The following is a 100,883-nucleotide window of genomic DNA, read 5'->3' on the forward strand; positions in this document are numbered from 1 at the left end:
CTGCCCGTCGCACAAAAAGGGACATAATTGTCCCCAATAGTTTTCTTATTCCTTTCCTCTCAACAAATTCGCTGCCTCTACTAAAATCTTCAATTTTTCGAACGCTTTTTCCTCTGAATTCATCGGACGTTGCGCAAATGTTCCAAAGCCACAGTCTGGATTTAGGAAAATCTTTTCTGCAGGAATATACTTTGATGCTTCGGTTACTCTAGCAACAATATCTTCCGGTGTTTCAATTTGTTGAATTCGCGGGTTCACTACACCAAGGCCGAGTTCCACATCTTTACCAGCCAACTGAGCTAATGTATTTAATTCACCTGCTCTTGGTGTTGCAAATTCAAGGATTAGTTGATCAATATCCATCTGTTTAAAATAAGGCATAACAGGATCGTACGGTCCGTGTAACAATGTTGTTTCGTCCGTACTCCAGTTGCCACGGCAGACATGGACGCCGATTTTTGTACCCCGGCCTCTCATCCCTTCTGTAACTTGATTAATTAAGCTTGTTGCAAATTTCAATTCTTCTTCGGCATCTGCTTTTGCCGTCAGTGCCCCACACATAAAGGTGCGGTTCGCATTTTTTTGAGTAAACACGATTTCGGTTAAAACTGGTTCATCCATTTGGATAAAGCAAGCACCTTCCGCGATTAATTCTTCAATTTCTTCCCGCAATACTTGAACGATATCAACAGCCAAGTCTTCCCTCGTCGGATAAACTTCTTGTGATAACCCTTCAATCCACATTGAACGAGATAGTAAATAAGGACCAGGTATCGCAACTTTTATCGGCTTTGATGTATGTTGTTTAAGAAAGTGAAGTTCATCAACCGCAAGGGGGTGGCGCCTTTTTATTTTTCCTACAGCTGCTGGGTTCGTTAACGAAAACGCAGGTACATCCAGCGTTCCCAATATTTCTTCAAAACTAGCTTTGTCTTCAACATAGTCTAATAGTTCAGATACAGTTAACATTTTTACATTTTCAATTTTTTCAGCGACAAACGAAATGAAGTTGTCCCGTCTTTGTTCACCATCTGACACAATATCGATTCCTGCATCTTCTTGGTATTTAAGACACTCTAAAACTGATTGATTAGCAATTTCATTAAACTGTTCTTCCGTTATTCTGCCTTCCCGCTTATCACGTAAACCTCTTAATACTTTGCGTTTTCTTGGCCAGCTTCCAACGACTGTAGTTGGGAACTTCGGTAAATTCATTATTAATGCACCTCAATTATCAATCTTAAATTTAGTATACGATTGAAAACTTAATATCTAAATCTACTTGATCTTTAAGTGTCTGATAAACAGGAGAACGCTCTAAAGTCTTTTCCCAAATTTGATAAAGTAAATCTTCATCACTTGGAGAAGAAACATAGACTGTTCCAGCTATTTTCGTAATCTTAGGACTGCCTATATCCTCAAGTTCCATATGATACAGGACATTTTCTAACTGTCCTTTTAACGTTACCTCGAATTCATCGATTGTAATATTATTCTTGGAAGCTAGCATTTTAAAACCAACAGTCAAACAAGAACCTAAAGAACTGATGAAAAAGTCAACAGCACTGGGCGCATCAACTTTAGGGCTAAACTCAGCAGGTTGACCAACTAAAAATGTATGGTTACGGGAATGTACTTTGGCTGTTAACCCTTTTTCACCTTGGATGCGCACTGTCCACTTATAACCTTTTGCTGCTTCAAGGTCAGCCTCCAATGAGCGCTCTTCTTTACCGTTTCCTTTTTTTACAAAATATCTTTTATAACCGCCTTCATCATCAGCCATCCCTAAAAACTCATGCTTCACCATTCGGCACCAAGCCGGGAGGTCACCTTCAACAGATGCCTCCCTGCTCCTTATTTCCAGAACTCCGCCAACCTCTAGCGGATCAATATTTTTCTTAATAATCAACAACAATCCGGAGCCACAGTCCAAATCTCCACCATCACAGATTGCATCAACTTGTGGAATAATCACTGACGCCACTCCTTAGTATGTAATACAAGCTGCACCATTAGCTAAAAATTCAACCAATGTTGCTCCTCCAACAATTTTTGCACCTTCAATTAATTTTCCGTCATCAAGTCCACGTTTCTTAAAGCAAGGTGAACATACCCAAATTGTACCACCTGCTTCTACAAATGAATCGATTAATTGCTTGATTGGCGCAAATCCTTCTTCATGAATATCATCGGCATAGCCTTGCTCAGCAAGATAAGCACCTTCTGAGTTTAAAAATACAACCGTTTCAACACCAGAAGCAACGGATGCATTCGCTACAACAAAACCTAACGTACATAAATCTGTATTATTTTTTGCATTTGTAATACTAACAGCTAGCTTTGACATTATAAATCTCTCCCTTTAGCATTTTTTAATATAAAAATTTGTGATTAATAAACCTTCTTCATTCATTACTAGTAGTTCGTGCCCTTGCATGCGACACCATGCTGGTACATCCTCAACTGCTCCAAGATCATAGGAGATCACTTTGATCACTTGGCCTTGATCCATTTTTTTCATCCTTAGAAATAACTTAACAATTAATTCTCCGCAGCTGTCTGGACCGGCATCATAAAGTTCGTCATATTGATAATTAATATAACTTATATTTATCACCTCTATAAGTTTTTATTATATATATATATTAAATTATAGTTTAGAGTCGTTTAAACTATCAATAGGGATTTCTTATTTATTGCTTATATATTACAAATTCATGAATTTTTGCATAATGTAATACAAAAAACCTCTCAAGGGCTCAACGAGAGGTTTTAACCTATATCATAATTATCAAATGTTTTAATTTTCCACTCCCCGTCTACCTTCTTTAATGTGCAAGCGAAACGATGGATTTCTCCTTTAGTATTCGTAATGGCGTAAAGAACGACAGCTTTATTTTCGTTTTCAGTTAATAATTGCGCACCGATAAATTTCTCAAAATACTTCGCACCCGCTGTATAAAGCTTTTTCATAATAAAATTCGGTCCTTTTGCAAAATAAGACCAGTCCGGCTGTTTAGTTTGAATCAGATTCTCAAAATATTCGGTTACTACTTTTTCAGGGCTCATAGGCTCACCTCTTAAAGCAGATTACTATAGTAAGATTTATACTGTTCTGTTCGGAATAATGACAGAAAAATAAAACATTATCAGACAAAAAACAAGCAATTCCCTTTCGTGATAATGCATCCACTCTATTGGCATACTAAGAAGTGATTTTTGCAATTTAGGAGGATGGTTGTGGCATATTCGTGGATTTCTCTATTGCCTTTTCTAATTGTTATTTCCATGTCCATTTGGTTAAAAGACATTTTACCGGGACTTGTTGTTGGACTTCTTGTTGGTTCAATTATGGTGGCATCTGATGTTTTAACCGGAACACAGCAATCTGTTTCCTACATTATAACTACATTGTCGGATGAAACGAATATTAAAATCGTCAGTTTCCTTTATTTATTTGGCGGCTTGGTTGGAATGATGAATATTTCTGGTGGGATTAAAGGCTTCTCAGAGTGGGTCGGGAGAAAAATTAAAACAGAACAAGGAATCCTCGGACTTATATGGCTTACACTTCCTTTTACATTCATGATGCCAATGTTTCGAATTATGATGATCGCTCCGATCATCAAATCCTTGATCAAAAAAATGAACTTATCAAAGCAAAAAGTCGGTATGACAATGGATATTTCGACGGAATCAACCATCGTTCTTTTACCGGTTGCGACCGCATTTGTTGGATTTATGGTTTCACTTGTGGAAGGTGGAATTCGCGACCTTGATTTAGGCATGTCAGCCTACGAGGTATTTTTATTAAGTATTTTATTTAATTTTTATGCGCTTATCATGTTAATCATTGGCATTATTCAAACATTTTGGCCTTCAAAGAAAAAGACTACTACATCTAAAAAACATGAAGATAACATTGAGGATGAGGAACACGAATTTCACAGGGCTTGTATAACTAAAGAACTATCATTAGTAAACGCTCAACCATGGCATTTAATTGTCCCTGTCTTTTTACTCCTAGCGTTATCCTTGTTTCTTTTATGGAAAAACGGGACAGATTTAGGGGCTAAAACGGTATTTGAAGCCTTTTCGATGGCCGATGCCACTTTTGTAATGCTGTTAGCAGTATTTATCACACTTATTTTCACATTTGTCTTTTATATTGTGCGGAAGCAAGCGTTAAACGAAATTTTGTATCATTTTTATGATGGCGGCAACCAAATGATGCAGGCGATCAGCATGCTGATCCTAATTTGGGCACTTACAATGTCTGCAGAAGATCTTGGCTTTTCAGCATTTGTCAGTTCAACATTGGGAGCCTTCTTACCGGCATATATGGTACCGGCCACGATTTTTCTAATCGGCTCTGTTGTCGGCTATTTTATTGGATCGTCATGGGGAACGTGGGGATTGTTTATGCCACTCGGGATTACGTTAGCGGTCTCCACTGATGCCTCCATCCCTTTAACAGTTGGAGCTGTTTTTGCTAGCGGAGCATTTGGAGCGTTAACCTCACCATTAGGCGACACGACGATAACAACCGCCTCCATTTTGGATATGGAACTTGTTGAGTATGCCCGATATAAACTCAAGCTATCTGCCATTGGAGGAGCCATTTCGGCAGTGTTGTATATTTTATGTGGTTTGTTTTTTGTTTAATAGATAAAAAAGAAGCAAGAGTGTTCGAAATGATTCTTGCTTCCTTCTTTATAAAGGTTTACGTAAAAGATATAGTATAAGGACCATCAAGATCCGGATGGCTAATTAAACGAATATATTTGGGTTCACAACGAATGACAATGTAATTTGGATCTTCTGGGCCAGTTAAATATTTTAGAAAATTTTCATGCCAAAGACGGTCCTTTAATTCTTTTTCATCGTGGATCGTTGCAACTGCAACGATATCGATAAACGGTTTTCCGAATCCACCGCCCAACAGAATATGTACTTTATTATTTTTTTCGATATCCTGTACTTTTTCAGTTAGTTTGCTTGAAATTGTATAGAGTATGAAGTCTTCCTCATCATTTCGAAAAATCATATAGCGGGCAAACGGCTGATCCCCTTTCATCGTACTTAACGTTCCCAACCGATGCTCACTCATAATTCGTTTTATTTCAGTTTTTATTTGTAGTTCATCCAAGATCCTAGCACCTCTTTTACTTTTTTCCTTCGACTATTTCTTTCAAGATTTTATACGAACTTTTTTGTTTTTCCGGATCAAAAATATAAGTTACAGCCATGATTTCATCCACATTGTATAGCTCTTGGAATTTCGTTATCTGTTCACGAACGGTATCTTTACTTCCTATTAATGAAATCCTAGTTCTTTCTAACTGCATTTGTTTTTCCAACGGACTCCATAGCTCCTCCATATTTTGGGTGGGCGGCATTAATGGAGCTTGCGTTCTCCTGACAATATTCAGTCCGAATTGGTGCATTGTTGTCGCTAAAAATTGAGCCTCTTCATCACTTTCAGCAGCAACGACATTCATACAAACCATCATATATGGTTTTTGTAAGTATTCTGATGGCTTAAAGCGGTTCCGATAGATGGAAATTGCTTCCTCCATGTAGGTTGGTGCAAAGTGTGACGCAAAGACATAGGGCAAGCCTAATCGTGCCGCTAAATAGGCAGAATCTGTCGAGGAACCAAGGATATAAATTGGAATGTTTGTATCTACCCCCGGATAAGCTTTTACTACACCCTGTTTTTCATCTGGTCCAAAATAGTTTAGTAAGGCCTGAACGTCCTCAGGGAATGTATAGACGGAATCATGCTGCGAGCGTCTTAAGGCATTCGCCGTCATCATATCTGTTCCAGGTGCCCGGCCAAGTCCAAGGTCCAGACGATTTGGATAGATTGTGGCCATCGTTCCAAATTGTTCAGCAACTACCAACGGTGAATGGTTTGGTAGCATAATTCCGCCTGAACCAACACGAATGTGTTCAGTATGCTCAAGAGTATGTTTAATTAAAATAGCTGTTGCAGAGCTTACAAGTCTTGATGTGTTATGGTGTTCGGCAATCCAAAAGCGTTCGTAGCCCATTTTTTCAGTTGCCCGGGCCAAATCAACCATTGCATCTATAGCATCCTTTGCATCCTCGCCCTGCCGCACCGGAACTAAACTTAAAACAGATACTGGTATAGTAATATTTGCCATTTTTATCGTGTTTCCTTTCCAATTTTCTATTACTTCTATTCATAATTTTATAGTAGCAATTTGTTGTTTTTCTAACAAACATAAAGGCTTATGCATACACTATTTTGATAAGATAAGGAGGCGAATTTAATATGGAAAGAATGTACGGACTAAATCCGAATTTTGGATTTCAACAAGGGCAGGGTGGTTTTAACCCAAGCAATGTTTATCATTATGGACAGGGCGGTTTTTATCCTGATCATGGGTATCATTATGGGCATGGCAGCTATTATCCTGGGTATGGGTTCCATCATGGGCATAGCGGCTATTATCCAGGTTACGGTTTCCATCATGGACACGGCAGTTATAATCCTGGGCAAGGGTTCCACCATGGACATGGCGGTTTTTATCCGAGATAAATATTTTCGTAAGCATAAACTCCAAAGTGACTTCCATCTATCTTGTGAAAGTCACTTTTTTATTTCAGTCTCAATTCCCATTCATTAAACTGGTACTTCCTGCTCCGTTTCTCATAAAAACAATCATCACACAAATTAAATCTGTATTTAAGCGGCAAGTCTTTCCCGCAGCTTTTACATACCTTCCTCGCCACTTGGATTCCAGATTTTAATTGATCATGGATTTTATCACTTATTTCTTCTCTGATTCTTTCCCAATATTGTGCTTCTGTTGCCCTTCCTAATTTGTATAAAAACAAAAGGTGCAGTCCAATCGATTTGTACGATAATTCAAGTTCTTCAAGCCCTGACTCTTTTATAATAGGATCAGGAATTTCTTCACCAGCGACGATTGCCTCAAGCTTTTGTTTCCACTGCACCCTAAGAGTTGGCTCATTTGTTGAAAAAGGCAAATGTAAAAATCCATACAAGTCTGTAAGAGAAAGCTTGGCTTCCACGATCGTACCTTCGATCATTTCATAAAGCAGCTTTTCTTCAGACAATGGCGATTTTTTCGTGCCTTCCGGGATTTTAAATTTATCCCATAGGTAAAAAAATAAACCTAGATGCCGTGAATATTTTTGAAATTTTTCCAAAACACCCGTTGTTGGAGCAATCGCAAAGCCGTGCAGTGCTTGATCTTCTTGTTCTAATAACCGCCCCATTGTCTTTGGATCACTATAAAAGGCAACTTTTCCAACATCATAAATCCCTTTTCGACCTGCACGGCCTGCAATCTGCTTGACTTCTTGGGATGTTAACCGCCTTCTTCTTGTCCCGTCGAATTTTTCGTTTTCCAAGAAAACAATTCGCCTTATCGGTAGATTTAATCCCATACCAATCGCATCTGTTGCCACAATAACAGTCGTTTCACCATTTAGAAATCGCTGCATTTGTTTCTTTCTAGTCTCGGGAGGCATACTGCCGTAAATCATACTTACTTTCCGTTTACCTCTTTGTAGTTCTGATGCCGTTTCAAGAACTTGTCTCCTTGAAAAACAGACAAGTGCGTCTCCTTTTCGAGTATCGTTTAGACGAAACAAATGTTGTTCCACTTCAAGTGGTATATCCCTTCTATATTCAAAAACATCGACATCGGATTCTCCAAGCAAATCTAAAATCATCGATTTAGCATTAAAACTACAGATGATATGAACTTCCTTTGCTTTGGCTTTTGTTATTGCTTTATACCAAGAAAATCCTCGGTCTTTATCTGCAAGCATTTGAGCCTCATCAATGACAACCACATCATAATAATCTTTCTCATGAAACATCTCGACCGTACAGGAAAAGTGTGTGGCATCTGTTACCACTTTCTCTTCTTCCCCCGTTTTTAAGGAACAAGGTACACCTTCTTCATTCAGTTTGTCATATATTTCAAATGCAAGTAGGCGGAGCGGGGCTAAATAAATTCCACTTTTAGCTGCCTTCATATTTTCAATTGCTTGAAAAGTTTTACCCGTATTCGTTTCGCCAACATGGAGTATATACTGGATATTCCGGCTTGGGGGTGGACTGTATTCCATACCGAAAATATCTTCAATCATTCTTTTTTCTTCTTCTTTTCTCCGTTCTTCCTCTTCTTTTTGCCGTTGTCTTTTTTCCTGTTCTTCGATCTCTTTTCGTTTTCGTTCCATTATATCTTGGTTAAAAATCTCGCGATGCTTCTCAAGATCAAACGGAATATCAATCAGTTTGATAAGATCAGTCATCAATTCATTTAACAAATCCTCGAAAATTTCATAGCTAAGATCAGCAAGAGGTTCAAAAGAGACTTCCTTTAAAATATCGATGGAAAGTGGTTTTCCAAATGATTCTTTATATTCATCAAATAAATTTGAAGGTAGATGATTTTTAAGCCAATTAGGACCGAAATCAAATAAATAGGTCGAGATCAATCGTTCATATTTTTCTGTTATTTCTTCAACAAATCGATAATTGTAATAGGCTGACTCTTGCTCATCGTATAAATAAGACGAAAACGTAACATCCTCCATTGGTTGGATTACCCCTTGCTTTTCAATCTCTATCGCAAGCTGACTGCCAAGTAAAAATCGGATGTATAGATAAAACTCTTCATAATATTCACCCAACAGCTGTTCAATATGGTATTCAAGCTTCAAAAATAATTTTCTTTTTGATTCTCGTTCTATTTGAATAGCCTTTTTACATAAATGAGATTCCCTAACTTTCTTATATCGCTGTACCCACACTTCCTTTTGAATTAAAAATTTCGTATCGAGCCAACAAATTACATCAAAAGACTCTTCTTCACGAATTTCATTTCGAAACATCTGATTAATTAATTTTCGTTTTACGCCCTCAACATCAAATCCTTTGGAAGTAAGGTATGATACTTTTTCGTTAATAGAAGCATGACTTGAGGTTGCATTAAGCCATGCGTTCAACCAAATCTGACCAATAAATTGGCCCCTTTCTCGAATATATTGTTCATAGGAAGGAATGTCTTCTTTCGTCTCAAGATATTTATCGATATCATCCATGACCATGGTTTTTGCCCGTTCGACTGCTTTTGAATAATAATCAGCCAAAATACCGTTCATTTTGTATCTAGCTCCTTTACAGATCGCTTGTTTGCTTTATTTTATCATTTTATGTATAGCATTAGTTTCCCTCAAAAAACAAAAAAGTTCCCTCGAATCTAGGGAACTTTTTTAAAAATCATATTGAAATACATTAATTAGAAATACGATTTTGGTTCGATTTTAGATTTAAAATATTGATAGCAAATAATATTACGCCAAGAACAATAAGCAACGATCCAATTATGGTCACAATTGTTAAACCTGGGTTTCCTGTTACTAGAACAATAAACAATGCGCCTTGCATAAGTGGTAAGCCGATATTATGCAGCCAAAAATGGGCTTTGGCTAATCTTGTTTGTGCTGCACTTGGAAAAATACAGTAAATAATTCCGAAAAGAGCCATAGAAACCCAACCTAAAAGATTAAAATGTGCGTGTACAGAAGTTAGTGTGAAGTTATGAATAATTCCCATTACAAGTCCAATTAGGACAGCAATCGTAAAATATACAACGGAGATTTTAAGGAAACGTAATCCCATGATTACACCTCCTTTCATCAGCAAAATGTATTGCACTATTATTATAGTTTTTTTATTTTCAAAATATTCTTATTATCTAATCATTACAAAGGTTTTTTTAGTTAGGTAGCTACTGCTATCATTTTGATATCACTTCTATATCCTATTGCTATCATATGATACACTCAACAAAAACTTACAATTTTTGATAGACTCACAACTCACTAACTCGAATTCTTTTATTTTCCCCGACAATATGTCAGTTCCTGCGCTTACCCAGGAAATCCACTAACAAAATAAAAAAATTGACCCACGCACATATAAAGCGTAGGTCTAGTTCTTGTCTTAAGTTATTTACTTATGCTTCAACAATTTCTTTTTGTTGATATACTTCTTCTTCGAACTCACCGGTGATTCTGCTTGTTAAAATACCAGTCGTCATTCCGCCGCTTACATTTAATGCTGTACGGCCCATATCAATTAATGGTTCAACAGAGATTAACAATCCAACAATTTCAATTGGAAGACCCATTACTGATAATACAATCAAAGATGCAAATGTTGCACCACCACCGACACCGGCAACACCAAAGGAACTAATCATAACGACTAAAATCAATGAAAGAATGAATGATGGATTCAATGGATCAATACCTACTGTCGGTGCTACCATAACTGCAAGCATTGCAGGATAGATCCCTGCACATCCATTTTGACCGATTGTTAAACTAAATGGGCCTGCGAAATTAGCAATTCCTTCTGAAACCCCAAAATCTTTTGTTTGGCTTTTAATATTTAACGGCAGTGTTCCTGCACTTGAGCGTGAGGTAAAAGCAAAAGTTAGAGTTGGCATTGCTTTTTTCAGATAAAGAACTGGGCTTAATTTTGCCATTGATAGCATGATTAAATGAACGATAAACATTAAAATTAACGCTACATAAGAGGCAATAACAAATGTTCCAAGGTTAACGATCGCTTCATAATTACTTGTCGCAGCTACTTTTGTAATCAACGCTAAAATTCCATATGGAGTTAAGCGGAGAACTAATGTAACCACTCTCATGATGATTGCATACAACGAATTTATAATTTTCGCAAATAATTCAGCTTCCTCCGGTTGTTTCCGTTTTATACCAAGGGATGCAACGCCAATGAAGGCAGCAAAAATAACGACAGCGATTGTTGAAGTAGGACGAGCTCCTGTCAAATCTGCAAATGGATTGTTTGGAATCATTTGTAGAATTTGCTGCGGGATTGTCATACCTTCAACCTGAATAACTCTATCTACAAGTTCAGCATTACGGCTTGCTTCAGCGTCACCTTCTGTCAACTGAATCCCATCAAGACCAAAGCCGATTGTTGAACCAATCCCTATAGCTGCTGAAATTCCAGTTGTAAATAATAAAAGTCCAATTACAAGGAAACTGATTTTCCCTAGATTCTTAGTAATTTTTAATCTTGTAAAGGCTCCAACAATGGAGATGAAAACTAGCGGCATTACGACCATTTGTAGTAATTTAACATAGCCGCTCCCAACAATACTCAACCAATCAATCGTTTTAGAAATGACGTCGGAATCCGCCCCATAAATCACGTGAAGGACATATCCAAAGACAATACCTAATCCCAAACCTGTAAACACACGTTTAGAAAAAGAAATATGCTTTTTTTGCATAATAATTAATACACCAATCAACAAAAGAAAAACAATTACATTAACAATGATAAGTCCGTTATTCATCTTAATTCTCCTTTTTGAAAATAAAACAATTTAATATTTTATTATATTCGTATACTCGAAAATATTACTCTATTAAAACCAAGTTGTCAAATAAGGATTATCAGATTTAATCAAAAAAATCACATCACTTATTATAATATGTGATGTGATAAGATACCATAGATAAATTTCTTTAAAATTCCTCATATACAGCTGGATCTTGGTTATTAATTCTGCCATCAGGTCGGCTTAATTCTGAAATTATCTTCATTTCTGTCTCGTCTAAGCTGAAGTCAAATATAGATATATTTTCTAACTGGCGTTCCAGTGAAGCGGATTTTGGAATGGAAATAGCGCCAAGTTGATAATGCCAGCGTAAAACAATTTGAACAATCGTCTTATTATGCTGTACGGCAATTTTTTGAAGCGTATCAATTTGCAATTCTTTAAATCCTCTTGTTAATGGACTCCACGATTGGGTTGCAATGTTTTTCTCTTCGTGGTACTTTCTTTGTTCCGCTTGGTTAAAGAACGGATGTAATTCAATTTGATTAATACTCGGCTTTACGCCTGTTTCTTTTTCTAAACGCTCGATATGTTCACGTAGGAAATTACAAACCCCAATCGAACGGATTAACCCCTTCTCTTTGGCATCAATTAGTGTTTGCCATGCTTCTACATACAGGTCTTGCTTTGGATTAGGCCAATGAATTAGATATAAATCATAATAATCTAAATTTGCGCGGTATAAAGATTCTTCGATTGTAATAACAGCCTTCTCATAAGATTGATAGCGTCCGGGTAATTTAGATGTTATTCTTAATTGTTCTCTTGGAACCGAGCAACGCCTAACAGCCTCCCCTACTGTACCTTCGTTCTCATAGTTGTAGGCGGAATCAATTAAACGATAGCCAATATCAATAGCATTATTAATAGCATATGCCCCTTCATTACCTTTAAGTAAATATGTACCCAAACCCATAACAGGTATTGTTAATCCATCATGAAGTGTAATCTCCGGAATTGCATTTCTCACAACCTACCACTCCTCTCCCGTATTATTTTAAGATTACCATAATTTTATATAAATGACATTTTTATTCACTCGGTGTTTTCTTCTACTGCCCCAACTAATTTATGTAAAAAAGAAAAAATTAAGCCATAAGCTTCCCCAATTGTCATATCTTCTTTAAAGCCAGATACATAATTAAAAGTAAAATTCAAATCCCACAAGCCATCATCACCGTTAAACATTAGATCAAATGGCGCCTCTTCCGTTTCTAACTGTTTTTTTAGTTGTTCCTTTATTTTGGATGCATACTTCTTTGGAAATTTTAGACCTAACATCACATCATAGGTGCCAAAAGCATTATCAACCTCAAAAGAAACAGAGTCAGTCCTAACTTTATCAAACGATTTTGATTCAACAAACAGAAACTCATTTTTGTGTTTTTTAAAGTATCCAATCGTTTGTTTTAAAAATTCTGTCGTTTCTTTTGCTAGAACCTCTTCCGTTTCTTTATCAATGCGTTCAATATAAGCATCATCAAAACTTAATAATGAATTCATTTCCGATACCTCCCTCATTCACTCTTACAATGTTATCTTCAGTTTACCCATTTAGCTCAAGACATACAGGACAATGATCACTCCCCATGATTTCTGTATGAATTTGTGAATCGATAATCGAGCTACTTAATCCTTTTGACAGAATAAAATAATCAATTCTCCACCCGATATTTCTTTCCCTTACCTTATTCATGTATGACCACCAGGAATACACATCTCCTTTATCTGGGTATAGATATCTAAAACTATCGACAAACCCGGAATCAAGCAATCTTGTCATTTTTTCGCGTTCTTCATCTGTAAAACCGGAGTTCCCTCTATTAGTTTTATAATTTTTCAGATCAATTTCTTGATGGGCAACATTTAAATCCCCACATAAAATCACCGGCTTAACTTTGTCCAATTCTAATAAATAGTTACGTATATTGTCTTCCCATTCCAACCGGTAGCTTAGTCTTGCCAAATCCCGTTGTGAATTGGGGGTATATACATTAACAAGATAAAACGACGGAAACTCTAATGTGATCGCTCTGCCTTCATGGTCTTCCATATGTTCTCCCAATCCGTACGAAACTGAGATCGGTTTTATTTTTGTGAAAACGGCTGTCCCTGAATACCCTTTTTTAGCAGCGTAATTCCAGTACTGATTGTAGTTTTCAAGGTTTAAATCTATTTGTCCTTCCTGCAATTTAGTTTCTTGAACACAAAAAATATCCGCGCCCATTTCGTGAAAATAATCAAGAAATCCCTTTTGGACACAGGCCCGAAGACCGTTTACATTCCATGATATAAGCTTCATAATTGTTTCTCCAACTCCTTTAAATCCGTAACAATATCTATTTTATTGTAAATATTAATAGTATGTACGTCCACAAATTGTCCAAAATATCAATATGAAATAGATGAAAAGGATGTTTTTTATGAAAGGCAATTTGATTGTGTTTTTCTTTTGTTTATATTTTTGTCCATTAATCATACATGCTGAAATTGTAGAAACTGACGAAGTTTATACCTACGAATCATTAACAGAAGATTTACTTGAACTTTCAAAACTGCATCCTAATTTAATAACATACAAATCATTAACAACAACCCCCTATGGAAGAGAAATTTGGGCGGTGAAGATTGGTCATGGGAAGCCAACAGTATTAATACATGGCGCCCACCATGCCCGTGAATGGATGACAAGCACTCTATTGATGAAAATGATTGAGACATATGCTGATTCGTATAAAAAAGATAAAAAAGTGGGAGGGTACGAATCAAACATTTTAGAAGAAGCATCGATTTGGTTCGTGCCGATGGTGAATCCGGATGGTGTTACATTACAGCAAATGGGCCTATTCGCTTTTCCAAGCTCCATCCACCCAAGTCTTGTTAAGATGAATAAAGGCTCGCTGAATTTTATAAGATGGAAGGCAAATCTTAATGGGATTGATCTCAATCGTCAATATCCTGCCAATTGGGAAAATTTAAAAGGTGTTAGTAATAAGCCTAGTTATCAATTTTACAAGGGGACCAGCCCATTGGAAGCAATTGAGGTAAAGGCTTTAGTTGATTTTACATATGAAATCAAACCTGAAATTGCCGTTAGTTATCACTCGTCCGGCAATATGCTATTTTGGGGATTTTACGAGTGGGGTCTGACACATACAACAAATTTTGCAATTGACTATTTCAAAATTGCTGAAAAAGTTGCTGATATGACTAGGTACAAGTTAGAAGTACCTAAATCCTTTCAGCAAGGCGGAGGTTATACAGATTGGTTTATTGAGGAATTTGAAAAAACAGCATTTACGGTGGAAATTGGTTCATTGATTGAAGATAGCAGCCTCCCTCTCGATTCCTTCCCTTTGATTTGGGAAAGAAACAAAGCGATAGGATTATTCTTGGCAAAAAGGGCGATAGAAAAATTCACATATGACCGTAATAACATTATGTTAACTAACGGAAATGCCAAATCACAAACTCACAATTTGTCTGACACGATTTTATAACTTTATTACAATTTTGTATTTGACATAAATTTGTAAATTATTTATAATTTCCTTAATATTTATAACCATAATAGCGCTGAAATATTTAAAATATCAATAGAAGGTGATGTGAAATAAGGTGAATCCTTTTATTCTCGCGGTTGTCATGATTTTAGGAATTCATGTGGGGCTTAATTTGGACAACATCCTAAACAAGTTTCTTTGAATTACCAAGTACTGCATGAAAAAAGGGACTTGCATTTACAAAAGGTTAAATGCAGGTCCCTTCAAAAGTCCCAAGTACAGCTCTTGTGATAATTTCAATGGCTATATAAAGTGCATCATGGTTAAATGACATGTTAGGATGATGAAGGCCAGGGGTTAAATCACAGCCGAGGCCAAGCATCGTTGCCTTGATTGTTGGTTTTTCCTTCGTATAAAAATGAAAATCCTCTCCACCCGGAGTCATGATTGGTCCAACAAGCCCTCCTATTCCAAGGGTATCTTCTATAGCTTTTTCCAAAAGTTTTTCCGCGAATGGATTTACTACTGCCGCATATACTCTACCTTTTTGTTCAATCGTTAATTCACATTGATATAAAGAAGCCAAACTCTTTATGATGTGATCTACCTTTTCAATCAATTGTTCCATTGCTTCATTCGATTGTGCACGTAAATCAAGACTGAACTTAGCTGAACCTGGAATAATATTTGCATTTGTACTGCTGCCTGCTGAAACATGTGTCATTTTAACGGAATATGGAACAAGCGGATCGAGGCGAATTCCTTTCATTTGTTCAACAATAGCGGTAATGACTTCAATAGCATTGACCGTAAGATGCGGTTTGGCAGCGTGTCCGTCGAAACCATGAATCTCGCCATTTATAGTTGTAGTAGATCCATGAATGATACCTGACGAGGCTTGACCAAACCTTAACTCCTGTATAGGACGCAGATGAACACCATAAAGGAAGTCAATATCTTCCAACACCTGTTTTTCTACCATTTTTAATGCGCCTTCCCCGACTTCTTCAGCCGGTTGAAAAATAAACTTTACCATTCCTGGCAGCACTGCTTCCATTTTTTTTAATAATAATAGAACACCTAAAACAATCGTCATATGCGCATCATGTCCACAGGAGTGGTTAGCTCGGAATGTTCCGTTCACATCTTGAAAAAGAGCATCCATATCAGCTCTGATGCCTACCGTAATATTACCTTCTCTTTTGTTCCCTGACCATGTCCCAATGACCCCGGGTATGTCATCAAACCGCTTGACCTCAAGTCCATTCTTTTCAAGGATTCTTGAAATATAGTTTGTTGTTTCAAATTCCTTCCAGCTTATTTCGGGATTTTCATGTAAATGCTGGAATATATTCAAAATCTCCGGCTTCAGTTCCTCTATTAATTTTTTCATGATACTTCCTCTTTCTTTATGGTTAACGAAAATCCCCCTACTGCAAAGGAATAGGGAGACAAATTTTAATGAATATCATGCTTTTTGAAGTTACCACCCTTAACCTCAGTTACATCATAAATAGCAACAAAGGCCCTTGGATCAATTTCCTGAATGATTTCTTTCATTTTGCTTTCTTCCAAGCGGTTGATGATACAAGTAATTTCCTTGAATTGTTCATTTGAATAACCGCCAAGTGCCAATGAATACGTTGCCCCGCGCCCTAATCGGTCACGAATTGTTTCAACCATTAACTCCGGTTCCGTTGTGATAATTTTAAAGGATTTCAAACCACTCAATCCTTCCTCAACAATAGGAATCACTTTAGATGCGATAAAGTAAGCAATAGCTGATAAAAAGGCACCTTGAAGGCCAAACACAGTTGATACAACAATAAACACAAACATATTCAAAAATAGGATTAGATCACTTGTTCCAAAAGGGGATTTTCTAGAAAGTAATACGGCCAACATATCAATTCCGTCCAAAGCACCACCGTTACGTAAAGCCAACCCCATTCCAAAACCGATGATAATCCCACCTACAACGGTTACTAACAATGTATCACCTTGGATAATGGTTGGTATATGGTGCATAAGGCTCGTGCTGACCGCTAGTGTGGCTATCCCAATAACTGAATAAATAGCAAAACTTTTACCAATTTGTTTATATCCTAAATAGACGAAGGGGATGTTTAATAGGGCAATTAGAAGCCCTAGGGGTAATCCAAATAATTGGGAACCAACGATACTTAGACCTGTCACACCACCATCTGATACACGGTTCGGGATTAATACCGATTCTAGTCCATATGCCGTTATAATACCCCCTATAATTACCAATAATGCTCGTGAAACTATCTTTAATTTAATAGTTTTTTGCTTTGCACTTGCCATATTATTTTCCTCTCTTCGAACATTTACATATTATTCCTTTTTTATGTAATTATTTTAACACAAGGGAGTCCCCGTAGATTATATTTTTTACAATTTTTTATTTGGATATTTTGTGCTGTTTATCGCAAAACTATAATGAATACCATGAAAGAAGGGAATTTCAATGCGGTTTTTTCGTTGCTTTCTTATAATAGAGATTCTTTTTTTGGTGTTTGTAGGATTAGCTTGTTTTCCTATTTCAGCCCATGCCACAAGCTATCCGTTGCAAGCAAAATATCCGGAAGTAATGATTTACAAAGCTCACACAACACAAAAAGTGATTGCCCTATCATTCGATGATGGCCCCGATCAACGGTTTACGCCTCTAATATTAAATATTTTAAACAAATATGATGTGAAAGCAACTTTTTTTTTATTGGGTACAAGAGTTCAGACCTACCCAGATGTTGCAAAAAGAATTTATAATGAAGGGCACGTGATTGGAAATCATACTTATTGGCATCCACAGCTGACAAAAACCGGGGTAAATAATATGATTTGGGAAATTGAAAAAAATGAAAAAAAAATCTTATCCATTACAAATGTGAAAACAAATTTATTCCGTGCACCATATGGGGCTCTAAACGAACAGCTTGTTAAACAATTGGATGTAATGGGTTATCGCGGGGCCGGGTGGTCCGTGGATTCAGAGGATTGGAAAAGCTTATCATCTGTTAAAATAAAACAAAATATACTGAACAATATTCACCCCGGAGCAATTATCCTAATGCATAGTGCTGGGCATTGGACACAGGACTTAACAGGTACTGTTCTAGCTTTAAATGAACTCATACCTTATCTGAAAGAGGAAGGATATACTTTTGTAACAATCCCGGAGCTTTGGTCAATCGAGCACGGAAATACAAACAAATAGCAGGAGCGAATTCGGGTTTGAATTGCCCTGCTATTTGTTGCATTATTGTGGAATATTTCCACCAGCTACCCTGACTCCTGAATTGCCGGCCGGATCCGTTTTTTCATCATCCTCTTCGGCATGAATGATTAAAGATTTTCCTAATATGCTGTTAGTTACGCCATGATCAAGTGATAGACCGTCAAGGACTATGGCTTGATCGACTTTTCCATCTTTATCAGCAACAAGGTTCTGAATATCACCGAGATGTGCTCCTTTAGGGTTATCATGTCCATGTTGTTTTCCAGTCGGATTAAAATGCCCACCAGCTGTCGTAAAATCACCGTTTGTTATTGGGTTTTCATGAATGTGAAAACCGTGCTTGCCGGGAGTAAGACCACCTACATTGACTTTGACTATTACCTGCTTACCCATCTGTACTAAACCGGCAACTCCAATAACGTCACCTTTGGTGTTGTACAATTCAAGATATGTAGTGATGAATTTATGCTGTCTGCCGTTGGATGTAAAATAAGTGTAAGAATAATTATAAGTGGATGGAGTAGGAAAACTTGCCACATTCTTATTATCCTTTGCACCATTGTCTTTAGCTGCACCAATAAAACTATTAGGCAAAAATACAACCGCTAGGAGCAGCATACCAACTATAAAAAGTACGGAAGGTATAGCAAACTTTTTCATCTTGTTCACTCACTTTCTAATTTATTACTTTAGGATGTATTTTCCACTACCTATTATGTCTTGGTAATTAGATTATCAAACCCGGAAATTTTATATTTTTCCAAAAAACAAATAAAATATTCTTCTATTCTATAACCATAATATTATTATGTTAACTAATTCCCGGCATTGGTCATTAAAAAACGTTTGGAATAGATTGGCTTCCAAACGCTGTTGTTTTATCTAATTATCTGAAGACGGACCAAATACGTCCTCCACTTCTTTTTTCAATAAATCTAGGAGCGGAAAATGACTTTCATGTCCAAGACTCTCAATTATATTCCTGTAATACCACTCTTGCTTCTCTCGTCCTCTTTTGAATTTTTCCCAAGTGGCTTCCCCTAGGTTTGTAAGGTCACGGTTGATAGATCTAAGATTGTGGAGTTTGTCGGCACATGCCACTTCTCGAATCAAAAGAGGCGCACTTTTTAAGTACTCAATCGTATGTTTTTTCCTATCTTCCCAGCTCGCACCTTTATCAGGTTCCGAACAACCTTTAACGATGTTAAGCACTTCTTCACCGAAATTATTCAAAATATCAGCTTCCGTAGTTTCTGTATCCTCTAGTGTATCATGGAGAATTCCTGCAACGATCGCTTCTTCACTACATCCGGCTTTTTGCAAGATCATACCAACACCAACAGGGTGGCTAATATAGGGGATGTCCGTTTCTTTTCGGAATTGGTTGCGATGTGCTGTTGCAGCAAATTCAATTGCATAATCAATTAAATTCATAGTGAGTACACCTCCGTATATATGTATATAGTCGTCTTTATTTTCCTCATTGTATCATGGACCAAAAAAAATGTCGTTTTCATATAAGAAAACGACGTTTTGCTACCTGCTTTTTTACGTGTGTTATCCCCAACTAGGATTGTTTCCATATAAAATGGTCCGGGCTATCCCAATAAAGTATTCCGATTCCCTAATAATATGATCAAGTACAGTTTGTGCAATCATATTATCCTTTGCCGCTACACTATTGGTTTTAATCTGACGGCATAATTCAATAAATTTCATGCTTTCGTCTAAGCAGAAAGCTATAAGCTGAATAACCTGCTGTTGAAGTTGCTCATAAACCATAGTGTTACGAACCACAGTTTCTACATAACTTACAACGATTTGATGAGTTTTTCCGAGAGCTTGCTCCCATTCTTTTAATGCATCTACATATTTCCGCTCTAAATTACTAAGAGCAACCCGAATTACTACAGTGTGCTCTCGTTCTTGTTCCTTCCAAAATTCAGCTTCATCCAAAATCCGTAAGGGCATCTGCTGTCCATAATAAAATTGCATCGTCATCCTCCCTATTATTGAAAATGAACTCATTTAAATATATAGATAAAAGAAAAGGAATATGACTTGTATCACATAGCAAGACCATTTCCTTGACTATTTTTGAGCCCAAATATCAATAATCTGGGGATTTATCCAGTTCAATTTTGGGAATTCCACATATGTTATTGTACAAATGTTTAGGGAGGTGTGTATGGATGGGTGCTGTTGCAGGTGGAGCATGCTATGGTGGCGGATTTGCGTTACTCGTAATATTGTTCATCTTATTAATTATCGTAGGGTCAGCTTACGTTGGATGGTGCTAATAATAACATAAATAGTATATATGCAACCCTTGGTCACGCTGCTAGCAGGACCAAGGGTTTTTCTCTTGATTTAGTAAATGTCTAATATCCGCAAGCAGCTGCGCCAACGATGATTAATAGAATAAATAGAACTACGATTAAGACAAATACATTCCCACAAGGTGCTACAGCAACTGGTGCTACAACTGGTCTACGGCACCATGGTGCACCTACAAAACCTCCACCGAAGCCGCCCATTCCAAATCCACCATAACCAAACATATTTTTTCCTCCTTCAATTATTTTTAAAATATCAATTTAATTTATGCTTTTAGAAAACTATTGTAAGGGCATACACCTTTTTTATGAACCCATTTATTACCAGAAGAACCATGGAATTAAAGCCAAACCAGCAATGGCTCCTAAGGCGATTCCTACACCAAATCCTCCCCATCCCCAGCCAAATCCATATCCAAATCCACCTAAGTTTCTTGGTCCACCAAGTGGCTGCAAATAGACCCTGTTAGCAGTAACACGATGGATGATTCCTCTATGAATTCGTCCATCATGGGTTCTAATTTCAACAGCCTTGCCCATATGTCGATTACATAATGCATGGTAATGTCCAACTGACATTCATTCACCCCCATTTCTTTCGTACCATATGACATCTTATGCTTTGATACATGCTTTCGAAAGGACGAATGAATCAGGGGATAAGTGGAATACGAGCGAATTGAAAAATGAGCATTTAATCAAATAGCCTATACACAATGCATCTTCTTCGAATAAAAATAAAAGGAATTAAATTATATTATAGGAGGGAATGGAATGTCTGAACGCAGGGAAGCTAAGGTAATCCACGTCGATAAGTTAATCATACACGCGAAAGAAGTAGAAATTATTCATGAACGAAATGATGACCACCAACCTCATCATATGCCAAGAAGACCTAGAAGAGATCCGTGGGGGCTCTTTTGGGGTAGGCCACAATCAGAACAAGACGATGGACATGAATCTTATGAGGAAAGACGCAACGATTAAGTAGACTAAATAGGCTTATTAATAAAAGACCCCCTCATTTGCAGGGGTCTTTCCCTTATTCATATTCTTTTTTCTCGGCGATTTTCTTTTGATAGTACTTTTCAGTAACATTGAACTTAATTGTAAGGGGCATTTCACCAGCAACCTCTTTTTCAATGAGTAAACGTGAACCACTTTTCCCAATTTCTGATTCATGAAAGTCAGTCGTAATTTGAATCGTCAGTAGCTTATTAGCTGGCACCATGGTAATCCTAGGGTTTCCTTCTTTCACCAATTTTTTAGTGAAGAATCTTTTATTAAAGAAAATTGTAAACAGGAGCTCATTTCCACTCTTCGAAACATTTTTGACCTCTAATAAATAGGAATTATCTACTTCAATTAACTTTTCCTTGGAGATACCTTCAATTTCTAAGAATAATTGCACCCGATCACCTTTATGAGGAGAAATTCTTATTTTTGTTTTAGCCAAAGTCTACCCTCCCGTTATTGTTACACCAAACTATTATATCCGTCTAGGCGTGAAAAATTACTAAGACTATTTTCGATTTAACGGGGGTAAAAAAGAATGTCCTAGCCATTATCTAAGTCAAAAATTTCAATCCCCATTAGTTGTTTTTTATCTATTTTCCCGACATGTGTTTTCGGAAGCTCCTCAACAAAAATAAATTTTTTCGGTACTTTATAGCCGCCTAACTTCTGTTGGCAGAATGCTTTTAATTCATCTTCATATATAGTATTCTCCCTCTTCGGGGCGATGTAAGCAACAACAATTTCTCCCCACTTATCATGGCTTACACCTACAACAGCAACTTCACTGACGTATTTATGTTCAGCTAAAACATGTTCTACTTCCAATGGATACACGTTTTCACCGCCAGTGATGATCATATCTTTCTTGCGTCCCACAATATAAAAATATCCATCTTTATCTTTTTTCGCTAAGTCACCAGTGTGGAGCCATCCTTTTACCTTTGTTGCTTTTGTTTGTTCGGGATTGTTCCAATAATGATCAAAAACATGGTACCCCTTAATGAGTAGTTCCCCAACTTCATCTGGGTCTGCTTCTGTTCCATCATCATTTATTAGCAATGCCTCATTAAACAGCATTGGTTTTCCGACTGATCCCTTCTTATTCGAAACATCACTTGGGTCCATATAAAAGTTATTTGGTCCAGCTTCTGTTAGCCCATATCCTTCTTTAAAGGTAAGTCCCTTTTGTTCATAGGCTTGATAGATTACATGGGGACAAGGGGCACCCCCTGATAAAAATGTGTGCATCGATGGAAATTCCGAATGTTGAAAAGCGCTTGTTTCTATTACCATATGGTGCATTGTTGGTACAAGTAAGACAATCGTACATAACTCTCCATTGAGCAAATCAACTGTTTTTTCCGGATCAAATTTACTTGTAAAAACAACTTTTCCGCCAATCTGCAAGAGCGGAATCGTTAAGGAAAAAAGCCCTCCAGTATGGAACATTGGCAACACAGTTAATGTTGTATCATTTCCATTCAAGTTCCAGCTTAAAATTGTATTCGTCGAATTGCAAAAGATCGATTGATGTGTGAGCACGACGCCTTTTGGATTACCTGTTGTTCCCCCTGTATAGATAATCGCTAAAGGATCTTCCTTTTGAATTGGATGTGTACATTGAAATTCCTTTTCAAAAAGTAAGTGCTCGGCGTAGCTTTGGCTATCGACCTTTAATGTTGAAAAGGCAACAATATTTCCAATCAATTCCTTCACATCCGAATGATAGGCAATTAAACTTGGCAAACAATCACGTATGATATATTGTATTTCCGCATTCGATAATCTCCAATTCAGTGGAACAAAGATGGCCCCTATTTTTTCACAGGCAAAATATAAATCAAAATAACTGATATGATTTGGAGATACTAAAACAATTCGATCTCCTTTCTGAATTCCTAAACTTAAAAAATAAGCCGCAAGCTGATTGGCTCTATCATTTAATTGGGCGTAGGTCCAACATTCTTTCGTATCACCATCAACTACCGCAATCCGATTGGGTGTAATTCCTGCTCTATTTTTCAGCCAATCTATTTCCCATGACATATCAATCTCTCCTTTCCAGTGGGTCGCGGGTTCGGGAACTGTGTCCCGGTTTTGGCGGGACACAGTTCCCGACCCTCTGGCCCAATTTATTCATTTAAAAAGGTAACCATTTCATTTACTAATTGATCGAGGCCATCTACCAATGGGGAATGACCACAGTTTCGCAAAACCTTTAGTGTTGCATTTTCACCTAGGTCTTCGACTATTTCTTTTGTCATTTTCTCAGAAACGACGAGATCATTCTCACCCCATAAAACAAGAGTTGGTACATTAATATTCTTTGCTTGATTGGTACCTTCGTTTATACCATTTGGCACTCCGCTTATATTGTATAGATTTAAAGCTTGATAGACGTCGACTAAGTTTCTCTGGGTTAACATATCTTCTAGATATTCCTCATACCGAGCCGAATTAGGTTTGTTATTGTTATAAATCACAAAATCCCACATATTACGTAAAAACAATTTATCCCTATTTTGATAAGCACATAGGACAGGAATCGCTTTTGTAAAATCTTTTAAGACTTCTTCCTTTTTCGTTAAACGAACTTGTTGTCCAAAGGCATTGACAGAATAAAACGGATAGCCTCTCGTTGAAGCTGATGCCAACAGGATTATTTTATTTACAGCTTTCGGATAATCTACTGTAAATTGCATTGCCACTGCCCCGCCAGTGGACCAGCCACAGATAGAAAAGTACTCTAGCGCCAATGCATCTACGAATTGTTTAACATCATCACTAAAATCCTTAATCGTTTCTATTGGTTTATAATAGGTTGAAATTCCAAAACCTCGTAAATCAACCGCATATACTTTGAAATTTTCCGGTAATGCTTCCATAACTAAATCCCAATGCTTGGATGAGGTCATATTCCCATGGATTAATAAGAGAACACGATCTCCCCCATCCCGCTCTCGATAGCCTAGCGTCTCACCATTTGCCAGCATAACCGTTTTTAAAGAGATTTCCAATCGTTTAGCCTCCTTTGCGGATCGTTGTTACACCTAAACATACCTGATATCGGCACTTACCAGCATAACAACATCATCCTTGTTTATTTTTCGTCATTTTTTCATCTCCAAACCAGACTCTTGTTTTGAAACATCATTGCTTGAGTGGGAGGAAGAACCCCTCATTTTTTTCTTCATTTTCCTACCAGCCCACCACTGTCTAGTTGTTCCAACGATACCTTTCGGGAAAAACATAACAACAAGAATGTAGATGATCCCAAAAATAATCAGCCAGCGTTCGAAAATCCAATGAACCTTTGCCAAATCTTTTAAACTATGTTGGGCAAACTCTATTAAACCAGACCCAACAATCGCTCCTATTAACGTTCCGACTCCACCGATGATCGTCATCATTAAAGCATCCAAAGTTACCTCTATTGAAAAAACAGCCGTATTGACGAAACGAAGACTAATCGCATATAAAACACCACTAAAGCCAGCGATTATACCTGCAATGACATTTGCGATAATTTTATAGTGAATAATCCGATACCCTAGTGATTCAACCCGGCGTTCATTTTCACGAATAGCAACTAACACCTTCCCCAGCGGTGAATCTGTAAATCTTTTTAAAAATAAGTAGGTTAGGATCATACAGATGAGCGCAATTAGGTACAAGGACACTCGATCCTTAAATAAATCCGGAATCGGAAATGTAAAGCCTTCGCCTCCCATTGTTAGGGAACGCCATTTTTCCGCGAGTACTAATAATAAACCTGCGACAGCAAGTGTCAGCATCGCAAAAAAGTGACTTTTTAAACGAAGAGTCAAAATACCAATTAATAGACTCAATAAAGTACAAAGCACGACCGCTACGAGGAGCGCTAGCAATACATTAAAATAAGAATCATCCACTTTCCTCATAAAAATAGCGATACTATAGTTCCCGATTCCAAAAAACATTGCATGACCGAACGAGACAATTCCGGTATAACCTAATAAAAGGTCATAGCTCATTGCAAAAATCGCGAAAATAAACACATTTGTCATCACCACAAGGCCGGTTCGGGAATTATAGACAAATGGCATAATAATTAGACATAAGGAGATCAGTATTAAAAACAAATTATATTTCGAACCTTTAGCTGTAAGTAATTTGTTCATTGCTTCACCACCTCTTCCGACCCTAGCAATCCGGATGGTTTAAAAATTAAAATAATCAGCATAATTAACATATTCACTGCAACAGCAAGGTCAGGTACAAAATAAGCCGCATACGCTCCTAAAATCCCAACTAAAACAGCTGCCATTGCTGAGCCGAGAACACTACCCATCCCACCAATGATGACCACAATAAACGCTAAAATCCCGTATTCCAATCCGATCTCAGCATGGATAACACCCGAATATGGACCAAGTAAAATACCAGCCAAACCGGCCATTGCCGCACCCAATATGAACACAAATAAAAATATTTTCCTAATATCAATTCCTAATGCCTGGACCATTTCCTTATTCATAACACCGGCTCGCACGATCAAACCAAGCTTTGTTTTATTAAGTAAAAATAACAGCCCGCCAAAAACAATAAAACCGACAAGGATAATAAAAATCCGATATTTGATGATAATAATATCACCAAATTCCCAGCTGCCGTTCAAAAAGGGAGGAACCTTAGCTTCAATGATATTGGGACCCCATACTACTTTTACAAGCTCGCCCATGACAAGCATAGCGCCCAATGTAATCAAAATTTGTTGAATGTGGTTTCCATAGACTGGCTTTATAATAAAGCGCTCTAATAAATAGCCCAAAAGAGCCCCGCTTATAATTGCTGCTATCATACCAATTACGAAGTTGTTTGTTTCTCCATAGGTCCAAATCCCAACATAGGCTCCCCATAAAAACAATGCACCATGGGCAAAATTCAAAACATCCATCAAACCGAAAATTAACGTTAATCCAGCAGCTAAAAGAAAAATAAGCATTCCTGTTGCTAATCCGTTAATCGTGATATTTACCAAGATATCCAATCCAGCCAACCTCCTTTCTACACCTAAGCAATTCCGAGGTACTTCTCGCGGAGCTCTTTATTTTCTTTTAATTCCTGCATCATCCCGTGGTGAACGGTTCTGCCATCGTCGATTAGATAAAAACGGTCGCCAATCGTACTTGCCATAATAAAGTTTTGTTCCACTAACACTACCGTTGTATTTTTCTTCATTTCGTTAATTGACTCCATCACCTTCTCCACAATAATCGGAGCCAACCCTTTGCTAGGTTCATCGATTAACAGTAGCTCATTTTCGTTCACATAGGCTCGTGCTATCGATAGCATTTGTTTTTGTCCGCCGCTTAAATACCCACCTTTTTTCTTCCAAAATGTTTTTAAATCTGGAAAAAGATTTAAAATGTAGTTCAGACGATCCTCTGTTTCCTCATCCTTTTTCTTCATTGCAACTTTCATGTTTTCTTCGACGGTTAATCCATTAAAAATACCTTGATCCTCTGGTACATAGCCAATTCCTTTATTAGAAATCCTTGGTGTATTCCATTGTTGGATTTGTTCTCCTTTGAACGATATCACACCTCTAGATACAGGATTCAATCCCATAATTGAACGCAGAGTGGTTGTTTTTCCGGCTCCATTTCTCCCAAGTAAAACAGTCACTTCGCCCGCTTCCACTTCAAAGGACACACCTTGTAAAATATGATATTGCTGGATATGTGTATGAATTTCATCTACTTTAAGTAGCGACATCGTACAAACCTCCCAAATAAGCAGACTGGACCTGTTCATTATTCATAATATATTCAGGCACCCCGTCCGCTAACAGCCTTCCATTAAAAAGCACCATGATGCTATCTGATAAATCTAGAACCATATCGATCTTGTGTTCAATTAATAAAATCGTTCGATTTCTTTGTTCTTTAATATTTTGGATCACCTCTAATATTTTCGGGACCTCCTCCAGTGACATTCCAGCAGTAGGCTCATCTAATAATAGAAGCTCAGTATTTAACGCTAAAAGCATAGCGATCTCTAGCTTTCTTTTTTCTCCATGGGCAAGATTCATCGCTAGCTCATTCGCTTTATTATCTAAAAGGACAAGCTGAAGCAACTCATCTGCTTTCTTATTAATTTCCTTGAATTTTCGAAAATGAGAAAACATGTTATAGCGAATACCAGCTTCAGACTGCACTGCAAGACGTACATTTTCATGACATGTTAAATTTGGGAAGACGTTAGTAATTTGAAAGGAGCGACCAATGCCAAGGCGTGTACGGTAGGTTGGGGATAGATTGGTTATCTCTTTTCCATTAAATATAACCTTTCCATTTGTCGGTTTTAATTGTCCACTTAATAAATTGAAAAACGTTGTTTTACCTGCGCCATTCGGACCGATGATGGACTTTAGTTTATTTTTTTCCACTTTAATCGTTACATCATGGACAGCGACATGACCGCCAAAGGCGATTGTAAGATTTTTAGTTTCAAGGATCGAATCCATATTTTTCACCATCCTTTATTTTAAGTGGGAGGACACCACGGCCCTCCCTTTATGCAAGGTCAATTCTTATTAATTTTGAATTGGTGGTGCGGTTTCTTCTGGTGAGAGCTCTCTAATGAATACCGGTACCGGATAATCAAAGCCATCTTTTTTCTCAAGTTTGATGGCATATAATGTTTGTAATGCTTGATGATCATCTGGTCTGAACGTCATCGTTCCTTTTGGTGTTTCAAATGACATTCCTTCCATTGTATTTATTAAAGTATCAGCATTAGCGTCGCCGTTCGTTGCTTTAAGCGCTTCCACAATTGCGATCGCAGCCGTCATACCACCTGGAGTAAATAAATCAGGTGTTTCACCATTAAAACGTTTTTGATGTTCTTCCACTAACCAATCATTCACTTCATTTTTAGGTAATGTATAATGGTAAACTGTAAAACCTTCCATTCCTACTGCATCCTGCATAGTTTTTAAGGCCGCTATATCTGGAGCGCCTGTTGAAAGCTTGATTCCTTTTTCTTGAACCTTCATATCTGATAATTGTTTCCATGGCGGATTAGCACCAGCCCAAATAACGTATAAATAATCTGGTTTTGTATCAATAATTCGTTGAATATTAGAAGTAAAATCGACTGAATCAGGTGCAGCATATTCTTCAACTGCGACCTTAGCACCTAAATCTGCTGCCGCAGTTTTAAACGCTGCTACTCCATCCCGGCCAAATGCAGAGTCCGGAGCCAATGTTGCAATCGTCACACCTTCTTTTGCAATCGCTGCCGCTCCTGCAACTGCATCCTGTGAAGAATTGCGAGCTGTGCGGAAAATATATTTATTCCAGTTTGCTCCTGTAATTGAATCCGCAACGGCCGGTTCAACTATCATTATTTTTTCGTATTCTTCTGCTAACGGGAGTACGGCTAAAGTATCACCAGAAGAGCTGGAACCAACGATAAAATCTGCCCCTTCATCTAATAGCTTTGTAGCTTTTTGAACAGCGACATCTGGCTTAGTCTCAGTATCTTCTACAACAAATTCAATCTTTTTCCCAGCGACCTCCATTGTTCCATTTGTAGCGTAATCCAATCCTAGTTCAAAGCCTTTCAATGTTTGTTTTCCATACGCCTCTAACGCTCCTGTTAAAGAAGCAAGAACTCCTATTTTGATCGTTCCTTTTTCATCAGACCTTCCGTTTTTATCATTGCTGCTGCTCGGCTCACTTTGATCGCTGTTCGTGCCCGAATTTTTACCTCCTGTTGAATTGGAACCACACGCTGTAACGAAAAGCATCATCACGATCATCAACATTCCTAGCCAACCAAACGCTCTCCCCTTACGTTTCATTTCACATTCCTCCTTAATTTTTGCTAAAAAACAACTGGGACGGAGTTCCCGACCCTGTGGCTCATCAGATCAGAGTTATCCCCATTGAATGGCGGTTGCGGCCCATGTATATCCAGTTCCTGCGCTAACAGCGACGACTAAATCCCCAGCATTAAGCTGCTTTTTCAGTTGTGCAATATGGAGGCCAATACAAGGATCAAGTGCAGACATATGCCCATAATGATCCAAATAGATGGATTGCTCTTCGGGTAGCCCTAACTGCTTCAGCAATTCCTGATGCATCGATTTTTTAGTGTGAAGAGGCAGCAATAAATCAATATCTTCCAACTTATAGCCGCTTTTTTGAACGGCTTTGTTTACTACCTTTACAAAGTTTGGAACACTCACCAAGTCTAACCTTTCTTTCATATCCTGCGGATCAGTCACATCTAAATAATGAAGTCTATTTTTAATAGAATTTCCTGAAGAATGAAGTACAGAACCTCCCGCTGGAATTTTTACATCATCGTGAAAGGAGCCATCCGTTATAATACTCGACCCTAATGGGCGGTTTTTCCCATTTCTTCCAATTAAGGCAGCCGCACCCCCATCTGCGAAATTAAACATAAATCTTGATCTATGATTCTCGTAATCTATAAGGTAAGATTCCTTACATCCTCCTACTAGTAGAATGTTCCGAATGGATTCATCAGACACCAACATATCCTTTGCAACCTTTAACGCTATTGGGAAACACGAGCTTACATTCATCAATTCAAACGCATAGGCATTTTTGGCTCCTAATTCGTGTTGAATTTTAGCAGCACATGGCCATACATCATAATCCTTAAAGGGACTGCCAAAATAAATAATCACATCAATCTCTAATGGATCAATCTTGGTTAAAATCGGCCGCGCCGCTTCAATCGCCATGTCTGAAGCATGCAGATTTGCGTTGGAAACATGTTTTTGATAAAGCCCGAATTTATTAATAATAACGTCTTCTGGAATACCGGTTTTCAGCTCTAAATCCTTTGCTGTTTCAATGTTTTCCGGAAAGAAAATACCGGTTGCTGTGATGCCAATGTTTTCAATCATGATGCCAGCTCCTTGTATATTGTTTTTTAATTAACGCTTTATCGATTTTTCCTGTTGCGTTTTTAGGTAAAGCGTTTACAAAATAAACGTCCTTTGGAACCTTGTATTTGGCCAAATACTGTCTACAATACTCTTGAATTTCTTTTTTCGTTAGGGTTGATCCTTCATGTAAAGCAATAATAGCGATTGGAATCTCTCCCCATCTGTCATCGGGAACTCCAATAACAGCTGTTTCCTGTACTTGCTTCAGTTTTGCGATGGCCTGCTCTATTTCAAGAGGATAAATATTTTCCCCGCCCGAAATAATCATTTCTTTTTTTCTACCAGCGATGTAGACAAAGCCATCTTGGTCTTTTTTTACTAAATCTCCGGTCAAAAACCACCCATCTTTAAATGAAGCTGCCGTTTCCTTTGGCAAATTCCAATATTTTTTAAAAACATTTGGCCCTTTTACCCAAAGTTCACCAACCTCATCTGGGGCAACGTCCCTATCTAAATGATCTACAACTCTTATCTCTGTAAACATCGCTGCTTTACCGATTGAACCTTTAGATTCTAAGTAATTATCCTTTGTTTGCAAAAACACGGTTGGAGACGTTTCCGTCATCCCGAAGCCTTGCCCAAACGGCAGGCCTTTATCAGTAAAAAATGAAATGAGTTCCAGCGGACATGGAGCGCCACCACTATAAAACCATCTGACAGATGTTAAATCGGTATGATTAAAATTAGGATCTTTTCGGATAGAATCATAAATAGTAGGAACACCCATTATAAGCGTTATCCGATATTGCTCAATCAGTTTTAAGACTCGCGAAGTGTCAAATTTGGAAGGAATAACGACGGTTCCACCCATAAATAATACCGGCAATGAAAAAAGCCCAATCCCGCCAATATGAAATAATGGGAGTAGTGTAAGGGTAACGTCGTTGGATGTAATATCTAAAGATAATTGATTGTTTAAAGCATTCCAAAACATATTTTCTTGTGTTAAAACGGCCCCCTTTGGTCGGCCAGTTGTCCCAGATGTATAACAGATGATGAAAGGTAAGCTGCCATCTACTTCCGGTAAGGAAGCTTCCTCACGTTGAGTTGTTTGGACTAGTTCCTGTAAAGACTTTACCCCCGCATCAAGCAACATAACGGAAGTGATCTTTGTTCTATCGAGAATATTTTTCCCCAAGTCTTCAAACTCTTTCCCGATTATGAATGCTGTCGTTTGACTGTCATTCATTTGAAAAGCTAATTCAGTTGCTGTTAAACGTGTATTTAATGGTACTATAATACTTCCAATCTTCGCAGCTGCAAATAAAATCATCACATATTCAATCCCATTGGGGAGTAGAAGACCCAGTCGATCGCCTTTTTTTAGCAATAATCTTTCCTGTAAGCACTGCGCAATTACATTAATGTTTTCTGACATTTGCTTGTACGTAACCCGATCATTTTCACCAATTAGGGCAAGTTTATTAGGGGCAAGTTGCGCTCTTTTCTCAATCCAATAATGGATACCCTCCAACTTTTTCACTCCTTTTTATTTCCAGTTATTCCATGGAAGATGATTCCCATCACATCCTCGAAAACAGGTTCAGGTACATCCGCATTGTCCCAATATACCCAGCGCATTCCGATAAATTGACTAATCCCCATCAAACTATAGGCAATCGTTTCGGGGTCAAGATCAATCAAACTATCATCATTTTTTGCGGCTTCCTTTAATTCTCTGATATAACCTTCAGCAAGTCTTTGATAATAGCTGCGGTATAAATTTTCATCTACGAGAAGAACTTGTTGCACAATACTATAAAGGTTGCGATGTTCTTTTACCCAAGAGAAAAATGTTCGAAATCCTATCCGAAGCACCTGCTGGTAATCTTTGACCCCGCCAATTTCGCCCTTTATTTTACTGCGAAAATCCTTACTCATTTGCGTAATCAATTCTTCAAAAATGGCATACTTTGATGGGAAGTAAATGTAAAAAGTTCCTTGGGCAACCGATGCTTCTTTCGTTATATCAACAATCGAAGCTTGAAAATAACCTGTTTCTCCAAAAACCTTCTCAGCAGCAACGAGCAGCTTCTGTCTTGTTTTATTGCCTCTTTTTGTAAGGGGTGCTTTTACTTTTTTATTGGCATTTTCCTCTGAATATGAAATATGAATCACCTCTCATATTTAGATTATTATGGATTGGCTAAAAAAATGTTTAAAAACATAAATAAGGTAATGGAAATTTTCCACTACCTTATTTAAACTTATACGAAAGGAATTTGAGGTGGAAGAAATCTTAAATGAATAAACGTAAGTGGATAGTCGATGGCTTGGGAAAGCTTATTTATCAATTTGGGCCGTAATACATAGATAGCTCTAAAAATGGGCGGAGTAAATTTTGTTCTTATAATTTGGAAGCTTCATTTTCATCACTGTAGATTACCTCCTAATAAATTAATATGTGGGAATAGCCGTTTCATCCGTTTTTTGTTATTAAAATATTATGCAATGTCGCAACAAAGAATTATTTTTTGTAGTATAATTTGTACTATTACAAATAATGAAATGTTAATAATCTAATAAAATTATAAAAAGGAGAGCTTTCATGAATACATATGCTAGTCAGAAAGACGGGGTTTTTCCATCAGTCTGCTCCCTTGATTGTCCGGATCAATGTGGACTACTTATCCATAAAAAGGATGGAAAAATAATTAAAGTGGAGGGAGATCCAAACCACCCTGTTACAAAAGGAAACATTTGCAATAAAGTACGAAATGTCGCTGAACGGCTGTATGATGAGAAGCGATTACAATACCCTTTGAAGTGTATTGGTAAAAAAGGAGAGGGAAAATTTGAAAGGATTAGCTGGGACGAAGCGATCCAAACGATCACTTCCCAATGGAAACAGCTTATCGAAACGGAAGGTCCTGAAAGTATCATTCCATACAGCTTCTACGGAAATATGGGAAATCTCAGTGCTGAAGGAATGGACCGTCGCTTCTTTAACAGGTTAGGTGCCACACAGCTTGATCGAACGATTTGCAGCACAGCTGGTGCAATGGGCTATAAATATACGATGGGCGGCAGCTTTGGAGTTGACCCCGTAGATACGATTCATGCAAAACTGTTCATCTTTTGGGGAATCAATGCAGTCAGCACGAATATGCACCAATGGGCAATAGCCCAAAAAGCCCGTAAAAATGGAGCCAAAATTGTAGTTATTGATGTCCATAAAAACCAAACTGGTAGAATGGCAGATTGGTTTATTCCGATTTTGCCAGGAACAGATACAGCGCTTGCCTTAGGAATGATGCACATCTTATTCGCAGAAAATCTGGTAGATGAAGCATTTTTACAGGAATATACAGTTGGTCATGGAGAGCTTCGGGACCATGTGGTTCAATATGATCCATCTACTGTTTCTAAAATTACTGGAGTTCCAGATGAGGATATTTACAAGCTTGCAAGGTTATATGCTGAAACCTCCCCTTCCTTTATTCGAATTGGAAATGGCATTCAGCACCATGATAATGGCGGCATGTGCGTTAGAACGATCGCCTGCCTCCCTGCTTTGACAGGCCAATGGCTGCATAAAGGTGGAGGTGCGATTAAATCTAATTCGAGTTATTTGGGATATAATGAAACATGGTTGCAAAGACCTGATTTATTAAAAAATAAGAATACCCGTATTATTAATATGAACGCCATTGGTGAGGCCCTGCTTTCATTGGAGAAACCGGTTAAATCTATGTACGTTTACCAAAGTAACCCAGCCGTTGTTGCACCATCTGGAAATAAAGTACGTACAGGACTTGAACGGGAAGATTTGTTTTTAGTCGTTCATGATTTATTTTTAACAGAAACGGCTAAATACGCAGATATTATCTTACCTGCTACCTCTTCCTATGAAAATACGGATTTTTATTGTTCCTATTGGCATAACCACGTCCAAATTCAGGAGCCGGTTATCGAAGCGTATGGTGAATCAAAATCAAACACAGATGTATTCAGGCTCTTGGCAAAAGAAATGGGCTTTGACGATCCCGCTCTTTTTGAAACAGACGTAGAACTTATTACAGGTGCGCTTGAAAATACGGGTAATCCTTATATTGAAGGCATTACGTATGAAATGTTGGTAGAAAAGAAATATGTGAAAGCAAACATGAAGCCATTATTCCCTGGTAAGCTGGAAACACCAAGCGGGAAAATCGAACTTTATTCACAAAAGATGGCCAATGCAGGGCTTCCACCATTGCCGACTTATATCCCATTATGTGATGACGGGGATTTTCCATTTCAATTTGTCCCGGCACCTAATCACAATTTCTTAAACTCTACTTTTTCTAACAATGAGAAACACGTAAGTTTGGAAAAAGAACCGAAATTGCACTTGAATATGCAAGACGCTTTGTTAAGAAATATCGAGGACGGGGATCTAGTCCGTGTTTGGAACGAGCGTGGAGAATGTGAGTTGAAAGTATCAGTAGGTGAAAATGTGCTGCCAGGGGTTGTTGCCACACAGGGATTGTGGAGCGACCGTCCTGGAACGAAGCATCACCTCAACTCTCTCACACCTGACCGCATCGCAGATATCGGCGGCGGAGCAACGTTCTTTTCAGGACGAGTGGATGTAGAGAAGGTAAAGTAGATATAAGCTAATTCATTTAATGAAAAAAGATTAGCAGTGTATGCTAATCTTTTTCATATTTTTATCCAGTAAAATCTTTAAGTTTGTCTGAAAAACTTAAGATATCATCAGATAGTTCTTGAACAAGAATATTACTTATATCCGAAACAAGTGATGCTTTTTCTGATTCATCGATTTCAAGTTTTTCTATTCTTGATTTTAATTTTTTTAATTCCATATCTTTTTTTTCAATAATCGCTTTATATTCATGCCCCATTTCATTCCAACTATCGTTAAGTAATTTAACTACAGATGATAGTTCATCTGCACTTCCAGCCAGACGGTTAAGCACTAAGAGATTTAATGCTAACACGTTCGGTATATTATTACTTGGGTATCTTAGTTGATGATCAATTTCACCATACCCTTCCTCGAAAATAGTCCTAACTTGTATTTCCGCAATTACATTTTGACGTGTTGGGGTAAAATTAACTAAATAATGAACGGAACGATAGCCTGACTCTCTTGATTTTATGGATAATCCCAAATTTTCATAGGGTTCTTTATTATCACCATCTCTTATATTGGCAACTATTTCGATCGTTTCCCAAGTTTCTTTAATAAAATTATGTATACTCTCCCAGTCCTCTTTAAATATATGGATAACACGTACACCAATCAAATCTGTTATTTCTCTTCTGTAATTGTCTACCGAAAATTGAAATTCTTTACCGTAGGTCCCCTGTCTATCAGAGGTTTTCCTAATAAGTTTAGCTACCAAGTGTTTTGGTTCTTTTACCCTTGATTTAACCGTATGAACATTTTTATGTTTTCGGAACACATCCGCAATATAGTTAGCTTGTGTTTCTAATTGGGGTTTCAGATTAAGATAGTCATTGTAAATAAGCATTAGGTTTTCCCAATCAATATTATTTTGATTTAAATAATCTTCTGTAAAATGATACTCATTTAAGAAAGTGCTTTTATCTAAATTCAATAAGGGTGCCTCCTTTATCCATTTGCATTCATTTTAACAATTATTTCAGTATCTGGAAATGAAATCTCTTTTTAAGTTTCGTCACAGAATTGTTGTTATTTTGACATAATTTCGTTATACTTTCTTTGATATTAAATAACTTTTAAATATAAAAAATATCTATGAAGAGCTTTTGTTATAGTATAAAAGAGACACGAAAAGGGGGACTTAAAAATGAAAAATCTCGTGGTTGTAGGTGGCGGTTACGGTGGTATGAGAATACTTGCCCGTTTTTTGCCTAATCAACTTCCTGATGACGTAAAAATTACACTAATTGATCGGAATCCTTATCATTGCTTGAAAACGGAATATTATGCTTTAGCTGCGGGGACTATTTCAGACCAAGATGTACGTGTGGCTTTTCCTGAACACCCAGGGCTGGACATTGCATATGGTGAAGTAAGAGGATTTGATTTAGAAGAAAAAAAGGTGCTTTTGAAAGACATGAAGCCGGTTCCTTATGATGATTTAATTATTGGATTGGGTTGTGAAGACAACTATCATAATGTACCTGGTGCAGCGGAGAACACCTACAGTATCCAATCCATCGAAAAATCACGTGAAACCTACAAGGTTCTGAATGATCTACCTCCCGGGTCGACCGTTAGCATTGTTGGTGCTGGATTAAGCGGTGTTGAGTTGGCTAGTGAACTTCGCGAAAGCCGTCTAGATTTGGACATTAAATTATTTGATCGTGGTAAACATATTTTATCTTCATATCCTGTTCGTTTAAGTAAGTATGTAGAAGAGTGGTTCAATACAAATGGCGTTGAAATTGTAAGTGAATCCAATATTACAAAAATTGAACCAAATTTACTGTACAATCATGATGAAGCTATTAACAGTGATGCTGTTGTCTGGACTGCAGGTGTTCAACCGAATATTATTGTTAGGGAAATGCCTGTAGAGAAGGACGGTCATGGTCGGATAGTAATTACACCACACCACAATATTCCAAATAATGAACATGTGTATGTAGTTGGTGACTGTGCAAGTCTACCCCATGCACCAAGTGCGCAATTGGCAGAAGGTCAGGCAGAACAAATCGTTGAGATCTTATTAAAGCGCTGGAATAACGAGGAATTACCGGAATCAATGCCAACAATCAAACTAAAAGGAATTCTTGGATCTCTAGGAAAAAAACATGGTTTTGGATTAGTAGCAGAACGCCCTGTTACAGGAAGATTTGCGCGCTTTATTAAATCTGGTATTCTTTGGTTGTATAAATATCATAATGCTTAAAGAGAAGAACATACAAGCTCCCTTTGTATGTTTTTTTTTCAAATTACTAGTAAAGCAATGTTTATGTTAAGATATGGGTACATAAAAATGTTTGCTATTCCAACATCAAAAGAGGGAATTATAATGAAAGTAAGAGACTTCATGATTACGAAAGTTTTTACGGTAAAACCTTCGAGTACGATCAAGGAACTGTTAGATATACTCAATTCCAATCGAATTGGAGGTGTACCTGTTGTTGATGATAAGGGGCATCTAGTAGGAATGGTATCAGATGGAGATGTATTGCGCTACCTATCTCCAAAGCGTCTTGGATTTGCTGGACTTATTTACATAATTGAGGATGGGGAATTAGAAAACGTATTACATGAAAAGTTGGATACATCTGTCAAAGAAATCATGACAAAAAGAAATATCCTCTCCGTATCACCTGAAGATGAGTTTGAAATGACAATGCGCTTATTATCTATACATAATTATAAAAAACTTCCGGTAGTTAATAGAGCTGGACGAGTCATTGGTGTTCTAAGCAGGGGTGACATTATTAATAATATATGGAAAAAAATTATTACATAAAATTAATAAGGAAGAAGGTGCCCCAAATATAACTTAGAGGGGCACCCTGTTATCAATAATCTTATAGATTTTTATTGTGCAGAACTGAAAAGTTTCTTTAATCTACGAGCGATTTCCTCATTGTCTGCCCTAACAACTTCTAGGAATTGTGGTTTATCAAACAATTGCTGAATTTGCTCTGGATATGTCTGCTCTATATTACATAATTCTATTGCTTCATTAAATTTAGCTGGATGTGCTGTAGATAATGTAACGCATACTTCATTAGGTATACTTGATTTTTCATAAGCAGCAACTCCACAAGATGTATGAGGATCAAGCAAATAATTTGTGTCTGCATAGTACGTCTTAATCGTTTGCAGACATTCTTCATTTCTCACGCCATGGGCTGCAAAATCCACTTGTACTTGACGAAGAAGCTCTTCACCCACAACAATTTTTCCTTCTGACTTGAATTGATCCATTAATTCACGTACAGCGCTTGGGTTTTCATCTAGCAAGTAGTATAGGTAACGCTCGAAGTTGCTCGCCACTTGTATATCCATTGACGGGCTATAAGTACCACGGAATTCACCTGGCTGGTACACTCCATCCTTGATAAAACGTTCTAATATATTGTTCTCATTTGTAGCAACGATAAGCTTACCTACTGGTAAACCCATTCTCTTCGCTAAATAACCGGCAAAAATATCACCGAAGTTTCCAGTTGGCACACTGAAGTTTAAATTCTTAATATCCTGCTCTTTTGCCACTTGGAAATACGCATAAAAATAATAAACTGTTTGTGCTAAAATACGAGCAAAGTTAATAGAATTAATAGCACGTAAATGATATTTTTCTTTGAACTCTAAATCCGCGAAAATTTCCTTGATAATTCTTTGACCATCATCAAACGTTCCTTCTATTGCTAAATTTAAAACCGTTGGATCATTGACAGTTGTCATTTGCAGTTCTTGAACCCTACTTACCTTTCCATGAGGATGCAAAATACAAATGCGAATTCCTTCTTTTCCTCTTACCCCTTCAATCGCAGATGCACCTGTATCGCCAGAAGTAGCACCAAGAATATTGATCGTTACTCCAGTTTTCTTAGCAATATAGGAATACAAATTCCCTAAAAATTGCAGCGCCACATCCTTAAATGCAAAGGTTGGACCATGGAATAATTCAAGCACATACATATTATCCTTAATCTTTTGAACAGGTGTCACCTCTGGATGACGGAACGTTCCATAGCTTTTATTAATTAATTCTTTAAGTTCATTTTCTGGAATTTCTCCATCAACATAATAGGAAATAATTTCGTATGCTAATTCCTGATAAGACAGCTTGGACATAGACTGCAGCTTTTCTGCAGGAATGTGTGGGATTTGTTCCGGAACTAGAAGCCCGCCGTCGGTTGCAAGTCCCATTAAAACTGTATCAATAAAACCAATTTCATTTACATTGCCACGTGTACTAATGTATTTCATAATATCCTCCAACAAAAAAATAAAATATACTACTATCCTTACCTAGAATTAGCTTGGAGTCAATAAGGAATTCGAAAAAATTAGACAACTTTTTTATTTAAATGTTATCCTTTGGGATTTTGAATAGAATTTTTCACTTCTTGAATATCGGTATCACTATAATTTCCGGTGCCATGTCCGCTCGATGTTTTGACCAGCCATTCTTTTACTTCATTATAGGACAAGCCTGAGTTCTCATTTTGACTTTTTACTTCATTAATATTGGTCCCCACAATTGTAAAGGCATCCTGACTATTTTTCACAATAATATACCTCCCATTCTGTTTTTCTTTATTTTCTATCAAAAAAAGATATTTATTAGGTTTTAATATAGAAAGTAATGGGAATTGTATATTTGAATCTAGTCCTAATTGTTCGTTACATACAGTAATGAGAAATGTTATGAATAAATGATAATTAACCATTAGGATCAATTTTAATTCATTTAATGTAATAATCCATTTTTTTAAAATTATTATAAATTTTAGGATGAAATTAAGTATTATTGTTGACAAGGAATTAAAAATATATAATAATAAATACTGTATTATAATTATTATAAATAACTAATTATTGGTTATTTAATAAGTTTTGGACATTTGTCTAAAACAACATATTGTTTACAAAAAAATATTAGGAGGAATTTTATTATGTCTTTAATTGGAAAAGAAGTACAACCATTCAAAGCTCAAGCATTTCATAACGGAGAGTTCATCGAAGTAACTGAACAAAATTTCAAAGGAAAATGGAGTGTAGTTTGTTTCTACCCTGCTGACTTTACTTTTGTATGTCCTACTGAACTTGAAGATCTTCAAAATAACTATGCAACTTTAAAGGAACTTGGTGTTGAAGTATATTCTGTATCAACAGATACACATTTCACTCATAAAGCTTGGCATGATACTTCAGATACTATTAAGAAAATCGAGTATATTATGATTGGTGACCCTTCACACCAAATTAGCCGCAACTTTGATGTATTAATTGAAGAAGATGGTCTTGCTGACCGTGGTACTTTCATTATCGATCCAGACGGTGTTGTTCAAGCACTTGAAATTAATGCTGGTGGCATTGGTCGTGATGCTAATACGATTGTTAGCAAAATTAAAGCTGCTCAATATGTTCGTAATAATCCAGGCGAGGTTTGCCCTGCAAAATGGCAAGAAGGCTCTCAAACACTTAAGCCAAGCCTTGATCTTGTAGGTAAAATCTAATTCAATGCATAATTCCGAAAGTCACTCTACTAATTTTACATAATGTAGAGTGACTTTTTTATGATTTTACATATTATTAATTATTAGGGCCCTTTCTCAATCATATTTATTGACAATAGTTTAGAAATATATAATAATAAATTTATAATTATAATTATTATAAATAACTAATAATTATTGTTACTAACTTCTGAGGAGTTTCTTGAATATATTATGGGAGGAGTGCATTTAAATGATTTTAGATGCCGATATAAAAGCGCAATTAGAACAATATCTTCAATTAATGGAGGGAGAAATTCTACTTAAAGTTAGCGTAGGTTCTGACGACGTATCGAAAGATATGTTAGCTTTAATGGAAGAACTATCCTCTATGTCATCTAGAATTAAAATCGAACACACTCAATTAGAAAGAACACCGAGCTTTAGTGTTAATAGAATTGGTGAAGATACGGGTATTACTTTTGCCGGGATCCCTCTTGGTCACGAATTCACTTCCTTAGTGTTGGCTCTATTACAGGTCAGCGGTCGAGCTCCAAAAGTTGATCAAAAAGTCATTGAGCAAATTAAAAATATTAAAGGCGAATATCGCTTCGAAACATTTGTTAGCCTAAGCTGCCACAATTGTCCCGACGTTGTCCAAGCATTGAATATCATGAGTGTACTAAACCCGAATATTTCACATACAATGATCGATGGTGCGGCCTATAAAGAAGAGGCTGAAAGCAGAAACATCCTGGCCGTACCAACGGTGTTCCTAAATGGGGAAAACTTCGGAGGCGGACGTATGTCTCTTGAAGAAATTCTAGCTAAGCTTGGCTCTGCACCCGATGCATCTGAATTTGCTGACAAAGAGCCATTTGATGTTCTTGTTGTCGGTGGCGGTCCTGCAGGAGCAAGTGCAGCCATCTATGCAGCACGTAAAGGTATTCGTACAGGCATTGTTGCAGAGCGTTTTGGCGGTCAAATTATGGATACATTAGGAATTGAAAACTTTATAAGTGTTAAGCACACAGAAGGCCCTAAGCTTGCAGCAAGTCTTGAGGAGCACGTAAAAGAATATAATGTTGATATCATGAATTTACAGCGTGCGAAGCGTTTAGAAAAGAAAGACCTTATTGAGGTTGAACTGGAGAACGGTGCTGTTCTAAAGAGCAAAACGGTCATCCTTTCAACTGGGGCCCGTTGGCGTAATGTCGGCGTACCGGGCGAAACGGAATATAAGAACAAAGGCGTAGCTTACTGCCCTCACTGTGACGGTCCATTGTTCGAAGGTAAAGATGTGGCTGTTATTGGTGGAGGTAATTCTGGTATTGAAGCAGCCATTGACCTTGCAGGTATTGTTAAGCATGTAACAGTTCTAGAGTTTATGCCAGAGCTAAAAGCTGATTCCGTTTTACAAGAACGATTAACTAGCCTTCCGAACGTAACTGTTCTTAAGAATGTCCAAACAAAGGAAATTACAGGAACAGATAAAGTCAATGGTATCACCTATATTGAACGTGACACAGGGGTTGAAAAGCATATTGAATTAGCTGGAGTATTCGTACAGATTGGTCTTGTACCAAATACAGATTGGCTAGAAGGAACTGTTGAACGTAATCGTATGGGTGAAATCATCGTTGATAATCGTGGTGCAACAAACATCCCTGGTGTTTTTGCTGCTGGTGACTGCACAACAAATCCATATAAGCAGATTGTTATTTCAATGGGATCAGGTGCTACAGCGGCTTTAGGGGCATTTGATTATTTAATTCGAAATTAATTAAATTAATTGGAACTTTGCGAAAGTCACTTTGGGACACAGGGTCGGGTAGAGTGACCCAATGGGGACGGAGAACCCGACCCCGTGGCTCACCCCACCCACTACTCTCTGTTTTCTATAACATCTAACACCGCTTCTTCGATTTCCTGGTAGCACGTGCACCGACATATATTGGAAGAGAGCCATTCTTTGATCACATCATAAGTTGGTTGAGGATGCTTTTGCAGTAATGCATGGCAATTCATAATAAACCCGGGCGTGCAATAACCACATTGGAAAGCAAAGTGTTTAACAAATGCTTTTTGAATGGGTGTATCATGTAAACCCTCTATTGTCGTGATTTTTGCGTCAATGGCCTCAATTGCCAGCATAATACAGGATTTATATACCGTATCATTGACAATAACGGAGCAAGCACCACAGTCACCATTAAGACAGCCTGGTTTAGATCCAGTTAATGAAAGCTGATTTCGAAGTACACTAAGAAGCGTATCTGCCGGACGGAAATCGACTTGGCGGACTTCTCCGTTGATTTCTATGGGAACACTTATTTTTGTGTACGGCTTTTGAATCACTACTTCCCCTCCATTTCCACAATGATTTTTCTTAAAGTATTTTTTAAGACAAATAGTCGGTACTCCTTCGAACCTTCGATATCATCAAGAACTGGTGCTGGCAAATACTCCAGCCCCTTAGCAATTCTTTCCTCAAGCTGCAAGCCTGATTGATTTATCGCTTCCTCCATTTCCTTTGAACGAAAAGGAAACCGGCATAACCCGCTATAAGCAAAGCGTAACTCATTTTCAACTTTAATAGCGGCAATTGTTATTAAAGGATAGCCAGTCTCCCATTGTTGCCGTATCTTAATACTTTTAAATGGCAGATTGATATATTTCTTTTCCGTGTGAAGCTGGATGAGAAACTGCCCTTCTTGAAGCTGAAAGGAGCGATGAAAAATTTCCCCTATCGGAATTGCCTTTACCCCGTCGTTACCGAGAACGATAACCTTACTTTCACAAAGTAGAAATGGGAGTACAGCTTCACGGTAATAAATTTTTCCGCATAAATTTCCACCAAGTGTAATTTTATTTCTTGCTGTATGGTCAGCTATACCCATTGAAGTTTGGCTTAGCAATGGAAATAAATTTTTTTCTTCAATAAAGGTTAGCGGAAGGACCACGCCAGTAATTAATGAATCATTCTTGAACTCAAATATATGACATTCTACAATACCTTTGATATCAATAAAGGATTTTGCTTCAATCCTATTTAGGCGCCCAAGAGTCAATATTTCTGTACCCCCTGAGTAATAAAGAGGCTGTTTATTTTTTTCCTTTAAAGCAAAAAAGAGCTCCACAGCTTCCTTCATAGTTGCGGGCTTGTAGTACTCAATATTACCCGTCAGCATTTGTCTTCACCACCTTCCTTAATCTTCCAAAGCAACTCTGGAATGATTGGGAGAAAATTAATGTGGGCTGATAATGCCGTAGATAAAGAGTTTCCAAGAGCAGCCGGCATTCCGATGAGCCCGTGCTCGCCGATCCCTCTGGCCCCGTAAGGAGCATCGACGTGTGGGGTCTTAATAAATGCAACCTCATAGTTTGGGTGCTCTCCAAACCTGATCGGACGATATGTTCGTAATTGTGGATTAAGAACCCGACCATGTGGATCAAAATGAAAGGTTTCTCGCCCCGCGAATGACAACCCCATGCTCATTGCGCCTTTGACCTGGCCGGTTGCCCCTTTTATATTGAGTACCTGCCCGATATCAAAAACAGAGACAGCCTTAATTATTTTATACGTATAGTCTTTCGTATCCAGTTCAATTTCCACGCCTTGGGCACCAACCGTCCACTCAGGTCCTGGTTTCCCGGCTCCCGTTTCCTTGTCCAGATAGGTGATCCCCCTTGTCATATGATTGCCCCTACCGAGAATTTGTCCGCCTATGGAATTTCCATTTGGATAAGTATAGCCATAGGCAATATCTTTAATGGGAATAAAGGTACTCGAATCAGCCTTTAAAAAAACCTTTCCATAACCTACCTCTAATTCCTCTTCTGATGCACGTAGAATCATCGCGGCAATCGTTTTTAACTGTCTAATTACATCGTTTGCTGCTTCCAGTACCGCTCTTCCCGCCATAAACGTTCCTCTACTTGCGACTGTTTTCCAATGTTCCGGCGTATTTAATGTATCGACAGTAAATTGAACATGGATATCATTGATGTCCATTTTTAGTTTTTCAGCCAATATTTGTGCAAGGACCGTTTTTGTTCCTGTTCCAATTTCAACAACACCAGAAATCAAATTGATACTACCGTCATAATTAAAAAGCAAAATGACGCCGGAGCTGGCGTTGGGGTCAATGGTTGAATTTTTCCAGACGCAGGAAATTCCTTTCGCTCGAACTCTATAATCATCAAGTGTAATGACCTGGCCCTCCTCCCAATTGATCAACTCTTTTAATTTACTTATGCATTTCGGTAAATTACCAACCGTACTGGAATCCAAGACAACCTGAGTAGGAGTCTGATTCCCCGGCAAAATCGCATTTTTACTCCTAAGCTCCAAGGGATCGATATTTATTTTTTTCGCAAGGACATCCATTGTTCTTTCAAAGACAAAATGAACCTCGGAATGGCTGAATCCTCTAAAGGGAGCCGCATATGGATGATTTGTATACATACAATAGGAATTACACCAAATATGCTCAATATTGTAAGGACCTGTACAATCAACTGCTCCAGCCCGGCTTAAATCAATCGATTTATCTGAATATGCACCGCCATCCCAAAGGTAATGCAGTTCAGCAACCTTTAGAATTCCATCCTTTGTCGAGCCAAGCCTTACCGTTGCTTCCAGTCCAATGTGACCTGGTGAAGTAAGCATATCCTCTTCGCGCCTGTTCAAAATTTTTACCATTCTACCATTAACCGCTTTGCTAGCCAAATAGGCTAATATTTCGAGTTGCACAGATGCTTTCCCACCATAGGCTCCACCAACAAGCGGCGTATTCACAGTAATATTTCCTATAGGTATATTAAAATATTGACCAATTAATCGCTTAATCATAAATGGAGCTTGTGAGGAGGATATGATTTCAACAGTTCCATCTTTGTGTATTTGCGCAATTGAACATCTCGTTTCCATTGCCGCATGATCGGAAGGTCTGAAGGCGAATTTCTCCTCTACAATCACTTCACTTTCTTCCCAGCCCTTTTCGCGGTCCCCTTTTCGAATCTTCGTCAAAGTTGCAATATTTGTGCCCGGTACAGGGTAAACCCCTTGGATTTTTTCATATTCCTCTATTCGCGGATGAAGGAGCGGTGCATCGGACTTCAATGCTTCGGAAGGGGAATTAACTACAGGAAGCGGTTCATATTGAACCTGAATAGCATGGACCCCTTGCTCTGCTTGATACGGTGTATCCGCTACAACAATAGCCACTACCTCACCATGGAAACGAACCCGCTCTGTCGCAATCGGTGGCCGGTCCCGCATTTCCTCCCCTGTAAGTGGCAAATTTCCTCCCGTGACAATGGCCCTGACACCGGGGAGTTTTTCAGCCTTCGTTACATCTAAGCCCTTAATAAGGGCATGAGCATAAGGACTAATTAAAAGATGTCCGTGAAGCGATTCTTTTATAAAATAATCACCAGTATACTTTGCATTTCCGGTCACTTTTTCAAAAGATTCTTTACGAATTACTCCCTTTCCAAGGATATGCAATTTGCTTCACCCCTTTTCAAAGCCTCTTCATACTCTTCCATCGTATCAATATCAAAAAACAGCCTTTCATTTTCGTAGGGTAGGACTCTTCCATTAAGAACTGAATTACCTGTTAGCAATTTCTTAGCGCCATTATCTCCCTTTAATTGTTGTAAAAGCGGGAATAACTGTTTCCCAATAAGAAATGGTGGTCTAATAATATTGTTAAAGCTTGACGCGACATAGTCTACTTTTTCCTGTCGGAATATGTTTATTAGACTATTAATCATTTCGAAATGAATAAAGGGCTGATCAGCTAATAAAATGACCACTCCAGCGACGTCAGTGGTATGGGAAGATTGTATTCCAAAATTAAGTGAATAAGAGAGCCCTAGATGGGAATTGGGACATTGGATCGCGGTGATTTTTTCAGTGAAATAAGGTTTTAATGCTTTAAGCGTCCATTCTTCATCAGGGAAAACCACGATAATATGGTCAAGCTCGGAATGCAACGCAGTTCGAAGGGCGTAGCTCCCTAAGGGGTGGTTTCCTAATGGAAGGACAAGTTTATTTTGACCCATCCTTGAACCCCGACCTGCCGCCAAATAGATACCTACAATAGAGCGATGATTTGCTGTCATTTCAAATGGCTCTGCCGAAATATTTGAATGATTTCCGCCATAATCGAAACAGCAATTTCCTCACTGCCTTTTGCCCCAATAGACAGACCAATTGGATAATAAAGATTGTTTTTATACTCTTTTCCTTTTAATAACCGCTTTGTTCTTGTCTCAGAACCTAATATTCCAATATAACGAACATCATAGTTTATTATGTTTTTCAGAAACTCTTCATCTTTTGAAAAATTATGACTCATAATAACAACGAAATCATTTTTTGAAAGAGTGATTTGATCCATAATTTTTTGTGGGTATCCCCCAATATAGTATTGGTTGGCAGAAGGGAAATGATATTCATTGCAAAGGCCAGGTCTCCAATCACAAAGCTTTAGAAAGAAACCGATTTTGGCAGCTAATGTAACAAGCGGCTTTGCATCTTCCCCTGCGCCGAATATGAGAAGAACTGGAGGTGGTGTAAATAAGTTAGTATATTTGAAGCCTTCCTGGATGCGGGTAATATTAGTTTTTTCAATAATTTCTTGTCCGTGATCAATCTCAAATGAATAGGATTTTAAAGTGGAATCGTTCGAAAATTCCTTTTCATGCAGTACAGTTTTCCCGTTTTCTAATGAATTTTTTAAAAATAAAAGCTCCTTTCTTAGCTTTTCATCGATTGGTTCCAAAAGAATGGTGAGGACCCCATTGCAGCCTATACCCTGCCCCCATCCAATGTCATCAATACTTCTTAAATCATACGTGACTGTTTGTGGACGTTTTGACAAGAATAACTCTTTGCACCTTATAACGAGGTCTTCCTCTAAGCATCCCGGTGAAATCATCCCTACCGTTTGACCACTTTCCGATATCAGCATCAATGTACCTTCCTTTAGGTACGCTGATCCATCAACATTAATAATCGTTGCAATGATCCACTTTTCTGTTGAATTTTGAACGACTTCCAAAATCCTCAAAAGGTTTTGCATATTTTTCAACTCCACAGGGAAACTTGGTCCTGTTTCCAAAATAATTTACCTCTCCGGTTAAGATTTATGAAGCTATTATGGAAAAAATGCCCTTATTTAATAAGAAGGACAGGTTTATACATCAAAAAACTCGTTAGAAAACAAGCCCCATATATATTTTTTTTAAAAATATGGTCGCAACATCCGACTAAACGACGAATAACATAGATTGGGAGGGTGTAACGATTATGAAAATAAACGATGAATTAGAAAAGGATCAACAAATCATTTTAACAATTCAGCGTGAAATTGCGATCGTTACAGCCGTGTTATTATTAACTGGGCAAATAACCATTATTGGAGTTTTTGTTACGCCGGGAGGATTTCGGGCTTCCTTAGGGGGACCCCTAACAGGGGCGAGTAGAATAGAAAGTAAAACGGGCAGTCAAACTGTGAATTTAATTATCGATATCATTGATATCGTTCTCGCGCTTTTATTAATAGGCGATGAACTCCGTGTAACAGGTAGCTTTATTGCACCGGGATCATTTACTATTAATGTAGGAGGTCCAATATTTGGTGTTCCTATGCCTGAGCCAAACCTTCCTACAATGAAAAATGAATATCGTTTTTTTCAAAGAATCGTCGATCGACACTTTCATGTGGACCCTAATTTAGTTGAAAAATTGACAAAGTGAGTGATATATAATGGCGTTAACGGATATTCCAACTCTACAACCATCAAAGGGAAGCATTTTTCTAATTGCACTTCCGTTGGTAATCTTTATATTTTTCTTTGTAAAATCGAAAAAAGAGGATGCAATATGACTACAATCTAAAAAGTCATGGGACGAAGCACCTTAGATTTTGTGATAAATATTTCACTTCGGACTGAAGACGCACTCAATACCTAAATTCAGTCCGAAGACAGATCAACAACTTGGAAATAAGGCTTTAGCCCACTTATTGATATAGTTGATCACTATTTCCTGCAATCGGATTTTGATAATTCACCATATATTGCTGGATTTGCGATTGATTTTCCGGGATAACCTGATACATAGATCCAATTTTAGCGATGTCAGTAGGGTTTGCATTTTCAACCGGATAATAGCCTTTTGATGCCATATACTGCCACATGTCATAGGCATGAGCGCAACTCATCATAAATGCTGTTTGACAGAATGAACGAACTTCTGGATTAACCATCTCCATTGCTGCCCAAGCATATTCACGCCCTGCTCTTTTTAACGTTAAAAGGTAGGCCGTAGCCATTTCGCGGTCATTCATATTCTCGATCATCGTTCTTGGCTGAACGGCTGGAGCCGGTGCCACGATTTGCATGTAGGAATCAGGGACTTGTCTATCTTCTTTTAACAAGGGGAGCTCCCGCTTCGCACCCTCTGTCTTATTTAAAAATTCAACCTTCATGTTATAGTCCCGTACATGGAATGGAAAATGTCTTTCAAGAATTTGCTTAAATTCAGGGCACTGTACATGATGCAGCATATATCCCATATTCGTGATGGAGTTAACACAACTCATTGTTAATTCATTTAAATCATGCAATTCGTGTGCAGCTAATTTCATTTTTAATCCTCCAGTAGGTAATTTAAGATACCCCCTTATATTGTTTAAAATTGGAACAAATTATACTATGAATAAGCTTGTCCACTTAATATATAAACAGCTCAACAACAAACACAGCTAGACACGAAAGAATAGAAACCTTAATCAAACTACCGCCCAAATAGGCTAATATAATAGCAACAACAAATCCAATTAAGGCTGACCACTGGGATACAGTTGCATTCAATATAGCTGGAAAAATCATGACCGCCAGTGTTACATAGGGTACATAATACAAAAATGATTTAATAAACGTATTTTTGATTTCTTTCCTAATCAGTGTTAACGGCAGTACCCTGATGATATAGGTCACCGTGGCCATCATTAAAATGTATAATACAACGCTAGCCTTCATGTATAGCCTCCTCTTTTACAGGAAACAATGCTGCCGCAATCCCTGCTATTACTATAGTTAACACAATAATTTTCACTCCAGAAGATATGGTGTGAAATACTGGAAGTTTTGCAAACAGTAGACTTGCCACCATCGACACCAAGATAACTCCGGATAGCAATTTGTTCCCTTTTGACGGTGGAATGATAACCGCGATCAACATCCCATAGAGTGCAATGCTTAATGCACTGGTTGCTCTTGAAGGTAAAATATTCCCTGAAACTACGCCCAGAAATGTACCCAAAACCCATCCTGGCATCGCTACACTAACTAAGCCGTATACATAATAAGGACTTAGCTTCCCTCTAACGGCCATTGACGCACCAAATACTTCATCTGTTATTCCGTATGCCATTAGCAATCTATGGAACAACGACGTATTCGAATCAATTTTTTGCGACAAGGCGAAAGACATGAGAATATATCTCGAATTTATGATGAGCTGTGTGACAGCAATTTCCACCATCGTTGCCATTGCAGCAATCAAGGTAAGACCAGCAAATTGGCCAGCAGAAGTTAAATTGGTTGCCGACATGAAAATAGCTTCATACGGATTTAACCCTGCTTGTTTAGCAATAATTCCAAACGTAAAAGAAACTGCCAAATAGCCTAGCGCAATTGGAATGCCGTCCTTAACACCCCTTTTCCATTCTTTAATATTCGAAGTCATCAAAATATCCTCCAAATCATCAAATCTACCAAATTGTTCTGATTTTATCACATAGTTTGACAATAAGTAAAATTAATATATATGATTAATGCATTAGAGTTACTTATGTAAATAACGGAGGTTTAGTTCGGATGAAACACTATGAAGCTTTTATGAAGGTAATTGAAAAAGGAAGCTTTACAAAAGCAGCTGAAGAATTAGGATATACACAATCAGCAGTTAGCCAATTGATCCAAACCCTAGAGGATGAGCTTTCGACAACACTATTATTCCGTTCCAGAAAAGGGGTCAGCCTAACACCTGATGGCGAACAGTTTCTACCATATATTACGAACGTAAGTAATGCCTATTGGGAGCTTTTGGAGAAGAAAAAAGAAATGCAAGGGCTTGAAGGCGGGCTCATTCGCATTGGAACTTTCTCAAGTGTTTCCTGTAATTGGCTGCCTCGGTTAATCAAAGACTTTAAAGTGATCTATCCATCTGTTCACTTTCAATTGCAGCAAGGGGAATACACAAGTATTGTTAAAAGTATCAAGGATGGCAGTGTCGATTTTGGATTCGTCAATCCTGATGCTGTTACGGACCTACCAACAGTTCCTTTAAAAGACGACGAAATGCTGGCTGTGCTACCATGCAATCATCCACTGGCGTCCCGAGAAAATGTCACTTTAGAAGAATTATCACACGAGCCATTTATCCTTTTGGACGAAGGCGAATTAAGCGAGCCCCTCGAAATCTTTAAACAAAATGAATTGCAGCCGAATACCCAATACCGGGTCCACGACGACTATACAATTATGTCTATGGTCGAAAACGGTCTTGGCATTTCCATCTTACCCGAATTGGTCCTTAATCGAGTCAGTTACGAATTAGTGAAGAAGAAAATCTCTCCGCCAATCATCCGAACGATTGGAATTGCGTATAAAAATAAAAAAATCCTGCCACTTTCCAGCAGGTATTTTATTGATTTTATGATTGAGAGGTTTGCTTAAATCGAAAAAGCGTTGCTAATTACCCTGCGATTAGCGACGCTTTTTTATCACTCAATCTCTTTCTCTTGCCCTCTGTGAATCTCGAATATTCTTTTGGACCGTAATCGCAGCAAATAAACTAAGGACGAACGCCATCCCATAAAATCCCTTTTCGCTTAAAACCAAACTTCCTGCATTGTATAAACCGATGGCCATCAATGATATTGATACAATAAGTGCAACCCAACTGATTCCATAATAAATACCCGTAACTGGGATCCCCTCGTCTTTATCTCTTACCGCTTTTTGTAAAGATACCGCTGAATAAAGTCCAAATATTAAAATTGCAAAGTAATAACCTTTCTCGTTCAGTTGCATCGTCGAGTTAAATAAACCGATGAGATAGGCCGAAACACCTACTAACAGTGCTCCCCAAGAAGCGCCTTTAAAGGCTGAAGTGGGTTCTCCTTCTTTCCTTTCAAGCTTCATCTTTTTTAATTCATTTTGTTTTTCTTTATCTAATACAACCTCATTATCATTAGACATCGATGATTTCTCCTCCTTTATTTACATATTAAAAATGGAGCACTGCAGATATCTGTAGTACTCCTACTTAAATTTATTATACGGGAAACTTTTACAAAAAATAGATAAATTTTTTCCAAATTTTAAATTAAGGGTTCTAAATCACATGGCGGCACAGGGGCCGAGCCATGATTTAAATACTGTTTACCGATTCAGCAAATCTTTTTCCAAATTCCTTGCACCGTTCTTCATCGTTTTCATCCGGATACTGTTCCACCTTCAAGCTTTCCAATGCTATTATTCCGCCATTTTCTTCAATCATTTTTTCTATGATGTCAACCGCCCCACAAAAGTCATCATAAGATGTATCACCCGAACCGAATACAGCAAATTTTTTGCCTGTGAAATCTAATCCACGTATTCCGTCACAAAAATCAAGGAATTCGTCTGGGATTTCTCCATCCCCCCATGTGTAGGAACCCAGTATAACTGTTTCGTAGTCGTTGATCTCATGTGCATCAACCTCAAGCGCATCCTTTCGTATTATATCAAAACCACTCTCTGTAATACCTTCCTCCACCAATCCAGCAATTGTCTCAGTATTTCCAGTCATACTACAATAAACCATCAGGATCTTTTCCATTCTAACCACCCCTAGTATAGATAGTAGAAATGTTATTTTCTAAATTAATTATATAATAACGATTATCATTATCAATTTGATAGAAATCAATTTTTAAATATATTTCATTACTGATTTAAAAACAAGGCTCTTATCTAAGATATTTTGCCTTTTGCTACCTTTTTTAAGGTTCGTTCTAATAAATAGACGGAAACATTCCGCCAATTTGATTTTAAACCGCAAAATTGGGCGACTTTTCTTTGAATAACAGGAAAACCTCCGCTTATTTAATCCGAAATGAGCTCCATTTTGCAAATAACCGGAAAACTATTTGTTACCCTTCCAAGGGGGTGCCAGCTTTTTCGTAGTGTAGCTCTAATTCTAAATGAATAAACCTCTGCTTTTCTTCCATAAAGAACAAAGTTTACGAAAACAGCCAAAAACAAAAAACAATACCTCCGAATACAGAATAGTCCTTTGTATTCGGAGGTATTGCTTCATTATTGTCGCTTTTCAACCACTACGTCTACTTGAGTGGCCCATGATTAATCTTTGTTAACTCCTCATTCACTTCAAAAATTTTAGCGTTAACAGGATCAATGCCAAAGCCTTTTAACCTTTCCGTATGCATGTTCAAATATTTTTGGGCTGCTTCCTTTGTCTCAAACAAATAAATGCCGCCGGCTTCTTTAGCATCACTGTTCTCAGTCCAAATTTTCCACAAAAAGCCTTCTTCTTCATTAATGCTCTTCGCTAGACCAGCAAAACCTTCAGCCATCTCTTGACCAAATGGTCCCTCCATTTTAAAATCAACCTGCAAAATAACTGCCATTTCTAACACTCCTTATTTTTGTTTAAAGTATTGTAGGAAAATCTTATTTAATTCTTTTCAATTCCCGTAGCTCTGTTTCTTGTTCAAGGGAGCGCAGAGCTAAGGATTCAAGAATTTTATCCTGCCGTTCTTGTCCTTCTTTAAGAGATGAAAGTTCGCCACGCATAAGATGCATGTCCATTGAAAGATTTTCCAATTTGGCGTCAGATTCTTCTTGGCGATGGTGAATAGCTTTGGTTAATTGTGTATTCTCTTCTAATTGAGATTTGATACTTTGATTATCTTCTTTAAGACCTTTTATATCCTCTTTCATGCCTTTAATTTCATTCATTAATTCCTTAAACATTTGTTCCGTATTCATCTTTTTTCTCCCTTCAAAAATATTTTTGTCTAATCCGTTCGAATTCCGTCAATATTTACTTCATTGTAACACGAAAAAACTTTAAACAAATACATGGGATTTTAGAACATTGTTCATATGAAATTGTTTCGTAACTTCTTTATTTTGAAAATGGTTTGGAATAAGGTCTGTTTCGGATGGTATTAGTGGAATTTAGAGTGGAGATCGTGTTTGTTATTTAAATTTCGACAAATATCTAATAAATCCTGCTTTTAATTCATTAAATAAAATAATAAACGCTAATTCCTAAATAGAACTAGCGTTTAAGTCTTAAGTAAAGTTAAACAAACCGTGAACCTATCATTGATATCGAAATATAAGTGTTACTCATGCAGCAAGCTCATTCAGAGCAATCCTTCGACACACAGAAATGACCACTTATGGCTGCTTCGTTCCCGACCTGACCAATCTGATGGGTATCTGTTGCGAGGACTCCGAAGGTCAACACCGCTTACATAAGGCAAACCTTACACTGTCATACAGCAGAAAAGGAATTCAGCCTCGCTAAAGCGGATTGCGAATTACAGGGCACCGCTAGCTCCCCGCCTACCACGGTATGGAATTATTATCTAAATATAATTATGTCGTTAGAAAAGTTGAGTCCCACCTATGCCTTATCCCAAATTGTTTTATAAACCCGCTCTCGCAGGTGGGTTTCCGCAGTTTGACCTGTCTGCGATCCTGAAATACAGGCATGGCATCAGTCAATTCATATTGGAATCCCGAAAAAATAGTACGGTTTTAAACAAGAATGAGTCACGTACAATGCAGGATAATTTTTGCGATATTGTGTATCTTTCGTACCGCGTAAATACAATATAACATGTATATAAAGACATTTTCACCTGTAAATACTTGTGAATATGGTACTTTAGACCTAGAAATTCATCCTTGATTGTCCACCATCCACATTGAGGCTTGCTCCAACAATCCAAGAGGCCTTCTCAGAAGCAAGAAAAGCCACAACATTAGCAACTTCTTCAACTGCGCCAAAACGTCCTGCAGGAATTTCATTTTCCACAAATGCCTTAATTTTTTCCGGACTTTCTTCCATTCGCTTTTTCCAATTTCCCGTATCATGAAGAATACTTCCTGGCGCAACACTGTTTACGCGAATACCGTAACGGATCACTTCATCAGCGAGCGACTTGGTAAAGCTAATAAGAGCGGCTTTTGCATTATTATACGTAACCTTCCCACCACTTTCTCTTCCGAAAATCGAAGTAATATTAATGATAGCCCCGCTGCCATTTTTCTTCATCTGCTCAACAGCTAATTTACTTAAATGAACAGCTGAAAAATAATTCAGCTCCATCGCTACATGAAATAAATCCAGGTCTGTTTCTATTACTGTTCCACCGTTACTACCACCAGCATTATTAACAAGAATATCAATGGAGCCCTTCTTTTCGACAAAAGATCGAATTAGCTTTTCGCGTTCTTCAGTTTTTGTAATATCTGACTGAAAAATAGTAACCCCATCACCCAATTCTTCTTTTGCCTTTTTTAAAAAATCAACACTGCGCGCAGCAATCGCCACATTAGCACCTTCTGTAAGAAAAACCTTTGCAATCGCCTTTCCAATTCCTTTCGATCCGCCAGTAATAAGTACATTTTTTCCTTGTAATTGTAAATCCACCTTATACACCTCAATTATATGAATCTTTTTCAGTTACTTTAATATTCCATTCAAGCCCTGACGTTAAAGCTGGATTTGAAAGATTGGATGAGCCGATATAGGCAGTGCTGAAGCCTGTTTCTCTTTTGAACATATAAGCTTTGGCATGGAGCCTTGTGCGATCAACATCATAAGAAATTTTGATTTCAGTATTTGGCAGCTTGCTCAGTTCGATGATCGCCTTATAATCCGTGGCTTCCATGTACGATGTAGTTATGACCCTTAGTTCTTTGCCTGGCTGATTAGTAAAAGTTTGGAGTTCTTCTATAATACAACGTAAGCCGCTCCATTTGATAAATGAAACGAGCAGATCGATAGAATCAGCAGTTAGAATTTCCTTTTTCAATTCTCCCAGCATGTTCAGCTCATAATTAGAGCCGGTAAATAACGAACTTTGCGAAATCGGCGTAACGAGACGAATCACTTCACCTTTCTTTGATGCTTCTAATCGAATTCAGTTTTGAATAGACAGAGGTAAGCACTTCGCCTTCCTCTTCTATTTTTAATTCTTTAATTTAAGAGCACGCCTAGTTACGGCCGATATATACGATGATAGTAGTTTTCTGGCTTCTTCAGGATCAAGTGACTCCTTCCCTACTTCGTAATTATCTATATCTAATGTAGCTAGTTCGCTTTTAAGTTTTGTATTGATAATTTCTTCGTAAATTCCTTGTTTGACAATTTTCTGTCCATTCGCCATTTGTATATCAGCCTCATTTAACCGGCAACGTTGCTTTCTAATTCGATCTTATACGACTTCAATTATCCATATGATACTGCTAGACTGTAGCTCACGTAATTGTTCCTTAAGTGTTTTCTGTGAAGATTCAGTTATGTTGTTGTCATCTGAGTTTCCCCCGTGTAAAACTTTCTTTCCCGCTTCCTTCATTTCTAGATAAAGCTTCTTATAAAACTCTATTGCTTCGTTATTATTTTTCATGGAATTCTTAATAAGATCTTCTACTTCTTTCTTAGTAACCCCATTCGTATCAAGAATCTCGAAATTTTTCTTTTTTAATGATAGTCTAACTGCATAATGAGCTCCTTTTTCACTTTCAATTTCCTTATTTTCTGTATATATAAGAACAACATCATTACATTTACAGCTAGGATTCATGCAATAAAGATCTTCAATATAATATAGTACACCTTTTTCTTTAGTGCCAAGCGCCAACCCATCTGTCACATTGAAAACTTCTAAATAACTAAACGTATTTCCACTTAAAATATCAGATGGTTTTAAAAATTTCACAATTCATCAGTTCTTTTTTTCAAAATAAATCACTTGCATTTAACTTATTCCCAACCTGAAAAGTACATGGTAGAATCATATCATTGTTTTCGTACTATATAAAGTTGCTGGTGGTGGGCTGTGAAAGAATCTGTACTCATTCAAAATAAGAAAAAAATCAATATAAATTTTAGCTTTTTCATAAAAGACAAGGTGTTTACGATTTCGCTTTTATTAGCGATTGCAAGCTGTTTCATTCATCCTCCAAAATTGGAGTATGTTAATATTCATGTTTTGGTCAGTTTATTTAGTCTTATGATTGCGATTAAAGCACTGGATGAACATAGAGTACTAGACAAAATTGCGATCAGTATCATAAGTAGATGTAATAGTAGTAAATCTGTTTCAGCTATACTCATTTTCTTATGTTTTTTCAGTTCAATGTTTGTCACAAACGATGTGGCGTTACTGACTTTTGTACCATTGACCCTTGTTATCAGCAAACGGACAAGTACGCCCATGATGGAGACGATTATTCTGCTAACCATTGCTGCCAATATTGGGAGCAGCTTGACACCCATGGGAAATCCACAGAATTTATTTATCTATGCTCATTATGGGCTAAACCCGACGACTTTTTTTAACACCGCCTTCTCCATCGCAGTTCTTGGAATTGTAGCTCTTTATTTTTTGATTGATAGACTTCATGGGAAGCAATTGAAAGTGAATCTGGCTCCAATACAGGTCAAGAATCGAAAAGCAGCAATGATTTGGGGACTAGTCTTAGCTGTCATCATTATGTCTATTTTCGGGGTCATAAGTGATCAAATTGCGTTCGTCGTCACTTTGGTAACCGTCTTTCTTTTTAATAAAAAATTATTGATGAAGATCGATTATTCTTTGCTTTTAACTTTTATTTGTCTTTTTATTTTTGTTGGAAACATCTCGCATACAAATGCTGTACAGGCGGTTGCTAGTGCAAGTCTAAAAGACTCAAGTTCAGTCTATTTCAGCTCTATTTTGTTAAGCCAATTGATCAGTAATGTCCCTGCCTCAATCCTTCTTGCAGAATTCACGACCGATTGGAAACCATTATTATTGGGAGTGAATATCGGGGGATTAGGAACGATCATCGCTTCGATGGCCAGCGTCATCTCTTACAAACTATATATTCAGGTAAACCCTAAAGAGACAAAAAAGTATTTACTAACATTTAGTTTCTATAACTTTTCTTTTTTAGCATTTTTTACTTTTGTTCAGTATTTTATTTTATAGGAACACGGTGACAGTTCGGTTCCCGTGTTCCATTTCGGTTGATGGCTAACAAGCTAACTCAACAAATCCCGAATATCTTCTTCTGTAAGTGTCACCAAATGTCCATTTTTCGGATCAATGACTTCCTCTATCAGATGCCGCTTCCTATCTTGCAATTCATTCATCTTTTCCTCAATTGTCCCTTTGGCTACAAGCTTGATTACCTGAACTGTTTGTTTTTGGCCTATGCGATGTGCGCGGTCTGCCGCTTGTTCTTCGACGGCAGGATTCCACCAGCTATCATAAAAGATAACGGTGTCTGCACCGGTTAAATTAAGTCCTGTCCCACCTGCCTTTAAGGAAATCAGAAATATGTCACGTTCACCAGCATTATACCTATTACATAACTCAAGCCTCTCCTCTGATGGAGTCTGCCCATCTAAATAGAAATGAGAGATTTCTTGAATAGCTAGTTCTTGCCCTATCATTTGTAGCATCTTCGTAAATTGAGAGAAAATCAACAGACGACGTCCGGAACGTCTTGCATCTTCAACAATCTGCAGTAGCTGTTCAAATTTTGCCGAAGTTCCTGTATAACCATCTACAAAAAGTCGAGGATGACAGCAAATTTGACGCAGTCTCGTTAAACCAGCTAGGACTTTAATACGATTCTTCCTTATCGTTTCCTTATCCAAATGTTTTAGAGTTTTATGACGTAGTTTTGCCAGATAAGCAGCATAAAGTTTCTTCTGTTCTGGTAGTAATTCGCTCATTTCCAATACTTCCTTTTTCCGAGGTAATTCATCAAGAACATCCTCTTTGACCCTACGCAGCATAAAGGGGCGAATCCTCCGCGCAATCTGTTTATTCGTTAATTCACTATACTCTCTTAATCCTAGAAATAATTCGGGAAAAACGACATGAAAGATAGACCATAGTTCCTCCAACGCGTTTTCCATCGGTGTGCCCGTTAAAGCAAAACGATGATTTGCCTGTAGTTTTTTCACAGCACGAGCGGTTTGGGTAAGGGGATTTTTAAACACTTGTGCTTCATCAAAAAATACAACATGAAATTCCTGCTTCACGTACCAACTCAGATCACTTCGTAATAAAGGATAACTTGTGATAAGCACGTCTATACCGTCAAGTTCGGTTTGCAGTTTTACTCGTTCAGACTTGGTCCCATCCATAATTACCGTCCCAATATCGGGTGCAAATTTCATAATTTCGCTTTGCCAATTGTACGTAACAGACGAAGGACACACAATCAAGGCCGGTTGTCCTTTTTCACTAATAATCGAAAGTTCAGATAAAATAAAGGCGATGCTTTGAACCGTCTTCCCAAGTCCCATTGAGTCTGCCAGAATTCCTCCAAATCCATAACTAGCAAGAGTTTTCATCCAATTAAACCCGTGCTTTTGATAGTTTCGCAAAATTCCCTCTAGCTGCGCTGGAACGTTAAACTGCAATCGTTCTGGATGTTGAAGTTTCTCTATAAACTCCCGAAATGATGCTTCGTGTGATACAACATCATTATCCTCAAAATAATTAAGTAGCCTAAGTCCTTCGACAACAGGTACTTCGAAGCGCTCTTCCCATTCATCGTCTTGAACAGGGACAGCATGCAAGAAACGTTTGATTTCTTCCATCTCTTTCGTCTCTAAAGATAGCAACGCACCATCACGCAGGCGGTAGTACTTCCGTTTTTCTTCCAGTGCTGCTAAGACTTCTTTGATCTCCGTCTCGGGAATACCGTCAATCTTAAACGAAAACTCAAGCAAGTGGTTCCGTTCCTTATAATGCCTCACCTTGATTTTCGGTATTGTAGTTTTTGGTACAATCCGTATCCGTACGGCAGTTGTCGCATACACCTGTACGACTTTCTGCAATTTCGGTAATACATGGTACAAAAAGTTATATTCTAATTCTTCATTTTGTAAATAGTAGCCACTTTCCGTTTGGCTATACTGGCTCTCCTCCATCAGTTTAAGAATGACTTCTTCCTTCTCCATATCTCGAATAACCATCGATCCTACTTTTGGTTGCCGATAATCTAGTGGATTGATGACAACATTTTTATAATGAAACTCTAGTCCTGCTAGCAGGCGATTTTTCACACGATCTAAATAGAGCTTTGCCTGTAACGGAGTTTTATGAAGCTGTGCGGTAATATCCCCGGATAAATGAACCTCCCCTATATTTCTTAAGATTGGCAATAGTTTTTCCAAATAATATTTCAATTGATGACTGGGTATTAGAATTTCATTCGTTCTGGAATTCTCCAGCATTCGCTTTAATTCATGGAGCCGTTCCACTTCTCCTCTTTTTATAACAACGGCTTTTCCAGCAAAAAGGACGGTGTCATATTCTTTTAAAATCATCATCTGGCTCAGACCGTGAATAATGAGTTGGTACCCGTTTTCTTCTGTACCCGTAAATTCAAATGTTAACGGCAACGGTTCATCGGTAACACGGAATTGTTGATAGCTTTTTCCACTATATTGTAAGTTTACTTGTGGGGCACGTACTAATAGCGGTTCGACATTTTTCCAGAATGATGCCGGAACGAGTAACATCCTTTTGTCCTGATGAACCGCGGTAGTTGGTAATGCCTGATGATACATTTTTTCGTCATCTATAACAAGAATGAGCTGATCAATAATAGCGTTGGTTACACTATCAAAACAATGTTTATTTGGGTCGTATTGGAATTCGTTTGAGAGGGTGTGACATCTTCCTTCCTTAACACTTTCTAGAAAATCACGAATATCGGCTACTCTCTGTGCTGCAATGGAAATTTCGATACCAAATCGGGTATTTCCCCGAGCGGCAATGCCTTTACAGAAAATAATTGTTTCCAGTACTTGTCTATTTTCAAAATGGAGTTGTTGTCCACTTTTTAATGGTTGTTTCGACTCAAATAATTGTAGCAACCCTTCCGATAGCTCTCCCTCTGTTTGGTCAGCGGCAGTATGCTCTCCTTGTTTCATATCTTGCTGATGATGCTGCCAAGCAAGTAATACCGCAGCAACATGTTGGCAATCTTTATCTATAGAAGAAAGTGAAGGGCAGCTACAGGTTGCTTGAAATCCTTCTGAATCTTTCTCAAGGTGAACTTGGAAATACTCGACTCCATGGACTATAGCTTGTAATGAAGTAGGAGTTACTTCTTCTATCACTACTTTTCCGTTACGATAAAAGGCCTCTCCTCTTTTAAAGGAGACAGCCCCACAACGCTCTTTGATGATTTTTTGATTGAGTTTAATTTTCACTAGGTTGCCTCCTTTCATTTAAAACGGACTTTAAATTTACTTCTATAAATTTATCATGAAGAATAATTTCTCGCTAGATTAACATCAATGATTGGTTTATGGTTATTAAGTGTTTCAAATTACCTTAATCACTTTAATAATATAGTAATACTATTATATTTAAACATCTATAAAAGAATAACATTAAGCAAAAATCTAAGATTACTTGTCAGAAAATTGTCAATTTTGGTATTTTTATATAATTAGATTTTTCAGAAATCTATTGCATAACCTTTATATTAGTGATATATTCTAATCACATGAAAAATTAAAAAATATTCTAACAAAATAATATCGATTCAGTTATCAGAAAAATAAAATAATTATATTGTTATTTCAATATTAAAATAGTTGAATATTTTTTATTATTAATGGAGGTCTTATTTATGGCATCAAGAAATTCATTCTCATTTGTCGTTTCAGTAGGTTTTATGTTATTTGCGCTATTCTTTGGAGCTGGAAACTTAATATTCCCTGTTATGCTTGGGCAAATGGCAGGAGAAAATGTTTGGGCTGCAAATGCTGGCTTTATCGTAACCGGAGTTGGATTACCAGTTCTAGGCGTTCTTGCATTGGGATTCTCTGGGAAAAACGACTTGCAATCTCTAGCAAGTAGAGTTCATCCTATATATGGAATTTTATTTACATGTGCGCTTTATCTTTCAATCGGCCCACTTTTTGCAATACCTAGAACGGCAACAGTATCTTATGAAATCGGAATTAAACCTTTCTTTGGAGACAATGCAGGGTCCTTACCTTTACTGATTTTTTCAATTGTCTTTTTTGCGATTACTTTATTCTTTTCACTAAAATCTTCTAAATTAGTTGATATTGTCGGAAAAGTGTTAACACCTATATTACTACTATCAATTGCTGTTCTTATTGTTGCTGTTTTCCTTAATCCAATTGGGGAAATTCAAGCACCAACTGAAAATTATTTAAATAATGCCTTTTTCAAAGGATTTCAAGAAGGGTATTTAACAATGGATGCACTTGCTGCTTTTGTATTTGGGATCATTATCATCAATACAATGAAGAATAGTGGTGCAGTTACGAAGAAGGAAATTATGACTTCCAGTTTGAAGGTTGCGCTTATTGCTGGCGGATTACTCGCGGCAATCTATTCTTCCCTTGCCTTTATGGGGGCAACAAGTGCTTCAGAACTAGGCATGTTAGATAATGGCGGTGCCATTCTTGCGGCAGTTTCCGCTCATTACTTTGGTTCATACGGAAATGCGTTACTTTCTATTATTGTAATTGCGGCTTGTTTAACAACTAGTATCGGCTTGATCACATCATGTGCAGCATATTTCAACAAATTAGTACCAAGTATTTCATATACAAGATGGGCAATCATTTTCACATTGTTTAGTACAGTCATTGCAAACTTTGGTTTATCAACATTAATTTCTATCTCAGTACCGGTTTTAGTCGCTCTTTATCCGTTAGCTATTTGCCTACTAGTGTTAACATTCCTTTACCCTCTATTTAAAGGCAAAAAAGCGGTCTATCAAGTTAGCATGTTATTAACTGGTATTGTAAGTGTATTTGATGGATTAAATGCGGCTGGCATTAAGGTACAGGTCATCAATGATCTATTTACTACTATTCTTCCACTGTATTCGGTAGGATTAGGTTGGATTTTGCCAGCGATTATTGGAGGACTCGTTGGGCTTGTCATCAATGCAGTCAAAAAAGCGGATTATCAAGTGTCACCAGTTGAAAATAATTAAAAGAAAAAATTTCAGGTTATCCATGGTGGAAAAGTGAATCAAGCCAGTTGAACAATCGACGCCTAAAATATGAAAGCATTTTGAACTGCTTGCGTATTTTAGGCTTTTTATATTATTGGGGTTTATTGAATGGTGCAATCAATACTGTCTGATCATTACCAAGACATAGTATGAATTATGAAACAATAGGAAAACTATGTAAAAAGGGGTCTGGAGTGCCGATATGCTAAATCATTTATATAAAAAATACAAGGATAAGTTTCAAGACCAAAAGGATTATCCCGAACAATCATCACTTGATGATATTCAAAGAAAGAATCAGAATATTGATTCTGTACTTGAAAATAATATCTCAATAATTAAAAAGATGTATTCAATACCAGAAAATAGTGATGTTAAAATCCATAATTTCACTATTAATGGTTTAAATAAAAAGGCTGCACTCTTATTTATTTCAACTATTTCTGACGTAAGGGTGATCAGTGAACATATTATAGAGCCTCTTTTACGCAATGAAAATTCTATAAAATCAATCAAAGATATTATACAGGTCCAATCAATTTCTGAGATAAAAAAAATAAAGGATGTAACGGATGGTGCAAATCAAGGAAATACAGTCCTTTTTGTTGATAGTGATCATCGAGCATATGTAATAGGGACTTCCAATTTTCAAAGTAGATCTGTTGAAAAAGCTGAAAATGAAAATGTTGTAAAAGGACCAAAGGAAGCATTTAATGAAAAAGTAACGACAAATATTTCATTGATTCGTAAGAAAATTAAAAATGAAAATCTTATAGTAGAAACAACGCAAGTCTCAGTACGCTCAAAAAATGAGTTATATATTTTATACATAAAGGATCTTGCAAATGATAAGCTGGTTAAAAATATTAAAGAGAGGGTCAGTGCATTAGAGGTTGATGCAATCCAAAATCTTAGCTTGTTAGAACAGTATATAGAGGAAAGACCAGCCTCTATTTTTCCAAGTATTCTATACACGGAGAGACCTGACCGTGCTGCTTCATTCTTGGAAGATGGGTATATCGTTCTACTCATGAATAATTCACCGGCATCTTTAATTCTACCAGCGACCTTTTGGGCCTTTATTCATAATCCCGAAGATCACTATTTACGTTTTATCTATGGTAATTTTATTAGAATTCTTCGTGTATCAGCATTATTTATTACACTTTTTGCTTCAGCAATTTACGTTTCTATCACAAATTATCATTCTGAAATGGTGCCAACTGACCTCCTATTAGCGATATCAGCAACGCGTGAAAAGGTCCCCTTTCCATCCTTTTTCGAAATTTTAATGATGGAAATAGCATTTGAGCTTATTAGAGAAGCTGGGTTACGAGTACCTAGCCCAATTGGACCGACAATCGGAATCGTCGGGGCGCTCATTCTAGGTCAGGCAGCCGTTCAAGCCAATATCGTGAGTCCAATTATCGTCATTGTTGTTGCATTAAGTGGGCTATGCTCATTCACCATTAGTGATATCAGTATGAATTTCGCCATTCGAATTATTCGGTTTGCCTTTATCCTCTCATCAGGATTATTTGGTATATATGGTATGGCATCTTTATTTACAATGGGCCTTGCTTATATGGTATCAATCAAATCATTCGGTGTTCCTTATTTGGCTCCAATGTCACCGAAATATCCATCATCAAAAGACACCATTATTAGACAATTATTAAAGAATGAAAAGATTCGTCCGGGTTATGTGAAACCGAAGGATCATATCAAAAAGCAGAGGAATTAGATACTCTATGGAGAAAACAGTTGGGAAAATTGGGATAAGAGAATATGTCGCAATCATTCTGCTTGTAGTTGGTGTGAAGCTCGCAGATGATACACCTGCCATTTTAGTTGAACCATTAGGTAGTGCGTACTGGATGGTACCACTGATAAATGGAATCTTATCTTTTATCCCAATTTATCTAATGATTAAGGTTATTACATTATATAAAAATAAAAATTTGCATGATTGTATCATTCATTTATTTGGAAAATATATTGGCAACAGCTTATCTACGATTTTGTTACTTCTCGGTATTTGTGCTCTAATCGTCGATTCTGCGGTTTATGTTGATATTATTAGTACAATGTACTTTACCAATTCACCACCATTAATAATTTTTGCCGTCTTAATGACTACTAGTGCTTATATTGCAAAAAAAGGGTTAGAGCATCTGGGTACTATTTCATGGTTAGTTCTTTTCTACCTTTTGATTTCCATTTTTATGGCTCTATTGTTTTCACTACAAGATGGCAATGGACACTTGATATTTCCTATTTTCGGTCCTGGTGCATGGGAGGTCATCAAAGAAAGTACGTCCCATGTGTCAATTTATGCTGATTTTTTCTTTTTGGGACTTATCGCGCCTTATCTTGTATCAGCTAAAGCTTTTAAAAAAGGGACGATTACCGGATTATGTATCGTATCGATTTTAATCTGTTTTTCCTTTCTTATTTATTTATTTGTATTTGATTATGAAGGTTTAAATATGGTGAATTACCCTTTTCATGAATTAATACGCTTAATTCGCCTTGGATTTTTAACCAACGTTGAAACCTTTTTCTTTCCATTTTGGGTAGTTGCCACATTTATTCGATTTTCTTTTTATTTGTATTTAATTGCACTTTTTTTGGGTAGGATTTGTAATATCAAAAACTTTGAATATCTAATCCCAACAATTGCAACAATTACCGTTATTATCGGTATGGCACCTGATGCCCCTACCTTTACTATTTTTACTTTAAGGGAAATGCTATTGGAAGTTACTAGCCCTGTGTTTCTGTTATTTCCTTGCTTCATGTGGTTAATTGCCAAATTAAAAGGGGAGTTTAAACATGATAAAGCAAATCACCATTAAGCCAATCCTAATATTTACAACTCTTTTAATTTTAACAGGTTGTTGGGATCAAGAGGAAATTGATCAAAGGGCCTATGTTCTAGGAATTGGATTAGATAAAACAAGTTATAAAGGCATTATTAAGGTCACCTATTTAATCTCTAATCCCGAGGCTGGATCGACCCAGGTAGGCGGAGGTTCACAGGAACCAACACATGAAACTATAACATTTAATGCACCGGATTTTATACGATCTCAAAATATTGCTAATGCTGTGATTGCAAAGACTATTACATATGATATATTAGATTTCTTTGTTGTTTCTGAGGATTTTGCAAAAGACAAAGATTTTATTCGTTGGATTTATGATGCTACAAAAGACCGTGACATTAGGAGGGATACAAGACTTATTATTACAAAAGAAATGGCAAATAAATTTATCGAAAATAATAAACCAAAACTTGAAACGAGAAGACATGAATATTTTGAAATAATGTTTAAGGATTCAATTAAAATAGGTTTAATACCTGATTCAACCATCCACAATTTCTTTCGAATAACAGAGGCAGATGCAGATCTTTTTATAACTGCCTATGCAACGACTGAGCAAGACGAAGATACTGCAGAACTAAATTCTGACCCGGAGTTAATAGCGGGAAAATTAAAGGTAACCGGAAATACTAATCCGGCACAATTTTTAGGCTCTGCAATTTTTAAGGAAGGAAGAATGATTGGAACATTGTCCGTGGAGGAAACTCGCATTGCTGAATTAATGAATACAGCCATGGAAATGCCTAGTTTTTTAGAGTCTTTTCCTGATCCTTTTATGGAGGGCTATTGGATTACTGCCCGGTATACACAAATAAATGACCCTGAAATAAAAGTTGACGTAACACAAAAAACTCCCAAAATACGTGTAAATCTTCCCTTATTGGTTGAAGTTTTAACAGACCATAGCATGGTTAATTATGCCAATAATAAAGATAAAAGAGATGAATTAAAGGAGCATATGAAAAAAAGGATTCAAGAACGTATTGCTGCACTTGTTAAAAGGACACAAGAAGAATTTCTAGGGCAACCATTCGGCTTTTCATTAGCTGCACGAAAGCATTTTTTAACCATTCCGCAATGGGAAAAATATGATTGGATGAAATCATATCCGGATGCAGTAATAGAAATTAGTGTAGATATTACATATGGTGAATTTGGACGACAAAGTGAATTACCTAGTTATCAAAGGGTTCGTGATTAAAAATGAAAATCTTTGTTTATGTGATGATGATTATCATATTCCTTTATACTGCTGGATTCTCAGTTACATTATGGAAGGAAAAAAGTAAAGTAGGGTCAATCGTTGTATTTACACTTGCATTAGTGGTGGTCATTGCTCCTTTTTTTACAATTATTAAATAGTACGATCAAAAGTAACTAAAAAACACTCACAAACATTGATATTTCAACATTTGTGAGTGTGTCGATGTTCCAAAAATATTACAATTGTACCATTACTTAATCTTTGCTTGGTAACCAAGACGAAATCCGCTTTCAATTAAGTTGTCTAATTTCTTTATCTCAAGGCTATTTGTCTATTGAAGATCATTACGACCATTCACTGCCATTACTCTACATTTTCCACAAGTACCCTTTTTACACTTATAATTTAGAGATAATTTTTGTTCAAGAGCAGCCTCCAAGATAGATTGGCCTTTTTTATTTCTATTTGAAAATAACGACGGTTTTGTTTTATATCTATTCTTCCACTTGTTTCGCTGATAATTAGAGTTTCCTCGATCGTTGTTTTATAAATCGTATGTGTGTTCATAGTATCAAACTTCAAGGCTATGAATTATGGAATAATTTCAAAAACGGTACCTTTGTTAAAATCTGTTACATTTCTAGAACCATGAACCCCTAAAAAAAGTCTGGTTTGATTCTGATTTGTTCCCAAACTAACATAATAGGCTGATTGAGTTCCATAATTATAATCGGTTTCAATAACATGAAAATCATTTAGTTTACAATCTGTTCTTATCCTTGTGTAAGCTAAAACCCCTCTAGCTGGTGTTTGAGTTTTTTGACTACGGACAAAATCAGTAAACACAACGCTTCCCGATAAAGTGGAGATACTATTCCCCATGTAAACTTGCACCCCTGTTAGTGAAATTCCTTCAAATTTATCAGGGCGGGGGTCTTTATGAAAATAACTTATTAGAGGCGGAATACGCTGAATGGAAGTGACCAATGTCTCATTGTAATAGGCAATTGTTTTCTCATCCATAGTCGAGTCTTCAGAGCAACCCCTTATAATTGAAGTGGGGAAAGCACCTTCCCATCCCCGCCAACCTAAGTTAATAAATCCGTTTTGGTCAGGTACAGAATTCGTTAAGGAAGCTTGAACAAGATGAGTAACCGGTATTGGTTTATAAGATGCGAATGAGAAAATCGACTCGACCAAATCCTGTCCGACATTTCCCACATATTTGATGTACCCATTTTGAAACCTTTGAAATGATATACCAGTTATGTTACGAACCCCTTTGGCAATTACCGTAAGCGTTTCTTGAATAGGTACAGGGAGTTCTTCAAAACGTGTGACAACAGGTGGATTTTGAATATATGGCATCTTATCTACATCAATTTCAATTATTTTACCGGCTATTTCCATATCATCCTGGCTTAAATTAAATGGATCATAGCCCGATCCACCATCTCCTGTTGTTAAAACCATTTTTCCTGTTTCAGGTGAAAAATTCAAGCTATTAACGCCGTTATGATTAAAAAATGGCCTTCTTAAGTTAAGTAATGTTCGTCGTTTTTGAGGTTGACCATTCGATTGTAAAATCCATTCTTCAACTGTATCAATATGATCATATTGAGTTTCTCTATTTATCCACCTCAGATTTAACGTTTTGGGATCACACGGATTAGGGGTAAAGCGTTCGGTAAGGGCACCTGGACCTTGTGTTCCAGCTACTGAATAATGAAGATAAAACAGACCGTTATAATAAAACTGGGGATGGAACGCTAGTCCAATCAATCCCCGTTCATCATATCCACCACGAGAAACACCTGGTTCAGATGTACCTAGTTTTATAATTCGCGAGCGAATATCTAAAAAAGTTTTTATCATCCCATTTCCTACATAAAAGATCTCCCCTACCTGAGTTGCAATAAATAATCTTTCAAATGAGTCACCTGGAAGTATAGTTGTTTTCAAAACAGTTGGTAAATTGATATGACTAACAATGGGCTGTAAACGAACTTTAACTTTCACCAATTAACTTCACACCCCTTTATGCTGTTCCTCGTATAAGAATATGATTTGAAATTTTCTATTAGTACGGTGACTCATTAATGGAGATTCAGCATTCCACATATTTTAGTTATCACATAAAATTTTGTATTTTCAAAAAATAAAACTGGCATTAAAAGAATAAACACAGTATATTATAAATATAGTTTAAAAAACGAGGTGATTATCATAATGGTTAGAAAAATTTGGGATTCTTTCTGGTATCAAAACGGAAAAGTTAGACAACGTATTTGGCTTGACGGCGATAGGTATATTGTCTCTTCTACGATCAAAAGTGTAACCGCTTACAATTATGGTAGTACCCCAGAAAACGCAAAAGAAGCTTCTCTTTTTAAACTTCAGAAAGTGCTGAATAAAAAAGAAAAGGACCGCAAATTTATTGCTAGAGAGAACGGCTATGTTGTACTATATCGAGTTAAATGAGAATTACGGTGACGGTTCTAGACACTGAAATAGTCCCGATTTTTTCCGGTACCATTCAAGAACCGTCCCTATGTTGATCCTCCTATTAAAACAAACCCAACTGTTTTGGTGAAAGCCCATCATATTCAATTAAACTTTAAATTCTACCAATGTACTTTGTATCTCTTGTAATTCCCGATTGACCCGGTACCCAATTTGCCGGAACAACCTCCCCAGTCTTTCTATTATATTGCAGACCTTGAATGATCCTTACTATTTCGAAAATATTTCTCCCGACATCCGGAGGATTAACAAATTCGGCAATCATCATTCCTTCTGGATCTATAATGATTGTTGCTCTGAATGCTGCACCAGTTTTCTCATCTAACACTCGATATGCTCTACTTATTTCTTGTGTTCTGTCACTTAGCAGCGGAAACTTTATCTTAGAAACAGTTGGAGAAACCTCGGTAAAAATTTTATGAGAAAATACACTATCCGTACTTATGGCCAGCACTTCAGTATTTAAGACTTTCAGTTGATCATAAATAGCAGCGACCGCTGCCAACTCCGTCGGTCAAACTAATGTAAAATCACTCGGATAAAAAAATAAGATCACCCATTTCCCACGAAAACTTTCTAGATGAATATCTTTCATTTTCTTTTCGATATTGTCGTAAGCTTCTGCTACAAACAGAGGTGCTTTATCCATTATTTGTGCGCAAAATGGTTGTACATCGTTCTTAGCCATAAAACACCCCCCCTTTTAGATAGTTCAACACATTTATCCATATGCCCTGGACAAATTGTCGGTGTCTTCAATGATTAATTCAAGTACTCGACAATCCTATTCAGATGGTCACTAAATTATAAAGCCCCTTAATCTTTTGAAAAAGAATAGAGCAATCTCAACCCAGAGCCAGTTGTAAAATAGGGCAAATAAGAAGATACCACCTGTAGTAAGGTATGAAAAGGAATAGGATACAGCTGGACCAAGAACAGGGAAGCGGAAAATATAGAGTAAACTAATAATACCTGTCGTTAAGAGAATGGCACCAACAAAAATAATACTTACTCGTTTCTTGAAAAAGGAAAAAGCTGCTCCTATTCCTATTCCTAACAACCCAGTTGTAAAAGGAAACACGTTTAGTTCACTAGGTACCAAAATAAATAACAACAGAATAGTAAGAAAATAGGACATCACACCAACCGGAAGCGAAAACATAGCGCAGATCAGAATCGGTAAAGTGGCAAATGGGCTGATAAAGTATCCAATCCCTGGCAGAAAACCACCCGCTGCCTGAAGTACAGCAGCAAGACAAGCGAGAAAAGCTCCTAAAACAAGCATCCTTGTTTTTGTAAGATTACGAAACTGTAATTGGGCAACCTGAATATCATCTGAAATTGATCTTAAAAAATACATTTATCCACCCCGTTCAAAATATTTGTTAAATACAATATATTTAACATTTATTAGGAGTGGACCTATAATTATGTATTCTCTGTCACAAAACGGGACACAGTTCCCGACCCCGTGACCCATCTAAATCTGTTTTAACAAGTATTCACAAACTTGGCTTGAACTTAGTCTTGCTGCTACATAAGGGGACTGAACCCCTCTGGCTCCTTCAAGTGGAAGTCCCAGCCACAAAACCTTCTCATCAATCATTACAAACGGAAACGGAAAGCGATCGGAAATAATAGTTAATTTTACTCGTTTTTCTTTATTTAGTAACTGCTTTTTCCATTCTTCCTGTAAGTTGGTTCCCATCGGCAAGGAGATAGTAATCGATGACTTTGCCGATTGCAGGTCCTGAAAAACCCCCTCCAATTTTCGTGCATGAATCCACCTTAACTTAGAGTGTTGGTTTCGAATCCATGAACCAATATCTTTTGTTGTAACCCCTTGTTTGTTCCGGACCTGATGGTCAACGAGTTGTCGTAGCGTTTTTCCTTGGTAAATGTGCTTTTCGATAAAATTTCTGTTACTGACATGAATAAATTTCCCCTTCGTTCTAGTAATCGCTACATTAATCAGACGTTCACTGTCCTTGCCGATTAACAGCATACCTACCCGGTCTTGCGGGTCACAGTCTACTGTATCAAATATCATCACATCCCGTTCACTTCCCTGGAATCGGTGGACAGTGGCCGCAATAATATCCGCGTGGCTGCGCTCTTTCTCATAAATTTCTTCAAGAAGCAGTTCCATAAGATTCGCTTGGGCTCGGTATGGTGTCACATATCCAATCGATTTAGCTCCACTTGCGTATGCTTCATTCATTAATTGAAAAGACAGCAACAATTGCCAGAGGTTGAATCTGGAATTGGTGCTTTTATCATTCATACAATGCAAGCCTGTGAAACTGGTATCCAGCAGGACAGCAGCATGGTCTTTAAAAGGAGTTTGACTTACGATCTTATTTCTGCTTTTATTGACACTTTCGTGATCTCCAACCAGTGATTGGTAAATGTACCGATTTGTAAATTCAGAAATATCAGGGTGCATCCTCCTCTGTTCTTTTAGTAAAAAAAGCTGCGGGTGAAGCTTCCCTTCATGCAACCAATCCACCATCCCAGCATGATGGAATACATCCTCTTTTAGCCATTTGGCCACAAATATGTCCCTGCTCGAAGCAATCGGAGGCAATTGCTTGAAGTCCCCGCAAATAATAACTCGCTTTCCCAAAGCTCCTGCAAAAGCTGCCTGTGGTACATAGGCCATACTTGCTTCATCAATGATGACGACGTCATATTCTCGTTCATAAACAGCACTGTCACTAGCCGCTTTTGCCAGTGTCGTTCCAATAATTAACGCATCTTTCACTAATTCAACTTCTTTTTCCCTTACTTTTTCCAGAACCCTTGCAATCTTTATCTCTAGTTCTAGCAAGTGATCCGAATCTCGTTTACTGAAGGAATGGGCTAAATCCTGCTTTAAGTGGCGCCTATCTTCCATTAGTCTATCTCTATCCTTGGCAAGGAGCGGGTCCTGCTTTTCAATAAGCAGATTTGTGGTAATCTCCTGATGGGTAGATAGAGTATCCCCGATGTTTCCACCATAGCGGAGCACATCCCCTTCTTGAAATCTTTTTTTCTTTTTAATAAAATCAGTAAGTTCACCCATCAATACATCGACAGCTTGATTGCTATGTGACAATATCAACACCTTTTTGTTCTGAATATATTTGTTAGCAGCTGTTCTAGCCAAGGTGTAGGTTTTCCCGGTACCCGGCGGTCCCCAGACAAATGTGACCGGATTATATTTGGACCGCAAAACTAGTTCATGGACATTACTTTTAATTTTTGCTACAGGATGCTTAGTTTCCATGGAAGGATTCATCAATCTTTTCACTCTAAGCCGCTTTTGTTTGCTTTTTTTGATTTCATCCAAGCGCTCTATTAATTGCTCCAACAGTTCCCAAGGGTCATGCAGAAGAAACGCATCCTGAATAAGATCGCCAAAGTTCTGTTCTATTGCCAGAATGACTCCCCTTCCCTCGGAGGAAAGCATTCTGCCAGTACTTTTCATCGTTCCCCACTCCAATTTTATAGAGGAACCAACTGGTATCTTTAATAAGAAAGCTGTATCAAAATAATAGCTATAAGTGCCGTCATTTGATAACAGCCTGCCATTTGTCACTGAATATCGGCTTCCGCCAAACTTTTTTAAGTAATTTATCTCTTGATGCAGTGCTTGCTGCCATTCTTTTATATAAGTTTTGGTTGTTGTCATTTGCTCCCTCTTATCTTTACTGCTTTCTATATTATTTAAATGTTCTCTCCTATTATAGTATAATAAAGCTGAGCACTTACCCTTTCCCAATAACCATTTTGATACAATTGTGATAACACTCGTTCTCTGCTCGGTTGATAATATGGAGCGAGTATTACAAGAATGCAAAAGAGTTCTTAAACCAAACGGAAAATTACTAGTTTTAGAGCATATAAAAATGGAACAGCCATTTTGTGCAGGATTACAGCATCTTTTAACACCAGCTTGGAAACATATTGCTAATGACTGCCATCTTAACAGGAATCCAGAGGTTTTAATAGAAGAATGTGGATTTAATATTATCTCAAGTAAAAAATACCTTAAAAATAGTCATCTTTTAAATGATTCCTTAACCTCATCAGCAACACTTTGAGCAAAATGACCGAGATCCTTCCTTTGGTAAGACTTAATTACTTCTGGTGTAATCGCTGAAAGAGCACGATTAATTAAAGATTGGTCATAATTTTTTAGTTTGAGCTCGTTCTCTAATTCTACTGCCGCTTTTATACCATAATAAGTAGCCAACTTGTTGATTTCATTGACAATTTCAGGGTCGCCCTTCCTAACCTCTCCGATTCTGGTAAATAGATCTACGATATCATCAGGAGATTGTTGTTCCGTAATGAAATAACCTTCTCCATTTTTGAAAAGGTCCACGGAATGCCCTACAAACTTCATACTAACAATTTGTAATTCAGGGAATTCTTTTTGGAGATCTGACGTTTTCAAGGCAGTTGCCATGTTTACGAAGGTAACTTGGGAATGATGATTTTGCTTAAGAAAGTCGGCTATCCTAGTTGCAGGCAAAGCCATAATAATCGTATTCGTATTGGGTAACCCTTTTATTGATACAGGGGTACCGTTCTTATAATTGGAAATAAAACCTTTTACCTTTTCCTCAGACGGATGAAAAACACCTATTTCTTCATTGGTCTGATCCCACTGTTTCATTAGGGAGCTACCTAGTCTTCCAATGCCAACCAACGTTATTCTTGTCATAATCTCATACACGCTCCTTCCATTCCTCCGGCAATAATTGCTGATATTGTTTTTGTAAAAAGCGGTCATCAATAAGGGCGATCGTTCCTCGGTCATTTTCTGAACGGATCAGTCTACCTCCTGCTTGCAGCACCTTATTTATACCGGGATAGACATATGCATAGTTGTAGCCATTTTTTCCCTGTTTGTCAAAATAATCCTTTATCAAGTTCACTTCAAAACAAAGCTGCGGCAATCCAACTCCCAAAACCACTACTCCGTTCAAACGGTTGCCTATTAAATCGATCCCCTCGGAAAAGATACCACCAAGGACCGCAAAACCCAACAATGTTTCCCCTTGATTAGGCTTAAAAGCTTCCAGAAACGCTTCTCTTTCCTCTTCGATCATCCCTGTACTTTGAAGAAGTGTATTGGTTTCCGGGTCCAATTCTTTAAACAGGTCATAGACTGTCATCATATACTGATAGGAAGGAAAAAAGATTAAATAATTACCCGGACGTTTTTCAAGCAGTGATTGGACAAACGATACAATGGCAGCCTTTGTGCGATCACGGTCCCGATAACGGGTTGACAATGGTTTGATGATGACCTCCGTTTGTTCCCTTGAAAATGGTGACGGTAGTGACTGTACATAATCCTCTTTTTGACCGCCAAGTATATCCCGATAATACGGCAGTGGAGAAAGTGTCGCTGAGAATAAGATTTTAGCACGATACCCCTTCCCCATCTGCTGAAGAAGCTTAGCTGGATTGATGCAAAACAATTTGATATATAGATCATTTTTTCCCTGCTCGCCGTAAATGATATAGGAATCATCAAGAAGTTCCGCAATTTTTAAAAAGTTTTTCACATTGAAATACGCATCCAAAAGGTCTTCAGAGAATTCTGTTTGTAGTCCCCCTTCACATGCTTTTACAAAAGAATAAAGCAGAGTCTTTAAATCAGAATCCAATGCATCCAGGACAAATTCACACATTCCTTCTTTCGACTTTTTCAAAGCAATGAACCAGGCATTGATTTGCTTAGCAAACTCAGAAACTAGGCTCCCTTTTTCCTTATAATCCTTTTTTAATTGAAGAAAAGTCCTTTTATTTAAAGAGGCGGAAAACATGTCCCGACCACGGTCAACCAAATTATGTGCCTCATCAATTAATAAAGCTGTATTCTTCTTTTTCTCTCCGAGTAAGCGTTTTAATGATACCCTTGGGTCAAAAATATAATTGTAGTCACAAATGACAGCATCCACTTCATAGGCAAGGTCAATCGAGAATTCAAATGGACAAACCCTATGCTTATGCGAATATTTCTCCAACACTTCACGGGTAATCGCTTTTTCATGGCTTAGAATATCTAGAATGGATTGATTAATCCTGTCGTAATACCCATTGGCGTACTCACAATAATCCTTTTGGCAAATCGTTTTATCCTTAAAGCAAACCTTATCTTTGGCCGTGATTGTAATACTTTTAAGATCTAATCCGCTGGATTGCATCCGGTTAACCGCATCCTCTGCCGCTGTCCGGGTAATCGTTTTTGCGGTAAGGTAAAAAATACGATTGAGGTGGCCCTCTCCGATTGCCTTAACGGCTGGAAACAGAGTAGATATTGTTTTACCGATACCAGTTGGAGCTTTTGTAAACAGGCTTTTTTCATCCAGGATCGTCTTATAGACCGCTCCCGCTAATTTCCGCTGACCCGGTCGGTAGCTATCAAACGGGAAATCTAAGGCTTTAATACTTTCATTCCTGCTGGTGCGATGCTTTTGCTGAAGACCAGCATATGGTGTGAAGCCTTCCACCATTTGATGAGCAAAATGCTCTAATTCGGAAAAAGTGAAGTTCTTTTTATAGATTATGCATTCTTCCGATTCAACATGGACATAGGTAAGTTGAGCAGCAATCTCCGTTAACCTCTGGTCCTTCGAATATATATACGCATACATTTTCGCTTGTGCCCAGTGAACTGGGTACCCTTCCTCAGGTAGTTGGCTGGGCGGGAGAGAATAAGACTTAATTTCGTCCACAATTACTTCATCATCATGAAACAAAAGCCCATCACATCGACCATCAATGATAAAGGTAAGACCGTTATAAGGTATTTCCGTATGCAAATAAACTTCGGCCCGATCCGTTTCTCGATAGGTTTTTTGGATTTTTTGGTGAATCCTTGTCCCTTCTAGTAAAGTAGGCTGGGAGAGAAAACGCGAATCGATACTACCGCCCCGGTATACATATTCAACAAGACCACGCACAGATATATGAACATCATTTAACATTAAATCACCAACTAGTTTGAAAATAAGAATATATGTTTCATCATATAAAAATAGTATACCAGAAATGGCATTAGGACAGAGCATAATATCTATTCATAAAAAATAAGCCAAAGATACCCTTGGCTTATTTTTTCTAGATTATTTGAAAATCTCTTTATGTTCTTGCTTTATAGTCTGAAGTGTATCCTCAATCGACATCTTCTCTTGATTAAGTTTGAAACTTCGAAGACTTCGTACGGAATCAGATTTACTATTAGCATAAAAAATATGTATAAGTTCCTCTGTTCCAGCATTCCATTCTTCTATATATTTATCCTTAATAAAGGCCTTAACTTTTTCGAATTTTTCATAAACCACAAAATAGTTCATTTTTGTTTCATTTACAAAATATTGTTTCGTATTAACTAAATTTTGAATAACCATTTTAATAACTCCTCATTATGAATTATTTTAGATAATAAATTAAAATGCCAAAGTGATTACGTATGATTTCTACAGATATGTATTTTCCGTCGACCTCTATATCAACCTCCTATTCATATATTCTAGTAAAGTTTATTTTTTGTAGAATTCTTATAAAATATCAATATGGTTAATTAAACCATAGGGCAATAGGAAATACAATAAAATACGTGCGTCAATAACAGACAAAACCTGTCGGGATTTTTCGACGTGTAATAACTTTTACCTTTTTGTTACCTTTATTTATTAAGATATATTATGATGTGAGTACTAGAAACTATTGGAGGAAACAACATGAAATTATTTGCATCCGAACATTTCTCTGATAAAAAATTTTGGCAAAAGTTAAAGGTTTTTGCTAAAAAAGCTGGTTCATCTGTTGTGTATATTGTATTGCTACTATACTTCACACTTCAAAAACCAGAGGTTCCAGTAAAGGCAAAGGCAACGATTATTGGAGCATTAGGGTATTTCATTCTTCCAATCGACTTAATTCCAGATGCTCTGATAGGAGTAGGGTATACCGATGATTTGAGTGCAGTTGGATTGGCATTAGTGCAAGTGGCAATATATATTGATGAGGATATTAAAAATAAAGCAAAAGCAAAATTACAAGAATGGTTTGGAGAAAGTGCAGATACATCCAAAATTGACTCAAAAATTGATTGATGGGGTTTTCCCCTGACAAAATAATGTCGAAGTGCCGGGCACTTCGACATTTAAGCTTCAAGTTTAACCATAAAAATTTTATGTAAACTAGTTTTTACTTTCTAATACATAACCATATTTTTTATTGATCTTTTGGCTTACTTTATCTAAGAATTTATCAACGGGAAGCTTTTCAACATCTTTAGTATACCAAGCAAGCTTTGCATCTTTATCAAGCCCATCATATTTTACTTTTAATACCGAATATGTATTGGTTTCAAGGATATAATCAAAGTGTGTATATAATTCTTTTCCTTCAGGACACTCAAGAATTACCTTGTAAACGGGATTCTTTCCTTCTTTGTTGAATTTTACTTTTCTAATTTTAGTATTCATTATAATAATCCTCCTATTAAACATCTGTTGACCATAAGCTAAAGAGGATGCACGATAAGGAATTATATTGGTGCATCCTCTTTTTTACTGCATTATAACTATTCTATTTTTTCTTAAAAATTCTTATTTCTATACTAAGCATAACGTACCTAGGCGCTTCTTTCAATGATTAACCCTAGACAATCTGTAGTATTCTTACTATGTTCCCTATTATTCCCATTTCACATCGGTTTTATAAGCCTGCTTTGTGTATATAGTTTAACGGGCCATTCCTCTTGTTTCTCCGCCATATCCCAAAACATATATTCGAAGTAGCTTGTTTTAACTACAATCTCCTCCAGTTTAGCTAATTCTCGTTCTGGTTTTCCCTCCGCCATTTCGTTTATCAGATTCATACAATCCTCAGCTAATTCAGTAAATTCATCGGATGAATACATTTTTACCCATTCACCATAGAATTCATGATCGATTGCTCCCGGCCATGATGCTAGTTCTTTACCGATAAAGCTATAACTCCAAGCGCATGCAAGGACAGATGCGACTACATTTTCAATTCCTCCAAGTTGTGCTATGTTTAGCATGTAGCTTGTATAAGCTGTTGTTGTAGCGCCTGCCTCTGTTGCTTCCAGCTCATCATGAGAAATTCCGAATCGAGCGGCATATTGACGATGAAGTTCCATTTCCATATCCAACGTGCCATGAAGAAGTTTCGCGAATTTAGTCATCGTTTTTAAGTCCTGTGCTTTAGCACTTCCCAAAGCAAAAAGTCGACAATATTCAATTAAGTAAACATAGTCCTGCTTCATATAATGCTTGAATTTATCCTTCTCTAACCAGCCCTCTCCAAGCCCTTTCACAAAAGGATGCTCCAAATATGACTTCCAAATCGGCTCTATTCGGTTCCATAATCGATCCGTAAATAAGTTCGTCAAAATATTATCCCCTTTCTATTTAAGACAGTTTCCGATATAACATTACTAAAATATTTGATGGAATGTTCTCACCTCTTTAACATTGGGAGCGATAAAATACAAAAACCCATCACTAGTTTAATAGAGATGGGTTAGGTAAACAGACATAATAGTCCACATAAAATGCCAGTTCCAGTTCCACTTCCCTACGCTAGTGTTACCTAGATCAGGTTCAAAGGGTCGATCATATCTCTCTCAGCATTTTCATGCTCCCCTAGTCGAATTATTAATTATTTGATTTCTATATATTAGTATAGGCATAGTTTACGAGAAATAGCAATTTATAGGAATCACTTATCATTTATTCACATTGTTTCCCATTTTTCACACCTAACTCGATTCTTGGAAATCATTTTTCGCTTTCATGCAGATAATTTCAAATTATCTTGCATCAAACGAGGCTTGAACTCCATTTGGTGCGGATAAAAGCAAATTATCCGTCATCGAACGGCCCTAGTTTCAGAAACCATTCACTCAGATCGATTCTCACTATCTGCCGTTAAAACTTCCTTCCGCCACCACCGGATCGACCGCCACCAGAACCAAAAGAGGATCCCGAACTTCCACCGCTGCCTGTATTCCTTTGTATTTTTTGTTGGGTCACCATTGTACGAACGTATTGATCTTCCGTATTCGTAACAACAAAGGAGTTATTTTCTAAATATGTTCTTGCATTGACTGTTGAGCGGCCACGATTATTCATAGCCATAATACCAACTGTAACAGCACCTAGCCCAATGGATATAAGTAAATAAAGGGTGAGTTCTTTTATCAACTCCGAATCACTTGTTGTATGAACAGTTTCAACCGTTGTGCTAGGAATTTGGCTTGTTGATGGCCCGTTTCCCGCACTAATAGGTAGTCCCTCATGCATTACTTTTTCCACTTCATCTAAAAAAACATCCGCACTTTCACTATATTTTCCTTCACCCAAATATGGATAAAACTCATCAAGCGTTGCTTCAATTGTCGCATCTGGAAAATAATCCACGATTCGGTCTCTTGTAAAAATATAAACTTCACGGCTATCCATATTAAGAAGATACAAAATACCGTCAGACGTTCCCGCAAATCCAAAACCATGTTCCTTGTAGAAATCATCTGCAAATTGTCTTGATGATTTTCCTTCATCATCATTGATTGTAACAATGATAATATCCATCTCTAATTGCTCACTAAGCAAGGTTGCCTTTTCTTGCAGCTGTTCTTTTTGAATATCGGTGAACAAACTAGCAAAATCGTAAACTTTGTTTTCCGATGCGAATACACCGATACCTAAAGTTAAAATCATTAACATGATAACCGGTATCATAAAAAGTGACCTTTTACAAATCACCATAGGAAAAGCCCCCCTAACGAAAGAACGGCAAAAGTAGCACCTGATATCATGCCAAACCATGATGCAGCTCTTCCCATACTAATCGGCAAGCGCCCAGCAATTTTTCCTGTCTGTCCATTCATCGCAAAAAGATAGGTCTTCCCTTTAAATTGGTACGTAAATACCCAAACCGGCAATAAAACATACGTTGCATCGACCTCTTTTAACTGGACATTTGAATGCTGTATACGTACGGAGCTATAACCCTGAATCGTTTCACGAAGTAATGAACCCATATTTTTTCGGATAACATCGGAAACTCTACCGTATACATCGTTTTGGTCCATATCATATTTTTCTGCTAAATAACCAGATAAATAGGACATTGAAAAATCAGTTAAATCCTGATAATCGTAGGGTTCTAGAATGGTCATGAGTTCATCATCCATTTTTTTCGATCCATCCGCTGGTACAGCTTTAAAACCGGCCTTGCCCTCTCTTTTGACATGATAAAATCTGGTTTCCGTATATCGGGTATCGCCCCTAGTGTAAACCCGGACCTTCGTTGCTTCACCAGCAACTTCCCCATTGGAATTACAATCAAATAGCCAAAATGGAACATAAATCCCTGTTAACTTCTCAAGCTGTGAGGTGGATGTAAAATATTTAGGCAGAAGCGGTTTTCTTTTACACCAGTTGACAAATCGTTCTGTGGCTTTCTCACGATCTAACTTAAACGGAATGACTTTCTTTGGTCTAAATTCACCTTCCAAACGCCTAGGAATGATGGTCGGGTTATGGCAATAATAACAAAAGGTTGCCGCTGTTGTGTCATCCGTCACGATTTCCGCCCCACAACTATTACAAATAAACCCGACCGCTTTTTCTTCAAATTCTTGATCGAGCTGTTTCTTTTCCTGTAGGGACTCGCCACTCATCGTAGACTCATAGTTCGATTGCTCATTATTAATAAAAGCCTTAACTTCCTGTTCGGTAAATTCACTTAAACAATAATCACATATCCAGTTTTGTGTATCTGCCTTAAAGACAAGAGGCCCACCGCAATTAATACACTTGTAAACAACTACTTCCAAGCTGACCACCTCATTCATTGTTGGTTTAGCAAATGTAGGGTTTCATCGTTAAAACTTATTTCCGCATTCAGGACAGAATTTCACGGTTTCATTAGAAAATAGTGTAAATCCACAACTCTTACATTTTAATTTGCCATCATCATCAGGTCGTTTCCTACCGCAGTTTGCACAAAACTTCCCATGATTCTGATGCCCACATTGACAGTTCCAAGTTTCTTGCTCTGGTGTTTGCTTTGGTGAACCACATTCTGAACAGAAACGGCCCGTGTTACTATGTCCGCACTTACACTTCCACTGTTCAGATGGAGCACTTACAGGCTGTTGTTTTTGTAGGTTTTGTTGTGCTTGTTGTTGCATTTGGTATCTATTTGCTTCTGAGGCCGCTCCCATAAAACCGCCTGCACCTTGCATACCCATACCAATACCTAAGAATCCTTGCATAGCCCCACCTTCATTTGAACCAGCAGCTTCTAATCCCCTCGCTATCGCGCCTTGTACAAAGCCTTCTCTTACTGTTGGGTCTTGCAGCATAGCACCTTGGTTTCTCATATTGATAAGCTTTTGAGATTGTTCATCATAAGAAATGCTATTGATTCCGACTGACTCAACTTGCATCCCACGCATCCGTGTCCAGTCCTCGTCTAATATGGTTGACATGTATTTTGCCAGTTCCATTCCCTTAGAAGGAACAAATGAAATTCGAATGCCGTTGCTTGACATTTGATTAATAGCTGTTTGCAGCGCATTCATAAATTCAGACAGATACTGTTCATTGATTTCGGTTATATCAACAATGGATTTATTTCGTGGAATTGCTTCCACAAAAAATTTAAGTGGGTCCACAATTTTTATCGAGTACGTTCCGTGCGTTCTCAAAAATAATTCAGCATTATAAAAATTATCAAAGTAATTAATTGGATTTCGAGTACCAAACTTGATCCCTTTGATCTCCTGAAGATTTATAAAATAAACTTTTTGGGCAGAAGATGGCACTCCGCCAAATTTTATTCTGTTAAACGTTTCATATAACGCTTCTCCAAATTCACCATTAAACAATGACGGCATCGAAGAATTTTCAACTTTGTAATACCCTTCCTCGGCAGTATAATCAATAATTTTTCCGCCATCCACCAACATCATAAATTGATTTGGGTAAACATGAATAATGGAGCCGTTAGAAACTGTTGTGTCTGTGCCTTTGAAATTACTGTTCCTTTTATCCTTTGCTCTAACTTTAACACCTACTGACATAACTGTTGTATCACTCATAGCCTGAGGCTCGATAACTTCCAACCATTGATCCGCTAGACCGCCTCTTACAGCATCTAAAGTAGCTTTAATAATCCCCATAATATCCCCTCCACAATTGCAGGTTAATTTTTTAACAACTTTCCTTTAAGTATAACATTGGGACAGAGGGTCGGGAACTCCGGCTCTAATTATCTTTATTCCGGCTTTCCGTCATTTGTCTCCACACAGAGCCTTCTGCTGCTCTTCCACCTTCAATCCGTTCAAGAGCTATTTTTACTTGCATAGCCACTTCAAATTCAGGATCATTTTCAGCCTCACGTAATGCCTCGATTACAGTTTCATCTCCCACTTCATACAGGAACATGGCTGCTCTCCAACGCACGAGCTTATTTTTATCCTTTAGTGCATGAATCATTGTCGGGATTGCTTTTGGATTCCCAATATCAGATAAACAGTCTCCTGCTGTTCTTCTTACTGTAACCGAAGAATCATTTACAACAGCATCCTCTAAATAAGGAAGTACTTTTTCCGATTCAATCATACCAAAATACACGACAGCCAGTCTGCGGATAGAAGCTTTTTCATCCTTTAATGCCTTCTTTAAAAGCGGAATATCCTTTTCTTCAGGGTCTAGTTGTTCTAAAAGAGCATACCGTTTTTTCCAATCCGGTACATCCAGCATTTCTGGGGTTATTTCCATTTTCACTTTTGTTTTAAGTTGTGTTTCTATCGCTTCCACCGTTGAATTTTTGGCTTGATTAAAAATACTTTCTAAGCGGTCATCAGGATACGCGGCTAAGAGTTCCTCCACAACCTGTTCTCCGATTTCTTCAAAAGTTCCATAGCGAATCCCTTGCTCTACCCACTTTCTTTCCATCACAATATTTTCTGTTGTAGCCGCATCCACCGCAGCTTTTTTAAATTTGTCCGGCATCCCAAATCGTCTTTCCTCTTGTCCATCTAATAATTTGACTTGTATTGGAATACCTTTGAAAAATTGTACTAGAACCTTTATTTCTCCAAATGCTACATTTGTTTTTTCAACCATCTCTTCATTTGGTTTTTCTGCTTTTTCTCCAAAAATTCCTCTTACTTGTTGTAATATAGGCTGCCATTCGTACCGTGGATTTCTTTCAACAGCTAGAAAATCCGTAACCTGAAAGATTGATGTAATACCCTCAACCTTTAACATTTCCCTAATTTGTTCAGGAGCTTGATTCATATTTTCTTTTGTAAAATTATAACGTTTTCCCTCTTGAAGCTTTTGGTCTAATATTATTTTCATTGAATTCGGACTTGGAGTTGGCTCAATTGACTTTATATTCATTTAATTATCTCCTTTAGAGTGTGTTTACATTATTTGTGTAGTGTTTAATCAAAAATATATCATAATCTCTGTGTCTCCTCATGTAATACGCGTTGAAACAAGTGAAAAACAAAAACAGGAGAACCGACCGCCTCTCCTGTTTCTTTAATAATTTGCTATTATTTCAACAATTTTGTCCTCAATTACTTTCCCGTTATCATCCTCAAGAAGATTATTTATAAGAATGGAAAAAATAAGCGTTTCCCCTTTTTTTGTTTCGACATAACCGGATAAGGAAGAAACAGTAGTAATAGTGCCTGTTTTTGCTTTAACATTTAAGGTTTGCATTCTTTTTCTCAAGGTTCCACCTACCATCTTGTCACTAATACCGGCAACTGGCAATGAATCCAAAAATGCAGGAAACCATTTTTGCTGTTGCGCATGAAACAAAAGCATGGAAATTTCATTAGCTGGGACTAAATTCACATGTGAAATTCCTGAACCGTCCCTAATTACTAAATTTTTAGGATTCACTCCTAAATTCGGAAGTTCCTCATATAATACTTCAACTCCTTTTTCCCAACTGCCCTCTCCTTTCTTTACCTTCCCCATTTCCTTCACTAAAACTTCAGCGTGTCCGTTATTACTTAGTTTCATAAATGGTACAAGAAGTTCAGACAAGGGGATGGATTGATGACTAGTAAGAACATCAGCATCATGGGGTGTTTCACCAACTCTATAATCTCCCATAAGTTTAATCCCTTGTTTCTTTAATTCTTGTTGAAAAAGATCAAGAACAAAATGCGTTGGCTCCCAGACGGCTATCCATTCCTTTTTAGTCTTCGCACCAATAGGAATAAACCCCTTCACGATGATCATATTTGTTCCATGTTCTCGATCAATCGACAGCTCCGTTTTCCCATCTGGTGCAATAGTCATGGTTTGATTGATGACTTTTACATAGTTTGTTTTAGGTGATAGTAGAATTTGCGCAGATTCCCCAATCCTTTTTCCTGGAGTTACCTTAACCTGGATCGTACCAGAATCATATTCTTTATTCGGTGAAATTGTGAGCGCAGAAACTTGAGAACCATAGTAAGCATATTCATCACTCCATACCAAATCAGGGGGCAAACGAACATCATCATACCAGCTGTCATCAGCTATAAGGTCCCCATCAATAACAGTGATACCCGAACTGGCAACTTTCTTTGCCAATTGGGTAAGATCCTCTATTAATAGTGTTGGGTCTCCATAGCCTTTAAGATATAGATTTCCTTTAAGTGTACTTCCGTCTCGCTTACCTTTTGTTCTGACTTCAGTTTTAAACCGATAGCCTTCTCCTAAAGCCGATAAGGCAGTTGCCGCAGTTAGGTTCTTCATATTTGAAGCTGGCCTCATACGGGTATCCCCATTGTGCTCAAATATAATTTCACCGGTATTTGCAGATCGGATACTAATTCCTACAAGCCCTCCTTTTAAAGTTGGCTCATGCTGTAAAAACTGATCAAGCTCTGCATTCATCGTTTGTTCCAGATCATTAGCTTTTGAGTTTGAATAAGATAGAAAAAAGGCTACTAAAATCAGAATAACCAATATATGTAAACGTTTCTTTAAAATCTTCAATTCATTCCACTTCCAGAATCTTTTTAGTAACAAGTATTGCCATTTTTACTGTTTCCAAGACAATTTATTTCCCTAAAAAGCTCATAGAAGTCAACTCACATTTGCTTTAAAAAAAGAATAGACTAAGCCTTTGAAATAAGGCTTAGTCTATTCAGGCTGATTCTTAAAACCACGGATATTGTTTCATAACTGAGTAGTAGAACATCGCTCTACCAGATAACTCTCCTATTAATACAAAACACGCTGCCATTAAAACGTAGTTTACAATATCCACCTTTTTCGCGACAACAAAATAAATAATTAACGTTGCCGGAACTAATAAACTACTTATAATACGAATCCAGAATAAAACTGAAGATACCGAGACAGCGGCAACTGCTGTGGTTTCACTGGTATTACCTGATGCCATGAAAGAACTTCCAATCGTTACAACTAAGGCCACTACAATTAGCCCAAGATAACTTCCTAAAACTTTGGTTACATTCTCCCCCATACCGTTTTCATCGTTTTTTCCTTTAAGTGCGAAATAGGAAACTGTTAGGGCTCCAAGGAGTAATCCCGTTAGCAAAAAGTTGGCAAAGGTTGTCCAATTATTCCATGCTGGGTGCAACGTCATTGAAAAATAAACCATTCCAGAAACGACCACTGTTATAATTCCCATGACCGCAGTTAGTGTGCCAATTCCCTTCCTTAAATTTGCCTTATCCGACATTTTCCACCAGATATATGTTGATAGTAGTAATAATGCATTGAATAAGATTACTGTTATAATCTCTCTACTTAACCAAGAGTGTGAGGATCCAAGAAGACTTGTATAGCTTTTTAATGGATTTCCTAAGTGAAACACTGAAGCAATGGTTCCGATAACTGAAACCGTAAAGGCTATATACATCGATTTTTTTAAAGACGTTTTTCCAATTGTCTCCATAAATTTGGGCTTTAAGAACTCAAGTAAAACCATTGCTATTACAATTCCTGCTGCCCATTGAATAAAAACAGTGAATACCACTAAAGGAATTTCATATGCATCCATTTTTTTGCCCTCCTTTTCTACTAATTTGCCGCAATAATTACAACATTTGGTTTGCTTATTTTATGAGATGGCAAATTATACTGCCTCTCAATTACGTTAATATCATTACCATACTCAGCACGAATTTCCTCAATATCACCAAACTTCAAAACATTACCTGGACAAAGCTCCACACATTTTGGCTTAAGTCCTTGATCGACTAAATCTACGCACATATCACATTTACTTACTTTTTTTTCAACAGGGTCGTATTGCGGCGCAGAATAAGGGCATGCCATGACACAGGATCTACATCCAAGGCATCGTTCATGATCTTGAATGACAATTCCGTCGTCCCTTTTTGTATAGGCTGAAACAGGGCACACCTTTAAACATTGCGGCTCATCACAATGATTGCAGGACATTGAAAGGAAATTTATTGTATTTGGATTCTCTGTTCTAAGTTCCCTTACCCTCCTCCATTGCACCCCTTTAGCAGTCTGATTTTCTGATTTACAAACAACCGCACATGTTTTACATCCATAACAATCCTGTAGATTAATAACAAAACCATATTGTGTCATATTTAACCCTCCTTCCTTACCTCAACAAGAGAATTATTACATGTTTGCCCCGTTCCAAGTGGTTCAACCTTATCATTTGTAACATGGCTACTGCTTCCGCCTTGCTGCTCCCACCATCCATTTTGCAAACCTATGATTCCTTCTTTTATATGACTAGTTACAACTGCAACGACACGGTGTTCCCCTCTATCATTATAGACAACTGCTTTATCGCCATTTTTGATTCCTCGTTTTTTAGCATCATTCGGATGAATTAGTGTTTCCGGTTGACTTTGATGTACTTCATTTAACCATGGCAGTGTGCTAAAACTGGAATGAATACTTCTAGGCATTTTATACTGAACAGCCATCAGCGGATATTTTTCCACTAATTTATTATCCTTATTTTTAATACACTCATCGGCCCTAATATAGGTGACGATTGGACTATAGCCCTTAGCCTCCCAATCTTCAACGAAAAAGTGTGCCTTTCCTGTTGACGTACGGAATTGGCCATCTTTAAAAGGAACTGATGGGGTTGGCACTGGCTTAACCGGTCCTTTCCTTAATTGCTCAATTGTAATTCCTGTTCCTACTAAGCAATTTTGAATAAGCTCTTCTATCGGTTTATCAAAAGCTTCTCCAAAACCGAATCTCTTAGCTAACTGTGTGAAAATCCAATAATCAGGCTTTGCCTCTCCTGGTGGCTCTACCGCCTTTTCCATTAATTGAATGTAGTGGCTACGAATACCTGCCATCAAACTCGTATCCTCAAAGATAGTCGTAACTGGTAAAACTAAATCTGCATAAAGAGCTGTTGATGTCATCAAATTATCAGCAACTACGACAAATGGAACCTTTTCTAGAGCTTTCCGTACCATATTTGTATTGGGTATTTGTGTCATTGGACTTGTTGTCATAATATACCAAAAACCTATTTCTGTTGGATCACTATTAAAAACAGATTCTCCTATTTTGGCAACTGGTATATTCTTTATTTCCGCTGTCGGTTTTGGTGCATCAACAGGAGAATTTATTTTTACAAATTGGGTTACTCCGCCAGCGTCACAGACGCCAGTACCTGGTTTTCCAATGTTTCCTGTAATCAAGGCCAGATAAAATTGACTTGCTGCTACATAAGTACCGTACTCTGTCCTTTGTGCACCAGACATATTTTGGATAATCATAGCAGGTTTATTCATTGCATACTCACGTGCTAAACGTATAATGGTACCTTTTGGAATCTCTGTTTCTTTTTCCGTCTTTTCCGTCGTCCACTGTGCAGCCTCTTCTTTTATTAAATCAAATACTGTTTTATATCCATTAGGAAGCTCTGTTTCATCTTTGCTTAAAGCTGGCTTAACCCCACTGACATCATGTCGCACAAGTGCATTTCGTTCCGTATCATACACAAGATATGAATCTGGATCCTCTGAATTTTCGCGAACCAGACCTCCTTTTTCATCTACCAAATAGACCGCACCAGTATGGTTAATTAGGAAAGGACGATCAATTAAGTTTTCCTGAATCATAATATTTACCATTCCTAATGCAAGAGCGGTGTCTGTACTTGGAACGATCGGGATCCATTCATCTGCTCTAGCAGCCGTTTCACTAAAACGTGGATCGATCACAATAAGCCTTGCACCACTTTTCATTGCTTCTTCATATTCTTTAAAATAAGCCTGCATTGTTACAGCAGGATTGTTTCCCCAACAAATAATGTACTTACTGTCACGAATCGTATCACGAGTATCAACGTAACGAAATCCCACCATCGGGTTCATCGCAGCAGCCACTGCCGAACAGCATAGCGAACCTTCAGGACGCGTAGCTCCACCGAGAAAATTAAAAAATGCGCCGGCTATAGAATTTTTAATCGCATCCATATTTCCCGAAGCTGTCTCCAACAGCAAGCCTTTATTACCGATTGTTTTCATCGTTTCCTTTATTTTATCCTCGATTAAGCTTAAAGCTTCCTCCCATGAAATCTCTTTAAATTCGCCTGAACCTTTTTTCCCGGTTCTTAATAAGGGCATTTTTAACCGATCAGGATTATTTACCCACTGTGAGCGGCTAACGCCCCGCAGACAGCCTTTCACATTAAAATCTTCACTGGCTTCTACCTTTATTAACTTACCATCCTTAACAAACGCCGTTAAATTGCAATGCAAGCATTCCATTGAACAACTTGAACGGAATGTTTCAAAACTTTCAATTTCAGCACCAAAAGCTTTTGCTTGATCATCAAACGCATCTTTAATAAGCTGATAGCTTCCACCACCGATAGCAGTAGCAACACCCACTGTACCAGTTGCTTTTAATAACGTTCTTCTTGTCATTTTTTTGTTTAATAGATTTTCATGATCATTGTCCATATTCATGCATGTTCACTCCCTTGAAAGAGCTTAATAGAATTATTATTTTTTTACACAACAAGCAGATAGTAGAGGGACTTGAATTAAATCATTTTCATCTTCATGATTCATAAACTGAAAATGATAGGAATGATTTTCTTTGATATCAACAATTTCAAGACCTGCCGCCTTAATCCATTTTCGTAACTGACTTACTTTAAAACCAGACCAGAAATCATGGGCTTCCTTGAACAACCAGTTTTTATTTGTAAACACAAGATCCGCGATAATGAGTTTCCCTCCAGGAACCAAAGTCTTAGCAATATTTGTTAATGCTGTTTGCGGGTTAAAAATATGATGAAGCACCATACAACAAAAGCCAATATCAATGGATTCCTGTATTTTGTTCATTTCTTCACATACATCCGCATACAAGGGATAAATATTCCCCTGGCCCCGTTTGCATACTGATCCTGCTAATTTGTTTAACATTTCCCTTGAATTATCAACTGCATATACTGTTGAAACTTTAGGACTGAGCTTTTTAGTAAGAGTCCCTGTTCCACATCCAAAATCAGCAGCTATCATCCTTTTATTTAAAAGAACAAACGAGAGTAAATAATCCTCCAATTCCTTCGGATACCATTTTTGTCTATAAGGGTCAAAGTTCTGGTTGAAACCATTAAAGAAGTCTTTTGTCTTCAATGAAATTTTCGCTTCTATATTAGAAGGAAAGTCCGTAATATCAAACCATGTAAGCAGCATTTTCAATTCATATCCTGTTAATGGCAACTTTAAAACATCTGGGTTTGACTCTTTCAATACTTGCTCAAGAAGTGCCCTTCTTGCCCTCCTAATAAGAGAACTAAATGCTTCTTCGGAGATTCCCAAAAGATTTGCACTTTCTTTGTAGCTAAATTGTTGAATATCAAAGAGGTACAAGGCTTGTTGATGACTTTTTTTTAACTTTTTTAACATATTAAAAAGAAAGTTCTTAAGTTCTTCCGAAAAAATTTTTCTCTCTATCGTTTCATCTAAAAAGTGAATACTAGAATGGAAAAATTCCCGTTTCACACTTTCCTCCTTAGTTTTTTGGGATTTTCTCCAATAATCGATGCAATGGTTGCGAGCCACTTTCAAAAGCCAAACCTTTGTTTGTTCGCCTTTTAAATTTTTCATTAATTCTTTATTTTCACAGACTTTAACAAAAATGTCTTGGACAATTTCCTCTGTTAAATCAGGGTCTTTCATCCTATTCTGTACATATAGGAATAGTTCCTTATAAAAATTAGAATAAAGTACATCAATTTGTGTCATATTACATACACTCTCCATATGGAAAAAGCTTATCGATCGATCTATTTTTATATTAAAATACCTATCTACAATTTGAAATTGCAATTGGAGAGGGTTCATATATTGTTAAAATACATGTGACAAATTAAAGAAATTATCCTGCCATTCGACGGAAAAAAGAATCCGAATCGTTACATATAGCGCGGGAAGGGTTAGGGGCACGGTTTGAAGTTACGGATAAAAAACATTCAGAATGTACTGGACGCCAGACGATAATTATTAACTATTTCTATTATTCTTTTTGCAAGTTACAATAGAAGTAGTTGGATCAATTGGATAATCAAGGGAGGATTCCGAGAGAATGCCCATTCGTATAAAACTTATCATCATGTCCTTACTATTTCTAGCAGTACCGAGCCTATTAATTGGAATTATTGGTTATCAATCTTCTAGAAATAGTTTAAAAACTCTTGGGGCTGAAAGCCTACAAACCGATGTACGGATGACTATTGAAATGATTGAAGCATTAGATAAACAAGTAAAAACAGGAAAGGTTTTATTGGAGGATGCCCAGGAACAAGTCAAAGAAGCAATTTTGGGAAAAAAAGATGCGAACGGGAATCGCCCTATCAATCCACGCCTGAACTTAGGAAAACACGGCTTTATATTTATTATAAATTCAGCAGGGGTTGAACTTGCACACCCAAACTTTGAAGGAATGGATGTATGGGAAATAAAGACAACGGACGGTGTTTATTCAACCAAAGAAGTCGTAAGGGCTGCCAACAACGGTGGAGGGTTTGTCACCTATGAATGGCCCTTGCCAGATAATCCTAATGTACATATCCCCAAAATCACCTATGCGGAAAAGGATCCAAATTGGGATTGGATTGTATGTGCCGGGGCGTATTTACCCGACTTTAACGCCGGAGCGAATCGTGTACTATATATATTGTTGTTTACCCTAGGAATCTCACTACTTGCTGGTGTAATTGTCATTCTGTGGTTTTCAAAAAAAATGACGAAACCCATTATCCAAGTAGCAGAACAGGTAAAGTTAATTGCCCGTGGAGACTATACACAAGAGCCGATTGAAATAACAAGCAAGGATGAAATTGGTGAATTGGTATTAAATTTTAATATAATGAAAGAGAATCAAAAAAAGGCTATTTTAAAACAGAAAGAATATCAAGAAAGAATTGAATACATGGCGTTCCACGATGATTTAACAAAACTACCTAATCTTCGTTACATAAAAGAAAAACTGACACAGGAAATGCAAAGTCACAAACCATTTACACTTCTGATTCTTGATGTCGATCGATTTAAACAAAGCAACGAAGCTCTTGGGCACTCCATCGCTGATTTAATCCTAAAATCGGTTGCAGACAGACTAAAAGAACAATTTCCATCCCATGTATTTGTTGGACGTCTTACAGGGGATGAATTTGCAATTATTTACCCTGGCTTGAATCAAGAAGACGAGTGGATCTCGGTGTGCAAACAAATACAAAGTCGAATTAACGAACCTTTGCAGGTTAAGAATCTTCTCCTAAACGTGTCTGTAACTATAGGTAGTGTTGTTTATAATAACAATAAAATTGAGGTGGACGAGTTTTTAAAACACGCGAACATGGCGCTTATGGAAGCACAACAACAACAGGTTCCTTTTCAAATGTACCAACCATCTATGGATGGCAAAGCATTCGACCGTCTTGTTTTGGAAAACCATTTGCATCATGCTTTGCAAAGAAATGAACTTCGTCTGGTCTATCAACCCCAGGTAGATATTGGAACCGGTCAAATACAAGGAGTAGAAGCGTTGCTTCGTTGGCACCATCCAAGCTACGGTTTCATTTCTCCAGCCGAATTTATCCCCATCGCCGAAAATACTGGACTTATTATCCCAATTGGAGAATGGGTGCTTCGGACAGCATGCAGACAAATAAAAGAGTGGCACGATCAAGGGCTTTCATTCCTTCAAATTGCCGTGAACCTGTCCTCTCGCCAATTTTATTCGCAAGACTTAATCGAAACGGTGAAAGGAATTCTTCTAGAAACAGGATTACCACCCGGGGATTTGGAGCTTGAGATTACAGAAAGCATGATGATGAATATGGAACACGCATCAAAAACCTTACAAGATCTCAAACATTTAGGATGTAAAATTGCCATAGATGATTTTGGAACAGGGTATTCTTCCCTTAATTACCTAAAACATCTGCCGATTCACCGCCTGAAAATAGACCAATCGTTTATCAGGGATCTTGCAGAAAACGAACAGGATGATACGATTGTATCCACTATTATTTCGATGGCGCAACATTTACAGCTTGATGTAATTGCGGAAGGAGTAGAAACGCCAGAACAAATGGACATTTTACGAAAGAAACAGTGTACTCATGTGCAGGGATATCTCTATAGTCCACCCCTAGCACCTGAGAATTTCCTTCAACAATGGGACCAACTGCTGCAAAAAGCGAACACTCTAGCATCTGAACTAAATGAATAAAAAAATGATGACACTCATTCGATTTGTTGTGAGTGTCATCAGCCCTTGCTTCAAATCGTTCTAATCCTCATGCTTATGTTTTCCCTTCCCTTTGTCTCTTTTTTCTTTCCACTCTTTTTCTTTCAATTCTTTTTCTTTCAATTCTTTTTCTCTATATTTCCATTTTATTTTTCCATTTTCAGACCAATTTTTGTCTTTGTTAATACTCGGTATTATTGGTATTTCTGCCGAACTGACACCTTTTATATAAAGTTCATTATTCACTTTATAAACACTATCGGGTTGCTGGAAAGTGGATGCGTCTGTTCCAAAAGTTTGCATCATCGCTTTGAACATATAGTGTGCAATTTTCGTTGTATTACCGGTCATATAGTTACCCTGACCGTTCTCAGTGTAGCCGGTCCAGACTGCCATTGTATACTGCGGTGTATATCCAACAAACCAGCTATCATTGGTTGCATTATCCGGGTATCCAAATTGAGCCGCTGTTTTTTCATCAAAGTTTGTTGTCCCAGTTTTTCCAGCGATATCAAGCCCCGGTACTTTCACAAGTTTACCTGTTCCATCATTTACAACCGTACGCAGCATATCTGTCACCATATAGGCAGTATAATCCGCCATCACCTGCTTGGGCTTCTCCTCATTAAAATTAACAACCTTTCCATCAGGAAATACGACTTTTTGAACAAAGTGCGGTTTTCTGTATTGCCCACCATTTCCAAAAGCACTGTAAGCTCCTGCCATTTCCAATGGGCTCACGGTATTACTTCCAATTGCGTAGGATTCATAAACTTTATCATTTTTAAAAGTTATGCCTAGTTGTTCTGCGAAAGTCTTTGCTTTCTCCTCCCCTACCGCCCTTAATGTGAGCAGTGCCGGAATGTTGTAAGAGTTTTGCAGGGCTTTTCGTATAGTCATGATTCCATGATATTGACGATCCCAATTCGAAATTGGTTCACCTGTTGAATACGTCGTTTTTTGATCATCGATTAAATGTCCAGTTGACCATTTCAAATGTTCGAAGGCAGGACCATAATCAAAAATCGGTTTAAATACCGAACCCGGTTGGCGTTTCATTTCGATTGCAAAATTATGCCCTAGAAATTCCGCCTTATAGTCGTTTCTTCCGCTACCAATTGCTCTAACTTCACCCGTTGTAGTGTCCAAAAAAACGAAGGCTCCCTGAAAGTTTGAATTTGGATAGGCAATAATCTCATCCGTGTTCAACATTTTTTCAGCATATTCCTGCGCTTTAGGATCCAAGGTTGTATAAATAGATAACCCATCCGTGCTAATGTCAACTTCTCTCAATTTACTCATTACCTCTTTTGCAACTGCATCTAAAAATGCTTCATAAGGCATACTTTGTTGATTATTCTTGGATACAAGGCCATCCGTAACTGGAACTTTAGACGCTTCTTCCATTTGGTTCTCTGATATATAACCTTCCCGAAGCATTGACCGTAAGACAATATTACGGCGCTGGGTAGCTGCCTCGATGTTTTCCAGTTTAGTAGGATCATAATTATTCGGACTCTGGGGCAATCCGGCTATCATGGCCGCTTGTGCCAACGTCATTTTATTTAAATCCTTTTCTTCAATTCCATAATAGTTCTTTGCTGCTGCTGCCACCCCATAAGAGCGGTTACCCAAGTATATTTTATTTAGATACATCATTAAAATATCCTGTTTCGAATACTCCTTTTCCAACTGATTGGCCAAATCCCATTCTTGTACCTTTCGCTTCAACGTTTTTTCTGGCGTCAAAAAAGAGTTTTTGATTACTTGTTGGGTAATCGTACTGCCCCCTTGAGAGCCGAAATCGCCGGTAACGTTCACAAAAATCGCCTTAGCAGTTCTTTTTATGTCGATACCTTGATGCTCGTAAAATCTAGAATCCTCCGTCGCAATAAACGCTTGTTCCAACACTTTTGGAATTTGATCATACGTAATTTTTGTTCGCTTTTCTTTCCCATACTCATAAATGAAGTTTCCGTTTACATCGTAGAATTTCGTTGAAAGAGGGTCTATTAGTTTAGAAGCGTCTAAATTTGGGACATCCTTTATCATGGAGGCGAATGTTAGAGCCCCTGCACCAGTTGATACAATTCCTAGAACAAGACAGACAATGAGCACTTTTTTCATTAAGGACTGTATTTTAGGCGTTTTTTTATTAGTATTTTGCTGCGCTTGTTTAATTTTTTCGGCTTGCATTCGTTCTTGACGAGATTTGTATTCTTCTGACATTCATGTTCTCTCCCATGGTTCGTTATTCAAAGGTGAATAGTAATTATGATAGAAAAGATATCATACTTAAAACCATTCGTAAGGAACATGAGTTTTTTGAGGTTTTTTTGTAAAATAACAGAATATTTTTTGTCATCATAGTTAATTTCACTTAAAATAGGAATTGATTACATACATTTGCAAAAAAGTACCTTGGAAAGAGCGGTGGTCCGATAGCAGTTATGGAGTCTACTTTTCTTTAGTAGACCCCCAATAGATAAGGTATATATTCACTTCTTAACTTTAACTAATTTCAGCAATTCCTCCAATGTACTTCTTCTAAACCCATACAACTCCTTTATTGCCAATCCCATTGCAAGCCATAATGTTGTTCCCTCCGAATTGAATTCAAATGGTCCAATCGTTGAATCAAAAATGGGAAATAAATCAATTACTTGATCTGCTCGATACCGATAATTATACTCTTGAAGTGCATTCAAGGTTTTAACAAAATCCCTAAACTTCGGTTCCCATAGCAACTGTTTTGTCGAAGATCGTAATCCTCCACCATCCGTACCATACACACAATCAAAAATTGCTGTCATTGTTTCTTCATCTAGATAAACCAAGCCTTTTTCGTTGACTCTAATGGACATAATAATGCCCCCCTACGTTATTTTAAGAATCAAAAAGCTCCCTTATGCGTAAATTTTACCATTTTGCAGACAGATAATTAAATAAAAAAGTAAATGTAAAAGAAAAAAACAGTTGTTTGTTCTTCGATGTCTGCTGCAGGACCGAAAAATTCAAAATGGATACGGTCTGTTGGCACTCCCCATTCTTTCAAAGCACTATTCATTTCATTCGATACTTCGCCACAAATATAATGCCGCGTAGCTTAAATATGGCTCCCACCTATGTTTGTATTGTTCAATTTCTTCCAATGTTGGTTTTCTATCAAGCCTATACAATTTCTTTAAAGCATTTTGAATACCTATATCCGTTGCTGGAAAAAGATTGGGTCTCCCGAGGGCAAACAAAAGGAAGTTTTGAATCGTCCAAGCGCCAATCCCACGAATTTTGATTAATTCATTGAAAATCTCTTCTTCCGATTTCCTTGCCAATGCCTCAAACTCCAAATCCCTCTCAGCAACTGCTATTCCAATACCAATCACGTATTCTCCTTTTCTGCTGCTAAATTGCATGTCTCGTAATTGCTCAACCGTTATGTTCGCTACAATTTCCGGATTAGGGTAAAACCAAACACCATCAATTTCGTTACCAAATGTTTTAACAAAACGTTCTGTAAGAGTATGGGAAAAAGACAAATTTAACTGCTGGTGAATAATGCACTTGACTAGACAGCTAAAAGGGTCAAAATCAAGCACCAGTGGTGTTCCGAAATGCTCTTGAAAAAGATCACGAAGATCTGTTTGTTGAAAATGGCGGTTGACCTGTTTTAAAGAAGTATTCCATTGGAAAATTTCAGATATCCTCTTAATTTGTGCTTCCTTTTGTTTTGAGTTATTTCCTGTTAGTTTAAAAACTGGCTTATTAACTGTACCAAGTCCCGTTACTTCTACTATATATTGATTTTTTTCTTCTATTAAAATAGGAACTTTAATCAACCGTTTTTGTAAATCTACTTGATTTAATGGATCTATTGCATGCCGCTCAATCACCCTATCGAATTGATATGGTCCTTCTATTTCAATTACTTCTTGCCACATCTACTTTCATTCCTTTATGTAGTTTTCCAGTATTATAGCATTGATTTTCATTTGAATAAATTTCAGTAAAAGCTTCTTTGTAATTATTCGTATTTTGGGAATTTCCATACATTTTTTTAATATAATAGAATTTAATTCATATAAAGCCCGGATTCCAAATTGAAAAGGAGGAACAATCTTGAAAATCGAACAAGCTAAAGTTAATGAACTAGGATTATCATCTATAAACTCTTGTTTGAGAATATTTATAATATTCTATTTTCTGTATTAACGCATAAACAAGCAAAATTACCAGTGATTTCTAAGATTTTAGTTGACAAATTACTCTCTTTAAATAATAATAAATTTATAATTATAATAATTCTAAATAAGAAGTGAATAATATTTTAAAATTTATTAATTTAATTAACTCAAGGAAGTATAAGGAGTGAAAGACCATGATTTTAGATAATGAAATTAAAGCGCAATTAGAGCAATATCTACAATTAATGGAAGGTGAAGTACATATTAATTTGAGTGTTGGGGCCGATGATGTTTCACGCGACATGACAGCTTTAGTTGAAGAATTGGCTGCCATGTCTCCGAAAATACAGGTTGAGAAAACAACATTAGATAGAACACCTAGTTTTAGTATCAATCGTATTGGTGAAAACACTGGAATTACATTTGCTGGGATTCCACTTGGACACGAATTTACCTCTTTGGTGCTTGCTTTATTACAAGTAAGTGGTAGAGCTCCAAAGGTGGATCAGAAATTAATCAATCAAATTAAAAACATTAAAGGGAACTATCGCTTTGAAACCTATGCTAGCTTAAGCTGCCACAACTGCCCGGATGTTGTACAAGCCTTTAATGTGATGAGTCTTTTAAATCCTAGTATTACGCATACAATGATTGATGGAGCAGCATTTAAAGAAGAAGTAGAAAGTAAAAATATTATGGCTGTACCAACCGTTCATTTAAATGGAGAATTCTTTAGCAGTGGCCGTATGTCATTAGAAGAAATTCTTGCAAAGCTCGGAAATACTCCGGATGCTTCTGAATTTGCTAATAAAGACCCATTTGATGTGCTTATCGTTGGTGGAGGCCCCGCAGGTGCCAGTGCAGCTGTTTATGCGGCACGAAAAGGAATTCGAACAGGAATTGTAGCCGACCGCTTTGGTGGTCAAATCTTGGACACACTTGGTATTGAAAACTTTATCAGTGTGAATTATACAGAGGGTCCTAAGCTTGCGGCAAGTCTTGAAGAACATGTGAAAGAATATGACGTTGACATTATGAACCTTCAGCGTGCTAGAAGAATAGAAAAGAAAGATTTTATTGAAGTTGAACTGGAAAACGGTGCTGTTCTAAAGAGTAAAACAGTTATCCTCTCAACAGGTGCCCGCTGGCGCAATGCAGGTGTTCCTGGTGAGGAAGAGTTTAAAAACAAAGGTATTGCTTATTGTGCTCACTGCGATGGTCCATTGTTTGCAGGAAAACATGTAGCAGTAATTGGCGGGGGAAATTCAGGAGTTGAGGCAGCTATTGACCTAGCGGGAATTGTCAAACATGTAACCCTTTTAGCTAGATCCGTACTAAGAGCGGACCCCGTTCTACAAGATCGTGTTATGAGTCTACCAAACGTAACCATCATCCAGAATGCTCAAATCAAAGAAATTACTGGCACTGATAAAGTTAACGGTATTACCTACATCAATTGTGAGACAAATGAAGAGGAGCATATCGAGTTGCACGGAGTATTTGTTCAAATAGGCCATGTTGCAAATACTGAATGGTTAGAGGGCACCGTCGAACTTAACAAACATGGTGAAATTATAATCGATAAAAATGGTGCAACGAATATTCCGGGGGTATTTGCAGCTGGAGACTGCACCGATACACCATATAAGCAAATTATTGTCTCAATGGGATCAGGCGCTATCGCAGCATTAGGGGCCTTTGATTATCTAATTAGACATTGATAAAAAATATTTCTATTAATAGAAAGTCACTTTACACCCACAATTAGTGTAAAGTGACTTTCTTTTTATGGGAACCTATTTCTTCTTGCCACATGAATGTTTACTCCTAATACCCCTTCGAAACATCCACCTTATTTAGCAATGCCTCGTTTTGTTCAATTTTCTTCAACGTATCAAAGAAGCATGTAACAGCCTCATCTAGGTCAGTTATCGCTGAGATATGGGGAGTGATAGTGACATCCTCTCGAACCCATAATGGTGAACCATCTGGTAATGGTTCTATAGTCACGACATCTAAAACAGCTTTGCGGATCTTTCCATTATTCAAAGCAGCAATGAGGGCTCCTTCATCTACCGTTGCTCCTCTACCTACATTAATAAAAGCAGCATCATTAAAATGACTGAACAATTCACTGTTAAAGAGTCCTTTTGTTTCGTTGGTTAAAGGAAGTGTACTTATCACCCAATCAGCTTCAGGTAAAATTGTCGCAGCGGATGTGGTAGTAACAACCTTTTGGAAATATTCTTTCTGCGCTCCACTTTGAGAAACGCCGTACACATTCGTTCCAAAAAAAGAAAAGCTCCTTGCTACCTCTTGTCCAATTTCGCCTGTACCAAAAACGACAAGGGCTTGGTCTTTTAACATAACCGGTGGATTACGAACCCACTTTTTCTCTTCCTGTAATTCCTCAAAATATTTTTGATGTTGAAGATCTCTTAATATGTAGCTTAAACAGTACTCACTAATTCTTTGCCCAAATGTGCATATTGTGCGAGTAAGGACCACATTATTTTTTTCCCAGCCATCTATCGCTAAATAATTATTCACACCGGCATTAAAGGAATGAACCCATTGAAGTTTTGAAAGATCAAAATGGGAGGCAGGGGCAGAACCAACATAAGCATCAGCCCATTCCAAGTCTACTTCAGTAATTTCATCAATAGCCACAAAACGGAAATTTTGACAAATAGTCTGAGGCATGTGCTTTTGAAAGATCTCCTCATATAAGCCAGCCACAAGAATATTATTAATTTTCATTTTAAAACCCTCCATGATCACTTATGTAAATAAAATGGAAGCAAAAGATGATTCCATTGCTTCCATAACTGTTAAGGTAATTCCAAATTAATCATAGCGCACTTGGTCTTTACCCTCAATAATTAGCTCTAGTTCATTATAAAAATTAAGTTCAAGCGGTGCAGGTATACGTTCCATAATGTCTTTGATTTCATCAAGATTTTCTGCCTCTTCCATGGTGGTTGGAGGCTGTTGTAAACCTTGGAACCATACCTTTAGCTCATCAATGAACTCATAAAAATGCATCTCAAACCTTTCGGCGTTATCCGCACCTTCATCCCCTGAAGTTTTCGTCATCAAATCCCAATCTAGAAGAGCATCTTCCAATTTCTTTGTTACACGATTAATCAATTCATCCACCACCTTTTACCAACTCTTCATTGATTATTAGAAAAACACGTAATTTGCCCATAATGGCAAATTACGATGTCTTTTCTTATACTATAATCCATAAAATTTTA

96 protein-coding genes, 2 other RNA genes, 3 pseudogenes and 1 riboswitch are annotated in these 100,883 nt (G+C 37.4%); of the genes and pseudogenes, 24 read left to right on the forward strand and 77 right to left on the reverse strand.

The window, feature by feature from the left end; genetic code table 11:
* Nucleotides 1-45: 45 nt before the first annotated feature.
* From BAZO_RS12700 to BAZO_RS12720, 5 genes are all read right to left on the reverse strand, one after another.
* Nucleotides 46-1,215, reverse strand: coding sequence for a cobalamin-independent methionine synthase II family protein (locus BAZO_RS12700; RefSeq protein ID WP_003331971.1), 1,170 nt, complete (start codon nt 1,213-1,215; stop codon nt 46-48).
* A 31-nt stretch (nt 1,216-1,246) separates the two neighbouring features.
* Nucleotides 1,247-1,975 carry a sulfurtransferase TusA family protein gene (locus BAZO_RS12705; protein ID WP_003331972.1) on the reverse strand — a complete coding sequence of 243 codons (729 nt, stop codon included), beginning with the start codon at nt 1,973-1,975 and terminating at the stop codon, nt 1,247-1,249.
* A gap of 12 nt (nt 1,976-1,987) precedes the next feature.
* Entirely contained in the window at nt 1,988-2,347 is a 360-nt protein-coding gene (locus BAZO_RS12710; RefSeq protein ID WP_003331973.1) for a DsrE family protein, read from the reverse strand.
* A gap of 15 nt (nt 2,348-2,362) precedes the next feature.
* The gene (locus BAZO_RS23220) at nt 2,363-2,617 is read right to left on the reverse strand and encodes a sulfurtransferase TusA family protein (protein ID WP_267880047.1); all 255 of its coding nucleotides are present in this window, start codon (nt 2,615-2,617) and stop codon (nt 2,363-2,365) included.
* Nucleotides 2,618-2,772: 155 nt separating this feature from the next.
* Complete coding sequence (locus BAZO_RS12720) at nt 2,773-3,069, reverse strand: hypothetical protein (protein ID WP_003331975.1); 297 nt, start codon at nt 3,067-3,069, stop codon at nt 2,773-2,775.
* Between the two features lie 165 nt (nt 3,070-3,234).
* On the opposite strand from BAZO_RS12720, the gene BAZO_RS12725 reads away from it, so the two are divergent.
* A complete protein-coding gene (locus BAZO_RS12725) occupies nt 3,235-4,665 on the forward strand; it encodes a Na+/H+ antiporter NhaC family protein (RefSeq protein ID WP_411844570.1) in 1,431 nt (476 codons plus the stop codon).
* A gap of 58 nt (nt 4,666-4,723) precedes the next feature.
* Here BAZO_RS12725 and BAZO_RS12730 read toward each other — a convergent pair whose 3' ends face one another.
* The gene (locus tag BAZO_RS12730) at nt 4,724-5,149 is read right to left on the reverse strand and encodes a pyridoxamine 5'-phosphate oxidase family protein (protein ID WP_003331977.1); all 426 of its coding nucleotides are present in this window, start codon (nt 5,147-5,149) and stop codon (nt 4,724-4,726) included.
* Nucleotides 5,150-5,165: 16 nt separating this feature from the next.
* Nucleotides 5,166-6,170 (reverse strand): LLM class flavin-dependent oxidoreductase, encoded by a 1,005-nt coding sequence (locus BAZO_RS12735; RefSeq protein WP_003331978.1) that lies wholly within the window; start codon nt 6,168-6,170, stop codon nt 5,166-5,168.
* Between the two features lie 131 nt (nt 6,171-6,301).
* Between BAZO_RS12735 and BAZO_RS12740 the strand changes: the two genes are divergently transcribed.
* Nucleotides 6,302-6,568: a hypothetical protein gene (locus BAZO_RS12740; protein ID WP_003331979.1), complete on the forward strand. Its 267-nt coding sequence runs from the start codon at nt 6,302-6,304 to the stop codon at nt 6,566-6,568.
* Between the two features lie 59 nt (nt 6,569-6,627).
* Here BAZO_RS12740 and BAZO_RS12745 read toward each other — a convergent pair whose 3' ends face one another.
* The 6 genes from BAZO_RS12745 to BAZO_RS12770 form a co-directional block, all read right to left on the reverse strand.
* The gene (locus tag BAZO_RS12745) at nt 6,628-9,171 is read right to left on the reverse strand and encodes a helicase-related protein (RefSeq protein ID WP_003331980.1); all 2,544 of its coding nucleotides are present in this window, start codon (nt 9,169-9,171) and stop codon (nt 6,628-6,630) included.
* A 133-nt stretch (nt 9,172-9,304) separates the two neighbouring features.
* Nucleotides 9,305-9,691 (reverse strand): heme-copper oxidase family protein, encoded by a 387-nt coding sequence (locus BAZO_RS12750; protein ID WP_003331981.1) that lies wholly within the window; start codon nt 9,689-9,691, stop codon nt 9,305-9,307.
* Nucleotides 9,692-10,028: 337 nt separating this feature from the next.
* Entirely contained in the window at nt 10,029-11,411 is a 1,383-nt protein-coding gene (locus tag BAZO_RS12755; protein WP_003331983.1) for an L-cystine transporter, read from the reverse strand.
* Between the two features lie 172 nt (nt 11,412-11,583).
* A complete protein-coding gene (locus tag BAZO_RS12760) occupies nt 11,584-12,426 on the reverse strand; it encodes an aldo/keto reductase (protein ID WP_003331984.1) in 843 nt (280 codons plus the stop codon).
* Between the two features lie 65 nt (nt 12,427-12,491).
* Nucleotides 12,492-12,959, reverse strand: coding sequence for a hypothetical protein (locus BAZO_RS12765; protein WP_003331985.1), 468 nt, complete (start codon nt 12,957-12,959; stop codon nt 12,492-12,494).
* A 43-nt stretch (nt 12,960-13,002) separates the two neighbouring features.
* A complete protein-coding gene (locus BAZO_RS12770; protein ID WP_003331986.1) occupies nt 13,003-13,758 on the reverse strand; it encodes an exodeoxyribonuclease III in 756 nt (251 codons plus the stop codon).
* Nucleotides 13,759-13,879: 121 nt separating this feature from the next.
* On the opposite strand from BAZO_RS12770, the gene BAZO_RS12775 reads away from it, so the two are divergent.
* On the forward strand, nt 13,880-14,956 hold the full coding sequence (locus BAZO_RS12775; protein WP_003331987.1) for a M14 family zinc carboxypeptidase: 1,077 nt from the start codon (nt 13,880-13,882) through the stop codon (nt 14,954-14,956).
* Nucleotides 14,957-15,206: 250 nt separating this feature from the next.
* Here BAZO_RS12775 and BAZO_RS12780 read toward each other — a convergent pair whose 3' ends face one another.
* The gene (locus tag BAZO_RS12780; protein ID WP_003331988.1) at nt 15,207-16,352 is read right to left on the reverse strand and encodes a M20 peptidase aminoacylase family protein; all 1,146 of its coding nucleotides are present in this window, start codon (nt 16,350-16,352) and stop codon (nt 15,207-15,209) included.
* A gap of 65 nt (nt 16,353-16,417) precedes the next feature.
* Nucleotides 16,418-17,287: a YitT family protein gene (locus BAZO_RS12785; protein ID WP_003331989.1), complete on the reverse strand. Its 870-nt coding sequence runs from the start codon at nt 17,285-17,287 to the stop codon at nt 16,418-16,420.
* A 163-nt stretch (nt 17,288-17,450) separates the two neighbouring features.
* Here BAZO_RS12785 and BAZO_RS12790 point away from each other — a divergent pair, with 163 nt between their 5' ends.
* On the forward strand, nt 17,451-18,200 hold the full coding sequence (locus BAZO_RS12790) for a polysaccharide deacetylase family protein (protein WP_003331990.1): 750 nt from the start codon (nt 17,451-17,453) through the stop codon (nt 18,198-18,200).
* A 42-nt stretch (nt 18,201-18,242) separates the two neighbouring features.
* Here BAZO_RS12790 and BAZO_RS12795 read toward each other — a convergent pair whose 3' ends face one another.
* The 3 genes from BAZO_RS12795 to BAZO_RS12805 all read right to left on the reverse strand — a co-directional run bounded on the left by BAZO_RS12795 (nt 18,243) and on the right by BAZO_RS12805 (nt 20,216).
* Complete coding sequence (locus tag BAZO_RS12795) at nt 18,243-18,881, reverse strand: superoxide dismutase family protein (RefSeq protein WP_003331991.1); 639 nt, start codon at nt 18,879-18,881, stop codon at nt 18,243-18,245.
* A 222-nt stretch (nt 18,882-19,103) separates the two neighbouring features.
* Nucleotides 19,104-19,655 (reverse strand): HD domain-containing protein, encoded by a 552-nt coding sequence (locus tag BAZO_RS12800; RefSeq protein WP_003331992.1) that lies wholly within the window; start codon nt 19,653-19,655, stop codon nt 19,104-19,106.
* 123 nt (nt 19,656-19,778) lie between these two features.
* A complete protein-coding gene (locus BAZO_RS12805) occupies nt 19,779-20,216 on the reverse strand; it encodes a DUF2935 domain-containing protein (RefSeq protein WP_003331993.1) in 438 nt (145 codons plus the stop codon).
* 197 nt (nt 20,217-20,413) lie between these two features.
* Between BAZO_RS12805 and BAZO_RS21795 the strand changes: the two genes are divergently transcribed.
* Nucleotides 20,414-20,521, forward strand: a complete 108-nt coding sequence (locus BAZO_RS21795) for a YjcZ family sporulation protein (protein ID WP_087946163.1) — start codon at nt 20,414-20,416, stop codon at nt 20,519-20,521.
* Nucleotides 20,522-20,602: 81 nt separating this feature from the next.
* On the opposite strand, the gene BAZO_RS23255 is transcribed toward BAZO_RS21795, so the two are convergent.
* Both BAZO_RS23255 and BAZO_RS12815 read right to left on the reverse strand, forming a co-directional pair.
* Nucleotides 20,603-20,782 (reverse strand): YjcZ family sporulation protein, encoded by a 180-nt coding sequence (locus BAZO_RS23255; RefSeq protein WP_039957530.1) that lies wholly within the window; start codon nt 20,780-20,782, stop codon nt 20,603-20,605.
* 96 nt (nt 20,783-20,878) lie between these two features.
* Complete coding sequence (locus BAZO_RS12815) at nt 20,879-21,136, reverse strand: hypothetical protein (protein ID WP_003331994.1); 258 nt, start codon at nt 21,134-21,136, stop codon at nt 20,879-20,881.
* 195 nt (nt 21,137-21,331) lie between these two features.
* Here BAZO_RS12815 and BAZO_RS12820 point away from each other — a divergent pair, with 195 nt between their 5' ends.
* Nucleotides 21,332-21,544, forward strand: a complete 213-nt coding sequence (locus tag BAZO_RS12820) for a hypothetical protein (protein WP_003331995.1) — start codon at nt 21,332-21,334, stop codon at nt 21,542-21,544.
* 55 nt (nt 21,545-21,599) lie between these two features.
* Here BAZO_RS12820 and BAZO_RS12825 read toward each other — a convergent pair whose 3' ends face one another.
* The 11 genes from BAZO_RS12825 to BAZO_RS12875 all read right to left on the reverse strand — a co-directional run bounded on the left by BAZO_RS12825 (nt 21,600) and on the right by BAZO_RS12875 (nt 32,660).
* Nucleotides 21,600-22,013 (reverse strand): hypothetical protein, encoded by a 414-nt coding sequence (locus BAZO_RS12825; protein WP_003331996.1) that lies wholly within the window; start codon nt 22,011-22,013, stop codon nt 21,600-21,602.
* Between the two features lie 101 nt (nt 22,014-22,114).
* Nucleotides 22,115-23,620 carry a class I adenylate-forming enzyme family protein gene (locus BAZO_RS12830; protein WP_003331997.1) on the reverse strand — a complete coding sequence of 502 codons (1,506 nt, stop codon included), beginning with the start codon at nt 23,618-23,620 and terminating at the stop codon, nt 22,115-22,117.
* 86 nt (nt 23,621-23,706) lie between these two features.
* Nucleotides 23,707-24,591: an intracellular short-chain-length polyhydroxyalkanoate depolymerase gene (phaZ, locus tag BAZO_RS12835; protein WP_003331998.1), complete on the reverse strand. Its 885-nt coding sequence runs from the start codon at nt 24,589-24,591 to the stop codon at nt 23,707-23,709.
* Nucleotides 24,592-24,684: 93 nt separating this feature from the next.
* A complete protein-coding gene (locus BAZO_RS12840) occupies nt 24,685-25,734 on the reverse strand; it encodes a branched-chain amino acid ABC transporter permease (RefSeq protein ID WP_003331999.1) in 1,050 nt (349 codons plus the stop codon).
* The gene (locus BAZO_RS12845) at nt 25,731-26,603 is read right to left on the reverse strand and encodes a branched-chain amino acid ABC transporter permease (protein ID WP_003332000.1); all 873 of its coding nucleotides are present in this window, start codon (nt 26,601-26,603) and stop codon (nt 25,731-25,733) included. Before BAZO_RS12845 ends, BAZO_RS12840 begins: the two co-directional genes overlap by 4 nt.
* A 23-nt stretch (nt 26,604-26,626) precedes the next feature.
* The gene (locus tag BAZO_RS12850; RefSeq protein ID WP_003332001.1) at nt 26,627-27,331 is read right to left on the reverse strand and encodes an ABC transporter ATP-binding protein; all 705 of its coding nucleotides are present in this window, start codon (nt 27,329-27,331) and stop codon (nt 26,627-26,629) included.
* The gene (locus BAZO_RS12855) at nt 27,318-28,082 is read right to left on the reverse strand and encodes an ABC transporter ATP-binding protein (protein WP_003332002.1); all 765 of its coding nucleotides are present in this window, start codon (nt 28,080-28,082) and stop codon (nt 27,318-27,320) included. The genes BAZO_RS12850 and BAZO_RS12855 overlap by 14 nt, the downstream gene beginning before the upstream one ends.
* 69 nt (nt 28,083-28,151) lie before the next feature.
* Entirely contained in the window at nt 28,152-29,423 is a 1,272-nt protein-coding gene (locus BAZO_RS12860) for a substrate-binding domain-containing protein (protein WP_003332003.1), read from the reverse strand.
* Nucleotides 29,424-29,498: 75 nt separating this feature from the next.
* Nucleotides 29,499-30,500 (reverse strand): 3-oxoacyl-ACP synthase, encoded by a 1,002-nt coding sequence (locus BAZO_RS12865; RefSeq protein ID WP_003332004.1) that lies wholly within the window; start codon nt 30,498-30,500, stop codon nt 29,499-29,501.
* Nucleotides 30,493-32,016: an o-succinylbenzoate--CoA ligase gene (gene menE / locus BAZO_RS12870; protein ID WP_003332005.1), complete on the reverse strand. Its 1,524-nt coding sequence runs from the start codon at nt 32,014-32,016 to the stop codon at nt 30,493-30,495. The genes BAZO_RS12865 and menE overlap by 8 nt, the downstream gene beginning before the upstream one ends.
* Before the next feature lie 5 nt (nt 32,017-32,021).
* Nucleotides 32,022-32,660, reverse strand: coding sequence for a TetR/AcrR family transcriptional regulator (locus tag BAZO_RS12875; protein WP_003332006.1), 639 nt, complete (start codon nt 32,658-32,660; stop codon nt 32,022-32,024).
* Between the two features lie 430 nt (nt 32,661-33,090).
* Between BAZO_RS12875 and BAZO_RS12880 the strand changes: the two genes are divergently transcribed.
* On the forward strand, nt 33,091-35,133 hold the full coding sequence (locus BAZO_RS12880) for a molybdopterin oxidoreductase family protein (RefSeq protein WP_003332007.1): 2,043 nt from the start codon (nt 33,091-33,093) through the stop codon (nt 35,131-35,133).
* A 61-nt stretch (nt 35,134-35,194) separates the two neighbouring features.
* On the opposite strand, the gene BAZO_RS12885 is transcribed toward BAZO_RS12880, so the two are convergent.
* Nucleotides 35,195-36,109, reverse strand: coding sequence for a RelA/SpoT domain-containing protein (locus tag BAZO_RS12885; RefSeq protein WP_003332009.1), 915 nt, complete (start codon nt 36,107-36,109; stop codon nt 35,195-35,197).
* Between the two features lie 213 nt (nt 36,110-36,322).
* Here BAZO_RS12885 and BAZO_RS12890 point away from each other — a divergent pair, with 213 nt between their 5' ends.
* Nucleotides 36,323-37,390: an NAD(P)/FAD-dependent oxidoreductase gene (locus BAZO_RS12890; protein WP_003332010.1), complete on the forward strand. Its 1,068-nt coding sequence runs from the start codon at nt 36,323-36,325 to the stop codon at nt 37,388-37,390.
* A gap of 123 nt (nt 37,391-37,513) precedes the next feature.
* On the forward strand, nt 37,514-37,963 hold the full coding sequence (locus tag BAZO_RS12895; RefSeq protein ID WP_039957531.1) for a CBS domain-containing protein: 450 nt from the start codon (nt 37,514-37,516) through the stop codon (nt 37,961-37,963).
* 71 nt (nt 37,964-38,034) lie between these two features.
* On the opposite strand, the gene thrC is transcribed toward BAZO_RS12895, so the two are convergent.
* Together thrC and BAZO_RS12905 are read right to left on the reverse strand one after the other, a co-directional pair.
* Nucleotides 38,035-39,435 carry a threonine synthase gene (gene thrC / locus BAZO_RS12900; protein ID WP_003332012.1) on the reverse strand — a complete coding sequence of 467 codons (1,401 nt, stop codon included), beginning with the start codon at nt 39,433-39,435 and terminating at the stop codon, nt 38,035-38,037.
* Between the two features lie 104 nt (nt 39,436-39,539).
* Complete coding sequence (locus tag BAZO_RS12905) at nt 39,540-39,737, reverse strand: hypothetical protein (protein WP_003332013.1); 198 nt, start codon at nt 39,735-39,737, stop codon at nt 39,540-39,542.
* 387 nt (nt 39,738-40,124) lie between these two features.
* Here BAZO_RS12905 and ahpC point away from each other — a divergent pair, with 387 nt between their 5' ends.
* Together ahpC and ahpF (BAZO_RS12915) are read left to right on the forward strand one after the other, a co-directional pair.
* A complete protein-coding gene (gene ahpC / locus BAZO_RS12910) occupies nt 40,125-40,688 on the forward strand; it encodes an alkyl hydroperoxide reductase subunit C (protein WP_003332014.1) in 564 nt (187 codons plus the stop codon).
* 232 nt (nt 40,689-40,920) lie between these two features.
* On the forward strand, nt 40,921-42,450 hold the full coding sequence (gene ahpF / locus BAZO_RS12915; protein ID WP_003332015.1) for an alkyl hydroperoxide reductase subunit F: 1,530 nt from the start codon (nt 40,921-40,923) through the stop codon (nt 42,448-42,450).
* A gap of 101 nt (nt 42,451-42,551) precedes the next feature.
* On the opposite strand, the gene BAZO_RS12920 is transcribed toward ahpF (BAZO_RS12915), so the two are convergent.
* From BAZO_RS12920 to BAZO_RS12940, 5 genes are read right to left on the reverse strand one after another with little or no spacing between them, the layout of a single operon-like run.
* The gene (locus BAZO_RS12920) at nt 42,552-43,025 is read right to left on the reverse strand and encodes a (2Fe-2S)-binding protein (protein ID WP_003332016.1); all 474 of its coding nucleotides are present in this window, start codon (nt 43,023-43,025) and stop codon (nt 42,552-42,554) included.
* Nucleotides 43,025-43,858 (reverse strand): FAD binding domain-containing protein, encoded by an 834-nt coding sequence (locus BAZO_RS12925; RefSeq protein WP_003332017.1) that lies wholly within the window; start codon nt 43,856-43,858, stop codon nt 43,025-43,027. Before BAZO_RS12925 ends, BAZO_RS12920 begins: the two co-directional genes overlap by 1 nt.
* Nucleotides 43,852-46,179, reverse strand: coding sequence for a xanthine dehydrogenase family protein molybdopterin-binding subunit (locus tag BAZO_RS12930; protein ID WP_003332018.1), 2,328 nt, complete (start codon nt 46,177-46,179; stop codon nt 43,852-43,854). Before BAZO_RS12930 ends, BAZO_RS12925 begins: the two co-directional genes overlap by 7 nt.
* Nucleotides 46,155-46,799, reverse strand: coding sequence for an NTP transferase domain-containing protein (locus BAZO_RS12935; protein ID WP_003332019.1), 645 nt, complete (start codon nt 46,797-46,799; stop codon nt 46,155-46,157). The genes BAZO_RS12930 and BAZO_RS12935 overlap by 25 nt, the downstream gene beginning before the upstream one ends.
* Entirely contained in the window at nt 46,796-47,761 is a 966-nt protein-coding gene (locus tag BAZO_RS12940; RefSeq protein WP_039957547.1) for an XdhC family protein, read from the reverse strand. The genes BAZO_RS12935 and BAZO_RS12940 overlap by 4 nt, the downstream gene beginning before the upstream one ends.
* A gap of 227 nt (nt 47,762-47,988) precedes the next feature.
* Between BAZO_RS12940 and BAZO_RS12945 the strand changes: the two genes are divergently transcribed.
* A complete protein-coding gene (locus BAZO_RS12945; protein WP_003332021.1) occupies nt 47,989-48,438 on the forward strand; it encodes a hypothetical protein in 450 nt (149 codons plus the stop codon).
* Nucleotides 48,439-48,703: 265 nt separating this feature from the next.
* On the opposite strand, the gene BAZO_RS12950 is transcribed toward BAZO_RS12945, so the two are convergent.
* From BAZO_RS12950 to BAZO_RS12960, 3 genes are all read right to left on the reverse strand, one after another.
* Nucleotides 48,704-49,330, reverse strand: a complete 627-nt coding sequence (locus BAZO_RS12950; protein WP_003332023.1) for a spore coat protein — start codon at nt 49,328-49,330, stop codon at nt 48,704-48,706.
* Nucleotides 49,331-49,415: 85 nt separating this feature from the next.
* Nucleotides 49,416-49,724 (reverse strand): AzlD domain-containing protein, encoded by a 309-nt coding sequence (locus BAZO_RS12955; protein WP_003332024.1) that lies wholly within the window; start codon nt 49,722-49,724, stop codon nt 49,416-49,418.
* Complete coding sequence (locus BAZO_RS12960) at nt 49,714-50,433, reverse strand: AzlC family ABC transporter permease (RefSeq protein ID WP_003332025.1); 720 nt, start codon at nt 50,431-50,433, stop codon at nt 49,714-49,716. The genes BAZO_RS12955 and BAZO_RS12960 overlap by 11 nt, the downstream gene beginning before the upstream one ends.
* 131 nt (nt 50,434-50,564) lie before the next feature.
* Here BAZO_RS12960 and BAZO_RS12965 point away from each other — a divergent pair, with 131 nt between their 5' ends.
* Nucleotides 50,565-51,425: a LysR family transcriptional regulator gene (locus BAZO_RS12965; RefSeq protein WP_003332026.1), complete on the forward strand. Its 861-nt coding sequence runs from the start codon at nt 50,565-50,567 to the stop codon at nt 51,423-51,425.
* Between the two features lie 51 nt (nt 51,426-51,476).
* Here the strand turns inward: BAZO_RS12965 and yiaA are convergent, their stop codons facing one another.
* The 9 genes and pseudogenes from yiaA to BAZO_RS13005 all read right to left on the reverse strand — a co-directional run bounded on the left by yiaA (nt 51,477) and on the right by BAZO_RS13005 (nt 56,647).
* Nucleotides 51,477-51,950 (reverse strand): inner membrane protein YiaA, encoded by a 474-nt coding sequence (gene yiaA / locus BAZO_RS12970; protein WP_003332028.1) that lies wholly within the window; start codon nt 51,948-51,950, stop codon nt 51,477-51,479.
* 172 nt (nt 51,951-52,122) lie between these two features.
* A complete protein-coding gene (locus BAZO_RS12975; protein ID WP_003332029.1) occupies nt 52,123-52,572 on the reverse strand; it encodes a flavodoxin in 450 nt (149 codons plus the stop codon).
* 505 nt (nt 52,573-53,077) lie between these two features.
* A complete protein-coding gene (locus BAZO_RS12980; protein ID WP_003332030.1) occupies nt 53,078-53,383 on the reverse strand; it encodes a monooxygenase in 306 nt (101 codons plus the stop codon).
* Between the two features lie 43 nt (nt 53,384-53,426).
* Nucleotides 53,427-53,744: a hypothetical protein gene (locus tag BAZO_RS12985; RefSeq protein WP_003332031.1), complete on the reverse strand. Its 318-nt coding sequence runs from the start codon at nt 53,742-53,744 to the stop codon at nt 53,427-53,429.
* 328 nt (nt 53,745-54,072) lie between these two features.
* Nucleotides 54,073-54,338, reverse strand: an RNA gene (gene ffs / locus BAZO_RS21800) — signal recognition particle sRNA large type.
* Between the two features lie 41 nt (nt 54,339-54,379).
* Nucleotides 54,380-54,560: non-coding RNA, 6S RNA (gene ssrS, locus BAZO_RS21805), on the reverse strand.
* Nucleotides 54,561-54,660: 100 nt separating this feature from the next.
* Nucleotides 54,661-55,422 carry an SDR family NAD(P)-dependent oxidoreductase gene (locus tag BAZO_RS12990; protein WP_003332032.1) on the reverse strand — a complete coding sequence of 254 codons (762 nt, stop codon included), beginning with the start codon at nt 55,420-55,422 and terminating at the stop codon, nt 54,661-54,663.
* 13 nt (nt 55,423-55,435) lie between these two features.
* Nucleotides 55,436-56,161: pseudogene (locus tag BAZO_RS21810) on the reverse strand (restriction endonuclease PLD domain-containing protein); the annotation flags it as partial.
* Nucleotides 56,162-56,209: 48 nt separating this feature from the next.
* A complete protein-coding gene (locus BAZO_RS13005) occupies nt 56,210-56,647 on the reverse strand; it encodes a hypothetical protein (RefSeq protein WP_157382136.1) in 438 nt (145 codons plus the stop codon).
* Between the two features lie 186 nt (nt 56,648-56,833).
* On the opposite strand from BAZO_RS13005, the gene BAZO_RS13010 reads away from it, so the two are divergent.
* Nucleotides 56,834-57,967, forward strand: coding sequence for an SLC13 family permease (locus BAZO_RS13010; RefSeq protein ID WP_003332036.1), 1,134 nt, complete (start codon nt 56,834-56,836; stop codon nt 57,965-57,967).
* Between the two features lie 53 nt (nt 57,968-58,020).
* Here BAZO_RS13010 and BAZO_RS13015 read toward each other — a convergent pair whose 3' ends face one another.
* Nucleotides 58,021-61,218 (reverse strand): DEAD/DEAH box helicase, encoded by a 3,198-nt coding sequence (locus BAZO_RS13015; protein WP_003332037.1) that lies wholly within the window; start codon nt 61,216-61,218, stop codon nt 58,021-58,023.
* A 425-nt stretch (nt 61,219-61,643) separates the two neighbouring features.
* Between BAZO_RS13015 and brnQ the strand changes: the two genes are divergently transcribed.
* The 5 genes from brnQ (at nt 61,644) to BAZO_RS22450 (ending at nt 67,261) form a co-directional block, all read left to right on the forward strand.
* The gene (brnQ, locus tag BAZO_RS13020) at nt 61,644-62,990 is read left to right on the forward strand and encodes a branched-chain amino acid transport system II carrier protein (RefSeq protein ID WP_003332038.1); all 1,347 of its coding nucleotides are present in this window, start codon (nt 61,644-61,646) and stop codon (nt 62,988-62,990) included.
* 223 nt (nt 62,991-63,213) lie between these two features.
* Nucleotides 63,214-64,755, forward strand: coding sequence for a spore germination protein (locus BAZO_RS13025; RefSeq protein WP_003332040.1), 1,542 nt, complete (start codon nt 63,214-63,216; stop codon nt 64,753-64,755).
* 7 nt (nt 64,756-64,762) lie between these two features.
* Nucleotides 64,763-65,869 carry a GerAB/ArcD/ProY family transporter gene (locus tag BAZO_RS13030; protein ID WP_003332041.1) on the forward strand — a complete coding sequence of 369 codons (1,107 nt, stop codon included), beginning with the start codon at nt 64,763-64,765 and terminating at the stop codon, nt 65,867-65,869.
* Complete coding sequence (locus BAZO_RS13035) at nt 65,847-67,100, forward strand: Ger(x)C family spore germination protein (protein ID WP_003332042.1); 1,254 nt, start codon at nt 65,847-65,849, stop codon at nt 67,098-67,100. Before BAZO_RS13030 ends, BAZO_RS13035 begins: the two co-directional genes overlap by 23 nt.
* 2 nt (nt 67,101-67,102) lie before the next feature.
* On the forward strand, nt 67,103-67,261 hold the full coding sequence (locus BAZO_RS22450) for a hypothetical protein (RefSeq protein ID WP_157382137.1): 159 nt from the start codon (nt 67,103-67,105) through the stop codon (nt 67,259-67,261).
* A gap of 173 nt (nt 67,262-67,434) precedes the next feature.
* Here the strand turns inward: BAZO_RS22450 and BAZO_RS23450 are convergent.
* Together BAZO_RS23450 and BAZO_RS13040 are read right to left on the reverse strand one after the other, a co-directional pair.
* Nucleotides 67,435-67,548: pseudogene (locus tag BAZO_RS23450) on the reverse strand (2Fe-2S iron-sulfur cluster-binding protein); the annotation flags it as partial.
* Nucleotides 67,549-67,694: 146 nt separating this feature from the next.
* Nucleotides 67,695-69,125 carry a PQQ-dependent sugar dehydrogenase gene (locus tag BAZO_RS13040; RefSeq protein WP_003332043.1) on the reverse strand — a complete coding sequence of 477 codons (1,431 nt, stop codon included), beginning with the start codon at nt 69,123-69,125 and terminating at the stop codon, nt 67,695-67,697.
* Between the two features lie 207 nt (nt 69,126-69,332).
* Between BAZO_RS13040 and BAZO_RS13045 the strand changes: the two genes are divergently transcribed.
* Nucleotides 69,333-69,584 carry a hypothetical protein gene (locus tag BAZO_RS13045; protein WP_003332044.1) on the forward strand — a complete coding sequence of 84 codons (252 nt, stop codon included), beginning with the start codon at nt 69,333-69,335 and terminating at the stop codon, nt 69,582-69,584.
* A 136-nt stretch (nt 69,585-69,720) separates the two neighbouring features.
* On the opposite strand, the gene BAZO_RS13050 is transcribed toward BAZO_RS13045, so the two are convergent.
* From BAZO_RS13050 to BAZO_RS13065, 3 genes are all read right to left on the reverse strand, one after another.
* Nucleotides 69,721-70,314, reverse strand: a complete 594-nt coding sequence (locus tag BAZO_RS13050) for a peroxiredoxin (protein ID WP_081585713.1) — start codon at nt 70,312-70,314, stop codon at nt 69,721-69,723.
* A gap of 111 nt (nt 70,315-70,425) precedes the next feature.
* The gene (locus BAZO_RS13060; protein WP_003332047.1) at nt 70,426-70,986 is read right to left on the reverse strand and encodes a YybS family protein; all 561 of its coding nucleotides are present in this window, start codon (nt 70,984-70,986) and stop codon (nt 70,426-70,428) included.
* Between the two features lie 120 nt (nt 70,987-71,106).
* On the reverse strand, nt 71,107-73,299 hold the full coding sequence (locus BAZO_RS13065) for an AAA domain-containing protein (RefSeq protein ID WP_003332049.1): 2,193 nt from the start codon (nt 73,297-73,299) through the stop codon (nt 71,107-71,109).
* Between the two features lie 76 nt (nt 73,300-73,375).
* Between BAZO_RS13065 and BAZO_RS21820 the strand changes: the two are divergent.
* Nucleotides 73,376-73,711, forward strand: a pseudogene (locus BAZO_RS21820) (class I SAM-dependent methyltransferase); the annotation flags it as partial.
* Here BAZO_RS21820 and BAZO_RS13075 read toward each other — a convergent pair.
* From BAZO_RS13075 to BAZO_RS13085, 3 genes are all read right to left on the reverse strand, one after another.
* Entirely contained in the window at nt 73,669-74,337 is a 669-nt protein-coding gene (locus BAZO_RS13075) for an NAD(P)-binding domain-containing protein (protein ID WP_039957552.1), read from the reverse strand. The pseudogene BAZO_RS21820 and the gene BAZO_RS13075 overlap by 43 nt on opposite strands.
* 4 nt (nt 74,338-74,341) lie before the next feature.
* Nucleotides 74,342-76,612, reverse strand: coding sequence for an ATP-dependent DNA helicase (locus BAZO_RS13080; RefSeq protein WP_003332052.1), 2,271 nt, complete (start codon nt 76,610-76,612; stop codon nt 74,342-74,344).
* A 138-nt stretch (nt 76,613-76,750) separates the two neighbouring features.
* The gene (locus tag BAZO_RS13085) at nt 76,751-77,035 is read right to left on the reverse strand and encodes a hypothetical protein (protein ID WP_003332053.1); all 285 of its coding nucleotides are present in this window, start codon (nt 77,033-77,035) and stop codon (nt 76,751-76,753) included.
* A 333-nt stretch (nt 77,036-77,368) separates the two neighbouring features.
* Between BAZO_RS13085 and BAZO_RS13090 the strand changes: the two genes are divergently transcribed.
* Complete coding sequence (locus BAZO_RS13090; protein ID WP_003332054.1) at nt 77,369-77,743, forward strand: YkvA family protein; 375 nt, start codon at nt 77,369-77,371, stop codon at nt 77,741-77,743.
* A gap of 87 nt (nt 77,744-77,830) precedes the next feature.
* Here BAZO_RS13090 and BAZO_RS13095 read toward each other — a convergent pair whose 3' ends face one another.
* From BAZO_RS13095 to BAZO_RS13145, 11 genes are all read right to left on the reverse strand, one after another.
* Nucleotides 77,831-78,118 (reverse strand): hypothetical protein, encoded by a 288-nt coding sequence (locus BAZO_RS13095; RefSeq protein WP_003332055.1) that lies wholly within the window; start codon nt 78,116-78,118, stop codon nt 77,831-77,833.
* Between the two features lie 221 nt (nt 78,119-78,339).
* Entirely contained in the window at nt 78,340-79,050 is a 711-nt protein-coding gene (gene tenA / locus BAZO_RS13100; RefSeq protein WP_003332056.1) for a thiaminase II, read from the reverse strand.
* Between the two features lie 165 nt (nt 79,051-79,215).
* Nucleotides 79,216-79,315, reverse strand: a riboswitch (TPP riboswitch).
* A gap of 273 nt (nt 79,316-79,588) precedes the next feature.
* A complete protein-coding gene (locus BAZO_RS13105) occupies nt 79,589-80,428 on the reverse strand; it encodes a TPM domain-containing protein (RefSeq protein ID WP_003332057.1) in 840 nt (279 codons plus the stop codon).
* Nucleotides 80,422-81,501, reverse strand: coding sequence for a TFIIB-type zinc ribbon-containing protein (locus tag BAZO_RS13110; protein ID WP_003332058.1), 1,080 nt, complete (start codon nt 81,499-81,501; stop codon nt 80,422-80,424). The genes BAZO_RS13105 and BAZO_RS13110 overlap by 7 nt, the downstream gene beginning before the upstream one ends.
* Before the next feature lie 48 nt (nt 81,502-81,549).
* Nucleotides 81,550-82,851 (reverse strand): SPFH domain-containing protein, encoded by a 1,302-nt coding sequence (locus tag BAZO_RS13115; RefSeq protein WP_003332059.1) that lies wholly within the window; start codon nt 82,849-82,851, stop codon nt 81,550-81,552.
* Between the two features lie 85 nt (nt 82,852-82,936).
* Entirely contained in the window at nt 82,937-84,079 is a 1,143-nt protein-coding gene (locus BAZO_RS13120; protein WP_003332060.1) for a conserved virulence factor C family protein, read from the reverse strand.
* A 144-nt stretch (nt 84,080-84,223) separates the two neighbouring features.
* Nucleotides 84,224-85,684, reverse strand: a complete 1,461-nt coding sequence (gene dacB / locus BAZO_RS13125; protein ID WP_003332062.1) for a D-alanyl-D-alanine carboxypeptidase/D-alanyl-D-alanine endopeptidase — start codon at nt 85,682-85,684, stop codon at nt 84,224-84,226.
* Nucleotides 85,685-85,847: 163 nt separating this feature from the next.
* Nucleotides 85,848-86,717 carry a dimethyl sulfoxide reductase anchor subunit family protein gene (locus tag BAZO_RS13130; RefSeq protein WP_003332063.1) on the reverse strand — a complete coding sequence of 290 codons (870 nt, stop codon included), beginning with the start codon at nt 86,715-86,717 and terminating at the stop codon, nt 85,848-85,850.
* Nucleotides 86,718-86,737: 20 nt separating this feature from the next.
* On the reverse strand, nt 86,738-87,280 hold the full coding sequence (locus BAZO_RS13135) for a 4Fe-4S dicluster domain-containing protein (protein ID WP_003332064.1): 543 nt from the start codon (nt 87,278-87,280) through the stop codon (nt 86,738-86,740).
* 2 nt (nt 87,281-87,282) lie between these two features.
* Nucleotides 87,283-89,643, reverse strand: coding sequence for a molybdopterin-containing oxidoreductase family protein (locus BAZO_RS13140; RefSeq protein ID WP_003332065.1), 2,361 nt, complete (start codon nt 89,641-89,643; stop codon nt 87,283-87,285).
* A gap of 36 nt (nt 89,644-89,679) precedes the next feature.
* Nucleotides 89,680-90,933, reverse strand: a complete 1,254-nt coding sequence (locus BAZO_RS13145; RefSeq protein WP_003332066.1) for a sigma-70 family RNA polymerase sigma factor — start codon at nt 90,931-90,933, stop codon at nt 89,680-89,682.
* Between the two features lie 340 nt (nt 90,934-91,273).
* Between BAZO_RS13145 and BAZO_RS21250 the strand changes: the two genes are divergently transcribed.
* Nucleotides 91,274-93,424 (forward strand): EAL domain-containing protein, encoded by a 2,151-nt coding sequence (locus tag BAZO_RS21250; RefSeq protein WP_003332067.1) that lies wholly within the window; start codon nt 91,274-91,276, stop codon nt 93,422-93,424.
* 60 nt (nt 93,425-93,484) lie between these two features.
* Here BAZO_RS21250 and BAZO_RS13155 read toward each other — a convergent pair whose 3' ends face one another.
* From BAZO_RS13155 to BAZO_RS13165, 4 genes are all read right to left on the reverse strand, one after another.
* Entirely contained in the window at nt 93,485-95,671 is a 2,187-nt protein-coding gene (locus tag BAZO_RS13155; protein WP_003332068.1) for a transglycosylase domain-containing protein, read from the reverse strand.
* A 269-nt stretch (nt 95,672-95,940) separates the two neighbouring features.
* Nucleotides 95,941-96,306, reverse strand: a complete 366-nt coding sequence (locus tag BAZO_RS13160) for a hypothetical protein (protein WP_003332069.1) — start codon at nt 96,304-96,306, stop codon at nt 95,941-95,943.
* Between the two features lie 77 nt (nt 96,307-96,383).
* A complete protein-coding gene (locus tag BAZO_RS23225) occupies nt 96,384-96,509 on the reverse strand; it encodes a hypothetical protein (protein ID WP_003332070.1) in 126 nt (41 codons plus the stop codon).
* 1 nt (nt 96,510) lies between these two features.
* Nucleotides 96,511-97,380 (reverse strand): DNA-3-methyladenine glycosylase family protein, encoded by an 870-nt coding sequence (locus tag BAZO_RS13165; protein WP_003332071.1) that lies wholly within the window; start codon nt 97,378-97,380, stop codon nt 96,511-96,513.
* A 437-nt stretch (nt 97,381-97,817) separates the two neighbouring features.
* Between BAZO_RS13165 and ahpF (BAZO_RS13170) the strand changes: the two genes are divergently transcribed.
* Nucleotides 97,818-99,344, forward strand: coding sequence for an alkyl hydroperoxide reductase subunit F (ahpF, locus tag BAZO_RS13170; RefSeq protein ID WP_003332072.1), 1,527 nt, complete (start codon nt 97,818-97,820; stop codon nt 99,342-99,344).
* Nucleotides 99,345-99,450: 106 nt separating this feature from the next.
* Here the strand turns inward: ahpF (BAZO_RS13170) and BAZO_RS13175 are convergent, their stop codons facing one another.
* Both BAZO_RS13175 and BAZO_RS13180 read right to left on the reverse strand, forming a co-directional pair.
* The gene (locus tag BAZO_RS13175; RefSeq protein WP_003332073.1) at nt 99,451-100,383 is read right to left on the reverse strand and encodes a D-2-hydroxyacid dehydrogenase; all 933 of its coding nucleotides are present in this window, start codon (nt 100,381-100,383) and stop codon (nt 99,451-99,453) included.
* Between the two features lie 87 nt (nt 100,384-100,470).
* Nucleotides 100,471-100,773, reverse strand: coding sequence for a hypothetical protein (locus BAZO_RS13180; protein ID WP_003332075.1), 303 nt, complete (start codon nt 100,771-100,773; stop codon nt 100,471-100,473).
* Nucleotides 100,774-100,883 lie beyond the last annotated feature (110 nt).

The sequence above is a fragment of the Schinkia azotoformans LMG 9581 genome, assembly GCF_000307855.1.
Lineage (GTDB): Bacteria > Bacillota > Bacilli > Bacillales > Bacillaceae_J > Schinkia > Schinkia azotoformans.

Bases quoted from the DNA above. Each gene is read 5' to 3' on its own strand.
- BAZO_RS12700 (WP_003331971.1), bottom strand. From the start codon at position 1,215: ATGAATTTACCGAAGTTCCCAACTACAGTCGTTGGAAGCTGGCCAAGA.
- BAZO_RS12710 (WP_003331973.1), bottom strand. From the start codon at position 2,347: ATGTCAAAGCTAGCTGTTAGTATTACAAATGCAAAAAATAATACAGAT.
- BAZO_RS12720 (WP_003331975.1), bottom strand. From the start codon at position 3,069: ATGAGCCCTGAAAAAGTAGTAACCGAATATTTTGAGAATCTGATTCAA.
- BAZO_RS12725 (WP_411844570.1), top strand. From the start codon at position 3,235: ATGGTTGTGGCATATTCGTGGATTTCTCTATTGCCTTTTCTAATTGTT.
- BAZO_RS12735 (WP_003331978.1), bottom strand. From the start codon at position 6,170: ATGGCAAATATTACTATACCAGTATCTGTTTTAAGTTTAGTTCCGGTG.
- BAZO_RS12740 (WP_003331979.1), top strand. From the start codon at position 6,302: ATGGAAAGAATGTACGGACTAAATCCGAATTTTGGATTTCAACAAGGG.
- BAZO_RS12745 (WP_003331980.1), bottom strand. From the start codon at position 9,171: ATGAACGGTATTTTGGCTGATTATTATTCAAAAGCAGTCGAACGGGCA.
- BAZO_RS12750 (WP_003331981.1), bottom strand. From the start codon at position 9,691: ATGGGATTACGTTTCCTTAAAATCTCCGTTGTATATTTTACGATTGCT.
- BAZO_RS12755 (WP_003331983.1), bottom strand. From the start codon at position 11,411: ATGAATAACGGACTTATCATTGTTAATGTAATTGTTTTTCTTTTGTTG.
- BAZO_RS12765 (WP_003331985.1), bottom strand. From the start codon at position 12,959: ATGAATTCATTATTAAGTTTTGATGATGCTTATATTGAACGCATTGAT.
- BAZO_RS12770 (WP_003331986.1), bottom strand. From the start codon at position 13,758: ATGAAGCTTATATCATGGAATGTAAACGGTCTTCGGGCCTGTGTCCAA.
- BAZO_RS12775 (WP_003331987.1), top strand. From the start codon at position 13,880: ATGAAAGGCAATTTGATTGTGTTTTTCTTTTGTTTATATTTTTGTCCA.
- BAZO_RS12780 (WP_003331988.1), bottom strand. From the start codon at position 16,352: ATGAAAAAATTAATAGAGGAACTGAAGCCGGAGATTTTGAATATATTC.
- BAZO_RS12785 (WP_003331989.1), bottom strand. From the start codon at position 17,287: ATGGCAAGTGCAAAGCAAAAAACTATTAAATTAAAGATAGTTTCACGA.
- BAZO_RS12790 (WP_003331990.1), top strand. From the start codon at position 17,451: ATGCGGTTTTTTCGTTGCTTTCTTATAATAGAGATTCTTTTTTTGGTG.
- BAZO_RS12795 (WP_003331991.1), bottom strand. From the start codon at position 18,881: ATGAAAAAGTTTGCTATACCTTCCGTACTTTTTATAGTTGGTATGCTG.
- BAZO_RS12800 (WP_003331992.1), bottom strand. From the start codon at position 19,655: ATGAATTTAATTGATTATGCAATTGAATTTGCTGCAACAGCACATCGC.
- BAZO_RS12805 (WP_003331993.1), bottom strand. From the start codon at position 20,216: ATGCAATTTTATTATGGACAGCAGATGCCCTTACGGATTTTGGATGAA.
- BAZO_RS21795 (WP_087946163.1), top strand. From the start codon at position 20,414: ATGGGTGCTGTTGCAGGTGGAGCATGCTATGGTGGCGGATTTGCGTTA.
- BAZO_RS23255 (WP_039957530.1), bottom strand. From the start codon at position 20,782: ATGTTTGGTTATGGTGGATTTGGAATGGGCGGCTTCGGTGGAGGTTTT.
- BAZO_RS12815 (WP_003331994.1), bottom strand. From the start codon at position 21,136: ATGTCAGTTGGACATTACCATGCATTATGTAATCGACATATGGGCAAG.
- BAZO_RS12820 (WP_003331995.1), top strand. From the start codon at position 21,332: ATGTCTGAACGCAGGGAAGCTAAGGTAATCCACGTCGATAAGTTAATC.
- BAZO_RS12830 (WP_003331997.1), bottom strand. From the start codon at position 23,620: ATGTCATGGGAAATAGATTGGCTGAAAAATAGAGCAGGAATTACACCC.
- BAZO_RS12840 (WP_003331999.1), bottom strand. From the start codon at position 25,734: ATGAACAAATTACTTACAGCTAAAGGTTCGAAATATAATTTGTTTTTA.
- BAZO_RS12850 (WP_003332001.1), bottom strand. From the start codon at position 27,331: ATGTCGCTACTTAAAGTAGATGAAATTCATACACATATCCAGCAATAT.
- BAZO_RS12855 (WP_003332002.1), bottom strand. From the start codon at position 28,082: ATGGATTCGATCCTTGAAACTAAAAATCTTACAATCGCCTTTGGCGGT.
- BAZO_RS12860 (WP_003332003.1), bottom strand. From the start codon at position 29,423: ATGAAACGTAAGGGGAGAGCGTTTGGTTGGCTAGGAATGTTGATGATC.
- BAZO_RS12865 (WP_003332004.1), bottom strand. From the start codon at position 30,500: ATGATTGAAAACATTGGCATCACAGCAACCGGTATTTTCTTTCCGGAA.
- BAZO_RS12880 (WP_003332007.1), top strand. From the start codon at position 33,091: ATGAATACATATGCTAGTCAGAAAGACGGGGTTTTTCCATCAGTCTGC.
- BAZO_RS12890 (WP_003332010.1), top strand. From the start codon at position 36,323: ATGAAAAATCTCGTGGTTGTAGGTGGCGGTTACGGTGGTATGAGAATA.
- BAZO_RS12895 (WP_039957531.1), top strand. From the start codon at position 37,514: ATGAAAGTAAGAGACTTCATGATTACGAAAGTTTTTACGGTAAAACCT.
- thrC (WP_003332012.1), bottom strand. From the start codon at position 39,435: ATGAAATACATTAGTACACGTGGCAATGTAAATGAAATTGGTTTTATT.
- ahpC (WP_003332014.1), top strand. From the start codon at position 40,125: ATGTCTTTAATTGGAAAAGAAGTACAACCATTCAAAGCTCAAGCATTT.
- ahpF (WP_003332015.1), top strand. From the start codon at position 40,921: ATGATTTTAGATGCCGATATAAAAGCGCAATTAGAACAATATCTTCAA.
- BAZO_RS12925 (WP_003332017.1), bottom strand. From the start codon at position 43,858: ATGCTGACGGGTAATATTGAGTACTACAAGCCCGCAACTATGAAGGAA.
- BAZO_RS12935 (WP_003332019.1), bottom strand. From the start codon at position 46,799: ATGACAGCAAATCATCGCTCTATTGTAGGTATCTATTTGGCGGCAGGT.
- BAZO_RS12940 (WP_039957547.1), bottom strand. From the start codon at position 47,761: ATGCAAAACCTTTTGAGGATTTTGGAAGTCGTTCAAAATTCAACAGAA.
- BAZO_RS12945 (WP_003332021.1), top strand. From the start codon at position 47,989: ATGAAAATAAACGATGAATTAGAAAAGGATCAACAAATCATTTTAACA.
- BAZO_RS12950 (WP_003332023.1), bottom strand. From the start codon at position 49,330: ATGAAATTAGCTGCACACGAATTGCATGATTTAAATGAATTAACAATG.
- BAZO_RS12955 (WP_003332024.1), bottom strand. From the start codon at position 49,724: ATGAAGGCTAGCGTTGTATTATACATTTTAATGATGGCCACGGTGACC.
- BAZO_RS12960 (WP_003332025.1), bottom strand. From the start codon at position 50,433: ATGACTTCGAATATTAAAGAATGGAAAAGGGGTGTTAAGGACGGCATT.
- BAZO_RS12965 (WP_003332026.1), top strand. From the start codon at position 50,565: ATGAAACACTATGAAGCTTTTATGAAGGTAATTGAAAAAGGAAGCTTT.
- yiaA (WP_003332028.1), bottom strand. From the start codon at position 51,950: ATGTCTAATGATAATGAGGTTGTATTAGATAAAGAAAAACAAAATGAA.
- BAZO_RS12975 (WP_003332029.1), bottom strand. From the start codon at position 52,572: ATGGAAAAGATCCTGATGGTTTATTGTAGTATGACTGGAAATACTGAG.
- BAZO_RS12980 (WP_003332030.1), bottom strand. From the start codon at position 53,383: ATGGCAGTTATTTTGCAGGTTGATTTTAAAATGGAGGGACCATTTGGT.
- BAZO_RS12985 (WP_003332031.1), bottom strand. From the start codon at position 53,744: ATGAATACGGAACAAATGTTTAAGGAATTAATGAATGAAATTAAAGGC.
- brnQ (WP_003332038.1), top strand. From the start codon at position 61,644: ATGGCATCAAGAAATTCATTCTCATTTGTCGTTTCAGTAGGTTTTATG.
- BAZO_RS13025 (WP_003332040.1), top strand. From the start codon at position 63,214: ATGCTAAATCATTTATATAAAAAATACAAGGATAAGTTTCAAGACCAA.
- BAZO_RS13030 (WP_003332041.1), top strand. From the start codon at position 64,763: ATGGAGAAAACAGTTGGGAAAATTGGGATAAGAGAATATGTCGCAATC.
- BAZO_RS13035 (WP_003332042.1), top strand. From the start codon at position 65,847: ATGATAAAGCAAATCACCATTAAGCCAATCCTAATATTTACAACTCTT.
- BAZO_RS22450 (WP_157382137.1), top strand. From the start codon at position 67,103: ATGAAAATCTTTGTTTATGTGATGATGATTATCATATTCCTTTATACT.
- BAZO_RS13045 (WP_003332044.1), top strand. From the start codon at position 69,333: ATGGTTAGAAAAATTTGGGATTCTTTCTGGTATCAAAACGGAAAAGTT.
- BAZO_RS13060 (WP_003332047.1), bottom strand. From the start codon at position 70,986: ATGTATTTTTTAAGATCAATTTCAGATGATATTCAGGTTGCCCAATTA.
- BAZO_RS13065 (WP_003332049.1), bottom strand. From the start codon at position 73,299: ATGACAACAACCAAAACTTATATAAAAGAATGGCAGCAAGCACTGCAT.
- BAZO_RS13075 (WP_039957552.1), bottom strand. From the start codon at position 74,337: ATGACAAGAATAACGTTGGTTGGCATTGGAAGACTAGGTAGCTCCCTA.
- BAZO_RS13080 (WP_003332052.1), bottom strand. From the start codon at position 76,612: ATGTTAAATGATGTTCATATATCTGTGCGTGGTCTTGTTGAATATGTA.
- BAZO_RS13085 (WP_003332053.1), bottom strand. From the start codon at position 77,035: ATGGTTATTCAAAATTTAGTTAATACGAAACAATATTTTGTAAATGAA.
- BAZO_RS13090 (WP_003332054.1), top strand. From the start codon at position 77,369: ATGAAATTATTTGCATCCGAACATTTCTCTGATAAAAAATTTTGGCAA.
- BAZO_RS13095 (WP_003332055.1), bottom strand. From the start codon at position 78,118: ATGAATACTAAAATTAGAAAAGTAAAATTCAACAAAGAAGGAAAGAAT.
- BAZO_RS13105 (WP_003332057.1), bottom strand. From the start codon at position 80,428: ATGGTGATTTGTAAAAGGTCACTTTTTATGATACCGGTTATCATGTTA.
- BAZO_RS13115 (WP_003332059.1), bottom strand. From the start codon at position 82,851: ATGGGGATTATTAAAGCTACTTTAGATGCTGTAAGAGGCGGTCTAGCG.
- BAZO_RS13120 (WP_003332060.1), bottom strand. From the start codon at position 84,079: ATGAATATAAAGTCAATTGAGCCAACTCCAAGTCCGAATTCAATGAAA.
- BAZO_RS13130 (WP_003332063.1), bottom strand. From the start codon at position 86,717: ATGGATGCATATGAAATTCCTTTAGTGGTATTCACTGTTTTTATTCAA.
- BAZO_RS13135 (WP_003332064.1), bottom strand. From the start codon at position 87,280: ATGACACAATATGGTTTTGTTATTAATCTACAGGATTGTTATGGATGT.
- BAZO_RS13140 (WP_003332065.1), bottom strand. From the start codon at position 89,643: ATGAATATGGACAATGATCATGAAAATCTATTAAACAAAAAAATGACA.
- BAZO_RS13145 (WP_003332066.1), bottom strand. From the start codon at position 90,933: ATGACACAAATTGATGTACTTTATTCTAATTTTTATAAGGAACTATTC.
- BAZO_RS21250 (WP_003332067.1), top strand. From the start codon at position 91,274: ATGCCCATTCGTATAAAACTTATCATCATGTCCTTACTATTTCTAGCA.
- BAZO_RS13155 (WP_003332068.1), bottom strand. From the start codon at position 95,671: ATGTCAGAAGAATACAAATCTCGTCAAGAACGAATGCAAGCCGAAAAA.
- BAZO_RS13160 (WP_003332069.1), bottom strand. From the start codon at position 96,306: ATGTCCATTAGAGTCAACGAAAAAGGCTTGGTTTATCTAGATGAAGAA.
- BAZO_RS23225 (WP_003332070.1), bottom strand. From the start codon at position 96,509: ATGAATAGTGCTTTGAAAGAATGGGGAGTGCCAACAGACCGTATCCAT.
- BAZO_RS13165 (WP_003332071.1), bottom strand. From the start codon at position 97,380: ATGTGGCAAGAAGTAATTGAAATAGAAGGACCATATCAATTCGATAGG.
- ahpF (WP_003332072.1), top strand. From the start codon at position 97,818: ATGATTTTAGATAATGAAATTAAAGCGCAATTAGAGCAATATCTACAA.
- BAZO_RS13175 (WP_003332073.1), bottom strand. From the start codon at position 100,383: ATGAAAATTAATAATATTCTTGTGGCTGGCTTATATGAGGAGATCTTT.